This is a genomic window from Streptosporangium brasiliense (genome assembly GCF_030811595.1).
In the GTDB taxonomy this organism is placed as follows: Bacteria; Actinomycetota; Actinomycetes; order Streptosporangiales; family Streptosporangiaceae; genus Streptosporangium; species Streptosporangium brasiliense.
Genome location: NZ_JAUSRB010000002.1, coordinates 230092 through 345434, shown reverse-complemented (window position 1 = coordinate 345434; position 115343 = coordinate 230092). Strand labels below are relative to the sequence as shown.

93 protein-coding genes and 1 other RNA gene (2 of these 94 only partly in view) are annotated in these 115343 nt (G+C 72.5%); 60 read left to right on the top strand and 34 right to left on the bottom strand.

What is annotated here, in order from left to right; genetic code table 11:
* Together ahcY and J2S55_RS10010 are read left to right on the top strand one after the other, a co-directional pair.
* Window positions 1-1367, top strand: the 3' portion of a protein-coding gene (ahcY, locus tag J2S55_RS10015) for an adenosylhomocysteinase (protein WP_306859055.1). Its footprint begins 61 nt before the window's first position; only the last 1367 of its 1428 coding nucleotides appear in the window; its start codon lies off the left edge, out of view; it ends in the stop codon at window positions 1365-1367.
* A gap of 61 nt (window positions 1368-1428) precedes the next feature.
* Window positions 1429-2670 (top strand): adenosylhomocysteinase, encoded by a 1242-nt coding sequence (locus J2S55_RS10010; protein ID WP_306859053.1) that lies wholly within the window; start codon window positions 1429-1431, stop codon window positions 2668-2670.
* A 223-nt stretch (window positions 2671-2893) separates the two neighbouring features.
* Here the strand turns inward: J2S55_RS10010 and J2S55_RS10005 are convergent, their stop codons facing one another.
* On the bottom strand, window positions 2894-3526 hold the full coding sequence (locus tag J2S55_RS10005) for a DUF305 domain-containing protein (protein WP_306859051.1): 633 nt from the start codon (window positions 3524-3526) through the stop codon (window positions 2894-2896).
* 181 nt (window positions 3527-3707) lie between these two features.
* Between J2S55_RS10005 and J2S55_RS10000 the strand changes: the two genes are divergently transcribed.
* Both J2S55_RS10000 and J2S55_RS09995 read left to right on the top strand, forming a co-directional pair.
* Complete coding sequence (locus J2S55_RS10000) at window positions 3708-5141, top strand: LVIVD repeat-containing protein (RefSeq protein ID WP_306859049.1); 1434 nt, start codon at window positions 3708-3710, stop codon at window positions 5139-5141.
* 226 nt (window positions 5142-5367) lie between these two features.
* Entirely contained in the window at window positions 5368-6756 is a 1389-nt protein-coding gene (locus J2S55_RS09995) for an LVIVD repeat-containing protein (RefSeq protein ID WP_370879614.1), read from the top strand.
* Window positions 6757-6867: 111 nt separating this feature from the next.
* Here J2S55_RS09995 and J2S55_RS09990 read toward each other — a convergent pair whose 3' ends face one another.
* The gene (locus J2S55_RS09990; RefSeq protein ID WP_306859048.1) at window positions 6868-7857 is read right to left on the bottom strand and encodes an RDD family protein; all 990 of its coding nucleotides are present in this window, start codon (window positions 7855-7857) and stop codon (window positions 6868-6870) included.
* Between the two features lie 360 nt (window positions 7858-8217).
* Between J2S55_RS09990 and J2S55_RS09985 the strand changes: the two genes are divergently transcribed.
* The 8 genes from J2S55_RS09985 to J2S55_RS09950 all read left to right on the top strand — a co-directional run bounded on the left by J2S55_RS09985 (window position 8218) and on the right by J2S55_RS09950 (window position 16017).
* Entirely contained in the window at window positions 8218-8862 is a 645-nt protein-coding gene (locus tag J2S55_RS09985) for a hypothetical protein (RefSeq protein WP_306859046.1), read from the top strand.
* A gap of 174 nt (window positions 8863-9036) precedes the next feature.
* Window positions 9037-10041 carry a LacI family DNA-binding transcriptional regulator gene (locus J2S55_RS09980; RefSeq protein WP_306859044.1) on the top strand — a complete coding sequence of 335 codons (1005 nt, stop codon included), beginning with the start codon at window positions 9037-9039 and terminating at the stop codon, window positions 10039-10041.
* Window positions 10014-11540 carry a sugar ABC transporter ATP-binding protein gene (locus J2S55_RS09975; RefSeq protein ID WP_306859042.1) on the top strand — a complete coding sequence of 509 codons (1527 nt, stop codon included), beginning with the start codon at window positions 10014-10016 and terminating at the stop codon, window positions 11538-11540. Before J2S55_RS09980 ends, J2S55_RS09975 begins: the two co-directional genes overlap by 28 nt.
* Window positions 11524-12507, top strand: coding sequence for an ABC transporter permease (locus J2S55_RS09970; RefSeq protein ID WP_306859039.1), 984 nt, complete (start codon window positions 11524-11526; stop codon window positions 12505-12507). The genes J2S55_RS09975 and J2S55_RS09970 overlap by 17 nt, the downstream gene beginning before the upstream one ends.
* A gap of 18 nt (window positions 12508-12525) precedes the next feature.
* Complete coding sequence (locus J2S55_RS09965; protein WP_306859037.1) at window positions 12526-13488, top strand: D-ribose ABC transporter substrate-binding protein; 963 nt, start codon at window positions 12526-12528, stop codon at window positions 13486-13488.
* Entirely contained in the window at window positions 13488-14441 is a 954-nt protein-coding gene (locus J2S55_RS09960) for a ribokinase (protein WP_306875282.1), read from the top strand. The genes J2S55_RS09965 and J2S55_RS09960 overlap by 1 nt, the downstream gene beginning before the upstream one ends.
* Window positions 14438-14827, top strand: coding sequence for a D-ribose pyranase (gene rbsD, locus J2S55_RS09955; protein WP_306859035.1), 390 nt, complete (start codon window positions 14438-14440; stop codon window positions 14825-14827). Before J2S55_RS09960 ends, rbsD begins: the two co-directional genes overlap by 4 nt.
* A gap of 194 nt (window positions 14828-15021) precedes the next feature.
* Window positions 15022-16017 carry a stage II sporulation protein M gene (locus tag J2S55_RS09950; protein WP_306859033.1) on the top strand — a complete coding sequence of 332 codons (996 nt, stop codon included), beginning with the start codon at window positions 15022-15024 and terminating at the stop codon, window positions 16015-16017.
* Window positions 16018-16035: 18 nt separating this feature from the next.
* On the opposite strand, the gene J2S55_RS09945 is transcribed toward J2S55_RS09950, so the two are convergent.
* The 5 genes from J2S55_RS09945 to J2S55_RS09925 all read right to left on the bottom strand — a co-directional run bounded on the left by J2S55_RS09945 (window position 16036) and on the right by J2S55_RS09925 (window position 21635).
* On the bottom strand, window positions 16036-17403 hold the full coding sequence (locus tag J2S55_RS09945) for a DUF58 domain-containing protein (RefSeq protein ID WP_306859031.1): 1368 nt from the start codon (window positions 17401-17403) through the stop codon (window positions 16036-16038).
* A 4-nt stretch (window positions 17404-17407) separates the two neighbouring features.
* Window positions 17408-18397 (bottom strand): AAA family ATPase, encoded by a 990-nt coding sequence (locus J2S55_RS09940; protein ID WP_306859029.1) that lies wholly within the window; start codon window positions 18395-18397, stop codon window positions 17408-17410.
* A 67-nt stretch (window positions 18398-18464) separates the two neighbouring features.
* The gene (locus tag J2S55_RS09935) at window positions 18465-19625 is read right to left on the bottom strand and encodes a DUF4350 domain-containing protein (protein ID WP_306859027.1); all 1161 of its coding nucleotides are present in this window, start codon (window positions 19623-19625) and stop codon (window positions 18465-18467) included.
* Between the two features lie 100 nt (window positions 19626-19725).
* Entirely contained in the window at window positions 19726-20391 is a 666-nt protein-coding gene (locus tag J2S55_RS09930; protein WP_306859025.1) for a DUF4129 domain-containing protein, read from the bottom strand.
* Complete coding sequence (locus tag J2S55_RS09925; RefSeq protein ID WP_306859023.1) at window positions 20376-21635, bottom strand: DUF7847 domain-containing protein; 1260 nt, start codon at window positions 21633-21635, stop codon at window positions 20376-20378. The genes J2S55_RS09930 and J2S55_RS09925 overlap by 16 nt, the downstream gene beginning before the upstream one ends.
* Before the next feature lie 342 nt (window positions 21636-21977).
* Here J2S55_RS09925 and mtrA point away from each other — a divergent pair, with 342 nt between their 5' ends.
* The 6 genes from mtrA to J2S55_RS09895 all read left to right on the top strand — a co-directional run bounded on the left by mtrA (window position 21978) and on the right by J2S55_RS09895 (window position 29123).
* A complete protein-coding gene (mtrA, locus tag J2S55_RS09920) occupies window positions 21978-22655 on the top strand; it encodes an MtrAB system response regulator MtrA (RefSeq protein ID WP_012888151.1) in 678 nt (225 codons plus the stop codon).
* A gap of 28 nt (window positions 22656-22683) precedes the next feature.
* Entirely contained in the window at window positions 22684-24432 is a 1749-nt protein-coding gene (mtrB, locus tag J2S55_RS09915) for an MtrAB system histidine kinase MtrB (protein ID WP_306859017.1), read from the top strand.
* On the top strand, window positions 24422-26212 hold the full coding sequence (locus J2S55_RS09910) for an LpqB family beta-propeller domain-containing protein (protein ID WP_306859015.1): 1791 nt from the start codon (window positions 24422-24424) through the stop codon (window positions 26210-26212). Before mtrB ends, J2S55_RS09910 begins: the two co-directional genes overlap by 11 nt.
* Window positions 26213-26433: 221 nt before the next feature.
* Window positions 26434-27138 carry a ComF family protein gene (locus J2S55_RS09905; RefSeq protein WP_306859013.1) on the top strand — a complete coding sequence of 235 codons (705 nt, stop codon included), beginning with the start codon at window positions 26434-26436 and terminating at the stop codon, window positions 27136-27138.
* A 522-nt stretch (window positions 27139-27660) separates the two neighbouring features.
* Window positions 27661-28323 carry a ribosome hibernation-promoting factor, HPF/YfiA family gene (gene hpf, locus J2S55_RS09900; protein ID WP_306859011.1) on the top strand — a complete coding sequence of 221 codons (663 nt, stop codon included), beginning with the start codon at window positions 27661-27663 and terminating at the stop codon, window positions 28321-28323.
* A 95-nt stretch (window positions 28324-28418) separates the two neighbouring features.
* On the top strand, window positions 28419-29123 hold the full coding sequence (locus J2S55_RS09895) for a response regulator (protein ID WP_306859009.1): 705 nt from the start codon (window positions 28419-28421) through the stop codon (window positions 29121-29123).
* A gap of 169 nt (window positions 29124-29292) precedes the next feature.
* Here J2S55_RS09895 and J2S55_RS09890 read toward each other — a convergent pair whose 3' ends face one another.
* Complete coding sequence (locus tag J2S55_RS09890) at window positions 29293-30495, bottom strand: winged helix-turn-helix domain-containing protein (RefSeq protein ID WP_306859008.1); 1203 nt, start codon at window positions 30493-30495, stop codon at window positions 29293-29295.
* 550 nt (window positions 30496-31045) lie between these two features.
* Here J2S55_RS09890 and secA point away from each other — a divergent pair.
* Window positions 31046-33847 (top strand): preprotein translocase subunit SecA, encoded by a 2802-nt coding sequence (secA, locus tag J2S55_RS09885; RefSeq protein WP_306859006.1) that lies wholly within the window; start codon window positions 31046-31048, stop codon window positions 33845-33847.
* 303 nt (window positions 33848-34150) lie between these two features.
* Here the strand turns inward: secA and J2S55_RS09880 are convergent, their stop codons facing one another.
* The 4 genes from J2S55_RS09880 to J2S55_RS09865 all read right to left on the bottom strand — a co-directional run bounded on the left by J2S55_RS09880 (window position 34151) and on the right by J2S55_RS09865 (window position 38439).
* Window positions 34151-34660, bottom strand: a complete 510-nt coding sequence (locus J2S55_RS09880; protein WP_306859004.1) for an Rv3235 family protein — start codon at window positions 34658-34660, stop codon at window positions 34151-34153.
* A 206-nt stretch (window positions 34661-34866) separates the two neighbouring features.
* Complete coding sequence (locus J2S55_RS09875) at window positions 34867-36195, bottom strand: PTS transporter subunit EIIC (RefSeq protein ID WP_306859003.1); 1329 nt, start codon at window positions 36193-36195, stop codon at window positions 34867-34869.
* Between the two features lie 120 nt (window positions 36196-36315).
* Entirely contained in the window at window positions 36316-37653 is a 1338-nt protein-coding gene (locus tag J2S55_RS09870; RefSeq protein WP_306859001.1) for a PTS transporter subunit EIIC, read from the bottom strand.
* 45 nt (window positions 37654-37698) lie between these two features.
* Entirely contained in the window at window positions 37699-38439 is a 741-nt protein-coding gene (locus J2S55_RS09865) for a GntR family transcriptional regulator (protein ID WP_306858999.1), read from the bottom strand.
* Window positions 38440-38599: 160 nt separating this feature from the next.
* Between J2S55_RS09865 and J2S55_RS09860 the strand changes: the two genes are divergently transcribed.
* The 7 genes from J2S55_RS09860 to nagZ all read left to right on the top strand — a co-directional run bounded on the left by J2S55_RS09860 (window position 38600) and on the right by nagZ (window position 44523).
* Entirely contained in the window at window positions 38600-39634 is a 1035-nt protein-coding gene (locus J2S55_RS09860; protein WP_306858997.1) for an SIS domain-containing protein, read from the top strand.
* Between the two features lie 52 nt (window positions 39635-39686).
* On the top strand, window positions 39687-39923 hold the full coding sequence (locus tag J2S55_RS09855; protein ID WP_306858995.1) for a PTS sugar transporter subunit IIB: 237 nt from the start codon (window positions 39687-39689) through the stop codon (window positions 39921-39923).
* Window positions 39924-39974: 51 nt separating this feature from the next.
* Complete coding sequence (locus J2S55_RS09850) at window positions 39975-40421, top strand: PTS sugar transporter subunit IIA (protein ID WP_306858993.1); 447 nt, start codon at window positions 39975-39977, stop codon at window positions 40419-40421.
* Window positions 40422-40453: 32 nt separating this feature from the next.
* Window positions 40454-41152: an HAD family hydrolase gene (locus J2S55_RS09845; RefSeq protein ID WP_306858991.1), complete on the top strand. Its 699-nt coding sequence runs from the start codon at window positions 40454-40456 to the stop codon at window positions 41150-41152.
* Between the two features lie 45 nt (window positions 41153-41197).
* Window positions 41198-41455: an HPr family phosphocarrier protein gene (locus J2S55_RS09840; protein ID WP_306858989.1), complete on the top strand. Its 258-nt coding sequence runs from the start codon at window positions 41198-41200 to the stop codon at window positions 41453-41455.
* Window positions 41452-43134, top strand: coding sequence for a phosphoenolpyruvate--protein phosphotransferase (gene ptsP, locus J2S55_RS09835; protein ID WP_306858987.1), 1683 nt, complete (start codon window positions 41452-41454; stop codon window positions 43132-43134). The genes J2S55_RS09840 and ptsP overlap by 4 nt, the downstream gene beginning before the upstream one ends.
* Window positions 43135-43206: 72 nt before the next feature.
* Entirely contained in the window at window positions 43207-44523 is a 1317-nt protein-coding gene (gene nagZ, locus J2S55_RS09830) for a beta-N-acetylhexosaminidase (RefSeq protein ID WP_306858985.1), read from the top strand.
* Between the two features lie 44 nt (window positions 44524-44567).
* Here nagZ and J2S55_RS09825 read toward each other — a convergent pair whose 3' ends face one another.
* The 4 genes from J2S55_RS09825 to J2S55_RS09810 form a co-directional block, all read right to left on the bottom strand.
* Complete coding sequence (locus J2S55_RS09825; RefSeq protein WP_306858983.1) at window positions 44568-44693, bottom strand: hypothetical protein; 126 nt, start codon at window positions 44691-44693, stop codon at window positions 44568-44570.
* An 81-nt stretch (window positions 44694-44774) separates the two neighbouring features.
* Window positions 44775-49175 (bottom strand): HAD-IC family P-type ATPase, encoded by a 4401-nt coding sequence (locus J2S55_RS09820; RefSeq protein WP_306858981.1) that lies wholly within the window; start codon window positions 49173-49175, stop codon window positions 44775-44777.
* A 79-nt stretch (window positions 49176-49254) separates the two neighbouring features.
* A complete protein-coding gene (locus J2S55_RS09815) occupies window positions 49255-49959 on the bottom strand; it encodes a hypothetical protein (protein WP_306858980.1) in 705 nt (234 codons plus the stop codon).
* A gap of 196 nt (window positions 49960-50155) precedes the next feature.
* Window positions 50156-51358, bottom strand: coding sequence for an acyl-CoA dehydrogenase family protein (locus J2S55_RS09810; protein WP_306858978.1), 1203 nt, complete (start codon window positions 51356-51358; stop codon window positions 50156-50158).
* 82 nt (window positions 51359-51440) lie between these two features.
* Here J2S55_RS09810 and J2S55_RS09805 point away from each other — a divergent pair, with 82 nt between their 5' ends.
* The 5 genes from J2S55_RS09805 to J2S55_RS09785 all read left to right on the top strand — a co-directional run bounded on the left by J2S55_RS09805 (window position 51441) and on the right by J2S55_RS09785 (window position 55005).
* Window positions 51441-52085 carry an HAD family hydrolase gene (locus J2S55_RS09805; protein ID WP_306858976.1) on the top strand — a complete coding sequence of 215 codons (645 nt, stop codon included), beginning with the start codon at window positions 51441-51443 and terminating at the stop codon, window positions 52083-52085.
* A gap of 129 nt (window positions 52086-52214) precedes the next feature.
* Window positions 52215-52721, top strand: coding sequence for a DUF6912 family protein (locus J2S55_RS09800; RefSeq protein ID WP_306875280.1), 507 nt, complete (start codon window positions 52215-52217; stop codon window positions 52719-52721).
* A 139-nt stretch (window positions 52722-52860) separates the two neighbouring features.
* On the top strand, window positions 52861-53298 hold the full coding sequence (locus J2S55_RS09795) for a DUF2690 domain-containing protein (protein WP_306858974.1): 438 nt from the start codon (window positions 52861-52863) through the stop codon (window positions 53296-53298).
* A 138-nt stretch (window positions 53299-53436) separates the two neighbouring features.
* On the top strand, window positions 53437-54072 hold the full coding sequence (locus J2S55_RS09790; protein WP_306858971.1) for an HAD family hydrolase: 636 nt from the start codon (window positions 53437-53439) through the stop codon (window positions 54070-54072).
* A gap of 153 nt (window positions 54073-54225) precedes the next feature.
* The gene (locus J2S55_RS09785; protein ID WP_306858969.1) at window positions 54226-55005 is read left to right on the top strand and encodes an HAD family hydrolase; all 780 of its coding nucleotides are present in this window, start codon (window positions 54226-54228) and stop codon (window positions 55003-55005) included.
* 7 nt (window positions 55006-55012) lie between these two features.
* Here J2S55_RS09785 and J2S55_RS09780 read toward each other — a convergent pair whose 3' ends face one another.
* Both J2S55_RS09780 and J2S55_RS09775 read right to left on the bottom strand, forming a co-directional pair.
* A complete protein-coding gene (locus J2S55_RS09780) occupies window positions 55013-56428 on the bottom strand; it encodes a pyridoxal phosphate-dependent decarboxylase family protein (protein WP_306858967.1) in 1416 nt (471 codons plus the stop codon).
* Window positions 56429-56503: 75 nt separating this feature from the next.
* Window positions 56504-58021: a penicillin-binding transpeptidase domain-containing protein gene (locus J2S55_RS09775; RefSeq protein WP_306858965.1), complete on the bottom strand. Its 1518-nt coding sequence runs from the start codon at window positions 58019-58021 to the stop codon at window positions 56504-56506.
* Between the two features lie 108 nt (window positions 58022-58129).
* On the opposite strand from J2S55_RS09775, the gene J2S55_RS09770 reads away from it, so the two are divergent.
* The 3 genes from J2S55_RS09770 to J2S55_RS09760 all read left to right on the top strand — a co-directional run bounded on the left by J2S55_RS09770 (window position 58130) and on the right by J2S55_RS09760 (window position 61927).
* Complete coding sequence (locus J2S55_RS09770; RefSeq protein ID WP_306858963.1) at window positions 58130-59050, top strand: LysR family transcriptional regulator; 921 nt, start codon at window positions 58130-58132, stop codon at window positions 59048-59050.
* A complete protein-coding gene (locus tag J2S55_RS09765) occupies window positions 59047-59898 on the top strand; it encodes a serine hydrolase (protein WP_306858961.1) in 852 nt (283 codons plus the stop codon). Before J2S55_RS09770 ends, J2S55_RS09765 begins: the two co-directional genes overlap by 4 nt.
* Before the next feature lie 73 nt (window positions 59899-59971).
* Window positions 59972-61927: an acetoacetate--CoA ligase gene (locus J2S55_RS09760; protein WP_306858959.1), complete on the top strand. Its 1956-nt coding sequence runs from the start codon at window positions 59972-59974 to the stop codon at window positions 61925-61927.
* A gap of 19 nt (window positions 61928-61946) precedes the next feature.
* Here the strand turns inward: J2S55_RS09760 and J2S55_RS09755 are convergent, their stop codons facing one another.
* Window positions 61947-62594 carry a GNAT family N-acetyltransferase gene (locus J2S55_RS09755; protein WP_306858956.1) on the bottom strand — a complete coding sequence of 216 codons (648 nt, stop codon included), beginning with the start codon at window positions 62592-62594 and terminating at the stop codon, window positions 61947-61949.
* Between the two features lie 213 nt (window positions 62595-62807).
* On the opposite strand from J2S55_RS09755, the gene J2S55_RS09750 reads away from it, so the two are divergent.
* Complete coding sequence (locus J2S55_RS09750) at window positions 62808-63476, top strand: hypothetical protein (RefSeq protein ID WP_306858954.1); 669 nt, start codon at window positions 62808-62810, stop codon at window positions 63474-63476.
* Here J2S55_RS09750 and J2S55_RS09745 read toward each other — a convergent pair.
* The 3 genes from J2S55_RS09745 to J2S55_RS09735 all read right to left on the bottom strand — a co-directional run bounded on the left by J2S55_RS09745 (window position 63448) and on the right by J2S55_RS09735 (window position 66883).
* Window positions 63448-64068: a response regulator gene (locus J2S55_RS09745; protein ID WP_306875278.1), complete on the bottom strand. Its 621-nt coding sequence runs from the start codon at window positions 64066-64068 to the stop codon at window positions 63448-63450. The two genes, J2S55_RS09750 and J2S55_RS09745, sit on opposite strands and share 29 nt — an antisense overlap.
* Window positions 64055-66130 (bottom strand): sensor histidine kinase, encoded by a 2076-nt coding sequence (locus J2S55_RS09740; RefSeq protein WP_306858952.1) that lies wholly within the window; start codon window positions 66128-66130, stop codon window positions 64055-64057. The genes J2S55_RS09745 and J2S55_RS09740 overlap by 14 nt, the downstream gene beginning before the upstream one ends.
* Before the next feature lie 90 nt (window positions 66131-66220).
* On the bottom strand, window positions 66221-66883 hold the full coding sequence (locus J2S55_RS09735; protein WP_306858950.1) for an ATP-dependent Clp protease proteolytic subunit: 663 nt from the start codon (window positions 66881-66883) through the stop codon (window positions 66221-66223).
* A gap of 26 nt (window positions 66884-66909) precedes the next feature.
* Here J2S55_RS09735 and J2S55_RS09730 point away from each other — a divergent pair, with 26 nt between their 5' ends.
* A complete protein-coding gene (locus J2S55_RS09730) occupies window positions 66910-67197 on the top strand; it encodes a type II toxin-antitoxin system Phd/YefM family antitoxin (RefSeq protein ID WP_306858947.1) in 288 nt (95 codons plus the stop codon).
* 46 nt (window positions 67198-67243) lie between these two features.
* On the opposite strand, the gene J2S55_RS09725 is transcribed toward J2S55_RS09730, so the two are convergent.
* Entirely contained in the window at window positions 67244-68662 is a 1419-nt protein-coding gene (locus J2S55_RS09725) for an FAD-binding oxidoreductase (RefSeq protein WP_306858945.1), read from the bottom strand.
* Between the two features lie 846 nt (window positions 68663-69508).
* Between J2S55_RS09725 and J2S55_RS09720 the strand changes: the two genes are divergently transcribed.
* Window positions 69509-74386 carry an NAD-glutamate dehydrogenase gene (locus J2S55_RS09720; protein WP_306858943.1) on the top strand — a complete coding sequence of 1626 codons (4878 nt, stop codon included), beginning with the start codon at window positions 69509-69511 and terminating at the stop codon, window positions 74384-74386.
* Between the two features lie 280 nt (window positions 74387-74666).
* Here J2S55_RS09720 and J2S55_RS09715 read toward each other — a convergent pair whose 3' ends face one another.
* A complete protein-coding gene (locus tag J2S55_RS09715) occupies window positions 74667-75707 on the bottom strand; it encodes a DUF8094 domain-containing protein (protein WP_306858940.1) in 1041 nt (346 codons plus the stop codon).
* Between the two features lie 98 nt (window positions 75708-75805).
* Here J2S55_RS09715 and prfB point away from each other — a divergent pair, with 98 nt between their 5' ends.
* Window positions 75806-76924: a peptide chain release factor 2 gene (gene prfB, locus J2S55_RS09710; protein WP_306858938.1), complete on the top strand. Its 1119-nt coding sequence runs from the start codon at window positions 75806-75808 to the stop codon at window positions 76922-76924.
* A 73-nt stretch (window positions 76925-76997) separates the two neighbouring features.
* Here prfB and J2S55_RS09705 read toward each other — a convergent pair whose 3' ends face one another.
* A complete protein-coding gene (locus tag J2S55_RS09705; RefSeq protein ID WP_306858936.1) occupies window positions 76998-77189 on the bottom strand; it encodes a hypothetical protein in 192 nt (63 codons plus the stop codon).
* A gap of 235 nt (window positions 77190-77424) precedes the next feature.
* On the opposite strand from J2S55_RS09705, the gene ftsE reads away from it, so the two are divergent.
* From ftsE to J2S55_RS09675, 6 genes are all read left to right on the top strand, one after another.
* Complete coding sequence (gene ftsE, locus J2S55_RS09700) at window positions 77425-78114, top strand: cell division ATP-binding protein FtsE (RefSeq protein ID WP_012888192.1); 690 nt, start codon at window positions 77425-77427, stop codon at window positions 78112-78114.
* Window positions 78115-78147: 33 nt separating this feature from the next.
* On the top strand, window positions 78148-79056 hold the full coding sequence (gene ftsX, locus J2S55_RS09695) for a permease-like cell division protein FtsX (RefSeq protein ID WP_306858930.1): 909 nt from the start codon (window positions 78148-78150) through the stop codon (window positions 79054-79056).
* 86 nt (window positions 79057-79142) lie between these two features.
* On the top strand, window positions 79143-79610 hold the full coding sequence (gene smpB, locus J2S55_RS09690) for an SsrA-binding protein SmpB (RefSeq protein WP_306875276.1): 468 nt from the start codon (window positions 79143-79145) through the stop codon (window positions 79608-79610).
* Window positions 79611-79612: 2 nt separating this feature from the next.
* Window positions 79613-81505, top strand: a complete 1893-nt coding sequence (locus tag J2S55_RS09685; protein WP_306858928.1) for a penicillin-binding transpeptidase domain-containing protein — start codon at window positions 79613-79615, stop codon at window positions 81503-81505.
* A 504-nt stretch (window positions 81506-82009) separates the two neighbouring features.
* Window positions 82010-82394, top strand: a transfer-messenger RNA (tmRNA) gene (gene ssrA / locus J2S55_RS09680).
* 115 nt (window positions 82395-82509) lie between these two features.
* Complete coding sequence (locus tag J2S55_RS09675; protein ID WP_306858926.1) at window positions 82510-82701, top strand: hypothetical protein; 192 nt, start codon at window positions 82510-82512, stop codon at window positions 82699-82701.
* Window positions 82702-82764: 63 nt separating this feature from the next.
* Here the strand turns inward: J2S55_RS09675 and J2S55_RS09670 are convergent, their stop codons facing one another.
* Together J2S55_RS09670 and J2S55_RS09665 are read right to left on the bottom strand one after the other, a co-directional pair.
* Complete coding sequence (locus J2S55_RS09670; RefSeq protein WP_306858924.1) at window positions 82765-83952, bottom strand: MFS transporter; 1188 nt, start codon at window positions 83950-83952, stop codon at window positions 82765-82767.
* A 30-nt stretch (window positions 83953-83982) separates the two neighbouring features.
* On the bottom strand, window positions 83983-84858 hold the full coding sequence (locus J2S55_RS09665; RefSeq protein ID WP_306858922.1) for an alpha/beta fold hydrolase: 876 nt from the start codon (window positions 84856-84858) through the stop codon (window positions 83983-83985).
* Between the two features lie 85 nt (window positions 84859-84943).
* Between J2S55_RS09665 and J2S55_RS09660 the strand changes: the two genes are divergently transcribed.
* Both J2S55_RS09660 and J2S55_RS09655 read left to right on the top strand, forming a co-directional pair.
* On the top strand, window positions 84944-85285 hold the full coding sequence (locus J2S55_RS09660; RefSeq protein WP_306858920.1) for a CGNR zinc finger domain-containing protein: 342 nt from the start codon (window positions 84944-84946) through the stop codon (window positions 85283-85285).
* A gap of 120 nt (window positions 85286-85405) precedes the next feature.
* Window positions 85406-86386: a zinc-binding dehydrogenase gene (locus tag J2S55_RS09655; RefSeq protein WP_306858918.1), complete on the top strand. Its 981-nt coding sequence runs from the start codon at window positions 85406-85408 to the stop codon at window positions 86384-86386.
* 80 nt (window positions 86387-86466) lie between these two features.
* On the opposite strand, the gene J2S55_RS09650 is transcribed toward J2S55_RS09655, so the two are convergent.
* Entirely contained in the window at window positions 86467-86916 is a 450-nt protein-coding gene (locus J2S55_RS09650) for a MarR family winged helix-turn-helix transcriptional regulator (protein ID WP_306858916.1), read from the bottom strand.
* Window positions 86917-87012: 96 nt separating this feature from the next.
* On the opposite strand from J2S55_RS09650, the gene J2S55_RS09645 reads away from it, so the two are divergent.
* The 5 genes from J2S55_RS09645 to J2S55_RS09625 all read left to right on the top strand — a co-directional run bounded on the left by J2S55_RS09645 (window position 87013) and on the right by J2S55_RS09625 (window position 93613).
* Window positions 87013-87606, top strand: coding sequence for an aldo/keto reductase (locus J2S55_RS09645; RefSeq protein ID WP_306858914.1), 594 nt, complete (start codon window positions 87013-87015; stop codon window positions 87604-87606).
* A 72-nt stretch (window positions 87607-87678) separates the two neighbouring features.
* Window positions 87679-89448: a serine/threonine-protein kinase gene (locus tag J2S55_RS09640; RefSeq protein WP_306858912.1), complete on the top strand. Its 1770-nt coding sequence runs from the start codon at window positions 87679-87681 to the stop codon at window positions 89446-89448.
* 4 nt (window positions 89449-89452) lie between these two features.
* A complete protein-coding gene (locus J2S55_RS09635) occupies window positions 89453-92320 on the top strand; it encodes an AfsR/SARP family transcriptional regulator (RefSeq protein WP_306858910.1) in 2868 nt (955 codons plus the stop codon).
* Window positions 92321-92415: 95 nt separating this feature from the next.
* Window positions 92416-93048 (top strand): hypothetical protein, encoded by a 633-nt coding sequence (locus J2S55_RS09630; RefSeq protein ID WP_306858908.1) that lies wholly within the window; start codon window positions 92416-92418, stop codon window positions 93046-93048.
* The gene (locus J2S55_RS09625; protein ID WP_306858906.1) at window positions 93032-93613 is read left to right on the top strand and encodes an OmpA family protein; all 582 of its coding nucleotides are present in this window, start codon (window positions 93032-93034) and stop codon (window positions 93611-93613) included. The genes J2S55_RS09630 and J2S55_RS09625 overlap by 17 nt, the downstream gene beginning before the upstream one ends.
* A gap of 256 nt (window positions 93614-93869) precedes the next feature.
* Here J2S55_RS09625 and J2S55_RS09620 read toward each other — a convergent pair whose 3' ends face one another.
* Both J2S55_RS09620 and J2S55_RS09615 read right to left on the bottom strand, forming a co-directional pair.
* Window positions 93870-94976, bottom strand: a complete 1107-nt coding sequence (locus tag J2S55_RS09620; protein ID WP_306858904.1) for a S1C family serine protease — start codon at window positions 94974-94976, stop codon at window positions 93870-93872.
* 19 nt (window positions 94977-94995) lie between these two features.
* Entirely contained in the window at window positions 94996-96459 is a 1464-nt protein-coding gene (locus tag J2S55_RS09615; RefSeq protein WP_306858901.1) for an AMP-binding protein, read from the bottom strand.
* Between the two features lie 240 nt (window positions 96460-96699).
* Here J2S55_RS09615 and J2S55_RS09610 point away from each other — a divergent pair, with 240 nt between their 5' ends.
* From J2S55_RS09610 to J2S55_RS09575, 8 genes are all read left to right on the top strand, one after another.
* Complete coding sequence (locus J2S55_RS09610; protein ID WP_306858900.1) at window positions 96700-97602, top strand: hypothetical protein; 903 nt, start codon at window positions 96700-96702, stop codon at window positions 97600-97602.
* A 54-nt stretch (window positions 97603-97656) separates the two neighbouring features.
* On the top strand, window positions 97657-99900 hold the full coding sequence (locus tag J2S55_RS09605; protein WP_306858898.1) for an acyl-CoA dehydrogenase family protein: 2244 nt from the start codon (window positions 97657-97659) through the stop codon (window positions 99898-99900).
* Window positions 99901-99956: 56 nt separating this feature from the next.
* Window positions 99957-101615 carry an MmpA family trehalose lipid delivery protein gene (locus J2S55_RS09600; RefSeq protein ID WP_306858896.1) on the top strand — a complete coding sequence of 553 codons (1659 nt, stop codon included), beginning with the start codon at window positions 99957-99959 and terminating at the stop codon, window positions 101613-101615.
* A gap of 132 nt (window positions 101616-101747) precedes the next feature.
* Entirely contained in the window at window positions 101748-101879 is a 132-nt protein-coding gene (locus J2S55_RS09595) for a hypothetical protein (protein ID WP_306858894.1), read from the top strand.
* Between the two features lie 132 nt (window positions 101880-102011).
* On the top strand, window positions 102012-103322 hold the full coding sequence (locus J2S55_RS09590) for a glycosyltransferase family 4 protein (protein WP_306858892.1): 1311 nt from the start codon (window positions 102012-102014) through the stop codon (window positions 103320-103322).
* Between the two features lie 8 nt (window positions 103323-103330).
* Entirely contained in the window at window positions 103331-107476 is a 4146-nt protein-coding gene (locus tag J2S55_RS09585) for an alpha-(1->3)-arabinofuranosyltransferase domain-containing protein (protein WP_306858890.1), read from the top strand.
* Window positions 107473-108618: a cell envelope lipid trafficking protein PgfA gene (gene pgfA / locus J2S55_RS09580; protein ID WP_306858888.1), complete on the top strand. Its 1146-nt coding sequence runs from the start codon at window positions 107473-107475 to the stop codon at window positions 108616-108618. Before J2S55_RS09585 ends, pgfA begins: the two co-directional genes overlap by 4 nt.
* The gene (locus J2S55_RS09575) at window positions 108615-110609 is read left to right on the top strand and encodes a hypothetical protein (protein ID WP_306858887.1); all 1995 of its coding nucleotides are present in this window, start codon (window positions 108615-108617) and stop codon (window positions 110607-110609) included. The genes pgfA and J2S55_RS09575 overlap by 4 nt, the downstream gene beginning before the upstream one ends.
* Here the strand turns inward: J2S55_RS09575 and J2S55_RS09570 are convergent.
* On the bottom strand, window positions 110590-111327 hold the full coding sequence (locus J2S55_RS09570) for a class I SAM-dependent methyltransferase (protein WP_306875274.1): 738 nt from the start codon (window positions 111325-111327) through the stop codon (window positions 110590-110592). The genes J2S55_RS09575 and J2S55_RS09570 overlap by 20 nt on opposite strands.
* Before the next feature lie 185 nt (window positions 111328-111512).
* Between J2S55_RS09570 and J2S55_RS09565 the strand changes: the two genes are divergently transcribed.
* A complete protein-coding gene (locus tag J2S55_RS09565; protein WP_306858885.1) occupies window positions 111513-113390 on the top strand; it encodes a hypothetical protein in 1878 nt (625 codons plus the stop codon).
* 41 nt (window positions 113391-113431) lie between these two features.
* Here J2S55_RS09565 and J2S55_RS09560 read toward each other — a convergent pair whose 3' ends face one another.
* From J2S55_RS09560 to J2S55_RS09550, 3 genes are all read right to left on the bottom strand, one after another.
* The gene (locus J2S55_RS09560; RefSeq protein ID WP_306858883.1) at window positions 113432-114613 is read right to left on the bottom strand and encodes a globin domain-containing protein; all 1182 of its coding nucleotides are present in this window, start codon (window positions 114611-114613) and stop codon (window positions 113432-113434) included.
* Between the two features lie 70 nt (window positions 114614-114683).
* Complete coding sequence (locus J2S55_RS09555; protein ID WP_306858881.1) at window positions 114684-115118, bottom strand: RrF2 family transcriptional regulator; 435 nt, start codon at window positions 115116-115118, stop codon at window positions 114684-114686.
* 82 nt (window positions 115119-115200) lie between these two features.
* Window positions 115201-115343, bottom strand: partial view of an acyltransferase family protein gene (locus tag J2S55_RS09550; protein WP_306858878.1) — the end only. The gene runs 1192 nt beyond the window's last position; 143 of the gene's 1335 nt are visible here — the last part of the coding sequence; the start codon falls outside the window, past its right edge; its stop codon occupies window positions 115201-115203.

Here is a 115343-nt window from a genome sequence, read left to right as displayed (position 1 = left end):
CCGAGCACGAGATGCCGGGGCTGATGGCCATCCGCAAGGAGTACGCCGAGGCCCAGCCGCTGGCCGGTGCGAAGATCATGGGCTCGCTGCACATGACCATCCAGACCGCCGTGCTCATCGAGACGCTGGTCGCGCTCGGCGCCGAGGTCCGCTGGGTGAGCTGCAACATCTTCTCCACCCAGGACCACGCGGCCGCCGCCGTCGTCGTCGGCCCGGAGGGCACCGTCGACGACCCCAAGGGCGTCCCGGTCTTCGCCTGGAAGGGCGAGACCCTGGAGGAATACTGGTGGTGCACCGAGCAGGCGCTGGTATGGCCCGGCGGTGACGGCCCCAACATGATCCTCGACGACGGCGGCGACGCCACCCTGCTCGTGCACAAGGGCGCCGAGTACGAGAAGGCCGGTGCCGTCCCCAGCGCCGGCGAGGACGACCCGGAGGAGTGGAAGATCATCCTTGATCTGCTCCGCCGCACGGTCACCGCCGAGAACAAGTGGACCGAGATCGCCTCGCGCATCAAGGGCGTCACCGAGGAGACCACCACCGGCGTCCACCGCCTCTACGAGATGTTCAAGGCGGGCTCGCTGCTCTTCCCGGCGATCAACGTCAACGACTCGGTGACCAAGTCGAAGTTCGACAACAAGTACGGCTGCCGCCACTCGGTCATCGACGGCCTCAACCGCGCCACCGACGTGCTGATCGGCGGCAAGGTCGCGGTCGTGGCCGGCTACGGCGACGTCGGCAAGGGCTGTGCCGACGCCCTCCGGGGCCAGGGCGCCCGCGTCATCGTCACCGAGATCGACCCGATCTGCGCGCTCCAGGCCGCCATGGACGGCTTCCAGGTCACCACGCTGGACGACGTCGTCGGCATCGCCGACATCTTCGTCACCACGACCGGCAACTTCGACATCATCACCGCCGCTCACATGGCGAAGATGAAGCACAACGCCATCGTGTCCAACATCGGCCACTTCGACAACGAGATCGACATGGCCGGCCTGGCCAAGATCCCGGGCATCGTCAAGACCGAGATCAAGCCGCAGGTCCACACCTGGACCTTCCCCGACGGCCGCCAGATCCTGGTGCTCGCCGAGGGCCGCCTGATGAACCTGGGCTGCGCCACCGGCCACCCCTCGTTCGTCATGTCCAACTCCTTCACCAACCAGGTGATCGCCCAGATCGAGCTGTTCACCAAGACCGAGCAGTACCCGGTCGGCGTCTACGTGCTGCCCAAGCACCTGGACGAGAAGGTCGCCCGCCTCCACCTTGACGCCCTCGGCGTGAAGCTCACCAAGCTCACCAAGGCGCAGGCGGAATACATCGGCGTGGACATCGAGGGCCCCTACAAGGCCGACCACTACCGCTACTGATCGACCGTTCCACCCGGCCCCCGCAGCGCTGCGGGGGCCTTCGGGCAATCTGGGGAGAAACGTGGACAGCGCGCTGGTGGCCGCGGGCGAGCGGCGGATCGGATGGGCGGCGCGGTCGATGCCCGTGCTGACCGCCATCGGGGAGCGTTTCGCGGCCGAGCGGCCCCTCGACGGGCTACGGATCGCCGCCTGCCTGCACGTGACCGCCGAGACCGCGGTGCTCATGGGCGCGCTGAAGGCGGGCGGGGCCGAGATCGCGCTGGCCGCCTCGAACCCGCTGTCCACGCAGGACGACGTCGCCGCCGCGCTGGGCGACTACGGCGTCGGCGTGCACGCGCGGGCCGGGGTCACCCGGGAGGTCTACTACCGCCACATCCACCAGGCGCTGGACATCCGCCCGGACATCGTCCTCGACGACGGCTGCGACCTGGTCAACATCCTGCACACCGAGCGGACCGAGCTGTTGGAGACGGTCACTGGGGGCTGCGAGGAGACCACGACCGGGATCATCCGGCTCCGGCAGATGGCGGCCGAGCAGGCGCTGAGGTTCCCGGTCGTGGCGGTCAACGACACCCGGACCAAGCGGATGTTCGACAACCGGTACGGCACCGGCCAGTCCACCATCGACGGCATCACTCGCGCCACCAACACCCTGCTGGCGGGCAAGACCGTGGTGGTCGCCGGGTTCGGCTACTGCGGCCGGGGCGTCGCCGAGCGGGCGAGGGGCCTGGGCGCCCGGGTGGTGGTCACCGAGATCGACCCGGTCAAGGCCCTGGACGCCTCGCTGCAGGGCTACGACGTGCAGCCGATGGCCCGCGCCGCCCGGACCGGAGACGTGTTCGTCACGGTCACCGGCAACCGCGACGTGATCAGGGGCGAGCACCTGACGGTGATGAAGGACGGCGCGATCCTGGCCAACGCCGGCCATTTCGACGTCGAGATCGACGTCCGGGCCCTGGACGAGCTGGCCCAGGCCGTGCATCACGGGGTCCGTCCGAACACCGACGAATACGTCCTCGCCGACGGCCGCAGGCTCCTGCTGCTCGCCGAGGGCCGGCTGGTGAACCTGACGGCCGCCGAGGGCCACCCGGCCGCCGTCATGGACATGTCCTTCTCCGCGCAGGCGCTCGCGGTCGCCTGGCTGGCCCGTGAGCGGGTACGGCTGGCGCCCGGCGTCTACGACGTGCCGCAGGAGGTCGACGTCGAGGTGGCGCGGCTCAAGCTGGCCGCCGCCGGGATCGAGGTGGACGCCCTGACCTCCGAGCAGGAGAAGTATCTCCACTCCTGGCGGCTCGGTTCCTAGCGTCACCCGGAGCCCGGAACCGCTTGGAGCCCGGAGCCCGGAACCGCTTGGAGTCCGGAGCCGGCTGGCGGCTTGCCCGCACCCCTCACGGGACCGGAGTGTCACCCGGGGCCCGGGACTGTTCCAGGGATCAGCCGTATGCCCGGCTCAGACCCCCTTCACGGGGCCGGCCGGAGGCTTGCCCGCACCCCTCACGGGACCGGCCGTCCCCCGGGGCCCGGGTTCAGCGCCCGGCCTGCATCTCCAGCATCCTGCGGATCTCCGCGCTCTGGGTGGCGGCGACATCGTTGGCCAGCTCCTCGACCTTGATGTGCGAGCCGTCGGTCAGCACCTGCTCGGACATCGTGATCGCCCCCTGGTGATGGGCGATCATCAGCGTGAGGAAGAGCCGGTCGAAGTCCTTGCCCGAGGCGTTCTTGAGGGCCTCCATCTGCTCGGGCGTGGCCATGCCCGGCATGCCGGTGTGGTCGGCGTGGTGACCGGGCGCCTGCAGGCCCTGCTGCTGCAGCCAGGACGTCATGTATTGGATCTCCGGCCCCTGGGCGTCCTTGATGCGCGAGGCGAGGCCCTTGAGCTTGGCGGAGTCGGCCCGTGACGGGGCCAGGACCGCCATGTCGATCGCCTGCCGGTGGTGGGCGATCATGTCCTTCATGTATTTCACGTCCGCCGCGTTGGCGGTGGGCGAGGGCACGGCGGTGGCCGCCTCGCTCGGGCTGATCGTCCGGGCCGGCTCGCCGGGCCTGCCGGGCGCGATGACCGGCGCGGTCGACTGGGCGGAGGGCGGCGGCGGAGGGTCGGCGCTGCACGCGGTGAGGGACAGAGCGGCGGCGACCGCGACAACGAGCGCGACGCGCACCCGACCTCCCTTTCCAAGCTGCATGTGACGAGAGACCCTAATCTTCGCGGGCCGGGCGAGTAAAGACATCAGGTCGCAAAAACTTGCTGACACAGTGACACCTTGCCTGATTGACCGCTCAGGATGAACGATCTAGTCACTTATGTGCCCTTTATGGTGCATATGGCAAGGAGGTTTCCCAGTGTTCACCCCCCGCAGGAAGGGCCTGTCGGGCCGCTTCCTGGTAGTAGCCGGAGTCGCGGCGGCGATGGTGCTGTCCGCGGTGCCCGCCCAGGCGGCCGACATCCCGGCACCCGGTGAGATCGTCATGAGCCCGAACGTCGAGCATGTGACCAACATCCCCAAGCCGGCCACGCTCACTGACATCCACACCGACATGGCCTTCCAGGGCGACTACGCCTATGTCGGCAACTACAGCGGTTTCTCGATCTACGACGTCCGCAAGCCGAAGCGGACCTCCCTGGTCAGCTCGGTGGTCTGCCCCGGCGGGCAGATGGACATGGCCGTCTACGGGAACCTGCTCTTCGGCGCCGTCGACTCCTCCCGTAACAACGACTCCTGCAGCAGCACCTCGCAGAGCGCGTCGGTCAAGGAGTCGTGGGAGGGCATCCGGATCTTCGACATCAGTGACAAGAAGAATCCGAAGTACGTCAAGGCGGTGGAGACCAACTGTGGTTCCCACACCCTGACCCTCCTGCCGGGCAAGGGGCGTGACCGGGACAACGTCTACGTCTACATCTCCTCCTACAGCCCGTCGGCGAGTTTCCCCGACTGCCAGCCGCCGCACGACAAGATCTCGATCGTCAAGGTGCCGCTGCGCGACCCGGCGGCGGCGGCGGTCGTCGCCACCCCGAACCTGTTCCCCGACGGCGGCAACCCCGGTGAGCCGACCCAGCAGTACCCCTACCGCACGTCGGCGACCACCGGCTGCCACGACATCACGGTCTTCCCGGAGAAGAACATGGCCGCCGGCGCCTGCATGGGCGAGGGCATCCTGATGGACGTCTCCGACCCGGTGAACCCGAAGGTCACCGCGACCGCCCGGGACGACGAGAACTTCGCGTTCTGGCACTCGGCGACGTTCAACAACGCCGGCACCAAGGTCGTCTTCACCGACGAGCTCGGCGGCGGCAGCGCGGCCACCTGCAACGAGGCGATCGGCCCGAACCGCGGCGCCAACGCCTACTACGACATCGAGGACGGCCGGCTCGTCTTCAAGGGCTACTTCAAGATCTCGCGCCACCAGGCCGACACCGAGAACTGCGTCGCGCACAACGGCTCGCTGATCCCGGTCAAGGGCAAGGACATCATGGTCCAGGCCTGGTACCAGGGCGGCATCTCGGTGGTGGACTTCACCGACTCCACCAACCCGCAGGAGATCGCCTTCTTCGAGCGCGGCCCCGACAGCACCGCCCCCGCGCTGAGCGGTGGATTCTGGTCCGCGTACTACTACAACGGCTACATCTACGGCAGCGACTTCAACCTGGGGCTCGACGTCCTCAAGATCAATGACCCGCGCACGAACAAGGCGAACGGCGTCAAGGTCGACATCCTGAACGCGCAGACCCAGGCTTCCTACCGGGAGTACGGCCACAGCGACCACGGCGACGACTGATCACCTCTGGGCGGTGGGGGCCGCGGTCCCCACAGTCCGCACCGGGCTCGCCCGCACCGGGCGGGCCCGGTGGCTGTTCACGGGTCCCGGTGACCCGCTACACGTAGAGTGAGGCATCAAACCAGATCCTTATCCTTACAAGCTGACATCTGGTTTATTTGCCGGTTAAGAAGGACAATTTCGTCGGTTCTCTGCACTTTACGTCTCCCCACAATGGAGGTACCGGGTGCTCGCTCTCCGTGGAATCGGCCGGACGTCGGCCGTGGTGGCCACCGCCGCCGCGCTGCTGATGCCGGCGGTGTCCGCCCAGGCCGCCGACATCCCGCCGGTCGGCGAGGTCGTCACCAGCCCGAACGTGTCACATGTGGCCAACGTCCCCAAGCCCGCCGGGCTGGAGACCACCATCAACACCGACATCGCCTTCCAGGGCGACTACGCCTACGTCGGCAACTACGGTGGTTTCTCGATCTACGACATCAGCCGTCCGGAGCGGACCAAGGTCGTCAGCAGCGTCGTGTGTCCCGGCTCCCAGATGGACGTGTCAGTCTACGGCGACCTGCTCTTCACCGCCGTCGACAACTCCCGCAGCGACGACTCCTGCAACAGCGTCGCGCAGAGCGCGGCGGTCAAGGAGTCGTGGGAGGGCATCCGGATCTTCGACATCAGTGACAAGAAGAATCCGAAGTACGTCAAGGCGGTGGAGACCAACTGCGGTTCCCATACCCTGACCCTCGTCCCGGGCAAGGGCCGCGACCGGCGCAACGTCTATCTCTACGCCTCCTCCTACAACCCGTCGGCGAGTTTCCCCGACTGCCAGCCGCCGCACGACAAGATCTCGATCGTCAAGGTGCCGCTGCGCGACCCGGCGGCGGCGGCGGTCGTCGCCACCCCCGTGGTCTTCCCCGACGGAGGCAACGAGACCCAGCCGGGCCTGCTGTTGCCGACCAGCGGCTGCCACGACATCACCGTCTACCCGGAGAAGGACGTCGCCGCCGGGGCCTGCATGGGCGACGGCGTGCTGTTCGACATCTCCGACCGGGCGAACCCGGTGGTCACGGCCCGCGTCACCGACCCGAACTTCGCGTTCTGGCACTCGGCGACGTTCAACAACACCGGCACCAAGGTCGTCTTCACCGACGAGCTCGGCGGCGGCGGCGGGGCCACCTGCAACGAGGCCACCGGACCGAACCGGGGCGCCGACGCCATCTTCGACATCAGGAACGGCCGGCTCGACTTCAGGAGCTACTTCAAGATCTCGCGGTACCAGGCCGACACCGAGAACTGCGTCGCGCACAACGGCTCGCTGATCCCGGTCAAGGGCAAGGACATCATGGTCCAGGCGTGGTACCAGGGCGGCATCTCGGTGGTGGACTTCACCGACTCCACCAACCCGCAGGAGATCGGCTTCTTCGAGCGCGGTCCCGAGCCGAACGGCGGCGGGGGCGGCATCTGGTCGGCCTACTACTACAACGGCTACATCTACGGCAGCGACTTCCACCACGGACTCGACGTCCTCAAGATCAGCGACCGGCGCACGGACCCGGCCAGGAGCGTCCGCCTGGACCGGCTGAACGTGCAGACCCAGGCCTCCTACCGGCAGGGACACGGCCACTGATCACCGGTGGCACACGGCCACTGATCACCGGCGGCCGCTGATCGCCGGCGGAAGGGGCGGCGGGAGCCTCCCGCCGCCCCTTCCCACGTCCGTACGGCGTGCGCCCCGGGCTCAGGCGGGCGGGACGAAGCCGCCGGGGGTGGGGCCGGGAGACCGGTGCGCGGGCGGCGCCATGGGGCCGGGTGCCCGCTGGGGCTGCGGCTGATGGGGAGCCTGCTGGTAGGGCTGGGGCGCGGGCGTCTGCCAGTGGGGCCGGTGCGGCCCTGGCGCCTGCGGGCCGGGCTGCGGCTGGTAGGGGTGGGGCCCCTGCCCCTGGGCCTGGGACGGCTGCTGGGCGGGATGCCGCCGGGCGTCCGCCTGGCGGGCCAGCCGTATCTGGTCACGGCGGCGGCGCTCGGCCAGGACCGCGGTCAGGTAGGCGAACGGCGGCACGCCCGGTGGCGGGGGCGGCGAGACGAAGGCCGACATCTCGGCGGTGATGCGCGCGCCCATCTCGTGCTGGACCACCGGGGACAGGTCGTGCCAGCGCAGGAGGTACTGCCTGGCGGTGGCGGCGACCCCCTCGGGCAGCCGCGACAGCTCCAGCGTCGCCGCCCACGCGGCGAGCTGCGGCGGCATCTCCAGCAGCGGGCCGTACTGCCGGGGGCCGCGCTCGGAGATCACGATGGTGCCCGCGAAGATGTCGCCGAGCCGCTTGCCCTTCTCCGAGATCAGCGAGCTGATCAGCGCGGGCGCGCCACTGAGCGTCCAGAACTCCAGCACTCCGGCCAGGCCCCGGAACAGGGCCTGCCGGAACCGCTCGGGGCTGCCGTCGTCGCTGACCACCCGGAGCCCGAGGGCGAGCTTGCCGAGGCTGCGGCCGCGCGAGAGCGTCTCGAAGATCACCGGATAGCCGACGAGCACGAGCACGGTGAGCGCGATGTAGATCATCGTCACCAGCGCCTCGTCGGCGGTGAAGACCAGCGCGCCGACCACGAAGGACGCGCCGAACAGCGTTACGAGCTGGACCGCCATGTCGATGAGCAGCGCCGCGGCCCTGCTCGGAATCTGGGCGGTCCGGACCTCGACGACAACGGCCTCGCCGGTTACGACATCGGACACAGTCAGCACCTTACCCGTGACGGGACGGGCCGGCCGCGGCCGGCCCGCGAACATGAAACGGCGCTCCTTTTCGGCGAGAACCGCCTTTTCGGCGAGAGCCGCCGCCGGGCCCGCACCGGCACCCCGCCCCGCGCCACGGCGGCCTTCCGGAACCCGGCCGTCGGCGCCCTGTGAAAAGCAGGCCACGCCAATATCCCCCGCGCCCGGCGCGAATGCCTCCACAGCCATCACGGTCCCTGATCAGTAGGCGCAGATTACCTGGTCGTGGGGTTATGTGATTGTGTGCCCCGGGTATCACCAGCGAAGGTCAGGTCACCCCCGGAATTTCCCGTAAGCGGCAGACCGTCCAAAGGATTGACCATGGAAGAGCTGATGCAGCGCCGGACCGAAGCGCTGACACGGGTGCAGGAGATCCGGAAGTCCGAGGACAGGCCGCAGGAGGAGGCGACAGACCTTGAGCGGGAACTGGCCGGCCTCCACCCGACCCTCGCGAGCAAGTGGCTGACCTGGGAGACCTACTCCACCGGGGCGACTTTTGTCGGATATCTCTACAACATAGGCTTCAATCAGTACGTGTCGGTGGACAGCAGTGGCACGTGGCTCTACGCGGCGGCTCCCACGACCGCTGAAGCGCTGCGCTGGAACTTCTGGCAGTCCTCCACCGGCGGCCTTGTGATGACCGCGACGGTGGGGCCGTCCACCCGCTTTTTCAACTGGAGGCCCGTGACGGGCGCCTGCAAACTGTATGACATCTACGACACGATGAACGCGACTCAATGGAAGCGGAGTGGGGCCTTCGACGGCGACCAGTTTCAGATCCTGAATCCGAGCAACAAGGAGAACATCGGATGCTGGTCCACCCACAACAACGAGTTGTACAACAGAAGAAACGTCGTCCACCAGGATTTCGGATTCCTGTACTTCGATGTAAAACAATTCTCTGCGGACGACCATCTGATCTACAGCGCGTACATGAAGGAGGCCGACGGCCTCGGCCCGGCGTGATCTCTCCCGGTCGCGGTCGCGGCGGAGGGCGCCGGACGCCGGGGCCCGTCCGCCGGCCGGCCCGCGGGCCGTGCCGGACGCGACCGACGACGTGTGACGCAGGTCACAGATTCTCCGGTTTACATCCATGTAATCGATTACATACTCTGATGTAATCGATTACATGGAGGGCTGATGGCACGTATCAAGGATGTGGCCGCGCATGCGGGCGTCTCCGTCGCCACGGTCTCCCGGGTTCTGAACGACAACCCGTCGGTGACGGAGGAGACCCGGACCCGGGTCTACGCCGCCATGAGGGAGCTCAACTACGTCCCCAACGCGGTGGCGCGCTCGCTGCGCACCGAGGCGACCAAGACCCTCGGCCTGATCATCGGCGACATCGTCAACCCGTTCTTCGCCGAGCTGGCCAGGGCGGTCGAGGACGCGGCGCGGGCGGCCGGCTACACCGTGATCATCGGCAACGCCGACGAGCGCGCCGAGGAGCAGGACCACTACGTGCGCACGCTCCTGGAGCAGCGGGTCGACGGCCTGCTGATCTGCCCCACCGCCGAGGTCACGCCGCTGGTGCAGGAGATCGCGCGGTCCGGAGGGCCGCTGGTCTTCCTGGACCGCACGCTTCCCGGCGTGCACGTGCCGTCGGTCCGGGTCGACGGGACCGACGCGATCAGGGCGCTGGTCGCCCACCTGCGCGAGCTCGGGCACCGGCGGATCGGCTTCATCTCCGGCCCCGCCAGGCTGTCCACCGGCCGGGAACGGACGGACGCCTTCCTGGTGGCGATGGCCGAGCACGGCCTGGAGATCCGCCCGGAATACATCGAGGCGGGGGACTTCCGCTCGGGCAGCGGCCGCGCGCTCACCGCCAGGCTGCTCGACCTCCCCGAGCCGCCCGAGGTGATCTTCGCGGGCGACAACCTGATGACCCTGGGCGCGCTGGACGAGATACGGGCGCGCGGCCTGCGCATCCCCGAGGACGTGGCGCTGGCGTCGTTCGACGACGTCTCGTGGTTCCCGCACGTCACCCCTCCGGTGACCGCGATCAGCCAGCCCGCCGCCGAACTCGGGAAGCGGGGCGTGCGGGTGATCCTCGACCGTCTCGGCGGGCGGCCGGCCGAGTCGGTGGCCCTGCCCGCCGTCCTGGTGGTCCGCCAATCATGTGGGGAAGGAAGGAACGTCTCGTGAACGACGAGATCCTCCGGGTCGAAGGTCTGCGCAAGGGGTTCCCGGGTGTGGTCGCGCTGGACGGGGTCGACTTCAGCCTCCGCTCGGGCGAGGTCCACGTCCTGCTCGGGGAGAACGGCGCGGGCAAGAGCACGCTGATCAAGATGCTCTCCGGGGCCTACCACCCCGACGGAGGGCGGATCCTCGTCGACGGGGAGCCGGTCGAGATCCGCACCGCGGGCGACGCGCAGCGGCTCGGCATCGCCACCATCTACCAGGAGTTCAACCTGGTCCCCCAGCTCACCGTCGGGGAGAACCTCGCCCTCGGGCGCCCGCCCCGCCGCTTCGGCTTCGTCGACACCAAGCGGATGCACGAGCAGGCACGGGAGCTGCTGCAGCGGGTCGGCGTCGAGGTCGACCCGCGCACGCCGGTGGCGCGGCTGGGCATCGCGCGCATGCAGATGGTCGAGATCGCCAAGGCGCTGGGCCTGAACGCCCGCGTGCTCATCATGGACGAGCCGACCGCGGTACTCACGACCACCGAGGTCGAGCGGCTGTTCGGCATCGTCCGGCAGCTGCGCGAGCAGGGGGTGGCGATCGTGTTCATCACCCACCACCTTGAGGAGATCCCGCAGATCGGCGACCGGGTCACCGTGCTGCGTGACGGCCGCTCGGTGGCCGAGGTCCCGGCGACCACCCCGGAGGACGAGCTGGTCAGGCTCATGGTCGGCCGCCCGATCGACCAGCAGTACCCCCGGGAGCCGGCGCCGCCGGGCGGCCCCCTGCTGCAGGTGCGGGGGCTCCGCAGGGAAGGAGAGTTCGCCGACGTCTCCTTCGAGGTGCGCGCCGGGGAGGTCGTGGGCCTGGCGGGGCTGGTCGGCGCGGGCCGTACCGAGGTCGCGCGGTCGATCTTCGGCGCGGACGCCTACGACTCCGGCGAGGTCCTGGTGAACGGCCGCCCGCTGGCCCGCGGCGACGTGCACGCCGCCATGGAGGCCGGCCTCGGCCTGGTCCCGGAGGACCGCAAGGGCCAGGGACTGGTGCTCGGCGCCGACGTGGGGGAGAACCTCGGCCTGGTCACGCTGCGGCGGGCCAGCCGCGGCGGCTTCGTCGACAGGACGGGGCAGCGCAGGGCGGCCGCCGAGGTGGCCCAGCAGCTCGGCGTGCGGATGAGCGGCCTCGGCCAGGAGGTCCGCACGCTGTCGGGCGGCAACCAGCAGAAGATCGTCATCGGGAAGTGGCTGCTCGCCAAGGCGAGCGTGCTCATCCTCGACGAGCCCACGCGGGGTGTGGACGTGGGGGCCAAGGTCGAGATCTATCAACTGATCAATTCGCTCACCGCCTCCGGGCACGCGGTGCTCATGATCTCCAGCGATCTCCCCGAGATCCTGGGCATGAGCGACCGGGTGCTGGTGATGGCCCGCGGCCGGCTCGTCGGGGAGCTCGCCGCCGGTGAGGCTACCCAGGACTCGGTGATGGCCCTGGCCGTCGCCGAGGTGGAGGATGCTCGTGTCCACTAACGTGCTGCAGCGCAAGCCCCCGGGCCGCAAGCCGCCGGCCACCGCCTGGCTGGGCGAGAACGGCGCGCTGGTCGCACTGGTCGTGCTCGCGGTCGCGCTCTCGCTGCTGTCGGGCGACTTCCTGACCGTGACCAACCTGCTCAACGTCGGCGTGCAGGCGGCGGTCACCGCGATCCTCGCCTTCGGCGCCACCTTCGTCATCATCACCGGCGGCATCGACCTGTCGGTCGGCTCCGTCGCCGCCCTCTCGGCGATCGTCCTGGCCTGGACCGCGACCGACACGGGCCTGCCGTGGCCGCTGGCCACCGTGATCGCCCTCGCCGTCGGCCTCGGGTGCGGGCTGGTCAACGCCGCGCTGATCGCCTACGGCAAGCTGCCGCCGTTCATCGCCACGCTGGCGATGCTCGGCATCGCCCGCGGCCTGGCCCTGGTGATCTCCCAGGGCAGCCCGATCGCGATGCCGGAGGCGGTCTCCCACCTGGGCGACACCATCGGCGACTACCTGCCGGTCCCGGTCGTCGTCATGGTGGTCATGGGCGTCATCACGGCCGTGATCCTGAACCGGACCTACACCGGGCGCGCGATGTACGCCATCGGCGGCAACGAGGAGGCCGCCCGGCTGTCCGGCATCAACGTCAACCGGCGCAAGCTCATCACCTATGCCCTGTCCGGGCTCTTCGCCGCGGTCGCGGGCATCGTCCTGGCCAGCCGGCTGGCCTCGGCCCAGCCCCAGGCGGCCGCCGGCTACGAGCTGGACGCCATCGCCGCCGTCGTCATCGGCGGGGCGAGCCTGTCCGGCGGCAAGGGCCGGGCCTTCGGCACCTTCGTCGGCGCGCTCATCCTCGCGGTGCTGCGCAACGGCCTCAACCTGCTCTCCGTCTCCGCCTTCTGGCAGCAGGTCGTGATCGGAGTGGTGATCGCGCTCGCGGTCCTGCTCGACACCCTGCGCCGCCGTGGAACCAACTGAACCCATCGGGGGAACACCATGAAACGCACCATCACTCTCGTCGCGGCCGGCGCCGCGCTCGCCCTGGGGCTGACGGCCTGTGGCTCGGGCTCGTCCTCCTCCTCTTCCGGCTCCGGGGGATCCGGGGCGGCCGGGGGGGACGTCAAGCTCGGCATGTCGGTCTCCACCCTGAACAACCCCTACTTCGTCCAGCTCCGCAAGGGCGCCGAGGACGAGGCCAAGAAGCAGGGGGTCGCGCTGACCGTCACCGACGCCCAGAACGATGCCTCGCAGCAGGTCAACCAGATCCAGAACTTCGCCAGCCAGAACATGAAGGCGATCATCATCAACCCGGTCGACTCCGACGCCGCCGGGCCCGCGGTGAAGGCCGCCGAGCGCTCCAAGATCCCGGTGATCGCCGTCGACCGCGTGGTCAACGGCGCCACCGTGGCCCAGACCGTGGCCTCCGACAACGTCGCCGGCGGCAAGCTGGCGGCCCAGGAACTGGCCAAGCAGATGGGGGAGAAGGGCAAGGTCGCCGTCCTGCAGGGAGTGCCCGGCACCTCCGCCTCCCGTGACCGCGGCCAGGGCTTCACCGAGGGGATCAAGGCGTACCCGGGCATCCAGGTGGTCGCCCAGCAGCCCGCCGACTTCGACCGGACCAAGGGCCTGGACGTCATGACCAACCTGCTGCAGTCCAACCCCGGCATCACCGGGGTGTTCGCCGAGAACGACGAGATGGCCCTGGGCGCGATCAAGGCGCTGGGCGCCAAGGCGGGCGGCGAGATCAAGATCGTTGGCTTCGACGGCACCCCGGACGGCCTCAAGGCCATCGAGGCGGGCACGATGAGCGCCAGCATCGCCCAGCAGCCGCAGCTCCTCGGCCAGCAGGCCGTGCAGGGCGCGATCAAGGCGGCGAAGGGAGAGAAGGTCGAGGCCACGGTGGCCGTGCCGGTCAAGGCCGTGACCAAGGACAACGTCGCAGAGTTCGCGGGCTCGTGATGACCGCCCGCGGTGACGACGCCGGGCCGGCGCCCGAGGGCGCCGGCGGGCGGCGCGGGGAGGAGCCGGCGCCGCCGTTCGAAATGATCGTCGTGGGGTCGGTCAACGCCGACCTGGTGATCCGGGTCGATCGGCGTCCCATGCCGGGCGAGACCGTGATCGGCTCCGATCTCGCCACCTATCCCGGGGGGAAGGGCGCCAACCAGGCCGTCGCCGCGGCCCGGCTCGGCGCCCGTGTGGCCCTGCTCGGCAGGGTCGGCTCCGACGGCAACGGCGAGTTCCTGCGCAAGGCGCTCTCCGGCGACGGCGTGGACCTGGACCGTCTCACCGACACCCCGGGGCCGAGCGGCGTCGCGGTGATCACCGTCGGGGCGGACGGGGACAACAGCATCATCGTGTCGCCGGGGGTCAACGCGCGGCTGAGCGAGGACGACATCGCCGCGGCGGCCGACCTGCTGGCCTCGGCGCGGGTCGTCTCCCTGCAGCTGGAGAGTCCCCTCGCCACGGTGGTGGCCGCCGCCCGGACGGCGGCCCGGGTGGTCTTCAACCTGTCGCCGCCCGCCGCCGTCCCCGACGAACTGCTGGCGGTCTGCGACCCGCTCGTCGTCAACGAGCACGAGGCCGCGCTCCTGCTCGGCGGGCCCGGCGAGCCCGAACAGCAGGCGCGGGCCCTGCTCGCGCTCGGTCCCCGCTCGGCGGTCCTCACGCTGGGGGCCGACGGCGCGGTCGTCGCGGAGCCGGGCACGGTCACCGCGGTGCCGAGCCCCCGGGTGGAGGCCGTCGACACCACCGGTGCCGGTGACGCGTTCACCGGGGCGCTGGCCTGGCGCCTGGCCCGGGGCGACGGCCTGGCCGACGCCACCGCCTTCGCGGTCCGGGTGGGCGCCGCCTCGGTGCGCGCGCCCGGCGCGCAGAGTTCCTATCCGTATCCGGAGGATCTGGAGGGCCTGTGAAACGCACGGGGATCCTCAACTCCGCCCTGTCCGGCGCGCTCGCCCGCCTCGGTCACACCGACGAACTGCTCGTCTGCGACAGCGGGATGCCGCTGCCGCCCGGCGTCGAGGTGGTCGACCTCGCCTTCCTGCCGGGCATCCCGGCCTTCGCCGACGTGCTCGACGGGATCCTCGCCGAGCTCGTCGTGGAGGGGGCCACCGCAGCCCGGGAGGTCCGTACGGCCAACGCCGGATGCGACGCCCTGCTCAGCACCCGCCTGCCGGACCTGACCTATGTCCCGCACGAGGAGCTCAAGCGGCTGGCCCGCGCCAGCCGGCTGGTCGTGCGCACCGGCGAGGCGCGGCCGTACGCCAACGTGCTGCTGCGGTGCGGGGTCGCCTTCTAGATCCTCGGCCGCCGCGTCCCGTCCCCCGCCTCCCGCGGCGTGGGACGGGGCGGCGCCGATCCCGCGCGGAGCCGCCGGACGGCGGACCCGGCCGCCGTCCGAGGGGCGGGACCGCGGACGCGCCCGCGCGCGGAGCCGCCGGGAGGCGGGCCCGTCCGCCGTCTCGGAGGCGGGACTGTGGATACGCTTTCCGGGTGGACATCGACGCCTTTGTCAGCGCGCACCGCCCGGTCTGGGACCGCCTGGAGGATCTCATCCGGCGCCGCAGGTCGCTGAACGGCGCCGAGATCGACGAGCTGGTGGACCTCTACCAGCGGGTCGCCACGCATCTGTCCATCGTGCGCTCGGGGTCGGCCGACCCGATCCTGGTGGGCCGCCTGTCGGCGCTGGTCGCCCGGGCCCGCTCGGCGGTCACCGGAGCGCACACCCCCGCCTGGCGGGAGTTCGTCCGCTTCTTCACGGTCTCCTTCCCGGTGGTCGCCTACCGGGCCCGCTGGTGGTGGCTCGGCACGACCGCCGCGTTCGTCCTGGTCAGCGCGGTCGTCGCCGTCTGGGTGGCGGGCGATCCCAGCGTCCAGGCCGCGATCGCCACGCCCGAGGAGATCACCCGGCTCGTCGAACACGACTTCGCCGACTACTACTCCGAGCACCCCGCGGCCTCCTTCGCCGGGCAGGTCTGGGTCAACAACGCCTGGGTCTCGATACAGGTCATCATCATGGCCATCCTGCTCGGCCTGCCGATCCCCTACATCCTGTGGCAGAACGCGCTCAACGTGGCCGTCTCCGCCGGGCTGATGGCCTCGCGCGACAAGCTGGACATCTTCTTCGGCCTGATCACCCCGCACGGCCTGCTGGAGCTGACCGCGGTGTTCCTCGCCGCGGCCGTCGGCATGCGCCTGGGCTGGACCGTCGTCGACCCCGGCCCCCGCAGGCGCGGTGAGGCCCTCGCCGAGCAGGGCAGGGCCGTCATGAGCGTGGCCCTCGGCCTGGTCGTGGTGCTGCTCGTCTCCGGGCTCATCGAGGGGCTGGTCACCCCCTCCGGCCTGCCCACCTGGGCGCGCATCGGCATCGGAGTGGTCGCCGAGGCGGCCTTCCTCGCCTACGTGATCTATTTCGGCCGCCGGGCCCTGGCCGCCCAGGAGACCGGCGACCTGGAGCGGGCCCCCGACCTCGCGCCGAGCGCCGGCTGAGGCCGCGCCGCCCGGCGGTCACAGCCGGCCCGCCGCCTTCAACGCCAGGTAGGCGTCGGCCAGGGCGGGCGCGATCTGCTCCGGCGTGGCGTCCACGACCTCCACGCCCTGGCGGCGGAGCCGGGCGGTGATCCTGCGCCGGTCGACGTTCTGGTGCTCGGCCGCCGCCGCGTCGTAGACCAGCTCGGGCGTGCCGCGCCCGGTGGCCATGGCGGCCACCTGCGGGTCGGAGACGGCGGCCAGGAGCACCAGGTGCCGCGAGGAGAGCTGGGGGAGCATCGGCAGGAGCCCCTCCTCCAGCGACGCCGAGTTCAGGTCGGTCAGCACGACGACCAGGCAGCGCCGCTTGGCCCGGGCCAGGACGGCCGCGACCATGCCGGCCGAGTCGGCCTCGACGAGCTCGGCCTCAAGCGGTGCCATGGAGTTGACCAGCGACGACAGCAGGTCGGTACGGCCGGCGCCGGACACCCAGGCGCGCACCGCGCGGTCGTAGGCCAGGAAGTCGACCCGGTCGCCGGCGCGGGCGGCCAGCGCGGCCAGCAGCAGCGCCGCGTCCATCGACCAGTCCAGCCGGGGCCAGCCCGGCACGGTCGCCGCCGCGCCGTACCGGCCGCCGGACCCGTCCCGCGGGCCGGCCGGCGGGACGGGGGCCGTGCCCACCCGGCCGGCCGAGGTGCGCCCGGTGTCCAGGACGATCAGGACCCGCCGGTCGCGCTCGGGCCGCCAGGTGCGGACCACCACGTCGTTGCGGCGGGCGGTGGCCCGCCAGTCGATCGAGCGGACGTCGTCGCCGACCACGTACTCGCGGAGCGAGTCGAACTCGGTGCCCTGCCCCCTGACCATCGACGGGTGCTGGCCCTCCAGCTCCCTGAGCCTGGACAGCTTGGCGGGCAGGTGCTTGCGGCTGAGGAACGGCGGCAGCACCCGCACCGACCAGGGCACCCGGTGGGAGCCCTGGCGGCCCGCGATGCCCAGCGGCCCCAGCGTGCGCACCGTGACCGTGACCGCCTCGCGGTCGCCCCGGCGGGTGGGGGTGAGCGTCATGGTGAGGCGGCGGCGCTCACCGGGGGGGACGTCCAGCGGCAGGTGCCGCGGGCCGGCCCCGGCCGAGGGGGGCCAGGCGTCCCTGAGCACCCCCCGGGCCCGGCGGGGGCCGGGGTTCTCCACGACCAGCTCGACCGTGGCGGACTCGCCGAGCCGTACCAGCCGGTCGCCCGAGCGGGTGAACCGCAGCGGACGCACGCCCGCGGCCAGCAGCAGGTCGACCACGACCAGCGCCAGCAGGAGCAGCGCCACCCCGGCCACGGCCGCTCCCGGCCGGGGGGCGAACAGCACGACCAGCGTGCCCAGCAGAGCCAGCAGGGCGGCCCGTCCCGTCAGTGCCATCGGCTCAGCGGGGGACGGGGACGGAGGCGAGGATGGCGTCGATCAGGCCGTCGGCGGTCGCGCCCTCCAGCTCGGCCTCGGGCCGGAGCTGGATCCGGTGCCGCATCGACGGCCTGGCCAGCGCCTTGACGTCGTCCGGGGTCACGTAGGAGCGGCCGGACAGCCAGGCCCAGGCCCGGGCCCCGGCCAGCAGCGCGGTGGCGCCACGCGGCGAGACGCCGAGCTGCAGCGACGGCGACTGGCGGGTGGCCCTGGCGATGTCGACGATGTAGCCGAGCACCTCGGGGCCGGCGTGGACCCGGCTGACCGCCGCGCGACCGGCATCCAGGTCGGCGATGGTGGCCACGGCCTTGACGTGGGACAGGTCGCGCGGGTCGAAGCCCAGCGCGTGCCGCTCCAGCACCGCGATCTCCTGCTCGCGGGGCGGCAGCGGGACGGTCAGCTTGAGCAGGAACCGGTCGAGCTGCGCCTCGGGGAGCTGGTAGGTGCCCTCGTACTCGACGGGGTTCTGGGTGGCGGCCACGATGAACGGCTCGGGCAGCCTGCGCGGCTTGCCGTCCACGCTGACCTGCCGCTCCTCCATCGCCTCCAGCAGCGCCGCCTGCGTCTTGGGGGGCGTGCGGTTGATCTCGTCGGCGAGCAGCAGGTTGGTGAAGACCGGCCCCTGCCGGAACTCGAACTCCGACGTCTTCGCGTCGTAGATCAAGGAGCCGGTGACGTCGCCCGGCATCAGGTCGGGAGTGAACTGCACCCGCTTGAAGTCCAGCGAGAGCGCCGCCGCCAGGGTCCTGACCAGCAGGGTCTTGGCCACGCCCGGCACGCCTTCGAGCAGCACGTGCCCCCGGCACAGGAGCGCGATCACCAGCCCGGTGACCACGGCGTCCTGGCCGACGACGGCCTTGGAGACCTCGGCGCGCAGGCTCCCCAGCGCGTCTCGGGCGGCGTCCGCGCCGGGCGTCTCCGCCGGGCCGCCGTGCTCCGGTGGCGTGGTCACCGAGCCTCCTCTGCCGGCTCCGGCCGCACGGCGGCGCCGTGCCTGAGGGCCCGCTCGCTAAACTCGCTCACGACTCTTTGACCTGCCTCTCCAACATGTCCAGATATGCGGCCAGGGCTACCAGCCCGGCCTCGTCAGCCGGCGGCGGGCCGTACAGGGCGGCGCCCACGTGGAAGCCCGCCTGCCCGGTCCGTCCGGCGATCGCCTCGACCTTCGCCTCCGGCCCGGCCGCGGAGGGCAGGCCGAGCCGGGGGGTGACCCGGTCGACGAAACTCGTGCGCAGGGCGGTGGCTGCCCTGTCGCGGGCCCGCCTGGCCCGGTAGAGCCTGGCCCGGCCCTCCACCGTCTCGGCCGCCCTGACCACGACGGGCAGCCGCTCGGCCACCACCGGGCCGAGCCGGCGGCCCCGCCAGAGTGCCAGCAGGACGACCACGACGCCCACCTGCACCACGGCCCATCTGACCCCCTCGGGGATCATGCCGTAGAAGCCCTGCTCGCCCGTGGTGCCCGCGGCGGCCTCGGGGGCCACCAGCCAGATCAGGGCGGGCCTGGCCCCGGCGAGGTTCAGGGCCAGGGCGGCGTTGCCGTCCTCGGCCAGCCGCAGGTTGGTCATGAACGCCCCGTCGCCCACGACCGTGACCGTCCTGCCCGCGCCGGTGTGGCTGACCAGGGTGGACGCGCCGCGGGCCGGGTAACAGCCGGTCGCCCCCGCCGGGACGGTGAAGGCGGTGCCGCCCATGTGGGCGCTGCCCGCCCGGGTCGCGGCCGGCAGGTCGCACCGGGGCTCGCGGGAGCGCGTCCGCACGTTCTCGGTGGGGCTCATGCCCGGGGTGAGCAGTTCCTGGTGCGGCTGCGCGCCGACCACGAGCAGGTCGGCGCGGATCGCGCCGAGCCGCTCGGCCGCTTCCTCGGTGAGGAAGGAGGTGTCGCTGAGCAGCAGCGTGTGGTCGCCGGGGCCGGCGGCCTCCACCTCGGCGACCGAGGTGACCCGGGTGACCCGCACGCCGTGGGCCCGCAGCAGCTGGGCCAGCCCCTTGCCGCCGGACAGCGAGGTGTCGGCGGGGTCGAGCGGCCGGCCCGCGCCGGAGCCGCTGAGCAGCACGCCGATGACGGCGCCGGCGACCACGATCAGCGCGACCAGCAGGAAGCCCCGGCCACTGCGCCACAGGCCCGCGGCGGTCGGGGAGGTGGACGTCGACCCGGTCCCCGGGGCGGCGGCGAGGCTCATGAGGGCACCGCCTCCGCGGCGGCGGCCACGACGACGGTGACGGTGGCGACGGCTGCGGCGACGGGGACCGCGGCCGTGCCGGCTGCGGCGGTGGCGAGGCTCATGGGGTCACCGCCTCCGCGGCGGCGCCGAGCGTCGGCCGGGCCGTGCGCAGGCGCTCGTCGAGGTCGCGCAGGACCCCGTAGGACTCGGCCGTGCCCGGCACCTCGCCGTAGGTCACGTCGTCGAAGACCCGGGCCGCGGCGGCCAGGTCGGAGGCGAAGGCGGGCAGCGCGCGGCCCGCCTCGGCGGCCAGCTCGCCCGCGGTGCGGCCGGGTGTCGAGTCGACGATGACGCGGTCCTCCAGATCCCGGGCGACGGCCCTGAGCCGTTCGCGGACGGCCTCGGCCCACCGACCCTCGGCGGCCAGCCGTTCGGCGGCGTCGCGGTGCTCGGCGGCGGTGCGGCGGCGGTCCCCGAAGATCCCCTCCTGGCGCGCGGCGCCGCCTCCGGCGGTCCTGCGCGCGATCACGACGACCGCCACGACGGCGGCGATCACGAGCACGACCAGGACGATCCGCGCGGCCACGCTGCCGACGGCGCCCACGGACTCCTGGTCCAGCAGGTCGCCCAGGAACTGGTCCACGGCCCGCGTGACGCGGTCGACCGGCGACTCCCTGGCGTATTCGGGCTTGAGCAGCTCCTGGACCGCCTCGCGCCGGGCCTGGTCCCGGTCGATGTCGACCGGGGACGTCAGGAGCGTCAGGTGGCTCAGGAACTGTGCCACGGGGCTCCCCGGCCGGCTCCGGCGGGCGTGACGGACGGGTCCCACAGGTCGTCGGCGGAGGCGTGCACCCAGCCCTGGCGCTGCTGCTCGATCGCCGCGGTCTGCAGCACCAGGTCGAACGCCTCGGCGCGCATCCGCCGGTCGGCGTAGAGCAGGCCGTTGACGCCGGCCTGGAACGGGTAAGTGATCATCGCGCTGACGGTGCCGCCGACGGCGATCAGGACCGCCGCGCCGATCAGCGAACCGGTGGAGCCCGCGCCGAACATGCCGACGAAGGTCCCCGCGAGGGTGAAGGGGAAGGAGAGCGCCAGGGCGACCACGCCCGCGATGATCTGGGTCAGCAGCAGGATGCCGAGCGTCCGCCAGAAACCGCCGCTGACCAGCCGCCACGACCTGCGCAGGGACTCGGCGACGCCGCGCCGCTCCAGCACCGCCACCGACGCCGCGAGCGCCAGGCGGGTGGTGATGAACAGCGAGTAGGCGACGAAGCCCAGCACCACCAGCGCGCCCACCAGGAACAGCGTCGCGAGATCGGCGCCCGCCGCGCCGAGCCCGGTGATGATCGCGATGACCAGGGCCAGCGGGAGCAGCAGGAGCACCATGCCGACGATCACCAGCCCGAACAGCGTGGGCACCCGGCCGCGGGTCAGCTTCCAGGCCTCGCCCACCGTCATCTTGCCGCCGAAGACCGCCCGGCCCAGGATCCGGGTCAGCACGCCGGTGAGCAGGGTGACCGCGATGAACTGGACCGCGTAGGAGATCAGGGTCCCGCCGTACTGGGAGAGGAAGCCCACCTCCTGGTTCTCCAGCACGGAGGGGTCGTCGAAGGCCGCGCCCGCCTGGCCCAGCAGCAGCGCCTGGCCGATCGCCACCGGGATCGCCCCGAGCGCGGCGGCGATCGCCGACAGGCCCAGGACGGCGCCGGGGTTGGAGCGGATCAGCTTGATCGCGCCGTCGAGGATGTCGCCGAGGCCGAGCGGGCGCAGCGGGATGATCCCCGGCCGCATCGCGGGGGGCGTGTGGTGGCCGTGGGGCGGCGGGCCGTACGGGCCCTGCTGGTACGGGCCCGGCTGGTACGGCGGGCCCGGCGGGCCGTAGGGGGGCTGCGGCTGCTGCGGCGCCGTCGCGCCCGGTGCCGAGCCGGGCGCGGTCCACGGCGACCCCGGGGCGTTGCCGTACGGCGGAGGTTGGTTGGACGCCCAGCCGGGTGGCGTGTCGGGAGTGGAGCCGTGACCGTCTGACATATCCCAATCCTGACATGTGGACACACCGATTGTGGTGCTCGGGAGATCTCGACGATGTTTCTCGCCCCGGAGATCGGCGGAGATGCCGGAGGGATGGCCGAGACACGGTCGTTTACCGCAGACTGGGGACGTGACCACCTCCGCTTGGCGTCCGCAGTCGCCAGGGCCGGAGGTGGCCGCACGGGGGCACCACTACGCGCTTCACGTTGTGTGCGCCTAAAATTCGGCATTTGGAAGGCTGATCGTCGCCCGGTGTCATCCAGTGGCCGGGCAAGGGTAATCTTCGACGACCGTGCCGTTTACCCCGAAAACTCCCAAACTGCGTAAAACGAATGAGGGGCCATGAAAGGACGCGTGCTGGTCGTCGACGACGACGCCGCTCTCGCCGAGATGCTCGGCATCGTGCTGCGCGGGGAGGGCTTCGAACCTTCCTTCGTCTCCGACGGTGACAAGGCGCTCGACGCGTTCCGCGACACCCGGCCGGATCTGGTCCTGCTCGACCTGATGCTGCCCGGCGCCGACGGCATCGACGTCTGCCGTCGCATCCGCGCCGAGTCCGGTGTGCCGATCGTCATGCTGACGGCCAAGAGCGACACCATCGACGTGGTGCTCGGCCTGGAGTCGGGGGCCGACGACTACATCGTCAAGCCGTTCAAGCCCAAGGAGCTGGTGGCCCGGGTCCGCGCGCGGCTGCGCCGGACCGACGAGCCGACGCCGGAGATCCTCCAGATCGGCGACATCACCATCGACGTCGCCGGCCACTCGGTCAAGCGCGACGAGGAGACCATCAACCTCACCCCGCTGGAGTTCGACCTGCTGGTCGCGCTGGCCCGCAAGCCGCGCCAGGTCTTCACCCGCGAGGTCCTGCTGGAGCAGGTCTGGGGATACCGGCACGCCGCCGACACCCGCCTGGTCAACGTGCACGTCCAGCGGCTCCGTGCCAAGATCGAGAAGGACCCCGAGCACCCCGAGATCGTGGTGACGGTCCGCGGGGTCGGTTACAAGGCCGGCCCGGCCTGACCTGCGCGGATCCCCCGGGACCCCCGACATGCCTTCCTCCCCGAAGAAGCGCCGCCGCACCCTGCGCCAGGTGGTGCGGGGCGTCCGCCGGCGGGCCCGCCGCGCCGCGGGGGGCGTGCGCCGGGTCTGGCGCCGCTCCCTGCAGCTCCGCGTCGTCACCAGCACGATGGTCATCTCCATCGCGGTGGTCGCCGTGCTGGGGGTCTTCCTCATGCAGCAGATCATCGCGACGACGCTGGAGGCCCGGGAACGGGCGGCCAAGAGCGAGGCGCAGGCCGACCGGATCGCGGTGCTCAGCTATCTGAACCAGCCGCTCGGCGACGACTCCAAGCCGTCCGCCGACTCGGGCGACCTGCTCCATCGGGGCGGTGACAGCCCGCTCGGCCAGGCGGTGGAGGCCCTCGCCGGGCGCGCCGGGTCCGCCGGGTCCGCCACCCGCTACTCGGTGATCATCCGCAACGACAACCGGCCCGGGGAGTTCTACGGCACCACGAACATCGACGCGAGCAGCGTCCCGTCCGGGCTGCGCGACGAGGTGTTCAAGAAGGAGGCCGGCCAGAACAGCATCCACTACGGAAACCTGTACTACGAGGGCACGCGCGAGCCGACGCGGGGCCTGGTGATCGGCACCCGCCTCGACACCTCCGGCACCATGCTGGACAGCGGATACGAGATCTACCACCTGATCCCGCTGGACAAGGAGGAGGAGACCCTCAACTCGGTCCTGCGGATGCTCGTCGTCGTCGGGGTCGCCCTGGTGCTGCTGCTGGCCGCCGTCGCCTCGCTGGTCACCCGCCAGGTGGTCACTCCGGTACGGCTGACGCGGCAGGCCGCCGAGCGGCTGGCCGCCGGGCGCCTGGACGAGCGGCTGAAGGTCCGCGGCGAGGACGACCTGGCCCGCCTGGCCACCTCCTTCAACGAGATGGCCGCCAACCTGGCGTTGAAGATCCACCAGTTGGAGGAGCTCTCCCACGTCCAGCGGCAGTTCGTCTCCGACGTCTCGCACGAGCTGCGCACCCCGCTGACCACCGTGCGGATGGCCGCCGACCTGCTCTACGACGCCCGTGAGGATTTCGACCCGATGGCCGCCCGCTCGGCCGAGCTGATGCAGAACCAGCTCAACCGGTTCGAGTCGATGCTCGCCGACCTGCTGGAGATCAGCCGCTACGACGCGGGCGCGGCCGAGCTGGACGTCGACCCGGTCGACGTCAGGGACGTGGTGCTGCGCGCGGTCGCCGACTCCGAGGCGCTGGCCGAGCGCCACTCCACCCGGTTCGACCTGCGCCTGCCGAGCGAGCCCTGCATGGCCGAGATGGACAGCCGCCGGGTCGAGCGCATCCTGCGCAACCTGCTGTTCAACGCCATCGAGCACGGCGAGGGCCGCGACATCATCGTCTCGGTCGGCGCCGACCGGGACGCGGTGGCGGTGGCCGTACGGGACCACGGGGTGGGGCTCAAGCCCGGCGAGGAGAACATGGTCTTCGACCGGTTCTGGCGGGCCGACCCCTCGCGCGCGCGGACGATCGGGGGCACCGGCCTGGGCCTGGCGATCTCCCGCGAGGACGCGATGCTGCACGGCGGCTGGCTGCAGGCGTGGGGGGCGCAGGGTGAGGGGTCGCAGTTCCGGCTCTCGCTGCCCCGGGTGGCCGGGGCGCCGCTGCGGGGATCGCCGCTGTCGCTGGTCCCACCCGAGGTGGAGATGCGGCGGACGTGGCGGGGACACATGACCCCGGTGCTGTCACCGGCGGTCGCCGATGGGGGAGACGATGCAGGCTAGGACAGGACGGCGAGTGGGGGCGGCCGGCCTGGTCATGATGCTGACCTGCGTGAGTACGGCCTGCTCGGTCATCCCCACCGGGGGCAGGTCCGTCGCGGTCGACAACGTGCGCAACGGCAACCCGCTGGGTGACCCGTACGCGCGGGTGATCGCCATGCCGCCGAGCGCCGACTGGTCGCCCGAGGAGGTCGTCACCGGGTTCAGGTCCGCGATGGCGAGCGTCGACGACCCGGGACGTGACGTCGCGCGCAAATACCTCACCCAGGATTTCGCCAAGGAGTGGAACCCGCAGAGCGGGGTGACGGTCTACAAGCAGGACGACAAGCAGGACGAATACGAGAAGCCGCCGCCCGCGCAGGAGGGCGACAAGGAGACCCGGGTCACGCTCAAGGGCACCGTGACGGCGATGATCGACCAGGACGGCCGTTACTGGCCGAGGAGCAGGAGCCTGAACGAGCCCTTCACCCTGGTGAAGGGGCCGGAGGGGTGGCGGATCAGCGCGGCGCCCGACGGGCTGCTGCTGTCGGAGGCCGATGTCGACCGCGCCTACCTCAGGGTCGACCTCTACTTCCTGGACTCGTCGTGGAACGGCCTGGTCGTCGACCAGGTCCGGGTCCCCATCGACCCGACCTCCAACTTCGCCAAGTCGGCGGTCGAGCGGCTGCTCAAGGGGCCCAGCAGCCTGCTGCGCAAGGCGGTGAACTCCGCCTTCCGGCCGGGCACCGAGCTCATCGGCGTCACCACGGAGGACAACCGCGTCGTCATCAACCTGACCAAGCCGGTCGACTCCGACCGGATCGGCCCGATGTCGGCCCAGCTCGCCGGGACGCTCGCCGAGCTGACCAAGGGCGGGTGGGGCTTCGAGGTCAAGGTGGACGGCAGGCCGTACTACTCCTCCGACGCCCCGCTGACGATCGACGCCCAGGAGCACTCGGACTTCGACCCCTGGACGGTCCCCCGCGACGTCCACCCCTACTACCTGGCCGGTGGCGCCCTGCGGATCCTGGGCAAGGACAACGTCGGCCAGCCGGTGCAGGGCCGGGCGGGGGAGAAGAACGACACGCGCACCAGTCCGGCGATCAGCGGGCACAAGCAGGTGGCGGCCCTGTCGGCGGACGGCAAGAAGATCTCTGTCGCGCCGCTCGTCGCGGGCGGCGAGTGGCAGGACTGGGTCACCGGCGACTCCCTCACCCCGCCCTCCTGGGACCGCTACAGCACCCTGTGGACGGTCGACCGGCCCGACGACCACACCTCGGTGGTGATGCGGCACGACGGCAGGCAGCACTACCGGGTCGCGGCGCCCGATCTGGACACGGTCTACGTCAAGTCGCTCAAGGTCGCCCGGGACGGGGTGCACGTCGCGGTGGTGATCAAGAACGGCCTGGAGGAGCAGGTGTCGATCGGCACGGTCGTCGGCCGGGAGGGCAGCACCAGGATCACTGACCTGCAGCCCGTGGTGAACGGCGGCGACAGCCAGACGATCGACGACATCGCCTGGAAGGACGGCAAGACCCTCTACGTGCTGACCGGCAAGTCCGACCTGCTGGAGGCGTCGGCCACCGCGGAGCCCAAGACCCTGGCCTCCGACTCCCGGATCGAGAGCATCACCGCCCTGGACGGCTCCCTGCTGGCCGGGGCCGAGGACGACAACGGCAACCGGCAGGTCCTCTACTGGAACCGCAACTCGGCCAAGTGGGAACCCATGGTCAAGGACGAGACCGGATCCATCGCCTTCACCGAGAAGGACGGCCCCTCCTCCCCGGCCTACCCCCTGGGCTGAGCCGCCCGCCCGCGGGCCGCCGGGGCGAGCGGGTTGTCGGTGGTTCCCTGGGTGAGCGGTCTGTCGGGGGCGGCTGAGGTGAGCGGTCTGCCGGGCTCCTCAGCCTCCTCGGGACGAGTGGGTCGTCGGTCTTCCCGGGGTGAGCGGCCTGTCGGGGTCCTCGGAGTCCTCGGGGTCCTCGGGGCGAGCGGGTTGTCGGTGGCGGCTGGCACCGTGGGTCCGTGCCGACAGCCCTGCTGGACCTGCTCCTGCCGTCCCGCTGCGCCGGATGCGACGCGCCCGGCGCCCTCCTCTGCCCCCGCTGCGCGGCGCGGCTGCACGGGGAGCCCGCGTGCCGGATGCCCGCCCCGTCCCCGCCGGGCCTGCCCGAGTGCTGGTCGGCGACCGAATACACGGGTGCCGCGCGGCGGGCGATCCTCGCCTACAAGGAACGCGGCCGCACGGCTCTGGCCCACCCCCTCGCCGGCGCCCTGGCGCTGACGGCCGCCGCCGCGGCCGGCGAGGGGCCGCTCACCCTCGTCCCGGTGCCGAGCGCCCGCCCGGCCCTCCGGCGGCGCGGGCACGATCCGGTGGCCCGGCTGGCCTCGCTGGCCGCCGGATATCTCCGCGCCGCCGGATGGCCGGCATCCGTGGCGGGGGTCCTCGCCCAGCGCCGCCGGGTGGCCGACCAGGCGGGGCTGAGCTCGCTCCAGCGGGCCGAGAATCTCGCTCTGGCATTCGTGGTTACGGACGGCCGGAAAGGGCCCCAGTCGGGCTCCTGGGGCGGTGGAGGGCCGGTTGTGCTGGTGGACGACGTCGTCACCACCGGCGCGACGATCGCCGAAGCGGCCAGAGCGCTGCGTGAGGCGGGCGTGGCGGTCCCGCTCGCCGTCACGGTCGCCGCGACACGCCGGAAGAGGCAGAGCAGTCTCCGTGACGGAGGGTAAAGAGCGGGCGGGTGAAGGGTCTCACTGAAGCGCCACACCTCCCTGTCTCGACAAGGATTCGCGGCTGCTCAATCGGTGCGAGAAGCACTTGTATATAGGGATATCGAGCGTCCGGGGCGGCTGCCTCACCGGCCGGCCGCCCGATGGACGATCACGCAAAGTGATCACTTGGCCGATGTCCAAGCTGACATTCGGTCTGGATGCGGATAGCGTCTGAGCCATGGCACCCGCTCGGGTCCGTGGTTGCGCCGGACCGACCCCCGCAAAGGGGCCGGCTCGGTTAGCCGATGCCAGCCGCAGGCCAAACGGTCCACGTAAGACGACTCTTTGTCGATCGATCACGGTGCGGCTTAGAGGTAAGTCCTGCCTTCCCGAGGAGCCAGATGTTCCTCGCCAGAAGAGAAGGGCATGTAGTGGCAAAGAGCTGCGAAACCCTCAGCAGGCGGATGTGGGGACGAAGACCAGGTCGGCCGAGCGGGTGCCGCAGCAGTACCACCGTCGAGGTTCGAAGGGGGTCCGTGCATGGACATCATCGTCAAGGGTCGGCACACCGGAGTGAGTGACCGATTCCGCGACCACGTGACTACCAAGCTGGCCAGGATCGAGCGTCTGGACCACAAGCTCATAAGCGTCGATGTGGAGGTGACCAAGGAGAGCAATCCCCGGATCACCGGACAGCGCGAGCGGGTCGAGCTCACCATCCACTCCCGCGGTCCCGCCGTCCGGGCCGAGGCCACGGCCGACGACCGCTTCGCCGCACTCGACATAGCACTCGGGAAGCTTGAGGGAAGACTCCGGCGCCTCGCTGACCGACGCAAGATCCACCACGGCAACCACTGCCCCCCCTCACTGGCCGAACTGGCCGCCACCGCCCTCGCGGAGACCCTGGAGGCCATACCCTCGCGGCCGAGTGAGGAGCCCGAGCCGGAGGTCGAGGCCGGCCCCGCCGCCGACCTCTCCGACGACAGGGCCATCGTCCCGATCCACATGGAGGGTGACGGGCCGCTGGTGGTCCGGGAGAAGACCCACCGGGCCGACCCGATGACCATCGACCAGGCACTGCTTGAGATGGAGCTGGTGGGGCACGACTTCTACCTGTTCCGTGACAAGGAGAGCGGCCTGCCCAGCGTCGTATACCTGCGACAGGGCTACAACTACGGCGTGCTGCGGCTCGTCGAACCCTGACGGACGCGTTCGAAGATCCTCTCCGCCCAACCCGAGGACCCCGGAACCCGTGTAATCATGGCGGTCCAACGGCTCTGGCCCCCCGAGGAGGAGGCGTGACGGAACCCGACGAGACGGCCCGCTCTACCAGGAGCGGTGACCCGATCCGTGTGCTGATCGTCGATGATCACGCGCTGATCCGGCGCAGCCTGGAAATGGCTCTGGCCGCCGAGGCGGACATCGAGGTGGTGGGCGAGGCGAGCGACGGCCAGGAGGCGGTCGAGCTCGCCGACCGCCTCACCCCGGATGTCATGCTCATGGACGTCCGGATGCCCCGCCGGAGCGGCATCGAGGCCGCTCGCGAGATCAAGGCCTCGGTGCCGAGCACGCGGATCATAATGCTGACGGTGAGCGACGAGGAGGAGGACCTCTTCGAGGCGATCAAAGCGGGTGCCACCGGCTACCTGCTGAAGAACGTGCAGCTCGACGAGGTCCCCGAGGCCGTGCGCGGCGTCCACGAGGGGCAGTCGCTGATCAATCCGGCGATGGCCGCCAAGCTCATCACCGAGTTCGCGAACATGAGCCGCAAGGAGGCCGAGCGGCCGCCCCAGCTCCCCGTCCCCCGTCTGACCGAACGGGAGATGGAGGTGCTCCGCCTGGTGGCCAAGGGCATGAACAACCGCGAGATCGCCAAGCAGCTGTTCATCTCCGAGAACACCGTCAAGAACCACGTCCGCAACATCCTGGACAAGCTCCAGCTCCATTCCCGGATGGAGGCGGTGGTCTACGCGGTCCGCGAGCGGATGCTCGAGATCACCTGACGCGCCGGATGCGGCGCCCCGGCGAGGGGCGCCGCGCCCGCGGACCTGGTGCCCGCGGACCTGGTGCCCGCGGACCTGGTGCCCGCGGACCGGCCGGCTCGCGGACCCGCAGGGCCGTGGCTCCGCAGGTCCATGGAGCCCCAGGGCCGTAGCTCCGCGATCCCGCGGATCAGCGGATCAGCGCGTGCTGGAGAGGTGCCGACAGGTGCGCGTCGACGCGGTCGACACGGACGTCGTCGCAGCCGACCCAGCTCGCGGCCTCCCACAGCGCCCCGGCCAGCGCCTCGGCGCCCTTGCGCTGGTTGACCCCGGGTTCGAGGCTGACCTGGCGCCCGACCAGAGTCGAGCCCTCGCGGGCGGGGTCGACCCGGCCGATCAGCCGGCCTCCGGCCAGCACGGGCATCGTGAAATAGCCGTGGACGCGCTTCTCCTTGGGGACGTATGCCTCAAGGCGGTGGTTGAAGCCGAAAACGCGTGCAGTCCGGGCGCGGTCCCAGACGAGGGAGTCGAACGGGGAGAGCAGGGTCGTGCGGTGACGGCCCCGTGGTTCGGTCTCCAACGCGGCGGGGTCGGCCCACGCGTCCGCCGAGCGGTCGGGCCAGCCGGAGACCCGGACCGGGACGAGGCCCGCGCCGCCGTCGCGCAGCGCGCCGTCCAGGAGGGCGGCCGCGGCGGGCCTGAGGCGGAGGAAGTCGACCAGATCGGCCCGCGTGGCCACGCCGAGGGCGCGGCCGGCGATCCCGGTGAGGCGGGTGACGCACTCGGCGTCGGTGAGGTCCTCGGCCAGGAGGTGCTCGGGGACCGCGCGTTCGGCCAGGTCGTAGACGCGACGCCAGCCGACGCGCCGGGTGCAGACGACCGTGCCGGTGTCGAGCAGCCACTCGATGGCGATCTTCGAGTCGGACCAGTCCCACCACGGCCCGCCGTTCTTGGCCCCGCCGATGTCGGCGGTGGTGATGGGGCCGCTCTCGCGCACCTTCTCGAGCACCTTGTCGACGCTGTCGGGCAGCTCGTGCCAGCGGTATTTCCTGTCGCGGAAATACCGGCGCCGGAAGGCGTAGAGGGGCCAGTCGTCGATCGGCAGGACACAGGCGGCGTGGCACCAGTATTCGAAGGCCTGGGCCGGGTCGTCCCAGTAGGCACGCTCGACCTTCTGCCTGCCGACGGCGCCGAGGCGGGCGTAGGCGACGAGCTCGTGGGAGCGGGCCAGGACGGAGATCGTGTCGAGTTGGACGGCTCCCAGCCGTCGCAGGGTGGCGGGGGCGCCGCCACGTCGGGCGTCGGAGCCGAGGAGGCCCTGGGCGCGGAGGATGATCCGGCGTGCCTCGTCGGCGGAGAGCGTGACCGTCTCGGCTGAGGGCGTGACCGTCATGGTCGGCCCCCGGAGGAGCCGGGAAGGGGGCGGAACGTCAGCATGACGCCGAGGTTAGCGCTAAACACCGACAAAGTGGCTACGCCGGTGTTATTCGGAGGGGTCGCGGGCCCGCCGCTACGGAGTCGGGGGCCGGCGCGCGCGCCGCGCCCATCCAGCCTGCGGCCGCCCGCGGATCGGAGCGAGGGGCGAGGGGCGAGGAGTGAGAGGGGCAAGGGGGCGAAAGGGGTGGTTCCGTCGGCGGCGGAGCCCGGCGCGACCGCGGTCACGGCCGGCCGGGGCGGCGTCTTTCCAGGTCCCTCGGGTCCCCTCGGGGCGCGACGCGCCCGTAGGCTGCGTCTTCGCCCTACGTATGCGCAAACGGGCATACCCTTTAGGCTGGCTACTACTCCCAATGAAAAGGGCGCGGGGAACTCCCCGGACGCGAAGAGCGTCTTTCAGGGTGGCTGTGTCTGGTGGTAGAACCGCCTACGATGGCAGCGGAGAACCGTGTCTCGTCCTCATCCGGGCCGGTCCGGCCACGGAAGACCTGCGAGGAGCTTTACCTAAAGTGCCAGCCTTTCTCGATAAGATTCTTCGCGCAGGCGAAGGCAAGCTTCTGCGTAAGCTCAAGCGGATCGCCGAACAGGTCAACTCCATTGAGGACGACTTCAAGAGCCTGACCGACGCCGAACTCCGCGCGCTGACCGCTGACTACAAGCAGCGTCACGCCGACGGCGAGTCGCTCGACGACCTGCTTCCCGAAGCCTTCGCCACCGTCCGTGAGGCCTCCCGCCGCGTGCTGGGCAAGCGCCTCTTCGACGTGCAGATCATGGGCGGGGCCAACCTGCACATGGGCAACATCTCCGAGATGCGCACAGGTGAGGGCAAGACCCTCACCTGCGCGCTCCCCGCCTACCTCAACGCCATCTCCGGCAAGGGCGTCCACGTCATCACGACCAACGACTACCTCGCCAAGCGCGACGCCGAGGAGACGGGCCGCATCCACCGTTTCCTCGGGCTCGAGGTCGGCGTGATCCTGGCGAACATGCCGCCCGAGGAGCGTCGCAAGCAGTACAACGCCGACATCACCTACGGCACGAACAACGAGTTCGGCTTCGACTACCTGCGCGACAACATGGCCTGGTCGCTGGAGGAGTGCGTCCAGCGCGGCCACAACTTCGGGCTCGTCGACGAGGTCGACTCGATCCTCATCGACGAGGCCAGGACGCCGCTGATCATCTCCGGCCCCGGCGAGCAGTCCGGCAAGTGGTACGCCGAGTTCGCCAAGATCGTCCCCCGGCTCCGCAGGGGCACCGAGGGCAAGGACGGCGAGGAGAACACCGGAGACTACGCCGTCGACGAGAAGAAGCGCACCGTCGGCATCTTCGAGTCCGGCGTGGAGAAGGTCGAGGACTGGCTCGGCATCGACAACCTCTACAAGCCCGAGCACACCCACCTGGTCGGCTTCCTCAACAACGCGTTGAAGGCCAAGGAGCTCTACAAGAAGGACAAGGACTACATCGTCACCGACGGCGAGGTCCTGATCGTCGACGAGTTCACCGGTCGAGTCCTGCACGGCCGCCGCTACAACGAGGGCATGCACCAGGCCATCGAGGCGAAGGAGGGTGTGAAGATCAAGGACGAGAACCAGACTCTCGCCACGATCACCCTCCAGAACTACTTCCGCCTCTACACCACCCTCTCCGGCATGACCGGCACCGCGGCCACCGAGGCCAACGAGTTCCACCAGACCTACAAGCTCGGCGTCGTCCCGATCCCGACGAACCGGCCGATGATCCGCAAGGACCAGGCCGACGTGGTCTACAAGACCGAGGACGCCAAGTTCCTGGCCTGTGTCGAGGACATCAAGGAGCGCTACGACAGGGGCCAGCCGGTCCTGGTCGGCACCACGAGCGTGGCCAAGTCCGAGCGGCTGGCCAAGGAGCTCAAGCGCAAGGGCATCAAGCACGAGGTCCTCAACGCCAAGAACCACGCGCGTGAGGCGGCGATCATCGCCGAGGCCGGCCGCAAGCACGCCGTCACCGTCGCCACCAACATGGCCGGTCGAGGCACCGACATCATGCTCGGCGGAAACCCCGACTTCCGCGCCGACGTGGAGCTGCGCAACCGCGGCCTGGACCCGGTCGAGACTCCCGACGAGTACGACAAGGCGTGGGGCGAGGCGCTGGAGAAGGCCAAGGACGCAGTGAGGGCCGAGCACGACGAGGTCACCGAGCTCGGCGGCCTCTATGTCCTGGGCACCGAGCGGCACGAGTCGCGGCGCATCGACAACCAGCTCCGCGGCCGCTCCGGCCGTCAGGGCGACCCGGGTGAGTCGCGCTTCTACCTCTCGCTCGAAGACGACCTCATGCGCCTGTTCAACTCGGCCAGGGTCGAGATGATCATGACGCGGCTGAACATCCCGGACGACGTCCCGATCGAGTCGGGCATCGTCTCCAAGGCCATCGCCTCCGCCCAGCACCAGGTCGAGCAGCAGAACTTCGAGATCCGCAAGAACGTTCTGAAGTACGACGAGGTCATGAACCGGCAGCGCAAGGTGATCTACGCCGAGCGCCGCCGGGTGCTGGAGGGCGCGGACCTGCACGAGCAGATCCGCGGCTTCATCAACGACGTCATCGACGAATACGTCGCCGGTGCCACCGCCGAGGGCTTCGCCGAGGAGTGGGACCTCGACAAGCTCTGGAAGGCGCTCGGCCAGCTCTACCCGACCACCCTCACCATCGACGGCCTCGTCGAGGAGGGCGGCGGGCGCGAGGAGCTCACCGCGGAGTTCCTCAACGAGAAGATCAAGGCCGACGCCATGGCCGCCTACGACCGCCGCGAGCAGGAGCTCGGCCCGGAGACCATGCGGGAGCTGGAGCGCCGGGTCATCCTGTCGGTCCTCGACCGCAAGTGGCGCGAGCACCTCTACGAGATGGACTACCTCCAGGAGGGCATCGGCCTGCGCGCGATGGCGCAGCGCGACCCCCTGATCGAATACCAGCGCGAGGGCTTCGACATGTTCTCCCAGATGCTGGAGGGCATCAAGGAGGAGTCGGTCGGCTATCTGTTCAACCTCGAGGTCGAGGTGCAGACCAATCCGATCGTCGAGGAGCACGACCACGCGCACGAGGACGAGGCGATCACGGAGACCCGCTCCATCATCGCCCGCGGTCTGCGCGGCCCGCAGCGCCCCTCCGAGCTGGAATACACCGCGCCCGGTGAGGCCGGCGAGATCGAGCACACCCGGGTCAGCACCAAGGCCGAGCGCGACGCCTACGGCAATGTCGAGCGCAACGCCCCGTGCCCCTGCGGCTCCGGCAAGAAGTACAAGCGCTGCCACGGCGACCCCAGGAACGTCGAGGTCTGAGCGCTGACCGAGCGCTGACCGGAGGGCCCGCACGCCGGGTGCGGGCCCTCCGGCTTTCCCGCCGTCCGCCGACGCCCTGCCCGACGCGCCGTCACCGGCTGCCGGCGCCCTGCCGGACAAGCGGTCACCAGCCCGCGCCGTCACCGGCCGCGTGCGGGCCACCGCCGTACGGCGTGCGGTCACCGGCCGTGCCGGTCACCGGCCGCGTGCGGGCCACCGCCGTACGGCGTGCGGTCACCGGCCGTGCCGGTCACCGGCCGCGTGCGGGCCACCGCCGTACGGCGTGCGGTCAGCGGTCAGGGGTCAGGGGGTCGTCTCGACGTCGGTGCACAGCCACTGCACACCCCGGCGCTCCAGCCGCAGGGCCAGCACGCGCGGCCGGTCCCCGCAGTGCACCAGGACGCACATCTCCACGACCCCGTCCTTGGGCTGGGACACGTGCGCCGTGCCGACCAGCGGCGGCCGCGCGCAGTTGATGATCTTCCCGCTCCTGACCAGCTCGGCGTGGGCGCGGCCGGTCATGTGCGGGGAGACGCTCGCCGGCGGCCGCCTGCCGGACAGGACCTCGGCGACGGCCTGGCCGAGGGCGCGCAGCCGCCGCTCGTCGGGGACCGCGCCCGGCGGCCCCCAGATCAACGGGCTCCGGGCGGGAGGCTCGACCGGCTCGGGCCCGTAGGCGAGGGCGAGTGCCCCCTGGACGTACGGCGGGGCGGCCGGGAGGTCTCCTGACGGCCGCTCGTCGTCGTAGGGCGGCTCGGCGGAGGGGGACGGCGCGACCCGGGGGAGGGGGACCGGCCGTGAAGTACGGGACATGGCAACTCCGGTTTTCGTCGGCTGAACTGACACATCTAGGAGTTTCCGGTCCCCTGTCCAGATACATCGGCCGCCAACTTCCCCGTGATCCCCGCTGTTTCGTCCGGGTTAGGTGGAGAAGGTGACCCCAAGCTGGAGCGGTCCCCGACCGGGGAGGGCGGGTTCCGGAATGAGCCGTGATCTCCGAGGGGCGGCCGAAACGCCGCTCAGGGGACGGGAGGCCCGGCGGCGCCAGGCGGGGCGTCGGCGTCCTCCGGCTCGCGGCCGGGGGTGGCCAGGTTCAGCCTCCTGATCAGGACGGTGAACAGCAGGTAGTAGACGACGGCGTAGATCAGGCCGAAGACGATGATCAGGCCGACCCGGTGGGTGTTGGACTTGCCCGCGTTGAGGAGCATGTCGATGGCGCCCCCGGAGAAGGTGAACCCGAGCCGGGCGCCCAGCTCGGCCATCAGGGCCATCGACAGCCCGGTGAGGAGGGCGTGCACCACGAACAGCACGGGCGCCACGAAGATGAAGGCGAACTCCAGCGGCTCGGTGATGCCGGTCACGAACGAGGTGAGACCGGCCGACAGCATGATGCCGCCGACGGTCGCGCGCTTGCCGTGCGGAGCCGCCTGCCACATCGCGATGGCGGCGCCCAGCAGGCCGAACATCATCACCGGGAAGAAGCCGGTCATGAAGATCCCGGCGCCGTCCTGGCCGGCGAAGTAGCAGTTCAGGTCGCCGGAGGCGTTCCTGGTCGCGCCCTCGACCCCGGCCTGGCACTCGGGGAGGGTGAACCAGACGATCGTGTTCAGGAAGTGGTGCAGGCCGACCGGGATGAGCAGGCGGTTGGCCACGCCGTAGACGCCCGCGCCCGCGGTGCCGTGGGCGGCCAGCCAGTCGCCCACGAGGGCCAGCCAGTCGCCGACCGGCCGCCAGAGCAGGCCGAAGATCACACCGAGGAGCAGCGCGGCGACGGCGGTGACGATCGGGACGGACCGCCGCCCGCCGAAGAAGGCGAGCCAGGAGGGGAGCTTGACCCGGTAGTAGCGCTGCCAGAGCAGGGCGGCGGTGATGCCGATGACGATCCCGCCCAGGACGCCGGTGGGGTTCTGCACGCCGAGGTTGAGCATGGGCAGGGGGCGCCCGTCGGGGCCCACGACGTTCAGCGCGATCTTCTTGTAGACCTCGGAGGCCGGGGCGGCGGTGAAGAACAGGGTCCTGCTGACCCGGTCGAAGACCAGGTAGCCGACCACCGCGGCGAGCGCGGTGGAGCCGTCGGCCTTGCGGGCGAACCCGATCGCGACGCCGACCGCGAACAGCAGCGGCAGGTTGTCGAACAGGGCGCCGCCGGCGGCGGCGAAGACGCCGGCCACCTGGTCGAGGAAGGCGTTGTCGGTCCGGCCGAGCAGGTCCTCCTGGCCGAACCTGAGCAGCAGGCCGGCGGCGGGCAGCACCGCGATCGGCATCATCAGCGAGCGCCCGATGCGCTGAAGTATCGCGAAGACCGACGACCACATCGACGGGCCGCGTTCTACGGCTGCCGTGCCCATCCCGAACCCCCTGCGTGCCGCGTCGTGCAGGGGGATGGTTGGTATCTACCACCCGCCGTCGTGAATACACAACGGGAGCGCCGGGGCCGGTCGCCGCACCGGTCCGGAGGCCGGGCGGGGTCAGGCCCGGCCGGTGGCCGCCGCGGCGGACTCGCCGGAGTCGACGTCGGGCTCGGGCTCGCGGCCCGGGGTCATGATGTTCAGCTTCCTGATCAGGAAGCTGAACACGGCGTAGTAGATCGCCGCGTACACGAGGCCCATCACGATGAGGATCGGGACGCCTTCGGCGTTGGGGGCGGTGCCGTACAGGACGAGGTCGATCAGGCCGGAGGAGAAGCTGAAGGCGAGCTTGGCGCCCAGGGCGGAGGCGATCGCCAGGGAGATGCCGGTCAGGACGATGTGCACCACGAACAGGACCGGGGCGACGAAGATGAAGGCGAACTCGATCGGCTCGGTGATCCCGGTGAGGAACGCGGTGAGCGCGGCGGAGATCATGATCGAGCCGACCGCGGCGCGGCGGTGCTTCGGCGCGGCCCGCCAGATGGCGACGGCCGCGGCGGGCAGGCCGAACATGAGGATCGGGTAGAGGCCCGCCTCGAAGCCGCCGTAGCCCGGGGCGCCGTTGTTGAAGCAGACCAGGTCGCCGGCGAGCTGCTTGCCGTCGACCACGCACTCCGGCACCTGGGTCCAGACCACGTTGTTGACGATGTGGTGCAGGCCCAGCGGGAGCAGCGCGCGGTTGACCATGCCGTAGACCCCGGCGCCGACCGTGCTGTTCTCGGCCAGCCAGGTGCCGAAGGCGCGCAGCCAGGTGCCGATGATCGGCCAGACGGCGCCGAACAGGACGCCCAGGACCAGCCCGGCGAAGGCGGTGATGATCGGCACCAGGCGGCGTCCGCCGAAGAAGGCCAGCCAGGTGGGCAGCTTGGTGCGGTAGTAGCGCTGCCACAGCAGCGCGGAGACGAGGCCCATGACGATGCCGCCGAGCACCCGGGTGGGGTTCTGCGCGCCGAGGTTGAGCACCACCTCCGGGACGCCCGGGTTGGCGGGGTCGAACAGCCGGCTGGAGATGGAGGCTCTGAGCCTGTCGTCGAAGAGGTTGAAGAACATGGTCATGCTGACGGCGTGGAAGACCAGGTAGCCGACGAGCGCGGCCAGCGCGGTGGAGCCGTCGGCCTTGCGGGCGAACCCGATGGCGACGCCGATCGCGAACAGGATGGGCAGGTTGTCGAAGAGCGCGCCGCCCGCGGTTTCGAGGACGTGGGCGACGTCGTCGAGGAAGGGGTTGTCGGTACGGCCGACGAGGTCGTCCTTCCCGAGCCGGAGGAGCAGGCCTGCGGCCGGCAGGACCGCGATCGGCAGCATGAGGGAGCGTCCCAGCCGCTGGAGCACGCTCATCACGGCGGATCCGGCCGGGGACGGGGCGGGGAGACCCGCGTCCGCTGAGGTGGAACTCATCGGACTTTCCTCCAGGGGGTGGGGAGAGGGAGGAGAGGGAGGGAGTCAGGAGCGACGGGCCGGTATCTCCAGGACCGTGCGGAGCTGGTAGCGGTCGGCGCGGTAGGTGGAGACCCCGAGTTCGGCGCAGACGCCTCCGGCGAAGGAGCGCCGCTGGAGCAGCAGGACGGCCCCGCCGCGCGGCAGCTTCAGCAGATCGGCGTCTCCGGGGTCGGCTATGCCGCCGTCGATGGTGAGCTCGCCCGCGTCGAGCACCAGGCCGTAGCGGGTCTCGAGCAGAGCGTAGAGGGAACGGCCCGTCAGGTCGTGGGTGTCGAGGTCGGGCGCGAGGGAGACCGGGATGTGGGCCCGCTCGATGCACATGGGCTCGTCGGCGGCGGTGCGCAGCCGTTCGATGAAGTGCACCTCGTCCCCGGGCTGGATGCCGAGCTCCCGGGCGAGGTGCGCGCTGGCCCTGACCACCCTGCGGTCCAGGTCGCGGGAGCCGGGCTCCATGCCCCTGGCGCGCATCTCGTCGCTGAAGGAGGTCAGCCGGAGGGCCATCTCGATCTTGGGGCGGGCCACGAAGGTGCCCTTGCCCGCGACGCGCTGCAGCCTGCCCTCGGAGACCAGGTGGTCGACGGCCTGCCGTACGGTCATGCGCGACAGCCCGAAGCGCTGGCAGAGCTCGCGCTCGGACGGGATCGCCATGCCGATCGCCAGCTCGTTGTTCTCGATGAGGTCGAGCAGGATCTCCCGGAGCTGGAAATACTTCGGCACCGGGCTGTCGGGATCGATCTGAGCCATGAGATCCTCCCCTCTCGATCTGAGATGTAGTGATGAGTTATGGTACGTACTGGTCTAGTCCGGACTAGACCACAGGCCGGAAAAGGGTGTCAATGTACGGACCGGCGACGGATCGATAACGGCCCGATCTCGCCATTCCGAACCGAAGGATGAGCGCTAGATGACGACCAAGATGCGCAGCGAGATCGCCGAGCAGCCTGCTGCGTTGCGAGCCACGCTGGACGCCCTCCTCCCCAGGGTCGGGGAGGTGGAGCAGCTCGCCGGGCAGACCCGTCAGCTGTTGTTCATCGCCCGTGGCACCTCCGACAATGCCGCAGTCTACGGCCGTTATCTGGCTGAAGCGCACACGGGCCGGCTGTCCACGCTCGCCGCCCCCTCCATCGCCACCACCTACAAGCGCAAGCTGGACCTCGACGGCGTCCTGGCCGTCGCGCTCTCCCAGTCGGGCCGGACCGAGGAGATCGTCGAGACCCTCGCCTGGGCCAAGGACTGCGGCGCCAAGACCGTGGCCATCACCAACGGCGGCGAGCAGAGCCCCCTCGCCCAGGCCGCCGACCTCGCGCTGTGCACGCTCGCGGGCGAGGAGAAGGCCGTCCCGGCCACCAAGACCTACACCACCCAGCTCGCCGCGCTGGCCGTGCTCGGCCTCGGCCTGGGCGCCGACGTCGACCCCGCCGACCTGCAGCGGGTGCCGGACGCGGTGGAGAAGCTGATCGCCGAGCCGGGCGACCTGGAGGCGATCGTCGAGGGCCTGGCCGACAAGCCGGGCGTCGTGGTCTCCGGCCGTGGCCTGGCCTTCTCCACCGCCCTTGAGCTGGCGCTCAAACTCAAGGAGGCGTGCTACCTGCACGCCATGGGCCTGTCCTACGCCGACCTGCTGCACGGCCCGATCGCCGTGGTCGACGAGGACACCCCGGCCATCCTGGTCGCGGCCGGCGAGGGTCCGACCCTGGCCGGGACCGTGGCGCTCGCCGAGCGGGTCACCGGCGCCGGGGCCTCGGCCTTCACCGTCGGTGGCGGCACGGCCCTCTCCTCGGTGGCCACCGCCGCGCTGAACGGTCCCGACCTCCCCGAGTGGGTCGCCCCGCTCGGCCTCATCGTCCCCGGCCAGCTCCTGACCGAGGCCCTCGCGCGCCGGCTGGGCATCGACCCCGACGCCCCCCGGGGTCTCAACAAGGTGACCCAGACCGACTGATCCTTCGGCGTCGTTTAGCCTGGTCAAAGACCGATGAGGACTGGAGGGCGACATGGCGGCCAACGCCGACGCGATCATCGCGGGGCTCGGTGGTGCGGACAACATCATCGAGATCGAACCGTGCATCACCCGGCTCCGCACCGAGGTGCGTGACGCCTCCAGAGTCGATCAGGCGGCCCTCAAGGCGGCCGGAGCGCACGGCGTGATGGCCGCGGGCAACATCGTCCAGGTGGTGGTGGGCCCGGAGGCGGACACGATCGCCAGCGACATCGAGGACATCATCGGCTGATGAGGGCCGGGCCGTCCCCGCCCTCGCGGCGGGGACGGCCGAGGGGGTGTGATGACCACAGTTCTGGCCCCGGTCGCGGGGGCGGCCGTGGGTCTTGGGGCGGTGCCCGACCCGGTGTTCTCGGAGGGCCTGGTGGGGCCCGGCATGGCGATCGAGCCGGCCAGGGAGCCGGGCGAGGCGGTCTCGCCCATCACAGGCAAGATCGTGAAACTGCACCCGCACGCGTTCGTCGTCGTCGGCGACGACGGCCGGGGAGTCCTGGTCCACCTGGGCATCGACACCGTGCAGCTCAAGGGGGAGGGTTTCGAGCTGCTGGTGTCCGAGGGGGACCGGGTGGGGGCCGGACAGCCCGTGGTGGCGTGGAACCCCGTGGAGGTCGAGGCGGGCGGCCGCTCCCCCGTCTGCCCCGTCGTGGCGCTGGACGCCACCGAGGGATCCGTCACCACACTCGCCGAGGGCGCGGTCCGCACGGGAGACGAACTCTTCCTGTGGAGGTGAGCCGTCCGGGATGAGGTTCCGGGCGGCGGGCGTTGGTCGCTCACAGGAGCACCTTCCGCGGGGACGACGGAGACCTGGAGGCGAGGACGGCCATGGACGCCGCGCTGTTCGACCTGGACGGCACACTGATCAACAGCGAGCACCGGAGCATGGCGATGTGGGCGATGCTGCTCGACAACCACGGGGTGGTCCACGACGAGGTCGTGCTGCGCGGGTTCATGGGCCGGCGCGGGCGCGACGTCCTGGCCGAGCGGGCCCACCTCTTCCCCGGCAGGCGGATCGACGACCTGATCAGCGAGGTCATGTCCTTCAACGACCATCCCGGCCTGCCCGCCGTCGTGCCGGTGCCCGGCGCCGCCGACCTGGTCCGCAGGGTCTCGGCGTACGGCTCGCCGATCGCGGTCGTCACCTCCGCCTCCCGGGAGTGGGCGGAGGAGCGGCTGGCGGAGGTCGGGGTACGCGACCTGGTGCGGGTCCTCGTGTCGGCCCGCGACGTGGTCGAGGGCAAGCCCGCCCCGGAGGGGTTCCTGCTGGCCGCCCACCGCCTCTCCGTCGATCCGGCGCACTGCGTCGCGTTCGAGGACTCGATCGCCGGGATTGCGGCGGCCAAGGCGGCGGGTATGAGGTGTGTGGGCATAGCGACGACCCACGCGGGCACCGAACTCACCGAGGCGGATATCGTCGTCGCCGATCTGACGGGGGTCGAATGGCCCCCGCCGACCCATGGATGAGCCGGGCGGTCTAGACCGCCCGGCCTGATTTCGCAGGAGGAACACGTGGCCCAGCGCCAAGTCACCGTTGAGTCCGAGGTCGGTCTGCACGCCCGCCCCGCGGCGACGTTCGTGCAGACCGCGGCGGCGGCGCCGGTGGACATCACCGTCGCCAAGGGCGGCGGCCAGCCGGTGAACGCCAAGAGCATTCTCGCGGTGCTGTCGCTCGACGTCCGCCAGGGCGACACCGTGGTGATCGCGGCCGAGGGCGAGGGCGCCGAGGAGATCGTGGACAAACTCGCCCTCATAGCCTCGGCACCATGACCGCGCTCTCGGGGGTGGGCGTGAGTCCGGGGGTCGGCCTCGGACCGGGTTACGTCATGGCGCACGAGGCTCCGGTGCCCGAGCCCGGCGCCCGCCACGGGGGGGACGCCGGGGCGGAGCGGGCCAGGGCCGCGCAGGCACTGGAGCGGGTCGCCGCCGACCTGGAGGAGCGGGGGGTCCGGGCGGGCGGCGAGGCCCAGGAGATCCTGGGCGCCCAGGCGCTGATGGCCCGTGACCCCGGCCTCGCCGTCGGGGTGGCCGAGCTGATCGACGCGGGCACGGGGGCGGCCCGCGCGGTCTACGAGGCGTTCGGCGCCTATCGCGAGCTGCTCGTCGCGGCGGGGGGATACCTGGGCGCGCGCGCCGCCGACCTGGACGACGTCAGGGACCGCGCCATCGCGGTGATCGAGGGTCTGCCGGTGCCCGGCCTGCCGGTCCGGGCGGCGCAGCCGTACGTCCTCATCGCCCGCGACCTGGCCCCCGCCGACACCGCGCTGCTGTCGCGGGACGTGGTGGCCGCCTTCGTCACCGAGCAGGGCGGGCCGACCAGCCACACCGCGATCCTCGCCCGCGCGATGGGGGTGCCCGCCGTCGTCGCCTGCCCGGGGGCGACCGCGATCGCGCCGGGCACGCCGGTGCTGGTGGACGGGGCCTCCGGGCTCGTACGGCCAGCGCCGACGGAGGAGGAGGTGGTCACGGCGAGGAACGCCGCCGCCGCCAGGGACGCCGTGCTCGCGGCCGCCACCGGGCCGGGGATGACCTCCGACGGGCACGCCGTCCCGCTGCTGGCCAACATCGGCGGGCCGCGCGACGTGGCGGCCGCCCTGGAGCACGGCGCGGAGGGCGTCGGCCTCTACCGGACCGAGTTCCTCTTCCTGGACCGGACGGCGGCGCCGTCGGAGCAGGAGCAGGAGGCCGCCTACCTGGAGGTGCTGAACGCCTTCCCGGGAGGCCGGGTGGTCGTGCGGACGCTCGACGCGGGGGCCGACAAGCCGCTGGCCTTCCTGCCGCCGCCGGGGGCGGAGCCGAACCCGGCGCTGGGGCAGCGCGGGCTACGGCTGCTCAGGGCATACCCGGAGATACTGAACACCCAGCTCGCCGCCCTGGCCAGGGCGGCCGCCCGCTCCTCGGCCAAGCTCCAGGTGATGGCCCCGATGGTCGCCACCGCCGAGGAGACCGCCTGGTACGTGGCGACCTGCAGGGAGGCGGGGCTGCCGGAGGCGGGAGTGATGATCGAGATCCCGTCGGCCGCCCTGCGCGCCGCCGACCTGGCCCAGGAAGCGGACTTCTTCTCGCTGGGCACCAACGACCTGGCCCAATACACCTTCGCCGCCGACCGGCAGGTGGGTGCGCTGACCGCGCTGCAGGACGCCTGGCAGCCCGCGCTGCTCGACCTGGTCGCGCTGGCCGTGACCGGGGCCGTCGAGCGCGGCCGGCCGTGCGGGGTGTGCGGGGAGGCGGCGGGCGACCCGGTCCTCGCCTGCGTGCTGGTCGGGCTCGGCGTCACCTCGCTGTCGATGGCCGCCCCCGCGCTGCCCGCCGTACGGGCGGCGCTGTCGCGGCACACCCGGGAGCAGTGCCTCCTGGCCGCGCAGTCCGCGATGACCACCGTCTCCGCGCAGGAGGCGCGCGCCGCCGCCCGCTCCCAGCTGCCCGGACTGGCCGGACTGGCCCTGTGACGGAAGGGGCGGGACCCACGTAAGTGGTCGGGCCGGGTGTCTCCGGTCGCCGACGCGGATAGCGTGGGTCCCATGGTTCGGTGCATTCGTACGACTGGTCTGGCAGTGATCGCCACTATGGTGGCCGGGTGCGCGGGGGCGGGGGCGACCCCGCCCGCCAGGCCCGCGGCCGGGCAGGTCGCCGACGCCGCCACGGGCGCCACCCCCGCACCGCCGGCCACGCCCAAGCCCTCGGGGGGCTCGCAGGTCGAGGCCGTGCTCGGCCGGATGAGCGTGGAGGACAAGGTCGGGCAGCTCTTCATGCCCGTGCTGTACGGCGCGGCGGCGGACACGACGTCGGGGGAGAACCAGGCGCGGTTCGGGGTGGGCACCCCGGCCAAGGCGGTCGCCAAATACCGGCCGGGCGGGGTGATCCTGTTCCCCTGGGCCGGCAACGTCAAGAACGCCCGGCAGATCGTGGCGCTGACCAACGGGCTGCAGAAGGCGTCGCCGGAGATCCCGCTGCTGATCGGCGCGGACCAGGAGAACGGCCGGGTCTCCCGGCTCGCCCCGCTGGTCACCGACATGCCCGGGGCCTCGGTCATCGGCTCGACCGGAGATCCCTCGCTGGCCCGGAAGGCGGCTGAGGTCACCGGCACCGAGCTGCGTGCCCTCGGCATCAACCTCGACTTCGCCCCGGTCGCCGACGTCAACATCAACCCGCGCAACCCGGTGATCGGCCCCCGGGCCTACGGCTCGGACCCGAAGAAGGTCGCGCCGATGGTCGCCGCCGCGGTCCAGGGCTTCCACGACGCCGGGGTCGCCAGCACGGCCAAGCACTTCCCGGGCCACGGCGACACCAATGTCGACAGCCACACCGGGCTGCCGGTGATCCAGCACTCCCTGTCGCAGTGGAGCAAGCTGGACGCGCCCCCGTTCGCCGCCGCCATCGGCAAGAACATCGACGCGATCATGAGTGCCCACGTGGTCATGCCCAAGCTCGACCCGTCCGGCGATCCGGCCACGCTCTCCAAGCCGATCCTGACCGGACTGCTCCGCCAGAAGCTCGGCTTCGACGGGGTCGTCTCGACCGACGCGCTGGACATGGCGGGGGTGCGCAAGAAGTACGGCGACGGGCAGGTGGCCGTGCGGGCCATCCAGGCCGGAGCCGACCTGCTGCTGATGCCGCCGGACTTCCCCACGGCGTACCAGGCGGTGCTGGCCGCGGTGAAGTCCGGGAAGATCTCCGCCGCCCGGCTCGACCAGTCCGTCCGGCGGCTGCTGAAGCTGAAGGCGGCCCGGGGCCTGCTGGACAGGGCGCCGGTCGCCGACCCGGCCCGGGCCGAGCGGGTGCTGCGCTCGGCCGAGCACCGCAAGGTCGCCCAGCTCATCAAGGACCGGGCCCGCTGACGCGGCCGGGCCGGCCGCGGCCGTGTCCGCCCGGCGGGGCTCCGCTACGCGGGCTGGAGCCCGCCGCGCCGGGCCATCGTCAGCACGAGGGACTGCACGATGCGCATGACGAGCGCTTCGAGCAGGAGGAAAGCCGCCTTGGCGAGAACCGAGGCCAGGAATTCAGACATAACAACCTCACAGCCACTAAAAAGCTCTTAAGGGGATATTTCAGGACGAAGTTATACGAAAATCCGCCCTGAGGTGACTGTTCAGTGAACGGCCGATGACGTCTCGCGGGCCGGCACCCGCAACGCCATCCCGGCGACGGTGACGGCGGCGGCGCTCCCCAGGGCGATGGCCCACCCCACGGGCCCGAGCGGGCGGCAGCCGAAGAACCCGGACAGGCCCGGGAGCGAGACGGCCAGGCCCAGAACGGCGAGCGACGCCAGCGCGGCCAGCGCGACCACGCGGTCCCGGCCGCCCAGGGCCAGGGTCTGGAACAGCTGGGCCGACACCAGGGCGACCAGCCCGATCGTGCCCGCCCGCCGCCGCGTGCCGGTCATGCGTCCGATCGACCAGGCGACCCCGGCCGCGCCCGCCGTGATGGCGGCGCGCAGGTAGATGTCCCGGGTCAGGGAGGTCGCCAGCGAGGCCTCCGGGCCCTCGGCGAGCAGCCGCTCCGGGCTGGCCGCCGCCGGGGGCCGGACGGCCACCGCCATCGCCGGCAGCATGTCGGTGAGCAGGTTGACCAGCAGGAGCTGGCGGGCGTTCAGCACGTTGCGGCCGGTGGCCAGGCTGGAGCCGACCGCGAAGACGATCTCCCCGATGTTGCCGCCGAGCAGGATGCTCAGGGCGTCGCGGACCGAACTCCACATGGCCCGGCCCTCGATGATCGCGTCGACGATCGTCTCGATGCGGTCGTCGGTCACCACGACGTCGGCGGCGGTCCGCGCCGCCGGGGTGGCCCGGGACCCGAGGGCGATCCCCACGTCCGCGGCGCGGATCGCGGGGGCGTCGTTGGCGCCGTCGCCGGTCACCGCCACGACCATGCCGGAGCGGCGCAGGCACTCGACGATCCGGGCCTTGTGCGCCGGAGTGGTCCGGGCGAAGACCGTCACCTCCGGCAGCGCCTCCGTCAGGGCGTCGTCGTCAAGGTCGTCCAGCTCCGGCCCCGTCATGATCCGCGCGCCGTTCAGCACGCCGAGCTCGGCGGCGATCGCCTCGGCGGTGGTCGGGTGGTCGCCTGTGATCATGACGATCCGGACCCCCGCCCGCGTCAGGCGGTCGACGCTCTCGGCCGCCGTGGGCCGGACCGGGTCGGCCAGGCAGAGGAAGCCCAGGAAGACCAGCTCTCCGATGCGGGACTCGTCGAGGTCGCGCCGGTCCGAGGCGGGACGCTCGGCCACCGCGAGCATCCGGTACCCCTGCCGGGCGAGCCTGTCCATCTCCCTTTCCAGCCCGGCCCTGGCGGCTCCGTCGAGCGGGACGGGGCCGCCGTCGCGGAGCACGCTCACGCACCGGGTGAGGACGACCTCCGGAGCGCCCTTGACGCTCAGCAGGTGCCCCGAGCCGCCCAGCCCGAGCACGGCGTGGTAGCCGCGCCCCGGCTCGAAGGGGAGCTCGTCGACCCTCCGCCAGGTGCCCGGCCCGTCCTCGGGGGTGACGTGCAGCCGCCGGGCCCCCTCCAGCACGGCCCGGTCGGTCGGATGGGGGATGGGCCGCCCGTCCTCATGGCGCGGGCTCGCGCGCAGCGCGGCGGCGACGATCCGCCTCAGGCCGGGCGGCAGCTCCTCCATCGGGCGCTCGGCGCGCCCGTCCGAGACGCACCGCAGGCTGATGTGCCCCTCGGTCAGCGTCCCCGTCTTGTCGAAGCAGAGAACGTTCACCCGGCCGAGCGCCTCGATCGTGGAGGGGGCGGGCACCAGGGTGTTACGGGTCGACAGCCGCCGGGCGGCGGCCAGCTCCGCGGCCGAGGCGACGAAGGGCAGCCCCTCGGGCACGGCGGCGACGGCGAGGCTCACCGCGGGGGCGAGCGCCTCCGGCAGCGATCTGCCGCGGAGCAGGTCGGTGACGAGCAGAGCGACGCCGGAGCCGAGCGCGACCGGGAGGACCTTCCGGCTCAGCGCCCGCAGCCGGAGCTGCACGCCGGTCGGCGGGCGGCTGTCCACGGTGAGCCTCGCGGTCCGGGCCGATTCGGTCGCCTCGCCGGCCGCGACGACCACTGCCAGGCCATGGCCGGCCGCCACGGTCGTGCCCTGGTAGACCATCGAGCTGCGGTCGGCGACGGCGGGGGCGCTGACGGGGGCCGGCGACTTGGCGACGAGCTGGGATTCACCGGTCAGGGCCGCCTCGTCGACCTCCAGGCCGACCGCCCTGAGCACGCGGCAGTCGGCGGGTACGGCGTCGCCGGCGCGCAGCTCGACGACATCGCCCGCCACGAGGTCGTCGACGGCCGCCCCCACGCTCGCGTGGGGCCGGCGGAGCCGTACGCGGGCGGCGACGGACTCGGTCAGCCGGTGCAGCGCCCGGTCGGCGGCGAACCGCTGGCCCCCGCCGATGAGCGCGTTGACGACCAGGACCGTGCCGATCAGCACCGAGTCGGAGACCGAGCCGACCACGGCCGACACGCCCGCGCCCGCCGCCAGCACCGGGGTCAGCGGATTGGCCAGCTCCTCGACCGACACCCGCAGCAGCGAATCGGGGGTCTCGGGGCCGCCCGGCCCCGGTGCGGTCCTGCGCCGCCGGGCCTCCGCCTCGGTGATCCCGCCGGGCGAGGAGCCCAGCCGGGACAGCACGTCCTTGACCGGCATGGCGTGCCACGGAGTGCGGTCGGCGCGGACCGGGGCCGCCCCGCGCCCGGCGCTGCGGCCCGCCCACTCACCCACGGCGATCGCGGCCAGCGCCGTGCAGTCGTTCGCGAGCTGGGCCCTGCGCACCGCCGCCTCCCGCGCTCCGGCGGCCGTCAGCGTGGCCCCGACGGCCGCCCCCGCCAGGCTGAGCCACACGCACTGCTCGCTCGCCCTCCTGGCCGGTGCCAGGCAGCTCAGGAGCAGGTGGACCCCGTCGAGCTCGCCGATCACGTCCGCGTCCCACGGCACGCGGCCTGACCGGCTCAGCACGCCGATGCCCAGGTCGGCCTGGGCCAGCGCCGCCGCGGAGCGCCTCGACACCACGGCGACCCCGTGACCGGCCGCCTGGAGGGCGCGGACCGACGCGGCCAGCCGGGGACCGCCCGGCACGACCTCCTCGACGGCGAGCCGGCTGCCGAGCCCCTGGCCGCCTCCCGCCAGCAGCACGGTGCACCCGCTCCTGGCCGCGGCGACGACGGCGTCCGCCAGCGGGTCGACCTCCGGCGCCAGCCCGGCCACGGCGACCAGGGCGCCCTCCCGCCGCACGCCGACGGCCCGGAGCGCGCGGGCCTGCCAGTGCGGGACGTCCGCCGCCGGGACGAGCCCGGCCAGGTCCGCCAGCGGCTCGGCCGTCCACGTGTCGCGTTCCCGCCGCGCGCCCGGGTCGGTGAAGTCGATGAGGGTGTAGAGCCGTGCGTGCAGTTCGTCGGGGTCCACGCCGTCGACGAGGGGCACGACGCGGTCGATCGTCCAGGCGCCCGTGTCGAGCAGGGCGGCGTCGAGGACGACGGTGTCTATGCCGTCCATGCGGCGCAGGGCCTCGCTGTCGAGGACGACCATGCCGCGCCCGGCCAGCGCGCGCCCGACCGCGCAGGCGAAGGACTCCCGGCCCGCTCTGGCCGCCTTTGGCGTCGTCGAGACCATCATGGCGAGTCCCCGCCGGCGACTGTCGCTGATGAGGCGCGTCAGCCCCGAGGCGCCCAGCGCCACCGGCGCCACGGCGCGCTCGAACCGTGCCACGGGGCTGTGCGCCATGGGAGCCGGGCGTGGCCGCCGCGCCGCGCGGGTGTGCCGGTAGGTCCCTTCCCGGGAGGCCAGCTTCTGCCCGTGCAGCTCCCACGCCTGCTGCGTGCCACGCGCCTCCAGGTAGCGGCCGGCGGAGGAGACCGAGTGGATCAGCAGCCCCAGCGGGCGCAGCGCGAGCGTGTTGGTGACGATGTTCGCCGCCGTGAACAGGGCGCCGGTGGCCGGCCGGCCGAGGCGGCGCTCCAGCCCGGCGCGGACGGCGGGGGTGGATTCGGCCAGGTGCAGCAGGGTGGGCACGGCGGGCAGCAGCGGCGGCAGGCGGGCCGCGCGCCCGGCGAACGCCAGCCCGGTGCCGATCAGGCTCGCGCCGAGCCTGATGCCGGCGCGGGTGTGCTGCTCCACCACGCTGGACAGCGACGAAACCCGGTCCTGCTCCTCGTCCCGGCCGCTGTCCTCCTCGGTGCCGAGGGCGCCGAGAGCGCCGAGGGTGTCGAGCTCCTCGACGATCGACGTCAGCTCCTCCAGGTCGACCAGGCCCTCGCCGCATCCCACGAAGACGGTGCCGAGCGCGCCGTTGACCTCAGCCCGCTCCACCCCCTCCAGCGCGAGCAGCAGCCCTTCGAGCCGCCGGGCCACCTGCCCGGTGCCCGGACCGCCGATCACGCGCAGGTCGAGGTGGAACCCGCCGGGACAGCTCCGCCTGCCGCGTGGGCGCGGCAGGGTCTCCTGTATCGCGCCGGGCAGGACGCTCCACAGTGCCTCGGTGGGAAGCGTCAGCACACGCGACAGGAACATCCGGCTCTCCAGCAGGGAAACTCAGGTCGTCAGGCCGCGACGGGGCGACGGCCCGGCCGGCCTTCTCACCGGGCCGTCATCACTTGGACGCGCTCGCGTGGCCTGAGGCGGCCGCGGTCCGGGCAGCGGACGTCCGGGGCGTGGACGTCCGGGGCGTGGATGTCTGGGCGGTGGACGTCCGAGCGGTGGATGTCCGGGCAGCGGGCGTCCGGGCGGTGGACGTCCGGGCGGTGGACGTCCGGGGCGTGGACGTCCGAGCAGTGGATGACCGGGCAGTGGATGTCCGGGAAGCGGACCCGCCCTCCTTGCGGGCGCGCTGGGCGATCAGCGTTCCGACGCCGATCGCGGCCGCCACCGGCCATTCGACCACTCCCACCACCGCCAGCGCGCCGAGCCCGCCGTAGTAGGCCATCCGCTCCGGAGGCGGGAGGAACGACCTGGCGACGTCGATGGCCTGGCCGGCCTCCTGCCGGCTGACGTGCGGCAGGCGGAGCTGGGGCAGATGGAGTTGGGGCAGGTGGAGCTGGGGAGGCCGGAACTGCACGGTCATCATCGGCAGGTTCAGCGTGAACTCTTGCCCGTCGTGCCCGCGCTCCGCCTGCCTGCGCCCGGCGGTCCGCTGCCCGGTGGATTTCTCCTCCGCGGACGTGCGCCCTGCCGTCCTGCGCCCGGCGGCCGTGGCGGTCCTGCGCCCGGCGGCCGCGGTGCTCCTGCGCCCGGTGGCCGTGGCGGACGACGCCGACGTGCGGGCACGCGTTCCGCGAGCCGTCTGGCTTACGGTCATCGCCCCTCCTCAGAAGGAGTCGAGGGATCGGTTCGGGTGGCGCCCACGGGCGGCCGATGGCGCCTCTCACCTGCGGCCATCTGGCCCCGGGGGCCACTCTCCTAGCCTTCCTCGAACCGCGGGCCTGAAACGCCGTCCAGCCATTGAATCGGACATTCGGCGGGAAACCTCCGGCTCGGGCCGTCCGTCCGGGGCCTCACAGGAGGTAGGGCTTGAGCTCCCTGCGGGCGACGGCGCGGATGTGGACCTCGTCGGGGCCGTCGAAGATGCGCATGGCGCGGGCTTGGGCGTACATCATGGCGAGCGGCACGTCGTCGCAGACGCCCAGGCCGCCGTGGACCTGGATGGCGCGGTCGATGACCTCGCAGGCCATCCTGGGGGCGACGACCTTGATGGCGGAGATCTCGGCGGCGGCGGCCCTGGCGCCGACGGTGTCGATCAGCCAGGCGGCCCTCAGGGTGAGCAGCCGGGCCTGGTCGACGGCCAGCCGGGACTCGGCGATCTGCTGCTGGACGACGCCCTGCTGGGCGAGGGTCTGGCCGAAGGCCACGCGGTTGGCGGCGCGGGAGCACATCAGCTCCAGGGCGCGCTCGGCCATGCCGATCGCCCGCATGCAGTGGTGGATGCGGCCCGGTCCCAGGCGCGCCTGGGCGATGCGGAAACCGTCGCCCTCCTCCGCGATGAGGTTCGAGGCGGGCACCCGGACGTCGGTGAAGGTGATCTCGGAATGGCCGTGCTGCTCCTGGTAGCCGAAGAGCGGCAGATGGCGCACGATCTCCACCCCGGGGGTGTCCATCGGGACCAGGATCATCGACTGCTGGCGGTGCGTGGGGGCGTCCGGGTCGGTCTTGCCCATCACGATCATGATCTCGCAGCGCGGGTCGGCCGCGCCGGTGATGAACCACTTGCGGCCGTTGATCACGTATTCGGAGCCGTCACGGGTGATGGAGGTGGAGATGTTGGTGGCGTCGCTGGAGGCCACCGCGGGCTCGGTCATCGCGAACGCCGAGCGGATCTCCCCGGCGAGGAGGGGCTTGAGCCAGCGGTCCCGCTGTCCGGGCGAGCCGAACATGTGCAGGACCTCCATGTTCCCGGTGTCGGGGGCGGCGCAGTTCAGCGCCTCGGGGGCGAGGTCGATGGAGCGGCCGGTGACCTCGGCCAGGCTGGCGTAGTCGAGCACCGACATGCCGGACTCGTCGGGCAGGAACAGGTTCCACAGGCCGCGCGAGCGGGCCTCGGCCTTGAGGTCCTCGACGACCGGGGGCAGGTCGTGGTTGCCGTGGCCCTTCGCGAGCCGCCACTCGTGGTAGACCGGCTCCGCCGGATACACATGAGACACCATGAAATCGGTCAGGTTGGCGAGGTATTCCTCCGCCTTCGTGCTGAGCGCGAAGTCCATGGCGGTCAGTTTTGCACCACCCCTTTCCGGCTCACTCACCGGCCATGCCTAATCTGGAGCCGGTTCTAGACGAGGAGGCGGGATGCTCAAGGGTGTGCTGATCGACTGGGGAGGCGTGCTCACCGTGGGAATGTCCGAGGCGATCGCCCACTGGATCGCCGCCGACCGGATCGACGCCGCCCACTACCGCGAGGTGATGCGGGAGCTGATCCTGCACGCCTACGAGGGCTCCGAGAGCGGAGAGAACACGATCCACGCCCTGGAGCGGGGCGAGATCTCCGGACTGGACTTCGAGCGGGACCTGGCCGCCAGACTGATGACGACGGACGGCGTGCCGCCGGTCGCGGAGGGGCTGCTGGCCAGGATGTTCGCCGGGTTCCAGCGGGTCGAGGCGATGTACGTGATGCTCCGAGAGGCGCGCGCCGCCGGGCTGCGGACCTGCCTGCTGTCCAACTCCTGGGCCAACGAGTATCCCCGCGACGGCTGGGACGAGGTCTTCGACGCGGTCGTCATCTCGGGGGAGATCGGCATGCGCAAGCCGGAGCCGAGGATCTTCGAGCACGCGCTCGGCCGGGTCGGCCTGGCGGGGCACGAATGCGTGTTCGTCGACGACATCGAGGCCAACATCACGGCCGCCCGCGCCCTCGGCATCGTGGGCGTGCACCACCGGGACCCCGAGCTGACCATCGCCGAGCTGGAGCGGCTCTTCGGCGTGCCGCTGCGCTGAGGTCCGCCGTCCGGCTCGCCGTCCCCTTCCGGACCCCGGATCTCGCGGCCGGGTCGCCGGGGCTGGCACACTCGATGGGTGATCGGCGCCGGACCGGCGCCGGTGTCGGAGCAGAAGATCGAGGCATGGATGCGCGTCTACCTGCCGGCCACACTCCCCGCGCTGGCCCGTGTGGTCACCCTGGGGGAGTTCGGCCCGGCCCCGCTGACCGGCTACGCGGTCACCCCCGCGTTGGTCGAGTGGTACGTCTCGGGTGACACCGAGGAGCTGGAGTACGTCGCCCTGACCGAGGCGGCCAGGGCGTCCCTGCGGATGCTGGCCGCCGACCGCGCCGACGGGGTGGAGGTGGCCGCGCGCCGGGTGGTGATCGCCGCCGAGGTGCCGGACGACGTCGTGAGCGTGGGCGCCGGGCTGGAGGAGCGCGCCCGGGTGCGGCTGTCGGCGCCGGTCCCGCTGTCGAAGATCGCCGCGGTCCACGTGGACGACCCGACCGCGGCCGAGGACGTGGAGGCCGCCGTCGCCGCGCTGCCCGCGGCCGACCGCGGCGACGACGACGCCAGGTTCACCGTGGACGGCGCCGAGGCCCACGAGCTGATGTGGTACGCCACACAGGAGATCCCCGACCTGCTCGACTGAGCGCGCGTGACGACGCGGGAGCCGGGCCCGAGGTTTACCGCTATTGCCGAAAAATAAATGATTCCCGACCTTTTCGTGGCTGTCGTGACTAAGATCACTCCGGTCCAGCCAGCCTCATGACGAGAAGGAGCGGATGTCAGTGAAGATCCGAGTAGTCACGGCCACGGTCGCCGCGGCCGGGTTGGCCCTGTTCGTGGCGTCCCCGGCCGACGCGCACACCTACGACCACAAGGACCCCTACCGCGAGGGCTGCGCCCGCTCGGCGAAGGTGGTGCGGACGGCCGCCGTCAAGACCCCGGCCAGGGAGACGGTCGGGACGGTCAAGCTCATGTGGTCGAGGTCCTGCAAGACCAACTGGACCGAGGTCTCGACCTCCAGCACCGCGTCGGGCACGATCAGCGTCTACACCGACCGCGGCTCGGACACCTTCAGGTTCAAGGCGGGCAACGGCGGCCGTCACTGGGGCGACATGATGTACGCCCCCCGCATCTGCGCCTGGGGCTCGGTCCACGTGCGGTGGAACGGGGGCCGTGGCGGTCAGAACGGGCAGGGCACCACCGGCAAGGCCTGCGGCTGAGCGCCCCCGTGGCGCGGTGAGCGTGGACCCCGCGGCGGGTCGGACACCCCGGCCGGCCGCGGGTCCCCGCCTCGCGGGCCCCGCCCGTGCCGAGCGGGGCGGCGGAATGTCCGGCCGACTGGCTAGGCTTGAGCCGATATGACGAAGCATATTGTCTGGGACTGGAACGGCACTCTCTTCCACGACGTCGACGCCGTCGTCGGGGCGACGAACGCGGTGTTCGAGCCCTACGGGCTGGGCCCCTACGACGTCGACCGATTCCGCGCGGTCTACACCCGACCGATCTGGGCGGCCTACGAGCGCATGCTCGGCCGCGCGCTCCTCGACGGCGAGTGGGAGCGGCTCGATCTCGGCTTCCACGACAACTACCACCGGCTGATGCTGGAGTGCGGTCTCGCGGCGGACGCGGCCTCCACCCTGGCGAGCTGGGAGCGGGAGGGCGGCAGGCAGTCGCTGCTGTCGATGTGGGCGCACGAGCGGCTGGGGCCCAAGGTCGCCGAGTTCGGCATCGACCGGCACTTCACCCGGATCGACGGGCTGCGCAGCGCGTCCGGCGGGCACAAGGCCGACTCGATGGTGGCCCATCTCGCGGCGCTCGGGGTCGACCCCGCCGATGTGCTCGTGATCGGCGACAGCGTGGACGACGCGCACGCCGCCCGGCATGTCGGGGCGCGGGCCGTCCTCTACACCGGCGGCATGACCAGCCGGGCGGACCTGAAGGCGCTGGGCGTCCCGGTCGTGGACACCCTCGCCGACGCCATCGGCTACGCCTGAACCCGCCCGGACCCACCGCCGCTCCGGGGCCGCCCGCCCGTGACCGCCGTCCGCCCGTGACCCCCGTACGGGCCGTCACCTGTCCGGGACCGTCCGCCCGGGACCCCGCCTGCCCGGGACGGGACCGTCCGGGACCGGACGGTCTGGGCATCGATGGCGGACGGGGACGGCGATGGCCGTACTCTGGGCATCCGCACCCATTCCGGGAGGCCCACGATTAGCCGCCTCGTCCTGTGGAACATCGACCTCACGCTGGTCGACGTGTCCATCGTCACCCGCGACGCCTACGCGGAGGCCTTCCGGCAGGTCACCGGACGGCCCCTGGTCAAGCTGACCCAGCACAACGGACGTCCTGACTCCGAGATCGTCTTCGAGATGCTCGCCCTCAACGGGGTCGTGGCCGACGACGGCCACCTCCCGAAGTTCCTCGACGCGCTGGCCGAGACCTTCGGCGCCAGGCGCAAGCGTCTGGCCAAGGACGGCCGGATGATGCCCGGGGCGGCCGACGCGCTGAAGGCGGTGGCCAGGCTCGACGGTGTGGTCCAGTCGGTGCTCACCGGCACGATCAAGAGCAACGCCGTGCACAAGCTGACCGCCTTCGGCCTGGACCGGCACGTGGACTTCGAGGTCGGCGGCTACGGCGAGGAGGTCTACCCCAAGGCCACCCTGCTCCAGGTCGCGCAGGGCCGGGCCAGGCAGAAGCACGGCGGGACCTTCGACGGCGGCAACACCGTGATGATCGGTGATTCGGCCAGGGACGTCCAGGCAGCCAAGATCGCCGGAGCGTCCATGATCGCGGTCGCCACCGGCCGCTCCCTCCCGGCCGAACTCCACGAGGCGGGGGCCGACGTGGTCCTGCCCGACCTGTCCAACCCCTCCGAGGTCGTCGCCGCGGTGGCCGGGCTCACCTCGCCGGCCCGCAGGGCCGGCTAGCGGCGGCTCATCCCGTACGGCGGGCGGCGATCTCGCGGACGACCGAGGCCAGCAGGTCGATGTCGGCCTCGGTGGTGCGCCAGTTGAGGATGGCCGGCCGCAGGGCCGTCATCCCCTGGTAGGTGGTGGTCCCGGCGTAGACCCGGCCGTCGGCGAGCAGCTCCTGGCCGATCCACGCGTTCAGCGCGTTCAGCTCCTCCTCGGGGACGCCCGGCGGGCGGTAGCGGAAGCAGACCACGCACAGCCGTACCGGGGCGAGCAGCTCCAGGTCGGCGGCCTCCTCGACGATCCCGCCCAGCCGCAGGGCGAGCCCGTGGTGGCGCTCGACCATCTCCCGGTGACCCTGCCTGCCGTAGGCCCGCAGGGTCGCCCAGATGGGCAGCGCCCGCGCGCGGCGGGAGGACTCCGGGCCCAGGAAGTTGTAGTTGACGTGCTGGTCGTCGCCGCCGGGGAGGTACGCCGCGCCCCACGGGCCGAAGGTCCGGCCCATGAGCTCCGGGTCGCGGACGAACGCGAACCCGCTCTCGTAGGGGACGTTGAGCCACTTGTGCCCGTCGGCGGTCACCGAGTGCGCCCGCTCCACCCCCTTGACCAGGTGCGACAGGCGGGGCGAGGCCGCGGCGAACAGTCCGAAGGCGCCGTCCACGTGCAGCCAGGCGCCGTACCGCTCGGCCAGGTCCGCCAGGTCGTCGATGGGGTCGAAGTCACCGGTGTTCACCTCGCCCGCGTTCCCGACGATCACCGCCGGGCCGTCGATCCGCTTGAGCTCCCGCTCCATGGCCGCCAGGTCGACCCGGCCCGCCCGGTCCCGGGCGAGGATCCGGGCGCCGTCCCGGCCGCAGCCGAGCGTCAGCAGCGCCTTGCGGCTGCTGGGGTGGAGGTAGCCGCCGGCCAGCACGGGCATCCGCGGCAGCCCGGCCAGCCCGTCGGCCGCCACGTCGGCGCCGTGCCGCTCGCCCCACCACTGCCGGGCGCACGCCAGCCCGGTGAGGTTGGCGAAGGTCGCGCTCGGGGTCAGCACGCCGCCGTAGGACCGCGGCAGCCCGAACAGGTCCTTCAGCCACCCCAGCACGACGGTCTCCGCCCGGGCGGCGAACGGCGAGGTCAGCCAGAGGCCCCCGGCCTGGTCCAGCAGCGAGGTCACCCAGTCGCCCGCCTGGGCCGCCGGGGTCGACCCCCCGACGATGAAGTGGAAGAAACGCGGTCCGGAGGAGTGCGTCGCCGCCGCGGTGCCGACCCGCAGCAGCCGCCCGACGCTGTCGAGGGTGCCCTCGCCGCGCTCGGAGAGCGGGCCGTCGAGCAGGTCGAGCAGCCCGTCGGCCCCGTGGTCGTGGACGGGGCGGTCGCCGAGCGTGTCAAGGTAGGGCCGGGCGGCGCCGGCCACCAGCTCCAGGGCCGCCGCGGCCTGGTCGCGCTCGTTCAAAGGATCACTCATCCTTCAGGGAAACACGCCCGGACGCGGTCCGCCAAGCCCCTTTTCGATCTTCGACGGCCGGGACTAGGCGAGCCCGGCGAGGAAACGGGCCGCGACGGGGGCGGCCACCGTGGAGCCCGCGCCGCCGCCCTCCACGATCACCGAGAACGCCAGGTCGCCCCGGTAGCCGATGAACCAGGCGTGCGAGGGAGGCTCCTTGCCGGAGCCGAACTCGGCGGTCCCGGTCTTGCCCGCCGTGCCCCGGGGGAAGGAGACCGCGCTGGCCGTACCCTCCACCACCACCGCGGGCATCAGCGTGCGCAGCGCCCGCACCACGGCCGGCTCCAGTTTCCTCGGCTGGGCCGCCGGCAGCAGGCCGGCGTCGACCAGCCGGGGCGGGCGCCAGGCGCCGTCGGCGATCGCCGCGGCGACGGTGGCCATGTTCAGCGGGCTCGTCAGGACGCGGCCCTGCCCGATCGAGGCCGACGCGAGGTCGGTGTCGTCCTTGGGGTCGGGGAACTGCGCCCGTACGGCGGGCACGCCGGGCTCCACCGGACCCCCGAACCCGAAGCTCGCGGCCACCGAGGCCAGCCGGTCCCCGCCCAGCCGGTCCACGCTGAGCCGCCCGAACGTGGTGTTGCACGAGTGGGCGAACGCCTCGCGCAGCGCGATCGTGCCGTAGTCCTTGAACCCGGCGTTGTGGAACGGGAAGCCGCCGATGTTCTGCTCGGCGGGGCAGGGCACCCGCTCGCCCGCGGTCATGCCGTCGGCGACCAGGGCCGAGGCCGTGACCACCTTGAAGGTCGAGCCGGGAGGGTAGTGGCCGAGCAGCGCCCGGTTGAACCCGCCGGGCTTGTTGACCACGGCCAGGATCTCGCCGGTCGAGGGCCGCAGCGCGACCAGGGAGGCGGGCTTGGTCACCTTCTCCAGGGCCGCGGCGGCGGCCCGGTGGACACGCAGGTCGATCGTGGTCCGCAGCTCCTTGCCCGCCACGGCCTTGGCGGTGGCCAGTGTGGCGACCCGATCCGTCCCCCGGACCAGGTCCACCCGCGCCGAGGCGGCGCCGGTGAGGCGGGCGGCGTACTTCTCCCTGAGCCCCTCGACGAGCTGCTGCACCGAGCCCGGCGTGCCCGCGGTGTCGATACGGGTCCCGTCGGCGGCCCGGATCGGCGCCTGCTCGGCCTTGACCAGCACGGTCCTCATCCGCAGGCCGGGCTTGAGCCGAGGGTGCAGCGCCGCCGGGCTCCACTTCACCCGCCAGGCCCGCTCGTGCTCGACCAGGGTCAGCGAGCCGTCGTAGGACCAGTCGACCGGCCCGTCCAGCGTCGCGTGGAAGGTGACCTTGGAGTCGGCGCCGCCGGTGACCGTGAAAGCGGCCTTGGACAGCTTCAGGTCGGTGCGGAAACGCCGGTACCACCGGTCGAAGTCACCCGGCGGATCGACCGTGAGCGCCCGCATGGCCGGGTAGTCCTGCCTGGCCCAGGCGGTCAGGAACTCCTGGGCCGTCTCCTCGGCCGACCCCTGGGTACGCAGCGCCCAGGCGCCCGCGCCGATCACGGTGACCGGCACCAGCACGGCCACCGCCAGGTGTTTCAGGTTCATGGATCGTCCCCCTTGTCTTCGCGGACCGAGGAGACCAGAGGGATGTCATATATGTCCAATATTGGTATGTGAGTGATATCGATATGGAAATAGATATAATCGCTGTTCATGGACCTCGTGCGGCATCTGCGTTACTTCACGGTCGTCGCCGAAGAACTGCACTTCGGCAACGCGGCCGTCCGGCTGGGCATGGCCCAGCCGCCGCTGAGCCAGCGCATCCGGCGGCTGGAGGAGGAGCTCGGCGTGCGGCTGTTCGACCGCTCCAGCCGCCAGGTCCGGCTGACCGAGCCGGGACGGCTGCTGCTGGCCGAGGCCCGCGAGATCGTCGCGCGGGTGGACCGGCTGCGGGACCTGGCCGGGCGGGGGGAGGGCGCGGCGCTGCGCGTGGGCGTCCCGCCCGACCTGGGATCCTCGGTGATCGCGGCGCTGATCGCCGGGTTCCGCGAGCGCGTGCCCGAGGTACGGCTCGCCCCTGCCGAGATGTGGAGCGCCGACCAGGTCATCGCGCTCACCGACGGCACCCTGGACGTCGGCCTGCTCCGCCATCCGGTGACCGCCCCCGGGCTGAGCTTCGGCCCGGTGCTCGTCCAGCGTCCCGGCGTGGTGCTGGCCGAGGCCGACCCGCTCGCGGAGCTGTCGTCGGTGCACCTGGCCGACCTGGCCGGCCGGCAGCTCGTGCTCTTCCCCCGGGAGCCCGGCCTGCACGAGGAGACGCTCGCCGAGTGCCGCCACCACGGATACGTCCCGGAGGAGGTGCACGAGGCGCAGACCCTCGGGCTGGTCCTGGCCGGCACTGCCGTCGCCTTCGGGCCCCGCGTGGAGCTGCCCGGACTGCGGTGGAGGCCGCTGCTGGGCAGCCCGCTGGCCTGGCGGGTGTCCACGGCCTGGCGGGGGCAGGCCGCCGACGCTGCCGTAACCTTCGGGGCGGTGGCCGTACGAGTGCTGAAGGAGAAAGCCGGGATGACGGACGACGGTGCGGCGCCGGCGCGGCGGGTCCGTGCCAGGCCCTCCTCTGGATTCCTGGCATGAGCGACCTCGGCGCGCTGTTCCGCGCGGCCGGGGTGACCGGATACCTGCACGCGGTGGACGTCGACACCGGGGCCGAGGTCACCCACGGCGCCGACGAGCCGGTGGTGCTGGCCTCGGTGTTCAAGGTGGCGCTGCTGGTGGAGTTCTTCCGGCAGGCCGACGCCGGACGGCTGGAGCCGTCCGAACGGGTCACGGTCATGGCGGACGGCCACACTCCCGGGCCCACCGGAGTGTCGGTCATGGCCGACGACGTGACGATCTCCCTGCGGGACCTGGCCTACCTGATGATGGCGGTGAGCGACAACACCGCCGCCGACACCCTGATCCGCAGGGTCGGCCTGCCGGCGGTCAACGCCATGCTCGCCGCCGCGGGCCTGGACGGGACATGGGTCGAGCACGACTGCCGCGGCCTGTTCGCCAGCATCGTCGAGGACACCGGGCAGGAGGAGATGCCCACCGACCCCGCGGTGATCGCCCGGCTCCGGGCGCTCGACCCCGCGCGCACCAGCCGGAGCACCCCGCGCGACATGACCCGGCTGCTCAGCATGATCTGGCGCGACGAGGCGGCCTCGGCCGAGTCGTGCGCCTCGATGCGCGGACTGCTCGGCCTGCAGGTCTGGCCGCACCGGCTGGCCGCCGGCTTCCCCTACGACGACGTCGCGGTCAGCGGCAAGACCGGCACGCTGCCCACGATCCGCAACGAGGTCGGCGTGGTGGAGTATCCCGACGGCGGGTGCTACGCGGTCGCGGTCTTCACCCGCTCCTACGGCACGGCGCAGAACCAGCCCCGCGCCGACGCGGTGATCGGCACCGCGGCACGGGCCGCCGTGGAGCGGTTACGTGACTGACCCACACCACACGCCCCGAGGGTGTGTGGTCCCGGGGGATGACATTCCGGCGAGCCGCCGAGAGGATGGGGCCATGGTTGAGGAAGGTGCGCTGCTCTGGGAACCCACCCCGGAGGTCGTGAGAGACGCCAGGATCACCCGCTACATGGAGTGGCTCGGCCGCCCCGGTGACTACGAGTCCCTGTGGCAGTGGTCGGTGGACGCCCCGGGTGAGTTCTGGACGTCGGTCTGGGACTACTTCGACGTCGTGGGTGAGCGTGGTGACGGGCCCGTCATATCCGGGACGATGCCCGGCGCCGAATGGTTCACCGGATCGACGCTGAACTACGCGGCCAACGCGCTGCGCCGGGCCGCCTCCGAGCCCGACCGGCCCGCGGTGGTCTTCCGCGACGAGCGGGGCGGCCGGCGGACGCTCACCCTGGGCGAGCTGGCCGAGGAGGTCGCCCGGGTCCGCACGGGCCTGGCCGGGCTGGGCGTCGGCCGGGGGGACCGGGTCGCCGCGTACGCGCCGAACGTGCCCGAGACGCTGGTCGCGTTCCTCGCCACCGCCTCGCTGGGCGCGATCTGGTCGTCCTGCTCCCCGGACTTCGGCGCGCCCAGCGTGATCGACCGCTTCACCCAGATCGAGCCGAAGGTGCTCATCGCGGTCGACGGCTACGACTACAACGGCAGGCGGTTCGACCGGGCCGGAGTCGTCCAGGACATCGCGGCCAAGCTGCCGACCCTCGTCGCGCGGGTGCGGATGGCGACGCCGGACGGAGCCGGCGCGCCGGCCGGGGGACAGCTCCCGGACGAGACCGGCACCCCCGTCCTGAGCTGGGCGGAGCTGCGGCAGACGGCCGGCCCGCAGGAGTTCGAGCCGGTGCCCTTCGGCCACCCGCTCTGGATCGTCTACTCCTCCGGCACCACCGGGCTGCCCAAGCCGATCGTGCACGGGCACGGCGGCGTGGTGCTGGAGCACCTCAAGGCGCTCGCCTTCCACCAGGACCTGGGCGAGGACGACGTCTTCTTCTGGTACACCACGACCGGCTGGATGATGTGGAACTACCTCATCGGCGGCCTGCTGGTCGGCTCGGCGGTGGTCCTCTACGACGGGTCGGCCACCCATCCGGGGACCGACGCGCTGTGGCGGCTGGCCGCCGAGGAGGGGGTCACCTACTTCGGCACCGGCGCGCCCTACCTGATCGCGTCCATGAAGGCGGGCCTGCGGCCCTCCGGGCTCACGGCGCTGCGCGGCCTCGGCTCCACCGGCTCGCCGCTGCCGCCCGAGGGATTCGCCTGGGTGCACGAGGCGCTGCCGGAGATCCAGCTCGGCTCCTTCTCCGGCGGCACCGACGTCTGCACCGGTTTCGTCGGCGCGGCCCCGCTGCTGCCGGTCCGCGCGGGCGTCATCCCCTGCCGCTGCCTGGGGGCCAAGGTCGAGTCCTTCGACCCGTCGGGCACACCGGTGGTCGGCGAGGTCGGCGAGCTGGTGCTGACCGCGCCGATGCCGTCGATGCCGGTCATGTTCTGGAACGACCCCGACGGGACGAGATACCGGGAGAGCTACTTCGCCGACTACCCCGGCGTCTGGCGGCACGGCGACTGGATCAAGATCCTCCCCGACGGCGGCTGTGTGATCTACGGCCGCTCCGACTCCACCCTCAACCGGGGCGGCGTCCGGATGGGCACCAGCGAGTTCTACCGCGTGGTGGAGCGCTTCGACGAGATCGCCGACAGCCTGGTGATCGACACCGGGCAGCTCGGCCAGGAGGGCCGCCTGCTGCTCTACGTCACCATGGCCGAGGGGGCGGCCCTGTCCGACGAGCTGGTCGCGCGGCTGCGCGGGGCCCTGCGGGAGGCACTGTCCCCCCGGCACGTGCCGAACGAGATCATCGAGGTCCCCGGGATCCCGCGCACCCTCAGCGGCAAGAAGCTGGAGGTGCCCGTCCGCAAGATCCTCCTCGGTGTCCCCCCGGAGAAGGCCGCCAACCTCGACGCCATGGCCAACCCCGAGGTGCTGTCTCACTTCGCCCCCCTGGAGGAGTGAGACGGGCCGCCGGCGCGGTTCAGCCGGCCGGGTCCTCGCCCGCGCCGAACAGCGGCAGGCAGGGTTCGAGACCGTGGATCTCGAACCCCGCCGGGGTGCTCCAGCCGTCGCGGGACAGGCGTAGACGGCGGGTCTCGACGGCCTTGCCCAGGCGGTTGTGGAGCTGGATGCCGTCGTCGCGGTAGCCGAGCTTGCGCGAGACCGCGTAGGAGGCGTGGTTGTCGGCGAAGGCCCCCGAGGTCGCCTGCGAGGCGCCCAGGCCGTCGAAGGCGAGGTGGAGCACCGCGGCGCGCATCTCGGTGCCGATGCCCCGTCCCTGGAAGCGCCGCCCGAGCCAGGAGCCGGTGGCGACCTCGCGGGTCACCGCGTAGTCGGTGCCCGACAGCTCCTGCATGCCGACCACCTGGCCTCCGTCGACGACGACGAACAGGCAGCTCCACTTCTCCGGGGACCAGCCGGCCCACTGGCCGAAATGGAACTGGACGGTGCCGCGCGCCCGTTCGGCCGGCGCGGCGTCGCTCCAGGGGAAGGTGAACGGCATGAAGCCCGGCTCGTGAACGCCCTCGGCGGCACGGTCGGCGAGCTCGTCCAGGTCGTCGAGGGACGGGATCCGGAGTTCCAGCCGGGGAGTGGTCACCCGGAGCTGGAACAGGGGCCAGTTGCGCATGCCTCGATCTTGCCGACCCGGCCGCCGGAGAATCCACTCGATTACGGCCGTCACGCCCCCGGCCGCAAGGCTCCCTCGGAGGGGCGCCTCCCAGCGGCGGGGTGTCCGCGGCAGCGGGGCGGCTCCCGGATCGCCCCGGGGGACAAACCTCCCGGGTGGATGGGACACGGGCTCAGGCGGTCCGGGACGGGGCTCCGGTCTGGTGGACAGGTGATGAAAAATCCTGATTCGTTCCGGCGGATCGTCGCCGGGGTCGCGCTGCTCGCCTGGCCGGTGCTGGAGTTCCTGGCCTTCCTGACCTCGCCCCCGGGCGCCGAGCACGATCCCGCCGTCTTCCGCGAGCACCCGGCCCTCGTCCAGGTCAGCGGCCTGCTCTACCTCTGGGCGGCGCTCACCCTCATCCCGGTGGTGCTCGGCCTGGCCCACCTGCTGCGCGGGCGGGCCCCGGGGACCGGCAACGTCGGCGCCGTGCTCGGCCTGCTCGGCGCCGGTCACGCGCTGACGCTCTTCACCACCGACTTCTACGACCTGGCCCTCGCCCAGACCCTGCCCGACGCGCAGGCGGAGGCGGTCACCGCGCGGGCCGGCGAGCTGCCGGGGTTCCTGTTCGGCATGCTGCTGCCGGGATTCCTGGTCCATGTGGGGCTGCTGACCCTGCTCATCGGGCTCGTGATCGCCCGGATCGCCCCCTGGTGGGTGCCGCTGACCGCCCTCGCCGGGACGGTGGTGCCGTTCGTGACGATGGACCGCCCGCCCGCCGTGCAGTCCGCGGGCGCGCTGCTCCACCTGGCCGCCTACGGCTGGGTCGCGCTGCGCGTGCTGCGGATGCCGGACGCCGACTGGCGTGCGGGCCTCACAGTCCCGCCTCCCTCGCCCGCATGATCGCATGGGCCCGGTCGGCCACCTGGAGCTTGGCGAAGACCGCCGACACGTGGTTGCGCACGGTCTTCTGGCTCAGCCCGAGCCTGGCCGCGATCTGCGGATTGGTCAGGTGCTCGGCGACCAGGCCGAGGATCTCCCGTTCCCGCCGGGTCAGCTCGGGCAGCGCCGGCTCGCTCCGCTCCCGTTCGGTGAAGTAGCCCGTCAGCCGGGCGGCGATCGCCGGGCCGAAGATGGCCTCCCCCTCGGCCACCGCCTGCACCGACCGGACCAGCTCCGCCTTGCGCGCCCCCTTGAGGACGTAGCCGCGGGCCCCGGCCCGCATGGCGGCGAACACCGAGTCGTCGTCGTCCGACATGCTGAGCACGATCACCCGGATGTGCGGGTGGTCGCGGACGATCCGCTCGGTCGCCGTGATCCCGCCCATGCCGGGCATCGTCAGGTCCATCAGGACCACGTCCGGCTGCGCCCGCCCGACCAGCGCCAGCGCCTGCTCCCCGCTGGCGGCCTCGTCGGCGACCTCGATCCCCTCGGCCGCCGCCAGCAGGGCGCGCAGCCCGGCGCGGAACCCGGGGTGGTCGTCAACCAGCAAGATCCGGATCACCGGCGTCCTCTTCCTCGTACGCCGGCAGCACGACCCTGACCAGGGTCCCGCCCTCCGGACGCGCCTCGACCGTGCACGATCCACCCAACTCCAGGGCCCGCTCGCGCATCGACGCCAGCCCCATCCCGGCGCGGCCCGCGGCCTCCGGGACCGGCCGCCTCCCGCCGTCCCCGGCCGGTCCCGGGCCGCCGCCGTCGTCGGACACCTCAAGCCTGAGCGTGCCCCCGGCCAGCTCGACCCGGAGCTCCGCGCGGGTCGCGGCCGCGTGCCTGCGCACGTTGGCCAGCGCCTCGGCCGCGATGCGGTAGGCCGCCACCTCCGTCGCGGCCGGCAGCGGCGGCAGGCCGTCCGGCGCGTGTACGGCGACGCGCAGGCCGGGCGGCTGCCGGGTGGCGTGGGCGCGGAGCGCGCCGAGCAGCCCGAGGGAGTCGAGCGCGGGCGGCCGCAGCCCGTCCACCAGGGTCCGCACGTCGGCCACCGCCGCCTCGGCGTCGACGACGATGTCGGCCAGCAGCCGCCGCGCGGGCCCGTCCTCGACCAGGTCGTGCACGGCCTCGGCCCGCATGGTCAGCGCGGCCAGCGTGGGACCGAGCCCGTCGTGCAGGTCGCGCCGGAGGCGGCGGCGCTCCTCCTCGCGCGCCATCACCAGCCGTTCCCGCGAGTGCCGCAGGTCGGCGGAGAGCCGTACGGCGTGCACGGCCACCGCGACCTGCCCGGCCAGGACGGTGAGCACGCGCAGGTCGCGGGGGCCGAACCCGGTCTCTCCCGGCCGGGGCGACAGGATGAGGTCCCCGACCCGCTCACCGTTGTGCGTCAGCGGCAGCCGTACCGGGTCGCCGGCGGCCGTGCCGGAGGCGTGCCGCGCGCCCGCGGCCGTCTCCACCGCCGCGTACGGCAGGCGCAGGGCCTCGGCCACCGCCCGTGCGACCCCCGCCAGCACGGTGCCGGGCTCCCCGGTGTTCTCCAGCCGGCGGCCCAGCCGGGTGAGCGCGGCGTAGGGGTCGTCCCGCTCGCCGTACATCAGCAGGTTGACCCCGCTCTGCAGCCGTTCCCGCAGCGGCGCGAAGACGAGTGCCACGAGTCCGGCGGCGAGTATGGAGACCGGCAGGTCCCCGGTGGGGAAGATCGCGCCGAGATAGCCCACCACGGCCACGTATCCGCCGGTCACGCAGCCCGACAGCAGCGCGTAGACCAGCGTCCGGTTGATCACCAGGTCGATGTCGAAGAGCCGGTGGCGCAGGATCGCGATGCAGATGGCGACGGGCATGAGCGCCGTGCCCAGCGCGCCGGGCAGCTCCCACGGGGAGTTGGCGGCCGGCCAGATCGCCTCCGGGGCCCCGTCGGTCAGCCCGGCCGCCAGCCGGGCCGCGACGACCAGCACCAGGAGCCCGACCGCGTAGGTCAGCCACTTGATCTGGCGGCGTTCGGGCTCGCCGCTCCGGAACGCCCTGACGAGCAGGTCGATCCCGCCCGCCACGAAGACCACCGCCATGAGGGCCGTCATCGCCGTCTCCGCCGCCGGGGCCACCCGGGCCAGCCCGGCCACCCCGAGCGGGTTGACCACGCCGGCGCCGGTGCCCACCTGGTGGTTCTCCCCGGGCCGCAGCGCGCTCACCGCCATGGTGAGCGCCGCGGCGACGGCCACCGCGCGGACCGGGAGCCGCAGGCGGGCCGAGGAGAGCGTCCCACCGGGGAAGCCCAGCGGGACGAGGACGAGCGACAGGTTCGCCGGCACCCAGAGCCAGGTCTGCGGCCACGCCATGGCCTCGGCGAGCGGCAGTCCCGGCCGGGTGAGCAGGCCGAGGATGGCGTACTGGCCGCAGACCTCCATGAGCGCGAAGCAGAACGCGCTCAGCGCCAGCAGCCGGCCCACCACGTGCTCCGGCCGGCGCGAGCCGATCAGCCCGCCCGCCAGCGCGCAGGCCCCCACGAACAGCAGGTGGCTCAGCGCCCACACCTCGGTCTCGTTGAGTGCGGCGAGGACGACGGACAGGGCCACCAGGGCCAGGGTCAGGACGGAACAGGGCCAGGCGGTGCGTGCCGCTGCGATCACTGTCCCTCCCGAGCCGTCCGGCACACCGTACAAGCGCCCGCGCCCAGGCGGGACGGGACGGTGTCCCGGGACCGGGACCGGGGACGGGACCTACTCAGGGGAGGAGGCCGTCGCCTTGCGGAAGGGGACCGTCACGTCGACGAGGCCGTAGGCGATGGCCCCGTCCGCGTCCAGGACCTTGTCCCGCTCGATGTCGCGCCGGATGCGCTCCTCGCTCTGCCCGGTGTGCCTGGCCAGGAGTATCTCCATGAGTTCCTGCGCGCGCAGGAGCTCATGGGCGTGCAGCTCCAGGTCGCTGAAGGATCCCTGCGCCTCGCCGGAGGGCTGGTGGATCAGGACGCGCGAGCGCGGCAGGGCCATCCGCTTGCCCGGCGTCCCGGCCGCCAGCAGGACGGCGGCGGCGGAGGCGGCCTGGCCCATGCAGACGGTCTCCACGTCCGCCGTGACGTACTGCATGGTGTCGTAGATCGCCATCATCGCGGTGAACGAGCCGCCGGGGGAGTTGATGTAGAGCGAGATGTCCTGCCCGGGGTCGTCGTAGTCGAGATAGAGCAGTTGCGCCATCACGTCGTTGGCGCTGGTGTCGTCGATCGGGGTGCCGAGGAAGATGATCCGTCCGGCGAGGAGCTTGGAGTAGGGATCCGTCACGCTGGTGCCGTAGCTGGTCCGCTCGACGAGGTCCGGCAGGACGTAGCGGTCGGTGAAACCGTTCATGCGCGCCTCCACTCTGTACAGAACATTTAAAATGTACATTATGCACAGACTGCTATGCTGGAGGCATGGCCGAAGAGATCCCGGTGACGCAGGCCCGTGCGGACTTCGCCGAGCTGGTGAACCGCGCCGCGTACGGCGGGGAGCGCATCGTCATGACCCGGCACGGCAAGCCGCTCGTGGCGCTGGTCCCGGCGGCCGACCTCGAACGCCTGGAGAGCATGGAGCGGCAGGCCTCGGAGACGGTCCTCCGGCTGGGGGCCGCCACCTACGACGCGGAGTCCCGGTCGGCCGGGTCCCGCCGCATCGGCATCGCCGCCGAGCACCGGCCGCCGCGCGAGCCCGGCAGGCCCTGAGGCCCAGCTCCGGGGCCTGGACCTCCCGGGTCCCGGGTGAGCGGGCCTAGATCCCCTGGGGGAGGCGGAAGAGGCGGCCCGGGTCGTGGACGGCCTTGACGCGGGCGAGCCGGCCGGCGTTCGCCCCGTAGTAGGCCGCGCGCCAGCCGCCCAGCTCGGCGTCGGCGTAGTTCACGTAGGCGTGGTCGCCGAAGTGGGGGCGCATCCGGGCGTGCGCCGCCCTGGCCCAGCCCGCAGCCCCGGCGCGGTGGGCGTAGTACTGCACGCTGTAGAGGGCCGCCCGGTGCGGGAAGGCGGTGGCCTCCGGGCGGACCCGGCCGACGGCGCCGCCGAGGGCGTCCAGGAGCACGGTGTGGCTGCCCGGCCGGGCGACCTCCGCGACCAGTGCCCCGGCGCCGGCCTCCGACAGCGGGCGGTAGGCCATGTGGGACTTGGCCCTGAAGTCGTCGCGCGAGAGCCTGCCGTCGCGGGTCTGGCCGGGCAGGGAGCCGCCGCGGTGGCACTGGGAGACCGACAGCGTGGAGCAGCCCGCCATGATCATCATGGCCTGGCGGTAGGACGTCTGCCGGATGTAGCTGGAGGAGGCCGGGCCGATCCGGTCGGCCAGCCGGTCCAGCAGCCGCTCGCAGTCCGCCCTGCCGCCCAGATAGAGGCCGCCGATCTGCACGTCCGTCCCGCCGTCGCGGCTCAGGTGCATCGTGGACCACAGCTCGTCCGGCACCGCGGGCGCCCACGCCTGCCACGCCCGCAGCGCCCGGACGGCCTTCGCCCACGGCCAGTGCAGGAAGAAGACCGTGACCTCGCGGGTGGGGTGGGTCCGGAAGCCGAAGGAGACCGCCACGCCGAGGTTGCCCCCGCCCCCGCCGCGCGAGGCCCAGTAGAGGTCGGGGTTGTGGTCGGCGTCGCAGGTCAGCAGCCGACCGTCGGCCGTGACCAGTTGGACGGACTCCATCACATCGCAGGTCAGGCCGTACTTCCTGGACACCACGCCGATGCCGCCGCCCAGCGCCAGCCCGCTCACCCCGACCGTGGGGCAGCTGCCCGCCGGGATGCTGACCCCGCGCGCCGCCAGCTTGTCGTAGACGTCGACGAGCTTGGCGCCCGCCCCGACCGTCGCCCGGCCGGAGGCGTAGCCCACCTTGTTCATCGGGGAGACGTCGACGACCAGGCCGGTCCCGGTGGACCAGCCCGCGTAGGAGTGGCCGCCCGACCGCACGGTCAGGGGCACGTTCGTCCGCCGGGCGAAGCCGACGCACTCGATCACGTCGGAGGGGGTGGCGCAGTAGGCCACGCCCGCCGGCCGTACCGCGTCGAAGGCGGGGTTGAACAGGCGGCGGGCCGTGTCGTAGGAGGCGTCGCCCGGCCTGACGAGGGTGCCCTCCAGCCCCCTCCCCAGAGCGTTCCAGTCCGAGCGGGAGGGGACCGTCCGGGCGGGCAGCCCGGCCCCCACGCTCAGGGCGGCCATGCCGCCGATCCGAAGGAATGTCCGTCTGTCCGGAGCGGGCCGCATGTTCGTCTCCCCGAGAGTTCCGTCTGCCTGCCCGTTGAGACGGCCGCCCGGCCCGGCTGGTTGGTCACATTCCCATCACTTCGTGGGCCGGGTGCGAGCCGCGTCGGCTCCACCGGAGTCCCGGGAAGCCATCGAACGCACCCGCCGCGGGCTCTACGATTGACGGGCAGGAAGGGATCCCGCTCCCGGGACCGGGCAGGAGCCGCCGGGAGGGGCCGTCCTGGGCCGCTCCGGAGCCGGCGGGCCGCCACGTTGACGTTTTACGGCTTTTCGGGTGATATCAGGAGCGGCGGCATGCTCCGGTCAACGGGGATCGGGGCAGATGGCCGCTGGAGGTGTTGTGCCGCGGGCCATGTCCGGTGAGCGGAGAGACGTGAGCTGTCTGGACTGCCTGACGGGCGCCGGTGCGTCCGGACGCGCCAGGTGGCGCTGCCGCCCTTCCGGAGCGGCCGTGTGGGATGCTTGTCCCACCGTCCTCTCCCGGCGCCGACCCGCCGTCTCCGACCAGGAGACCTCCGGTTCTCCGCCGATGGCGGCGAGGGGCCGCGGGTCACATGACGACCCGCGACGACTGGCCGAGGACCGGCTCACCCACGACGAGATCATCCTCCCGCCGCGGACGCCTCGCGCGCCGGCGGCGGGGCGGCGGACCGCGGCGGGGCCGGGTGCCCCACTGTGGACCTCCCGTCCCGGAGAGCACCGCCCGCGCCCGCATTACTTCCCTTTTCTATGGGAACTACGGACTTGGTCCTAGATCCCCATCAAATATGCAAAACCCCCTCACAAAGGAGTGAGAGCGACATGCCGCTCGACGAGGCGAAGGACGAGCTGCTGAGGAGTGCCGCCGAAACGTGCGCGCACACACCAGGCAGCGATCATGTGGGTGTTGAGGAGGCGCTCGCCTACCTCAAGCTCTACTACCGGCATGTCGCGCCAGAAGACCTGCTGAGCCGTAACCAGGTCGACGTGTACGGCCCGGCGATGGCCCAGCGGCAGCTCGCCGAGAAGCGCCCCCAGGGCCGCGCCATGGTGCGGGCGTACACGCCGAGCCTGGAGGAGCACGGCTGGGACCCCGGATGCTCCGTCGTCGAGGTGGTCACCGACGACATGCCCTTCCTGGTCGACTCCGTGACGATGGAGCTCGACCGCCACCAGATCGGCATCCAGCTCGTCGTCCACCCGCAGATGCGGGTGCGCAGGGACATGACCGGCAAGCTGCTCGGCCCCGAGGAGCTTGACGTCACCGGGCAGATGCTCGTGGAGTCCTGGATGCACTTCGAGATCGACAGGCAGGCCGACCAGGCCACGCTCAAGGAGCTCGAAGCCGACCTGCAGCGGGTCCTGGAGGACGTCCGCTACGCCGTCGAGGACTTCGTCAAGATGCGGGCCCTGGCCGTGCAGACCGCCGAGGACGTGTCGGTCAACCCGCCGCCGCTGGACCTGGCGGGGGTCGAGGACAGCCTGGAGCTGATGCGCTGGCTGGCCGACGGCCACTTCACCTTCCTCGGCTACCGCGAATACCGCCTGGAGGAGGGCGAGGAGGGCGACAGGCTGCGCCCGGTGCCGGGGACCGGCCTGGGGATCCTCCGCCACGACAAGGCGGGCTCCGACAGCTTCGCCGCGCTCTCCCCGGAGCTGCGCGCCAAGGCCCGTGAGAAGCAGCAGATGCTGATCATCACCAAGGCCAACACGCGCGCCACCGTGCACCGCCCGGCCTACCTGGACTACGTGGGCGTGAAGATCTTCGACGCCTCCGGCGAGGTCGTCGGCGAGCGGCGCTTCCTCGGCCTGCTCACCCACGTGGCCTACAGCGAGTCGATCTCCCGCATCCCGGTGCTCCGGCGCAAGCTGGCCGAGGTCCTCGTCCTGGCCGGGCTCGCCTCCGACAGCCACGACGGCAAGGACCTCATCGAGATCCTGGAGACCTTCCCCCGCGACGAGCTCTTCCAGACCTCGGTGGAGCAGCTCCTGCCGATCGCGCTCGGCGTGCTCAGGCTCCGCGAGCGCAAGCAGGTCAAGGTCTTCCTCCGCCCGGACGACTACGGCCGCTACATCTCCTGCCTGATCTACCTCCCGCGTGACCGCTACACCACGAAGATCCGCGTCAAGATGCAGGAGATCCTGCTCAAGACGGTCGGCGGCACCGCCTTCGACTACAGCGCGATGATCGGCGAGTCCGCCCTGGCCCGGCTGCACGTGGTCGTGCGCGGCGAGCGGGGCAGGCCGCTGGACGCCGACGCCGTCGACGTGGAGGAGCTGGAGGCCAGGCTGGCCGCCGCCACCCGCTCCTGGGACGACGACCTCGCCACCGCCATCGCCGAGCTGAGCTCGGAGGAGGAGGCGCCCGGCCTCATCCGCCGCTACGCCTCGGCCTTCCCCGAGGGCTACAAGGCCGACTTCCCGGCCCGGATGGCGGTCGCCGACCTGCGCCGCCTGGAGGCGCTCGCCGTCTCCTCCGACGAGATCGGGATGAACCTCTACGAGCCCTACGACGCCGCCGAGGGCGAGCGCCGGTTCAAGCTCTACCGGATCGGCGCGCCCATCTCCCTGTCGCACGTGCTGCCGCTGCTCCAGCGGATGGGCGTCGAGGTGGTCGACGAGCGGCCCTACGAGATCGACCGCGACAACGACCCGGCGACCAACGACGCCTGGATCTACGACTTCGGCCTGCGCTACACCCCCTCCTCGGAGGTGGACAGGGACGAGTTCAAGCGGCTGTTCCAGGACGCCTTCGGCGCGCTGTGGCGGGGCCGGGTGGAGAGCGACGGCTTCAACGGGCTCGTCCTGGCCGCCGGCCTGACCTGGGAGCAGGCCGAGATCCTGCGCATCTACGCCAAGTATCTGCGCCAGGCCGGCACCACGTTCAGCCAGGACTACATCGAGCGGGTGCTGCTGGGCAACGTACGGCTCGCCCGGCTGCTGGTGCGGCTGTTCGAGGCCAGGCTCGACCCCCGCCGCTCGGAGGAGGTCCGCTCGGACCTGAGCGAGGCGCTGAACGAGGAGATCCTCGGGGCCCTGGACGACGTGGCCTCCCTGGACGAGGACCGCATCCTGCGGGCCTACCTGGAGATGATCAACGCCACGCTGCGGACGAACGCCTTCCAGACGGTGGACGGCGAGCGCAAGCCGTACATCAGCCTGAAGCTCGACTCGCCGTCGATCAGCGTGCTGCCGCTGCCCCGGCCGAAGTTCGAGGTCTTCGTCTACTCGCCCCGGGTCGAGGGCGTGCACCTGCGCTTCGGCAAGGTCGCGCGCGGCGGCCTGCGCTGGTCGGACCGGATGGAGGACTTCCGCACCGAGGTCCTCGGCCTGGTGAAGGCGCAGATGGTGAAGAACACCGTCATCGTCCCCACCGGCTCCAAGGGCGGCTTCGTGGTGAAGAACCCGCCGAAGTCGGGTGCGCGGGAGGACGTGCTGGCCGAGGGCGTCGCCTGCTACCGGATGTTCATCTCCGGCCTGCTGGACATCACCGACAACCTCGTCGACGGCCAGGTGGTCCCGCCCGCCGACGTGGTCCGGCACGACGAGGACGACACCTACCTGGTGGTCGCCGCCGACAAGGGGACCGCGACGTTCTCCGACATCGCCAACGCGGTGGCCAAGGAGTACGGCTTCTGGCTGGGGGACGCCTTCGCCTCCGGCGGCTCGATCGGCTACGACCACAAGGCCATGGGCATCACCGCCCGCGGCGCCTGGGAGTCGGTGAAGTATCACTTCCGCACGACCGGGGTGGACATCCAGACCACCGACTTCACCGTGGTCGGCGTCGGCGACATGTCCGGCGACGTGTTCGGCAACGGCATGCTGCTCTCCCAGCACATCCGGCTGATCGCGGCCTTCGACCACCGGCACGTCTTCGTCGACCCCGACCCGGACGCCGCGCGCAGCTACGCCGAGCGGGCCCGGCTGTTCGCGCTGCCGCGCAGCTCGTGGGCCGACTACGACACCTCGCTCATCGCGCAGGGCGGTGGCGTCTGGCCGCGCACGGCCAAGTCGATCCCGCTCTCCCCGCAGATGCGCGCCGCGCTCGGTATCGCCGACGAGGTGACCTCGCTGGCCCCCAACGACCTGATCAGCGCCATCCTGCGGGCCCCGGTGGACCTGCTGTGGAACGGCGGCATCGGCACCTACGCCAAGGCGTCGAGCGAGTCGAACGCCGACGTCGGCGACAAGGCCAACGACGGCCTGCGGGTCGACGCCTCCGAGCTGCGCTGCAAGGTGATCGGCGAGGGCGGCAACCTGGGCTTCACCCAGCTCGCCCGGATCGAGTTCGCCCTCAACGGCGGGCTCGTCAACACCGACTTCATCGACAACTCGGCGGGCGTGGACACCTCCGACCACGAGGTGAACATCAAGGTCCTGCTGGACCGGGCGGTCCGCGACGGCGAGCTCACCGACAAGCAGCGCAACCAGCTCTTCCTCGACATGACCGACGAGGTCGCCGACCTGGTCCTGCGGGACAACTACGACCAGAACGTGGTGCTGGCCGCCGCCCGCGCGCAGGCGACCGAGATGCTGCACATCCACTCGCGTCAGCTCCGCAAGCTGGAGCGGGCCGGCCTGGTCAACCGGGAGCTGGAGTTCCTGCCGTCGGACAAGACGCTCGCCGAGCGGCGCCAGGCCGGGCTCGGGCTGACCGCGCCGGAGTTCTCGGTGCTGCTGGCCTACACCAAGCTGGTGGTCGACGCCGAGATCCTCGGCTCCGACCTGCCCGACGACCCCTACCTGGCGTCCTGGCTGGTGTCCTACTTCCCGACGGCGCTGCGCGAGCGCTTCCGCGACTACATGGACGCCCACCCGCTCCGCCGCGAGATCATCACCACCGGCGTGGTGAACGACCTGGTCAACTCCAGCGGGACCACCTTCATGTTCCGCCTCGGCGAGGAGAGCGGCGCGTCCACGTCGGACATCGCCCGCGCCTACCTCGTCACCCGCGAGGTCTTCGACCTGCCCAGCTTCTGGCGGCAGATCGAGGAGCTGGACAACAAGGTGGACACCTCAACCCAGATCGCCATGGAGCTGGAGGCCCGCAAGCTGGCCGAGCGCGGCACCCGCTGGCTGCTCGGCAACCGCCGCGCGCCGCTGGACCTGGCCTCCACGGTGAGCTTCTTCGCCAAGGGCATGAACGGGCTGCTGGCCCACCTGCCCAAGCTGCTGACCGGTTCCGACCTGACGGCGTTCGAGGAGCGGCGCGACAGCTTCGTCGCCCGGGGCGTGCCGGCCGAGCTCGCCGAGCGGGTCGCCGCGATGGTCCCGGCCTACTCCACCTTCGACCTGGTGGAGGCGGCCGCGCACCTCGGCCGGCCGGTCAACGAGGTGGCCGAGGTCTACTTCGACCTGGCCGACCGGCTCCAGCTCGCCGGGCTGCGCGAGCGCATCATCGCGCTGCCCAGGGACAGCCGGTGGAACTCCATGGCGCGGGCCGCGCTCCGTGACGACCTCTACGCCGCGCACGCCACGCTCACCCGCGACGTCCTGGCGCACAGCGCGCCCGGCCTGTCGCCGGAGGAGCGCCTGGCGAGCTGGATCGAGGTCAACTCGGCGGCGATGGCCCGGGCCCGGCAGACCCTGTCGGAGATCTGGGAGAGCGACAACTTCGATCTCGCCACGCTGTCGGTGGCGCTGCGCGCGATCCGCACGCTGGTGACCGCCACCAGCCTGCCGCACAGCGAGGCCTGAGCACCCGGCGCGGGCCCGTACGGCCCGCGCCGGGTGAACACCGGCGCGGGCGGGGCCCGACAGGGCCGCTACGGCGATGCGCGGCCTGACACGGCCCGGGCCCCGAGCGGGGGTCCGGGCTGCGCCGCGTGCCGCCGGACCGCCGCAAGCGGAACGGGCGCCCGGCCGCGCGCTGTCGGACCGCGGCAAGCGGAACGGTCGCCCGGTGGTCCGGGCGGCGTCCGCCGGCCACGCGGGTCACCGGGGCACACGGGTCACCGGGTTCTCCCGGCCGCCTCCGTCAGGAGACGAACGCCTTGGTGATGCCGCCCAGGTAACCGATGATCTTGGCGGGCCGGCCGCTGTTCTTGGCCGGGACGGTGCTCACGTACTGCTGGGTCTCGACGGTGCGCAGCTCCTTGGAGGCGCGGCGCTCGGAGATCAGCCCCCGGGCGCTCGGCGGCACCACGATCTCCGCGCAGGGCTCGACCTTGGAGGTCAGGGTGGTGGTCCGGATGAGCGAGTATGTGACCATGGCGCCGCCGTCGGCCGTGCGCAGCGCGTGCACGGGGTAGTTGCTCGCGGCGAAGATCGAGTCGTAGCCGAGACAGTCGTCCTTCTTGTAGTCCAGCCGCTTGGTCGAGATCTCGTCGGCGTAGCCGGTGGTGTGCGGGCCCTGCTCGATCAGCCCGGCGGTGAATCCCGCGGTGCCCTCCTCGGCGGAGGTCGCGTGCAGCGGCGCCATGAGCCGCGGGCTGATCTCGACGCTCGTGTCCTCGTAACCCAGCGCGGTGGCGTAGCCCTCCGCGTCCTTGGCGATCTCCGGCGCCCGCACGCCGGGCTCCAGCAGGGAGGCGGAGCTGAGGTACCACCGCTCGCCGCCGTATTTGATCAGGGTCAGCACGGCGGGACGCGTGCTGCCCGCCGCGTCCACACGGCTGACGATCGCGGCGAACCAGAAGGGGCTCCGCTGCACCCGCGGGACCAGCAGCTGCGGCCTGCCCCAGGTGTAGTGGGGCGGCGCGCCCCGCGAGCTGTTGAGGGCGGCCAGGGCGAGGGCCTCCTGGCCGTCGCGGGTCTGCTCGGCCATGTTCCTGGCGTCGGCCTCCTGGCGCGGTGTGGCGCGGCTCAGCACCCCCTCGGCGCCCAGGATGCCGGCCAGCGCCTTCTCCGCCTCGGCGAGCGTGACCCGGGGCGCGGGCAGGGCGGCGGGGGCCGAGGTGACGCCGGTGCCGCGGGGGCTCTGGCCCGGTGCGGCGCCGCCGGAGCCCGAGCACGCCGCGGTCGCGGTCACCAGGCTCAGGGCGAGCACGAGCAGATCCCGTCGCCCACGTTCCCGCACGTCCGCCTCCCGATGGTCCCCTCGCGGGCCCATGCTAGCCATGGCGGGGGCAGGAGCCGTACACAATGGGGTTCGGCGGTCGCGTACCCTTTACAGACGTGGCACTCATCGATCCGGCAGAAGAGATCAACGAGCTTACCGGCACGCTCAACAGCATCCAGGACGTGCTCGACCTCGGCGTGATGCGCAAGCAGATCGAGGAGCTCGGGGAGCAGGCTGCCGCGCCCGACCTGTGGAACGACCAGGAGCGGGCCCAGCAGGTCACCAGCAAGCTCTCCTACCTGCAGGGCGAGGTCAACAGGATCGAGTCCCTCGGGCAGCGGCTGGAGGACCTGGGGGTCCTCTACGAGCTCGCCGCCGCCGAGGACGACGCCGACACCCGCGAGGAGGCCGACCGCGAGCTGGAGTCCCTCAGGAGCGACATCGGCGCCCTTGAGGTCCGCACCCTGCTGTCGGGCGAATACGACGCGCGTGAGGCGGTCGTCACGATCAACTCCCAGGCCGGCGGCGTCGACGCGGCCGACTGGGCGCAGATGCTCCTGCGGATGTACATCCGGTGGGCCGAGCGCAAGGGCTACCCGACGGAGGTCTACGAGACCTCCTACGCCGAGGAGGCCGGGATCAAGTCGGCGACCTTCACTGTGAAGGCGCCCTACGCCTACGGCACGCTCCGCGGCGAGCACGGCACCCACCGGCTGGTCCGCATCAGCCCGTTCGACAACCAGGGCCGCCGCCAGACCTCCTTCGCCGGCGTCGACGTGGTCCCGGTCGTCGAGACGACCGACCACATCGACATCAACGAGGACGACCTGCGGGTCGACGTCTACCGCTCCTCCGGCCCCGGCGGTCAGGGCGTCAACACCACCGACTCGGCGGTCCGCCTGACCCACCTGCCCACCGGCATCGTGGTCTCCTGCCAGAACGAGCGCTCCCAGCTGCAGAACAAGGCGACCGCGATGGCGGTCCTGCAGTCCAAGCTGCTGGAGCGCAAGCGTCAGGAGGAGGCCGCGGCGCTGAACGAGATCCGGGGCGAGTCCACCACCTCGTGGGGCACCCAGATCCGCAACTACGTGCTGCACCCCTACCAGATCGTCAAGGACCTGCGGACCGGCACCGAGGCCGGCAACCCGAGCGCGGTGCTCGACGGCGACCTCGACGAGTTCATCGAGGCCGAGATCCGGTGGACCCGCCGCCAGGAGTCGGGCGCCGAGCAGTAGACGGCGGGCACCCCGGGCGCGTCGGGGTGCCCTGAGAGCGCCTCAGCGGCTCCCTGGGGTCCTCGCGGAGCCCTCAGGCGCCCGTCAGGTGCCTGAGGGCGAGGGTGAGGAAGAAGAGCGCGAGCAGCGCCAGGGAGACGAGCGCCGGGGTCATCCCGCCCATCCCGTGCTGGTGCATCCGTTCGCGGTTGGCGCGGCACATGGGGCAGCGGCCCTCCGCGACAGGGTGGGCGCACCCCGCGCAGACCAGGTCCTCACAGCTCATGATGTCCTCCCTCTCCGAGGTCAGAACCACTTTATGTGGTCGTTACGGGGCGCCGAATCGTTTTGTTTCCGTTATGGACTTTCCATGCCAGTCTTCCCCCTAGACTGGGCTCCGGCCAACCGGAACGTCGATCAAGAGTAAAGACCGGCGCCCCCCGGCCGGCGAGAGGCGGAAGTGGACCTCTGCCACTCCTGCGACCGTCCTAACCCCTAGACTGGCATGCCGTGATGCGCCCGTGATCCATTTTGATAATGTCACCAAGGTCTACGCGAACCAGAACCGGCCCGCGTTGGACCACGTCAGCGTCGATGTCGACAAGGGCGAGTTCGTGTTCCTCGTCGGCCCTTCGGGGTCCGGGAAGTCGACCTTTCTCCGCCTGGTCCTGAAGGAGGAGCGCCCCAACTCGGGAGCGATCCACGTGGCCGGCAAGGACCTCGCCCGACTGTCCAACTTCAAGATCCCGCACCTGCGCCGCCGTATCGGCTGCGTCTTCCAGGACTTCCGGCTCCTGCCGAACAAGAACGTCTACGAGAACGTCGCGTTCGCGCTGGAGGTCATCGGCAAGCCGCGCCGGTTCATCCGCAAGGTCGTGCCCGAGGTCGTCGAGCTCGTCGGCCTGGAGGGCAAGGCCCACCGGATGCCCGACGAGCTGTCCGGCGGCGAGCAGCAGCGGGTCGCGATGGCCCGCGCCTTCGTCAACCGGCCTATGATCCTGCTTGCTGACGAGCCGACCGGAAACATCGACCCGGCGACGAGCATCGGCATCATGAAGGTGCTCGACCGGATCAACCGGACCGGCACCACCGTCGTCATGGCCACGCACGACGCGGCCATCGTCGACTCCATGCGCAAGCGCGTAGTGGAACTGGAGGACGGAAAGATCGTCCGAGACCAGTCGCGTGGCGTGTACGGCCAGGCGTACTGAGACACCAGGACCAGAGACAGCGACAGGAAGAGCATGCGGGCAAACTTCATCTTCTCCGAGGTCTGGATCGGCCTCCGCCGTAACCTCACGATGACCATCGCCGTCATCGTGACGGTGGCCATCGGCATGGCGTTGCTGGGCGTCGGTCTGATGATCAACTCCCAGATCTCCAGCATGAGGGACTACTGGACGGACAAGGTCGAGGTCTCGGTCTTCCTGTGCAAGAAGAATGACCCCTTCCCGCAGTGCAAGGGCAGCGGTGGCGTCAACGAGCAGGAGCAGGCCGCGCTCAAGACGCAGATCGAGAGCATGCAGCAGGTCCAGTCCGTGGAGTTCGAGGACGCCGCGAAGGCCTACGAGAACTTCAAGGCCCAGTACAAGAACGACACCGTGATGCTCTCGGCGATCCAGGTCGGGGACATGCCGGAGTCGTTCCGGGTCAAGCTGAAGGACCCCGACACCTACGAGGCGGTGATCCAGCAGCTCAACGGGGCCAAGGGCGTCTCGGTCGTGGTGAACCAGCAGACGTTCCTGGAGAAGTTCTTCGGACTGCTGGAGAAGCTCCGCTGGGCGGCCCTGGTGATCGCGATCGTCCTGGTCTTCGCGGCCACGCTGCTGATCGGCAACACGGTCCGCCTGTCGGCCTACAACCGCAGGCGCGAGACCGGGATCATGCGCCTGGTCGGCGCCTCCAACCTCTACATCCAGCTCCCGTTCGTGATGGAGGGGGTCATCGCCGGTCTGATCGGCGGCGTGGTGGCGGCGGTGCTGCTGATCGTCAGCAAGGTCTTCATCTTCGACGGGGTGCAGCTCTACCTGTTCAACAACAGCGAGCTGTCCTGGGAGACCCTGGCCGGGGTGATCACCCTTACAATGATCATCGGTGTGCTCATCTGTGTGCTGGCCTCGTTCGTCACGCTCCGCCGCTATCTGCGGGTGTGACGCGGCCGTGCCTCCGGCTCGCTCGCTGAGCGCCCTCCCGCTCTCCGGCGCGGTTCACCGCCCCGGTCCCCGGTAGGCTCGTGGGCATGCCACGTGAGACCGGGCGGAAGGTCATCGCCCAGAACAAGCGTGCCTGGCACGACTACCACATCGAGGACACCTACGAAGCTGGTCTCGTGCTGCAGGGCACCGAGGTCAAGTCGCTGCGCCTTGGCCGCGCCTCCCTCATCGACGGTTATGCGGTCATCAAGGACGGCGAGGCCTGGTTGATCAACGTCCACATCCCCGAATACACCATGGGGACGTGGACGAACCACGCGGCGCGTCGCACCCGAAAGCTGCTGCTGCACCGTAAGGAGATCGACAAGCTGGTCTCGAAGACCAAGGAGGGCGGCCTCACCCTGGTGCCGCTCGCGATCTACTTCAAGGACGGCAAGGCCAAGATCGAGATTGGCCTTGCGAAGGGCAAGAAAGACTGGGACAAGCGGCAGACGCTGGCCGAGAAGCAGGCCAAGCGTGAGATGGCCCGCTCGCTGAGGTACAGGAACAGGTAATCGTGACGGGGAAGGCTCGGCGGACCGTTGCCGCGGCGCTCGTGCTGGCGGCGACGGCCCCCATGCTGTCCGCGTGTTTCGAGGAGCCGTCGGCCCATGAGGCGGTGCGCGACTTCCTGGTCGGCTGGCAGACAGGCGACTACGCCATGGCCGCCCGGCGCACCGACGGGGACCAGAAGGCGGTCCGCCAGGCCCTGCAGGACGCCAAGATCCATCTCGACGCGGCCTCGTTCCGCTTCAAGCTCAAGGGGATCCGGGGCGCGGGGGAGCAGACCGAGGCCGACTTCGAGGCCGAGGTCGACCTGGGGGAGAACAACCCCCTCTGGGAATACACCGGCAAGCTCCCGCTCCGCCTGGTGGATGGCCACTGGAAGGTGCACTGGTCGCCCAGCGTGCTCCACCCCCAGCTCCAGGAGGGCCAGCGGTTCGCCGTGGATGTCACACCCCAGGGGCGCCAGCCGATCCTCGACCGCAACAACGACCCGCTCCAGGACGAGCAGACGCTTTACGTGGCCAACGTCATCCCGTCCCTGCTGAAGGACGAGGTCGCCGTCTGCCGGGAGCTCTCCAAGATCACGGGATTCCCGCAGGACCGCCTGCTGAGCAGGATCCGGTCGGCGATCCCCAACGTCCAGGTGCCGCTGGTCACCTTCGGCCGTACCAAATACGCCCAGCTCCGCCAGCAGCTCGACGCTATCCCCGGCATCAAGATGACCGCCGAGCCGCTGCCGCTCGCCCCCGCCTCGCCCGCCCAGATCGTCGGCACCGTCACCGCCGTCACCCCGGAGACCGAGCAGCAGCTCGGCGGGCCGCAGCGGGCCGGAGACACGGTCGGCCGGAGCGGGCTGCAGAAGGCCTACCAGGAATACCTCACCGGCTCGACCGAGACCCGTGTGATCACCCTGGACCTCAAGACGCTGAAGCCGGTCGCCGAGCTGCGCAAGTGGCGGCCCAACCGGTCCACCGCCTCGGTGCGCACCACCCTCGACCGGCCCATCCAGAAGGTCGCCGACACCGCGCTGCTCGGCGGCGGCCTGCCCGCCATGCTGGTCGCGGTCCAGGCCTCGACCGGCAACGTGCTGGCCGTCAGCACCACGAAGGAATACCACCAGGAGCGGCACGCGCTCGCCGGGAAGTTCCGCGCGGGCGGCCTTTTCTCGATCATGTCCGTCGAGGGACTGCTCAAGGCCCAGGTGAACCTCAAGCAGAAGCTCGCCTGCCCGGTCGACCGGACCGTCGGCGGCGCCGAGTTCCACCAGGCCTCGCCGCCAGCCGGGAGCACGCTGAGCCTCAAGGGCAACTTCGCCACCGGCTGCGTGACCGCGCTGGCCTCGCTGGCCCGCCGGATCGACGGCGCGGAGCTGGAGGCCAGCGCCGCCCGGTTCGGCATCGGCTCGCAGTGGGACCTGCCGCTGAAGACCTTCAGCGGCAAGATGCGGCCGCTGATCAACGACGCGGCCACCGCCAAGGCCATCGCCGGGCAGAACGTCCTGGTCAGCCCGCTGTCCATGGCCCTGGTCGCCGGGGCGATCGCCTCTCCCACCGGCACCTGGCACCCGCCCGTCCTGGTCACCGAGCCGAAGACGCCCGATCCCTCGGCCGAGGCCGAGACGGTGAAGGCCCCCGACCCGATCAAGATCGACGACAGGACGATCGACACCCTCAAGACGCTCATGCGCGCCGGCGTGACCTCGGGATCGGCCCGCGCGGCGGCGGCCCCGGGCGACCCGGTCTCCGGCATCACCGCCTCGGTGATGCAGGGCCGCAAGCCGATGGCCTGGTTCACCGGCTGGCAGGAGGACGTGGCGGTGGCGGTGCTGGCCGAGAGCTCCGACCCCACGGCGGGGGCGGCCATCGCCGGACGGTTCTTCCAGGGGCTGCACGCGGGCCTGTGACGGGGACCGCGCAGGGCCTGCGCGTGCCGTGACGAGGGGCCGCGCATGGTCTGTGCGCGCCGCCTGTGACGGGGCCGCGGGGCCTGTGCGCGCCGCCTGTGACGGGGCCGTGGATGATCTGTGCGCGCCGCTTGTGACGGTCCGCGCAGGGCCTGCGCGTGCCGCCTGTGACCCAGCGGAATATTCTCCTCACGTCGAGCAACCATCGCGTGCCCTGTGTGCGTCCTTCTAAGTGACTGGGCACCGCTTGGGGGGTTGCGGGCTCAGTCGCCGCGATGAGATCAGGGCCCCGTCTCGGGGGAGGCCCTGCCGTCCGGACCGGCTCGACCCTGCCGGTCGGCCCCGGGGGCGCGTGCGACAGTCCCGCGCTCCCGGGGTTTCGGCATCTCCGGCCCCGCCGGACCTGCCGGGCCCGCCGGACGGGAATTGAGTTGGCGTTACCCGCGTTGTAACAGGTATCTTCGGATGGCTCGGTTCTTCGGAGCCGGGTTGACAATTCAACAGGGGGGTGACTGGTTTCGACTTTGGCTTTGCAAGTCAGGAGAAGCGGGTCGAGGACTGCGGACATAACCTCGTTAACACTGTGACCGCGACCAACAAGTGCCAATAAGACGCACTCTGAGGTCAGCCAGGCTCGCCTGGCCCTCGCCGCCTAAGCAGCGAGTGACCTCTGCCGGCCCGGGAGCGCCTCCGGCCCGGATCCGGCATCGCTAGGAGGCTCAACCGATCGACCCGGCCACGGGGAAGATCGGGAAATCAAACAGTGGCTGAGCCCGTCGGCGTCTTGCCTGTGTGAACGCCGGGGCTGAGAAAAGCACAGCAGGCTGCACCCGGAGAAGCCCTGTCTTGGAGTTGAAGGACGCGGGTTCGATTCCCGCCACCTCCACCCCCGTCCCGCGCCCGAGCGTGCGGGACAGATCGTCCAAGGGCGGTCGGGTCGGCGTCATCGCCGACCCGGCCGCCCTTCGGTCTGTCGGGCCTGCGGGCTGCCCAGCAGCGGATCCATGGAGAGTGTGTCATTCATGTTCTGTGCCCTGTCGGAGGTGGGGCTGGACAAGACCGGCACCGACTCCTGGCGGCCCGTCCGGGCCGCGCCCGGGCCGGACACGCCGTCGGCTGAGCTGGTCTTCGAGACCGGTGGACATCGGCATGCCGGCGCCGTGCTGCGCGGTGATCGCCGGCCGCGTACGCGCTGATCGCCCACTGCGGGGTCTGGGTTCTGGCTGTTGGCAGGTGGGCCGGAGTCCTGGTCGTCGGGTTCAGGCAGGCTGTTCCACGGGCTCGGCCGGTCCGGGCGGGAGCCGTCGCGTGGACCGCCGTGCCGCGGTCGCGCAGGCGGCTGCGGCGAGCACGGCCGTGACCGCCGGCAGTGACCACGGGCCGGAGACGGTGAGCAGCTGCCCTCCGATGATCGAGCCGGCGGCGATGCTGACGTTGAAGGTGATGATGAACAGTGCCGAGGCGCCGGTCTGCGCGTGCCGGGCGACCTTGAGCACCGCTGTCTGCAGCAGGATGGGCAGCGCGGCGTAGGCCGCCCCCCAGAACGCGGTGGCCGCGACGGCCAGGCCCCCTCGGGCCAGGGCGAGTGCCGCCACCGACACCGTCATCAGGCCGAGCGCGGCCGGCAGTACCGTTCGGGACGGGCGGTCGGCGGCGGCGCCCGCCGCCACTGTTCCGGCGATCCCGGCCAGGCCGAAAGCGAACAGCGCCGGACCGACGCCGCGTTCGGGGACCCCGGCCCGCACCAGGACCGGCACGACGTAGGTGTGCAGGACGAAGTGTCCCGTCATCACCAGCGCGGTGATGACCAGCACGCCTCTCACGCCGGGGATGCGCGCGGCGCGTCCGACTCCGGGTGAGGTCGCGGAGTCGCCGGGGATGTCGGGCAGGGTGACGGGCGCCGCGGCGACGAGGAGCAGGGCGATCGCGGCCAGTATGGCGAACGGGATCCGCCAGCCGGCGGCGTCGCCGATGACCGTGCCGAGCGGGACGCCCAGGGTCAGCGCGGCGGAGTTGGCGGCGAACACCACGGCCACCGCGCGGCCCGCCCTGTCGGCCGTGACCAGCCGGGTGGCGTAGGAGGCCATCGCCGACCACAGCACGCCGTGCCCGAGGCCGGCGATGAGCCGGGCTGCCACGGCCACCGGGTAGTTCGGGGCGACGGCCATGAGCAGGTTGCCGACCGCGAAGGCCGCCATGATGACGACCAGCAGCCTGCGGCGGGGCCACCGTGAGGTGAGCGCGACCAGGGGCAGCGTCACGATCATGATGAGCAGGGCGTAGGCCCCGACCAGCAGGCCGATCCACGACTGGGTCACCTCCAGGTCCCGGCTCATCGCCGGCAGCAGGCCCATCGGCAGGGTCTCGGTGGTGATGGTCGTGAACGCGGCGGTGAACAGGGCGGCCAGCCCCAGAAACGGCCGCCGGACTGCTGGTGAGGCGTACATGGTCGCGCCTTTTCTCGTGCGGGGTCCGGCTCAGGCCCAGACGCGGTCGAGGAAACCGGCGATGAGCGGGGCGATGTCGGGCAGATTCTCCTCCAGAGCGAAATGTCCGGTGTCGAACAGGTGCAGCTCGGCGTCCGGAAGGTCGCGCAGGTAGGCGCGGGCGCCGGGCTCGGGGAAGAAGGGGTCGTTGCTGCCCCAGGTGATGAGCGCGGGCGGGGTGTGCTTGCGCAGCCATGCCTGCCACTGGTCGTAGCGCTCGAGGTTGGTGTGGTAGTCGAAGGCCAGTGTGACCTGGGCCTGCTTGCGCCCGGGCTGGTCGAGGAAGTGCTGGTCGAGTGTCCAGCCCTCCGGTGCGATGAGCTCGGGGTTGCCGGCGCCGCTTTCGTACTGGCCGCGTGTGCCGGGCAGGGTCAGCAGGTCGCGGACGGTGTTCTCGGCGCCCTCGGTCTCGGGTCGCAGCGCGATGAAGTCGCGGGCGCCGGCCGACAGGCCCTCGGTGTAGGCGTTGCCGTTCTGCACGACCAGGCCGGCGATCCATTCGGGGTGCCGCTGCGCGATCCGGAAGCCCACCGGTGCACCGAAGTCGAAGACGTACATCACGAAGCGGGACAGGCCGAGCAGCTGGATGAAGCCCTCGGTGACGTCGGCGAGTCGGTCGAAGCTGTAGGTGAAGTCGTCCGGCGCCTGGGTGTGCCCGAATCCGGGGTAGTCCGGGGCGATGAGCCGGTAGCGGGTGCCGAGGACGTCGATGAGCCGGCGGAACTGGTGCGAGGCCGAAGGGAAGCCGTGCAGCAGCAGGAGCACCGGCGCGTCGGACCGGTCCGGGATCGACTCGCGGTAGAAGACCTTCACTCCGTCGACGTCGATGTGGCGGTGGATGGTGCGGGCGATAGCCGGGACAGTCACTTAACATGCCACCTGAGCGGGATTATGCATTAGTTATAGCGAGCTGGAATCTAATGCGTCAATGGGGTAATGTGCCATTAGAATTATGGGTGATCTCATTCCCCTGACCGGTGAGCCCCTGGCCCTGGATCTGGTCAACACCAGGCCCGCCGTCGGCGACTTGCTCGCCACCCCCGCCGATCTGCTTGCCTGGCTGGGGCTGCAGGCCGATCGGCTCCCCGACGCGGCATGCGGGACGGCGGAGCTCGCCGAGGCCGCCGCCGACCTGCCGGCCGACCCGGCGGTCATGCATGTCCGCCAGTGCGAGGCCGAGGACTGCGTGATGCTGTTCCTGTCCGCCCATCCGTGCCGCCGCTGGTGCTCGGCCGATCGCTGCGGCAACCGTGTCCGTGTCGCGCGCTACTACCGGCGGCACAGGACCGCATAAGTGGGCGGGGCCGGGCGATGCCGGGGCACGGCGCACGGCGCCCGGCGCGAGATTTGACCTCAAGTTAAGTTGAGGTCACAGAGTGGGGGTTCTTCAGTAGATCTACCGGAAGGAACGGTCATGCGCGCCGTCGTGCTGCACGTGTTCGGGCCCGCTGAGAACCTCCGCTACGAGACCGTGCCCGATCCCGTACCGGGGCCGGGCGAGGTCCGCGTCTCGGTGCGGGCCGCGGGAGTCCACCAGATCGAGACAGCGATGCGGGAAGGGCTGGAGATCGGTCCGCCGCTTCCCGAACTCCCGGCGATCTTCGGGGGAGAGGTGGCCGGTGTCGTCGAGTCGGTCGGGCCGGACGTGGACGAGACCTGGATCGGCGCCGAGGTGGTGACCGCACGGGGTGGGCCGGGAGGCTACGCCGAGCTCGCCGTCGCCGACGTCTCGTCCCTGCACCGGATTCCGGCCGGACTGGGGTACGAGGCCGCCGTCACCATGGTCGTCACCGGCACCACCACCGTCGGCCTGCTCGACATCGCCGATCTCACCTCCGACGACGTGGTCCTGATCACCTCCGCGGCCGGCGGTATCGGCCGTCTGGCCGTCCAGTCCGCTCGCCGCGTCGGCGCCACGGTCATCGGCGCGGCGGGCGGAGCGGCGAAGACGGCGGACGTGCGAGAGCTCGGAGCCGACATCGCCGTCGACTACAACCTGCCGGACTGGGCGGACACCGTCCGCGACGCCTTGGGCGGGCGTGGCGTCACGGTCGTGCTGGACGGTGTCCAGGGCGACAAGGGGCGCGCCGCCTTCGGACTGCTGGCCGAGGGAGGGCGCTACGTCACCATCGGCGCGGCCTCGCGGGAGGGGTTCCGGCCCGATGAGGCGGAGCTGAAGGAGCGCGGCGTGCGTTTCGTCGACGCGCTGATGCTGCTGCTGGAGGGTCAGGACAGGCCCGCCGACGAGGCTCGCGCGCTCGCGGCGGCTGCCGACGGGAGCATGCTGCCCGCCTTCCAGACCTTCCCCCTGTCACAGGCGGCCGCGGCGCACGCCGCCCTGGAGTCACGGGCGACGACAGGCAAGGTCGTCCTCGTCCCCGACGCCCACCGGTGAGGTGCGGCCGGCGTGGTCCAGCCGGAGCGGTGGTCCCGTGGAGGTGGCGGGCGACCTCACCCGCCGGTCGGCCCGTGAGGTCAGGCTTCGGCCGTGTGGTCGAGCGGGGGAGCGCCGAGTGACCTGGCGTTCTCGCGGACCTTGCCGAGGGCGGAGGTCAGGGCGCGCAGTTCGTCGTCGGTCAGGCCCCGGGTGATGTGGCGTTCGAGCGACTCCCGGTCGCTGGTGACCGGCCCCTGAAGGGCCCGTCCCCGGTCGGTGAGATAGAGCCGGACCAGGCGGTTGTCGGCGTCGTCGCGGCGCCGGACCAGCAGGTCCGAGGCGCTCATGCGGGTGGCCATCTTCACCACGGTGGGGGTGGTGACGTTCAGCAGGGCGGCGAGCTCGCCCGGGGTGCGGCCGTCCTGCTCCCACAGGGCGGCCAGCACCAGGTTCTGGCCCAGGTGGAGGCCGTGGCGGCGCATCGACTCCTCGGCGACGGAGCGCAGGGCCTTGTGGGTCGTGGTCATCAGATCAAGGATCTCGGTCACCTTCCGATGATAGCTGGTCGGCTAATGAATTGACGGCTAATGATTAGCCGGTTAGTGTATGCCTGTCGATAGACGGCAAACGGAACGGAGCCAGTCATGAGGAAGCTTGGGACCCTGGAGGTCGGCGCGGTCGGTCTCGGCACGATGGGCATGGGCGGCTCGTACGGCCCGGCCGACGAGAGCGAGTCCGTCCACGCGATCCACCGGGCGCTCGACCTGGGCGTCACCCTGCTCGACACCGCCGACTTCTACGGCGGCGGGTCGAGCGAGGAGATCGTCGGCAGGGCCCTCCAGGGGAGACGGGCGCAGGCCGTGCTGGCCACCAGGACCGGGAGCGTGCGCGGCCCCGGCGGGATGGGGATCGACGGCGGCCCCGCCCACATCCGACGGGCCGACCTGCGCTTCCAGGGGGAGAACCTCACCCGGAACCAGGCTCTGGCCGCCGCCGTGGCCGAGCTCGCCGCCGCCAAGGGCGTCACCCCGGCCCAGCTCGCCCTGGCCTGGGTGCTGTCGCGGGGCGAGGACGTCGTGACGATCCCGGGGACCAGGCGGGCCTCCCGCGTTGCGGAGAACGCCTCGGCGGCGGGTCTCGCGCTCACCCCCGGGGAGGCGGAGGCGCTGGAGGCGCCGGGGACCGCCTCGGGCGAGCGCTATCCGGAGTTCCTGATGAGCACCATCGACCGGGACTGACGGCGGCCCTCCCGGCGGCGCGGCGGGGATACCGGAAAGTGTGCAGAAGGCCGTAAAGCTACGCTGACTCCGATGAATCCTTCGGAATGGGCCGCACCGGGCGAGTCGCAGGTGATCGGCGGCTACCTGCTCCGGCGCGTGCTCGGGCGCGGCGGCATGGGCACCGTGCATCTCGCCACCACCCCGACCGGCGGCCTGGCCGCGGTGAAGGTGATCAATCCGGAGCTGGCTCGCGACCCCGTCTTCCGGCGGCGGTTCGAACGAGAGGTCGCCGCCGCCCGCCTGGTGGCCCGATTCTGCACGGCCCCCGTGCTGGACGCCGGGCTCGACGGGGACGTGGCCTACCTCGTCACCGAATACGTCAAGGGCCCCGACCTGGCGCAGGCCGTACGGGACCAGGGGCCGATGGCCGGGTCCGACCTGGAGGCCCTCGCGGTCGGCATCGCGGTCGCGCTGAACGCCATCCACGGGGCGGGAGTGATCCACCGGGACCTCAAGCCGTCGAACGTGCTGCTCTCGCCGCTGGGCCCCCGAGTGATCGACTTCGGGATAGCGAAACTGGTCGACGGGGACAGCCTGGTCAGCCAGGCGGTCGTGGGGACGCCGGCGTTCATGGCCCCCGAGCAGGTGCGCGGGGAGGCGCTCACCCCGGCGGCCGACATCTACGCCTGGGGCGGTGTGATCGCGTTCGCGGGGACCGGGCGGCTGCCGTTCGGCGGCGGGGCGCCCGCGGAGGTGCTCTACCGGATCGTCAACGAGGGGCCGCATCTCGACGGCCTGGACGGGCGGCTGCGCGGCTTCGTCGAGTGGGCCATGGCCAAGGATCCGGCCGGCCGGCCGAGCGCCCGCGACCTGCTCGGCGAGCTGGTCGGCGGCCGGGACATGACACCGGCGACGGCCACCCAGGTGGTCGAGCGGACCTGGACGGGCCACCCGCCGGCCCCGGCCGGGCAGACCTGGTCGGCCCGCCCGCACGGCACGTCCGGGCCGTCGAGGCCGGGCGCGGCCGGGGGCCGCGATCTCGGCCCGCTGCCCGGGACGGCCGGGGTGCCCGGGATGTCCGGGACGGCTGGGGTGCCCGGGACGGCTGGGGTGTCCGAGATGCCCGGGACGGCCGGGGGGTCCGGGACGGCCAGGGCACCCGGGGCGGCTGAGCAGGGCCCGGGGCACCCCGCCCGGAGCGGGCGGCGCAGGCGGCTGCTCGCCGCTCTGGCCGTCGCGGCGGTGGCGGTGGCGGCCGGGGCGGTGGCGTGGTGGGCCGTGGGACGCCCCGGCGGGACGTGGCCCTTCCACGCCGACTTCGGCGGCGCGGACCACTCCTGGTCGGTGGGCGCCACCGACGCCGGGCGCGCGGAGGTCACCGGCGGGTCCTACCTGCTGACCGTGAACCCGGGCTGGCGGCTGTGGAAGTCGGCGCCCGCGCCGGACGAGCCCGAGGGCGGAGTGGTCATCAGCAGCTCGGCGCGGCTGGCCGGGGGGACGGGAGAGTTCGGCGTCTGGTGCCGGGGCGACTCCGGCGGCGACCGCTACGAGTTCACGGTCAGCGGCTCCGGCACGGTCTCGATCATCAAGCGGCGGGCGGGGCAGAAGGTCACCGCCCTGTACGGCCCCGCCAGGAACGCGGACATCAAGAAGTCGGCCGACAACCGGATCATCGCCGAATGCCGGCCTGACGGATCGGCGCTCGCCCTGCGCGTGTGGGTCAACGAGGTCATGGCCGGGCAGGCCGTCGACGGCAGTCCCTACGGCCCGGGGAAGATCGGCGTGCACGCCGCACCGGACGGCGACGCGGCGGTGCGGGTCAGGTTCGGTACGTTCGACGCGCGCCCGGCGGAGGGGTAGCCGCGTGCGGTTCGGTCTGCTGGGGCCGCTCCAGATCCTCGACGGCGGCCAGGTCCTGACCCCCGGCCCGGCCAAGCACCGCGCGCTCCTGGCCGCCCTGCTGCTGCGCGCGGGGCACGTCGTGACGCTCGACCGCCTGACCGCTGTGGTGTGGGGCGACGATCCGCCGGCCTCGGCCGAGTCGGTGCTGCGGGTCTACGTGAGCGCGCTGCGCCGCCTGGTCGGGGCCGGGACCATCCGCACGGCTCCCGGCGGTTACCTGATCGCGGTCCCCGCCGAGGAGGTGGACGCGCACCGCTTCGAGCGCATGGTCGAGCAGGCGCGCCGGGCCCGTGACGCCGGGCGCGCGGCGGAGGCCGCCGACGGGCTGCGCGGTGCTCTGGGGCTGTGGCGCGGACCGGCGCTGGCCGATGTCGACTCCGGCGAGCTGCGGCGGACGCAGGCCGTACGGCTTGAGGAGCTGCGGCTCAGCGCGGCCGAGGAGCGGATCGACCTGGACCTGACGCTCGGACGCCACGGCGAGGTCGTCGGAGAGCTCCGCGCGCTCGTCGCGGCCTACCCGCTCAGGGAGCGCGCCTGGGGGCAGTTGATCCTCGCGCTGCACCAGGCGGGGAGGCGGTCGGAGGCGCTCGCGGCCTACCAGGACGCCCGCCGCGTGCTGGTGGAGGAGCTGGGGCTGGAGCCCGGCCCGGAGCTGCGGGCGGCCCACGACAGGGTGCTGGCCGGGCGGGGACCGACCGGGCAGGTGGGGGAGCGCGGCGCCGTCCCGCACGAGACGCCGCCCGACATCGCCGACTTCACCGGCCGCGCGGAGGTCCTGAGCTGGATCGCGGGGCAGGCGACCGCCGCCGGCGGCGCCCCGGTCCATCTGGTGCTGCACGGGCCGGCCGGGTCGGGCAAGAGTGCCGTGGCGGTCCACGCCGCCACGCTGCTGGGCGCGGGGTTCCCCGACGGCCGCCTCTACGCCGCGCTGCGCGCGGGCAGCCGTCCGGCCGGCGCGGGCGCGGTGCTGGAGGACCTGCTGCGCTCCCTCGGCTGTCCCGAAGGGGCCGTCCCCGCCGGTCTTGAGGACAGGGTGCGGCTCTACCGCAGCATGACGGCCACCCGGCGGCTGCTGGTGGTGCTGGACGACGCCGTCGGCGAGTCCCAGGTCAGGCCGCTGCTGCCGACGGGGCCGGGCTGCCTGACGCTGGTGACCAGCAGGTCACCGCTGTACGGGCTGGAGGCGTCCCGGGCCTTCGAGCTGGGCGTGCTCGGTACCGCCGACTCGGTGACGATGCTGGCCAGGGTGGCGGGGGAGACGCGGGTGCGGGCCGAGCCGCAGGCCGCGCGGCGGATCGCCGAGCTGTGCGGCGGGCTCCCGCTGGCGCTGCGGATCGCGGGGTCCCGGCTGGCCCGGCGGCCCGGCTGGACCCTGGAGCACCTGGCCGGCCGGCTGGGCGACGAGCGCGGGCGGCTGGACGAGCTGACGGCGGGGGACCTGGCCGTGCGGGGCAGTCTCGGCCTCGGCTACCGGGGCCTGGCGGAGGAGGAGCAGCGGCTGCTGCGACGCCTCGGGTCGCTGTCGGCGCCGGACGTCGCGCCGTGGGCCGCCGCCGCGGCGTTCGGCGGCCTGCGGGTGGAGCGGCAGCTGGAGGAGCTGGCCGGGGCCGGGCTGCTCCAGGCGCGCGGGCTGGACGACGCGGGCCAGGAGCGGTACGGCTGGCACGACCTCACCCGGCTCTACGCCGCCGAGCGCCTGGTCGAGGAGGAGGGCACGGCCGAGCGGGTGCTCGCCGTGGTGGCGCGTGAGGTTCTGGAGCGGGTCCGGCGGGCCCGCACCCTGCTGCTGCCGGCCGAGCCGGGCACCGGCCAGACCGTGGCGCGCACGGCGGAGTGGAGCCCGGCCCTGGAGACGGCGCACCTGCGCGAGTCGGCCCGGTGGCTCGGGGCCGAGCGAGGGTTCCTGGTCGCCGCCGTCGCGGACTTCCACCGCGCGGGGCTGGCCGACGCGGCCTGGCGGCTGGCGTTCTACCTGACGCCGTTCTTCGAACTGCGCGCCCACCACGAGGACTGGCACGCGACGAACCGGACCGGGCTGGAGGCCGCGCGGCTGGCGGGGCACCGGCACGGCGAGGCGCTGCTGCTGAGGGCGCTGGCCGACCTGCACCGGATCGAGGGCCGTCTGGAGGAGGCGGCGCGGGCCCTCCAGGCGGCGCTGTCCCGCTTCCGGGAGCTGGGCGACGGGCCGGAGGAGGCACGCGCGCGCCACCGGCTCGGCCTGGTCCTCGCCGCCCAGGACCGTCCCGCCGAGGCGGAGCGGTGCCTGGCCGAGTGCCTGGCCGCGTTCGAGGCGGCCGGTGACGCGCGTGGCCGGGCGGACGCGCTGCGCGCGCTGGGGACGCTGCGGCGGGCCGAGGACCTGTTGACGGCCGGCCTTCGCGCCTACCGTGAGCTGGGAGATCCCCGGGGTGAGGCGGCGGCGCTGCGCGAGCTGGCCCTGCTCCACCTGGACCTGCGGCGGGTGTCGGCCGCCCGGGACTGCGCCGAGCGCGGCCTGCGCATCGACCGGCGGCTGGGCGACCGGCTGCCCGAGGCCGCCGGCCTGCTGCTGCTGGCCCGGGTGGCGCGTGCCGAGGGGGTGCCGGAGGCGGCGCGGGCGGCGGCGCGGGAGGCGTCGACGATCTTCAAGGAGTACGGCGACCGCCGGGGGGCCGCCCGCGCGTCCCTGGTCCTGGCGGGGGCGGATCTCGACCTTGATGAGATCGATGGGGCGTTTGCCGCGATTGCCGGTTCCATGGCAGAGTTCGACGCTCTCGGCGATCGGCGAGGGATGGCCGAGGCGGAGGAGGTCGCCCAGGAGGCGCGTCGCCGCCGCGGCCTGCCTCGATAGCGCACCATCTGCGGATATGGCGGGCTATACGGATCCTGAAGGTCGCCCCCTTACATTCGTGACCCTGACCCCCGAAAAAGCAGAGGTGACACAGGATGCGAAGGAAGATCGCCCTCGCCGTGGCCGCCCCCGGACTGGTGATGGCCCTGACGGCGTGCGGCGCGCTCGGCGACCTACGGGGCAGTGGTGGGGAGGAGCGCCAGGCCCAGCAGGCGGCCCGGACGGCCGCCTCCGGCGCTCCGTCGCAGGGAGAGCAGGCCCCGCCCGGGACGCAGGAGCAGGCCCGGCCCGAGTCGCAGGCGAGCGCGCCGCCCCAGCAGGGGGAGGTGATCGCCACCCGTCAGGTCAAGGCGGGAGGGGCGGAGCTGACCGTGGACGTCACCGGTCTCCGGCGGCAGGGGCGGCTGACCACGCTGAGCTGGACCATCACCAACACCGGTGACACCAAGTGGAACATGAGCAGCCTGATGGGAGACACGCCCGCCTACCTCGGCCTGACGGTGGCCGGGGTGAACCTCGTCGACCCCGTGAACGCCAAGCGCTACCGGCCCGCCCGCACCGTCACCGGTGGTGCCACCAAGTGCCTGTGCTCGGAGTACGACATCACGACCGAGCCCGGGGAGGTCCTGCCGCTGTACGCGTCGTACGCCGCGCCGCCGCCGGACGTACAGAAGATCAACATTGAGTTCCCGATCCTCGGGGTGTTCACCGATGTCCCGATCTCCTGACCGCGCCCGGCGGGCCCTGGCCGCCGCGGTGCTGGCCGGCGGGCTCGTCGCCGGGGCCGGGCCGGCGGCGTGGGCGGAGCCGGACCCGCCGGCCGACGCCACGGCCCCGGTGGAGGACCTCGTCCTGCCGGTCGACGACATCCTGGCCGGGTCCGAGTCTCTGGACGGCAGCGAGAGCGAGTCGAAGCAGGGCCGGACGGTCACCCTGGCGCTCACCAGCGACGTGCTGTTCGCCCTCGACAGGGCCGCGCTGACCGCCAGGGCGACGGCGCGGCTGCGGGGGGTCGCCGGCCGGATCAAGGCGGAGTCGGCCGGCGGCCTGATCAAGATCCTGGGGCACACCGACGACCAGGGGACCGACGCCTACAACGACCGGCTGTCCCTGCGGCGGGCGCAGGCCGTGCAGGGGGCGCTGCGAAGCCTGCTGGCCGGGCAGGACGTGACCTTCGAGGCCACCGGCCTCGGCGAGCGCCGGCCGAAGGCGCCCAACGTCGTCGACGGCAGGCCGGTCGAGGAGAACCGGGCCAGGAACCGCCGCGTCGAGATCGTCTTCACCGCCAAGTGACCGCGGGAGGACGCGCCCTCCCGCGCTCCCGTACGGCCCGCCCCGCGCCGCCGGTGCCCATGTCTCCCGGCTGTGGCGGGACAGTGCCCTCCCGCCCTCCCGCCCTCCCGCGCTCCCGCCGGCCGTACGGCCCGCCCCGCCCCCAGCGCCGGCCGTACGGCCCGCCCCGCGCCCGAGCGGTCTCGCCCCCGGCGCGCGGCCCGGAACGGCCGGGGCTCCGGCGCGCTCGCAAAGAGCTCGACGGTGAGCGGGCCGGTCAGCCGCCGGGCAGCTCGCCCAGGGTCACGGTGACGGTGGAGGACGACCCGTCGGGACGCAGGAGCTCGACCTTGGCCCGGTCACCGGGGCGGAGGTCGGCGATGATCTCCGACAGGGCCTGGGACGTCGGGGTGGGCGTGCCGTTGATCGAGACGATCACGTCACCGGGCCTGATGCCCGCCTGGTCGGCGCTGCCGCCTCGGGACACGCGCACGACACCGGCGCCCACGGGGCCGCCCCCGGAGCCGATCACGGTCTGTATGGTGACGCCGAGGGCGGCCCGGTGGGTGTTGGTGACCTTGCCGGTCTCGACGATCTGCCGGGTGATGTCGGTGGCGGTGTTGGACGGGATCGCGAAGCCGATGCCCGGGGCCTGCCCACCGCCGAGCTCGGGATTGACCGCGGTCAGGGTCGGGACGCCGATGACCTCGCCGGAGAGGTTGACCAGGGCACCGCCGCTGTTGCCGGGGTTGATCGCGGCCGAGGTCTGGATGGCGCCGGCGATCGTCGCGCCGGGGGACCCGCCGTCCGTGGGCTCGCTGACCGTACGGCCCAGCGCCGAGACGATGCCGTCGGTCACGCTGCCGGACAGGCCCAGCGGGTTGCCCATGGCCAGCACGATCTGACCGACCCGCAGCTTGCCGGAGTCACCGAACACGGCCGGCCTCAGCCCGGCGGGGTCGTTCACCTTGATCACGGCCAGGTCGCCGAGGGCGAAGGACTCCACGAGCTCGGCCCGGCGGGGGGTGCCGCCGGTGGCGAGCGTCACCTCGAACCGCTTGGCCCGGCCGACCACGTGGGCGTTGGTGATGATGTGCCCGGAGCTGTCGTAGACGATGCCCGAGCCGAGACCGTTCTCCGTGGTGATCTGCACGATGGAGGGCAGCACCTTGGTGATGACCCGTTCGTAGGCGCTCTCCAGGGCCGCCGGGCCGCCCGGGGGCTGGGCCTGGGGCTGGGTCTGGGCCGGGGACGAGGCGGGGGGCGGGACTCCGGGCGGCTCGGTGGCCGTGTCGGATGGTTGCGATCGTGCGCTCTGGCCGCACCCGGCGAGCACCACGGCGATGGCGGCGGTCAGCGCGACACGTGAAGTCGATCCCCCCATGAAGAGATATCTTCCCAGCTCAGGGCGGAAGATACGTGTCCCGGAGGCTGCTGCGGCTCAGCTTGCCGGTGGGGGTGCGCGGCAGCCGGTCGCGATACTCGATCACGCGGGGATGCTTGAGCCGTGCCAGCCTGGGCGCGCAGTGGGCCAGCAGGTCGGCGGTGAGGCCGGGGCCGGGCTCGGCGCCGGGGGCCGGCTGGACCAGGGCTACGGCCCGCTGCCCCCACTCCGGGTCCGGCACGCCGATCACGGCCACGTCCGCCACCGCGGGGTGCTCCAGCAGGGCGGCCTCGATCTCGGCGGGGTAGATGTTCACCCCGCCGGAGATGATCAGATCGGTGCGCCGGTCGCACAGGAACAGGTAGCCCTCCTCGTCCAGGTAGCCGATGTCGCCCGGGGTGTAGAGGCGGCCGCGCATCGCGGCGGCGGTCTTGGACGGGTCCTGGTGGTATTCGAACCGGTTGATGCCGCCGATGTAGACCAGTCCCGGCTCGCCGGGCGGGAGCTCCGTGCCGTCGTCGGCGAGGATCGTGAACTCCATGCCGTCGACCGCCCGGCCGACCGTGCCCGGCCGCGCCAGCCACTCGGCCGAGGAGACCATGGTGGCCACGGCGGCCTCGGTCGAGCCGTAGTACTCCCACAGCACCGGGCCGAGCCAGTCGATCATCGCCTGCTTGGTGGCGGGCGGGCACGGGGCGGCGCCGTGATAGAGGTGGGTCAATGACGATAAATCATGCTTTTCCCTGACCTCCGCAGGCAGGGCCAGCAGCCGGTGGAACATGGTCGGCACCATGAACGTGTTGGTCACCCGGTGCCGCTCGATCAGCCCGAGCGTCTCCTCGGCGTCGAACCGCTCGGTGGCCACGAGCGTGTGACCGAGCTGCAGGGCCATCATCGCCTGGCCGTACGGGGCGGAGTGGTAGAGCTGGGACAGCAGCAGGTGCACGCCGTCGGGCGGGAGCGCGAAGTGCCGCCAGCTCTTGCGCTCCAGGATCGGGTAGAGGTCCTCGGGGGTGAGATCGATCAGCCGCCTCCGGACGCCCTTGGGCCTGCCGGTGGTGCCGGAGGTGTAGAGCATCATCGATCCGGCCCGGCGCTCCCGGGGCGGGGTGGCGGGCCGTCCCGCGGCGAGGTCGCCGGGCTCCATGGAGCCGGCCGGCAGGACGTGCGCGTGGCGCCCGGACCCCACCACCACGCGCGCCGCGCAGTCGGTGACGATGTAGCCGACCTCCTCGGTGGTGCAGTGCCAGTTCACCGGGACGTGGTAGGCGCCGATCTGGTAGGTCGCGAGCATCATCGTGACCGCGTCGGCCCCGTTGGGCAGGACCGTGACCACGGCGTCGCCGGGCCGGGTGCCGCGGGCGAGGAGGCCGTGGGAGACCTGGTTGGCCCGGGAGTGGAGCTCGCCGTACGTCGTGGCGGTGCCCGCGACGACGGCGACGCGTCCGGGGTCGGCCACGGCGATCTCGTAGAAGCCCCTCATGGCGCGACCATACAGAGCGACATTCTGTTTATGGAAGGGGGCTGACATCACCAGGGAAAATGGTGACCTCGTGGCTTAAGTGTAATTGTGAGCCGGTGTATCGATCACGGGAGGTGACGTAATGTGACGCCTATGGCGGACGTTGGTGGAAACTCCTCCGGGCGCTCTCGTGAGAGATATGTCCCGTCCTATGAGGCGCTCACGGCACCTATACCCGCTGTCCGTGACGATGACGGTGCGATGATCGGCACCCGGGTGCCCCGGCGTTTCCCCATCGGAGACGGGGAGGAGGCCGTGCTCGTCTCGCGGCGCGGCTCCGATGGAGCGTTCCCCGACCCCGATCCGCCCCACTCCTCCGGCACGCTCGGTAACCGCGGCGTGCCCGGCGGCGCCGGCCCGGCCCCGCACCCCGCCCTGTCGGCGCGGACGGGCGTCGCCCGGTTCCGGGCGGCCGTCAGCGTCGTCGCCGCCGTCGTCAGCGCCGCCGCGATCGTCGGGGCCTTCGTGCTGTTCGCCGGTGACGAGCCCGACGATCCGGTGCCGCTCCCGCAGGCCGACGCCGCCACCGAGCCGATGCTCCCCCGGGCCGTGCCCACGATCACGCTGCCCGGCGTGCCCCGGGTGAAGGCCCTGCAGGCGCTGCCGGGCACGCCGAGTCCGGTGCTGGGCTCGGTGACCGACGCCAAGGCCGCGATCACCTACGCCAGGCTGGGCGGCCCGTGGGCGCTCGGCGCCGTCCCGTCGTTCTCGGCCGGCCAGTCGGTGGGCGCGGCGCGGCTGCCGCGCACGATGGCCGCCTCCGGCCCGCTCCCCGGGGCGGCGCCGGCCGCCGAGCTGAAGACCGGCGCCGACTTCCGCAAGGCGGCGCTGAGCGCGGTCAGGTGGACGGTCCGCAAGCACTACCCGGCGGGTAGCAGGGTCGCCTGGACCGCCTCGCAGGAGCCGGTCGCCGGCAGGGGCTGGACCTTCGGCTACCGGGTGACCTACCGGGTCAAGGGGGTTGTGCGCAGCTCCCAGGCGGCGCTCGCGCTGCTGGACGTGGGCCGCAGGAAGCCCGCCATCTTCTTCGTGACCGTGTCCGACGCGCGCAAGCAGCTCTGGGCTGATATCGCACCTTTGGTGGCCAGCGTCCGAGCGTTGTGATGGAATCACCTTCTAGAATATGGTTCTGCCACTGAACCGTGTCTGGAGGCTGTCATGGCGATCGGGTTGAGCGAGGAGCACGAGGCGCTCCACGAGTCGGTGAGCGGCTGGGCGGAGCGGAACATCCGCTCCGAGACCGTGCGCGCGGCCGTCGCGGCGGAGACCGAGGAGCGCCCAGCCTTCTGGCCCGGCCTCGCCGACCAGGGGCTGCTCGGCCTGCACCTGCCGGAGGAGTACGGCGGCAGCGGCTACGGCCTGCTGGAGGCCGCCGTCGCCGTCGAGGCGCTCGGTGAGCGGGTCGCCCCCGGCCCCTACGTCCCGACCGTGCTCGCCGGCGCCGTGATCCTGGCCTCCGACGGCAAGGCCCGAGGCGAGCTCCTGCCCGGCCTGGCCGACGGCACGCTGACCGGCGCGGTCGCGCTGACCGGTTCGATCACCGGGACCCGCGGGGAGGACGGCACGCTGACCGTCCGGGGCGCCGCCGAGCCGGTCCTGGGCGGCACGCTCGCCGACGTCCTGGTGCTCCCGGTGAGCACCGACCGCGGCGAGGAGTGGGTCGTGCTGGACGCCTCCGAGGCGACCGTCACCCCGCTCGGCTCGCTCGACCTGACCCGCGGCGTCGCGAAGGTCGAACTGGAGGCGGTGGCCGTGCCGGTGGGGCGGGTGCTGGACGGGCTGGACGGACCGGACGTCCTCGACCTGGCCGCGATCCTGCTCGGCGCCGAGGCCGCGGGCGTCGCGTCGTGGTGCGTGCGCGCCGCGTCGGAGTACGCCAAGGTGCGCGTGCAGTTCGGCCGTCCGATCGGCCAGTTCCAGGGCATCAAGCACAAGGCCGCCCGGATGCTCGTCGCGCTGGAGCAGGCCCGGGCCACCGTATGGGACGCCACCCGCGCCGCGGAGCGGGCCGGCCGCGGGGCCGGCGAGGAGGCAGGCGCGGGAGCCGCCGGCGAGGCCGCCTACGCCGCTGCGATCGCGGGCGTGGTCGCCCCCGACGCCGCCGTGCAGTGCGCCAAGGACGCCGTCCAGATCTTCGGCGGCATCGGCTACACCTACGAGCACGACGCCCACCTCTACTACCGCCGCGCGCTGACCCTGCGCGCGCTGCTCGGCCCCTCCGCCGACTGGGCCGAGACGGTCGCCTCGCTGGCGCTGAGCGGGGTGAGCCGGGAGATGGAGATCGATCTGCCCGACGACGCCGCCGCGCTGCGCGAGGAGATCCGGGCCGAGATCGCCGAGATCGCCAAGCTGGAGGGCCGGGAGCAGAAGCGGGCGCTGGCCGGGGCCGGCTACGTCATGCCGCACCTGGCCAGGCCGTGGGGCCGCGACGCCAGGCCGCTGGAGCAGGTGCTCATCTTCCAGGAGCTCAAGGCCGCCCGCGTCAAGCTGCCCCAGATGATCATCGGTGCCTGGGTGGTCCCGTCGATCGCCGCCTACGGCACGCCCGAGCAGCAGGAGCGCTTCCTGCCCGCCACGCTGAGCGGCGAGATGATCTGGTGCCAGCTCTTCTCCGAGCCGGGCGCCGGCTCCGACCTGGCCTCGCTGCAGATGAAGGCCGAGAAGGTCGAGGGGGGCTGGCGGCTCAACGGCCAGAAGATCTGGACCTCGGTCGCCCACGTCGCCGAGTGGGGCATCTGCATCGCCCGCAACTCCTCGGCGGGCTCCAAGCACGACGGCATCACCTACTTCCTGGTCGACATGAAGGGCCAGGGCGTCACGGTCCGGCCGCTGACCGAGATGACCGGCGAGAACCTGTTCAACGAGGTCTTCCTCGACGACGTGTTCGTCCCGGACGAGCTGGTCGTCGGGGAGGTCGGCCAGGGCTGGAAGGTCGCCCGCAACACCCTGTCCAACGAGCGGGTCTCGCTCTCCTCGGGCTCCGGCGGCACCGGTTCGTCGGTCCCCGACCTGGTCGGGCTGGCCGGGAGGCTCGGCCGCGAGCTCACCTCCGTCGAGCGCCAGGAGCTGGCCCGGGTGGTCTGCGAGGGCCACTCGATCAACGCCCTCGGCCTGCGGGTGACGCTGAAGCAGCTCACCGGCGCCGAGCCGGGCGCCGACGCCTCGGTCCGCAAGCTCCTGTCGACCTCGCACGCCCAGCACGTCTCGGAGTGCGCGGTCGGGCTGCTCGGCGCCTCCGCCGTGGTCGCCGCCGACATGAAGCTCGGCGACGCGGGCTACTGGAACCGCGCCGTCCTCGCCACCCGCGCCATGACGATCTACGGCGGCACCACCGAGGTGCAGCTGAACATCATCGGTGAGCGCATGCTCGGCCTGCCCCGCGACCCCGAGCCGGGCAAGTAGCCGGCTGAGGCGGTGCCTGCGGACATATCCCTAGGCACCGCCTAAAGTCGGTCACTATGCGCAGCGGGTGGGTCGAGACGGTGAACCGGTCCGCGCCCGCCCTGCTCGGGCTGCTGCTCGGGCTGCTCGCCCTCGGACCCGCGCTGGGGCCCGGATACGTGCTCAGGTACGACATGGTGTTCGTGCCCGATCCGCCGCTGGTCCCGCCGGGGGCGGCCTTCCCCCGGGCCGTGCCCAGCGACCTGGTGGTCGCCCTGCTCTCGCACGTCGTGCCCGCGCAGGCGGTCCAGAAGGCGATCCTGATCGGGATCTTCGTGCTGGCCGCCTCGGGCGCGGCGGCCCTGGTGCCCTCGCGGCGCCTCGGCCCCCGCCTGGCGGCCGCGGCCTTCTACGCCTGGAACGCCTACCTCGCCCAGCGGCTCCTGCTCGGCCAGTGGGCGCTGCTGCTGGGGGTGGCCGGGCTGCCCTGGGCGGTGCGCGCGGTCACGCTCGGCGGGCGGCTCCGCCTGGCCGCCGCGCTCCTCCCGGCCGCGGTGGGCGGGTTCCAGGCGATGCTGGTCTCCGCGCTGGCCGTGCTCGCGACGGCGGCGGCCGCGCCGGCCCCCGCTCTCCCGGCGAGGGCGCGGCGGGTGGCGGAGGCCGCGCTGATGCTGGGATGCCTGAGCCTGCCCTGGCTGGTGCCCGCCCTGCTCAGCCGGGCCGTCACCGACCCCGCCGGGGTCCAGGCGTTCGCGGCCCGGGCCGACGGACCGCTCGGGACGGCCGGGAGCCTGCTGACGCTCGGCGGGATCTGGAACGCCAACGCCGCCGTGCCGGGGCAGGGGTCCTGGTGGTCGGCGCTCGTACGGCTGGCGCTGGCCGCGGTCGCGCTCTGGGGGTTCGCCCGGCTGCGCGTCCCGCAGCCGTCGCTGTACCGGGCCGGGGTGGCAGAGGGGCGGCCGGGCCGGGGCGGGGCGGCGGCGCCGCCGGACGGGGCCGGAGCTGAGGGGCCGCCGTACCGGGGCGGGCGCGGGCAGGCGCCGCCGTACCGGGCCGGGCTGGCGGTGGCGGCGGCGGCCGGGCTGGCGGTGGCGCTGGCGGGGGCCTGCGCGCCGGGTCCGCTGAAGGGCCTGATCGCCTGGTGGCCCGGGTTCGGGCCGTTGCGCGACGGGCAGCTCTACCTGGCCCCGTTCGTCCTGCTCCAGGCGGTAGGCCTGGCCGGCGCCGTCGCGCGGTGGGGCTCCCGCGCCGTCGCGGCGGTCGCGGTGGCCGTCCCGGTGCTGGTCCTGCCGACGTTCGCGCTGGGCGCGTTCGGCAGGCTGGCGGCGGTCGACTACCCGGACGAGTGGCGCCGGGTCCAGGCGATCGTGAACGCCGATCCGGCGCCGGGGGCACTGCTGTCGCTGCCGTGGGGGGCGCACCGGGCGTTCGCGTGGAACGGCCACCGGGTGGTCCTCGACCCCGCCACCAAGATGTTCCGGCGCCGGGTGCTCTGGAACGACGCGCTGCTGGTGGGGCTGCCCGGCGGCGGCCGGCTGCGGGTCGCGGCGGAGGACCCGGCCGTCACCGCCGCGGAGACGGCGCTGCGCACCGGACCGGGCGAGCGGGCGGCGGCGCTGGCGGCCCTCGGGGTCCGCTACGTGCTGGCGGAGCCCAGCGATAACACGTTCCAAGGCGCCGTGACCGTCTTCCAGGGCCGCGAACTCCGCCTGCTGCGCCTTGACCCGCCCTCTTGAGCTCGTGTATCCGCAGCTCCTGGAAGTACCCGGCGGTAACTTTCTTTGTCACGGTTTCACTAAGGCTATGGCCTATGAGATGAATCACGTTCTACTCTCGGCACACTGTCAGGACTTTGGAGGGAGAGCTCAGTGATACGAGTGATCGCAGCCCTGGCCGTTGGGGCCGTCCTTGCGGTCGGTGCCTCCGTGGCAGTGGTCAACGTGGCCTCGCCCACGCCGGAGCCGCCCAACCGGCCGCTGTACAACTACGGCGACAGGTGATCCGCCGGCCCTGAGGGCCCCGGACGCCGTTTCTCCAGCCCGCCGGGCTGAGCACCAGTCATCAGGAACGGGGTGTGGCTCAGCCATGCCCTGAGTCGGGCGCGCCGTCGCCGTAGAGGACGAGGAGACACCGTGGCCGACACCGTGGCCTTTTCCGGCGGGACCCCGAGCGCCGGACCGCGCCCGCCGGCCCCGCGGTGGTCCCGCCCGAGCGTGCGGGCCGTACCGGCCCCCGAGGCTCCGTTACGCGGGGTCCGGGTGGCGGTGCTGAACTTCCGCGAACCCCAGCAGTCGGTGGCGGGCGGCGCCGAGGAGTACGCCTGGCAGGTCAGCCGCCACCTGATCGCCCAGGGGGCCTCGGTCCACTTCGCGACCGCCCGCGAGCCGGGCCAGGCCAGGTCCGAGCGGCGCGACGGCGTCGAGCTGCGCAGGATGGGCAACCGCTACCTCGTCTACCTCCTCGTGCCGCTCTGGCTCCTGCTGCGCCGCCGCCGCTTCGACGTGGTCATCGACTCGATGAACGGCGTCCCCTTCTTCTCCCCGCTGGTGGTGCGCCGCCGTACCGTGGTGATCTGCCTGGTCCACCACGTGCACGACCGGCAGTTCCACGCCTTCCTCCCACCGTGGCTGGCCAGGATCGGCTGCTTCGTCGAGGGGCCGGTGGCGCGGCTGCTCTACCGCCGCCGCACGACGATCACGGTCTCGGAGTCGTCCCGGGAGGACCTCCGCACGCGGCTGCGCTGGCTCGCCCCGATCCAGGTCGTGCCCAACGGCGCCCCCGCGGCCCGCCCGGCCGCGCGGCACGCCCTGCCCGGCGACCCCGCCCTGATCTACCTGGGCAGGCTGGTCGGGCACAAACGGGTCGAGCGCGTCGTCTCTCTGGCGGCCGAGCTGGGCGGGCGCCGTCCCGGCCTGCACGTGCACGTCGTGGGACGCGGCCCGGAGTCCGGGGCCCTCGCCGCGCGGGCGGCCGAGCTGGAGGTCTCCGGCCGGGTGCACCTGCACGGTTTCCTCAGCGAGCCGGACAAGAACGCCGTGCTCGGCTCGGCCCTGCTGAACGTGACCGCCTCGGAGTTCGAGGGCTGGGGCCTGACCGTGATCGAGGCCGCCGCCTCCGGGGTGCCCACGGTCGCCTACGACGTCGCCGGGCTGCGTGACTCCGTCAAAGACGGGGTGACCGGCTGGCTGGTCCGCGACGGCGAGGGGCTCGCCGACGTGGTCGACCGGGCGATCGGGGAGCTGGCCGACCCGGTGCGGCGCGCGGAGATCCAGCGGGCGTGCAGGGCCTGGGCGGGGGAGTTCACCTGGGGGAGAACCGGCGCTACGATAACCAGGCTCATCGCCACAGAACTCCCCACGGCCGGTCACCGGGACCGGTCCGCGGGCTCGCCGGCCCGGACCGCCGATCTCCGTCTCGCCGTAGGTGAGACCGACCCCACTTGAGTGCCGCATTGACCCCTGACAGCGTGGACGCCGGGCCTGCCCGGCTGCGGCACCGGCTGCACATGCTGGCGGGCTGCCTCCTGCTCGGAGCCATCGCCTTCAACACCTCGCCCGGTCAGGTGATCTCCGAGACCAAGCTCGACATGGCGCTCAACCCCCTCGGCTTCCTCGCCCGGGCGGTCCACCTGTGGGACGGCGCGTTCTTCGGTCACCTGCAGAACCAGGCCCACGGATACCTCTTCCCGATGGGGCCGTTCTACGCGCTCTTCCAGGCGCTGGACATGCCCCCGTGGAACATCCAGCGCCTGTGGATGACGCTGGTGCTGTGCACGGCGTTCGCCGGCGTCGAGCGGGTCGCCCGCGCGATGGGCGCCGGCACCCCCGCCACCCGCGTCCTGGCCGGCCTCGCCTACGCCCTGGCCCCGCACGCCATCGCGCTGATCGGGGTCAACTCCTCGGAGTTCCAGCCGAGCGCCGTGCTGCCCTGGATCCTGCTGCCGCTCGTGCACGGCACCCGGCCACAGGCGAGCCCGCGCCGGGCGGCGGCCCTGTCGGCCCTGGCGTTCCTGTTCGCCGGCGGGGTCAACGCGGTGGCCGAGCTGGCGGTGCTCGTCGTGCCGCTGCTGTACCTGCTGACCCGGCGCGGCGGGCGCCGCCGGCGGCGCCTGCTGCTGTGGTGGCTGGGCTGCGTGGGCGCGGTGTCGATGTGGTGGCTGGCGCCGCTGCTGGTGATGGGCCGCTACATCTTCTCCTTCCTGCCGTTCATCGAGACCGCCGGCGCCACCACCAGCGTCACCTCGCTGATCAACGTCCTGCGGGGCACGTCGAGCTGGATCGCGTTCCTGCCGGTGGACGGGGAGGCGTGGCTGCCGGCGGCCTTCGCGCAGGCGACCGGGCCCGTGCTGATCGCGCTGACCGCGCTCGCCGCCGGGTGCGGCCTCGCCGGGATCGCCGCCCGCGCGACCCCGGAGCGGGCCTTCCTCGCGATCAGCCTGCTGGTCGGGGTCGTCATCGTCTCCGCCGGACACGCCGACGCGCTCGCCCACCCGTGGACCGGCCAGGTGCGGGCGCTGCTGGACGGCCCCCTCGCGCCCTTCCGAAACCTGCACAAATTCGACGCCCTCATCCGGCTCCCGCTCGCCCTCGGCCTGGCGGCGCTGCCCCTGACCGCTCCCGCGCGGCTGCGCAGAGCCGTCCTCGCCGCCACCGCCGGGCTCGTCGCCCTCACCACGCTGCCCGTCGCCGCCGGGATCACCCCCACGGGGGCGTTCGCCGAGATCCCCTCCTACTGGAGGGACGCCGCGACCTGGCTGAACCACAACACCGGCGACGGCATGGTCCTGGCCGTCCCCGGCTCGCGCCGGGGCGAGTATCTGTGGGGCCGTCCGATGGACGAGCCCATGCAGTCGCTGCTGACCGTGCGCTGGGCCACCCACACCAACGTCCCCTGGGGCTCGCCGGGGCTGGCCCGGCTCGTCCAGGCGGTGGACGAGCGCTTCGCCACGGGCCGGGGCTCACCGGGGCTCACCTCGGCGCTGCGCCGGATCGGCGTCACCCACCTGCTGGTCCGCAACGACCTCGCCCGTCAGAGCCTCGGCACGGCCTGGCCCGCGCGGGTCCACCAGATCCTCACGGACTCCGCCGGCCTGCGCCGGGTCGCCGCCTTCGGGCCGGAGGTCGGGGCCAGGTCCAGCCCGACGGCCGCGGGCTGGGTCGAGCAGCCCTATCCCGCGCTGGAGGTCTACGCGGTCCCCGACCCCGCGCCGCCGGTCGCCACCGTCCCGCGCGACGGGACGCTCCGGGTCGCCGGGGCCCCCGAGGCGGCGCTCGCCCTGGCCGAGGAGGGGCTGCTCGACGACGACCGGCCCATGATGATCGGCGACGAGCCCGGGACGGCCACGACGCCTCCGGGCCGGAGGGTGGTGACCGACACGCTGCGCCGGCGCGAGATCGTCTTCGGCGATCTGCGCCGCATCGCCACCGCCACGCTCACCGAGGAGCAGCCGCTGGAGCGCGGCCGGCAGAGCGACCTCACCGACCCCGCCTGGACCGCCGCCACCGCCACCGCCCGCTACTCCGGCATCGAGGACGTGCGCGCCTCCTCCGCCGAATCGGGGATCGGGGCCGCCGGCGGGCGCGATCCGGGACGCCAGCCGTACGCGGCGCTCGACGGCGACCCGCGCACCGGGTGGCGCTCCGACGGCTGGAACGGCGCGGTCGGGGAGTGGCTGGAGGCGCGCTTCGTCGAGCGCGTCGACGTGCCCCGGATCACCGTCGCGTTCGAGAAGGGCACGCTGGGGCCGCCCGTGGCGGAGGTCGCCCTGGAGACCGAGGGCGGTACGCGCCTGCTGCCGGTCCAGGAGACCGCCGACCCGCAGCTCCTGCACCCGCCGGCCGGCCGGACCTCCTGGCTGCGGATCCGGGTGACCAAGCTCGCCTCCGAGCCCAGGATCCGGGTCGGCACCCGCGTCGGCATCACCGAGGTCGCGATCCCCGGCGTGCGGGCCACGCGCAGCATCGCCGTCCCCGCCGACGGCGCGGAGGACCCCGGCACGGTGCTGCTGACCCGCCAGGGCGCGGCGACCGCCTGCATGCGCGGATCGGCGAGCTGGACCTGCTCGCCCTCCCTGGAGATCACCGGCGAGGACGGCCACGGCTTCGACCGGACCTTCGCCGTCCGTGACGACGGGGAGCGGGCCGTCACCGGCAGGGCCGTGCTGACCGACCCCCTCTCCGCCCGGCTGCTGACCACTGTCCCCGGTGTCTTCCCCCAGGTGATCGCCTCCTCCACGGTGACCGACCACCCGGCGGTGCTCGGCCGCGCGGCCATGGACGGGGACCTGACCACGCTCTGGTACGCCCAGCCCCTCGACCGCCACCCGACCCTGACCGTCAAGCTCCGGAAGAAGATCACGATCTCGCAGATCATGGTCCTGTTCCCCGACTCGTTCCTGGGGCAGCCACCGGTCAAGGTGAGCGTGAGCGGCGGCGGCCGTACGGTGCAGGGCTGGATCGGCGCCGACGGGCGGGTCGCCTTCTCGCCGATCCGCACCGACCGCCTGGAGATCGGCTTCACCGCCCCCGCGTCCCGGGCGATCGAGGTGGCGGAGGTCACCATCCCCGGGGTGAAGCCGGTCGGCTCGCTCGCGCCGTTCCCGCTGCGACTGCCCTGCGGCTACGGCCCGACGCTCGCCGTGAACGGCAACGCCGTGCCCACCGAGATCGTGGCGGGCACGCTGGACGACGCGGTCAACGGCCGCCCGCTCGGCTACCGCGCCTGCGAGCCGGTCGAGCTGGGCACGGGCACGGCGCGCGTCACCGCCGCCGCCACCGACGCCTTCAGGATCGAGTCGGTCGTCGTCCGGTCCGCCGCCGCCCAGGCGGCCCCCCGCGCCGTCTCGGCGGCGCCCGTCGTCGCGGAGTCGTGGGGGCAGGGGGAGCGCCGGGTGCGGGTCTCCACCTCGGTCCCCTCCTACCTGGTGGTCAACGAGAACCACAACGCCGGCTGGCAGGCCTACCTCGACGGCAGGCGGCTGCCGCCGGCCAGGCTGGACGGCTGGCGGCAGGCGTGGGAGCTGCCCGCCGGGCAGGGCGTGGTGACCATGCGCTACGAGCCCGACTCCACCTACCGCACGGCACTGTTCGGCGGCTGGGTCCTGGTGCTCCTGGTGGCGGCGCTGGCGCTCGTCCGCCCCTCCGGGGCGGCCCCGCCGCCGGCGACGGCGCCCGCCGCGGTCCGCGCGGCCTGGATCTGGCCGCTCGCCCCGCTCGTCGGCCTGTGGACCGGCGGCGCCGCGGGCGCCGCGATCGTCACCGGGGCGCTGGCGCTGTGGGCCTGGCTGGGGGCCGTGGCCCGGGCCAGGCACGCCCGCCTCACCTCGCTGCCCGGCCTCGCGGGCGCGGCCACCACGCCCTGGGTGCTCGCCGTCCCGCCCGGTCTGGCCGGTCTCGCGCTCGCCGCGGGCACCGTGTACGGCGGGGCCGGGGCGTCCGCGGCGCTCGCCGGCCCGCTGACCGGCGCCGTGCCGCAGGTGCTCTGCCTGCTGACGCTCGCATGGCTGATGGCCTCGATCCCCGAGCGGGTCCCGGCCGCGCCTCCTCCGGCCAGGCCCGCCCCGGCCGGCCGGTCCGGGCCGGTGGCGGTGGGCCGGTGACCCGCTCCGCGGCCTCCCGGCCGGTCATCCGCTCCGCGGCCTCCCGGGCGGTGCTCGTGGGCACCGGCGCCTTCCTCGTCACCCTCGCGGCGCTGCTGCGCTTCTACGTCTACGACAGCGTCCTGGTGCTGCCGCTGGAGCAGAGCACGACCTACCACCTGGTCGCCCAGGACGCCGACTACTTCGACACCGCCACCCTCACCTCCCATGCCCGCGTCCCGCTGGTGTCCACCAGGACGGTGAGCGGGGACACCCGCGCAGGGGACGCCGGCACGGCGGTGTGGGTGGAGTTCGCCTCGCTCACCACCGCCTCCGGCGACCGGATCGACTATCACGAGCGCAGGACCGCCTTCGACCGCAGGACGGGCATGGCGGTCGCCTGCTGCGGGGAGTACGTCGACGAGGACCCCAGGGCCCGGCAGACGGGCCTGGCCTTCCGGCTGCCCTTCCGCGCCGAGCCGCGCTCCTACCCGATGTACGACACGGTGCTGCGCACGGCGGTCCCGCTCCGCTACGAGCAGCAGGAGCAGGTCGAGGGCCTGCGGACCTACCGCTACACCTACACGGCGGGCCCGATCAAGATCGAGGACATCCCCGGGCAGTTCCCCGGCAAGGTCCTGGGCCTGCCCGAGTGGCGGGCCATCGGCGTCTCCCGCTACGCCCAGGTGACCCGCACGATCTGGGTCGAACCGGAGAGCGGCATGACGGTCAAGGTGCGGGAGAGCCACCGCCAGGGCCTGCGCACCCCCGACGGCATCGAGCGCAGGGTGAGCCTCCGGGCGGACCTGTCGATGCCCCCCGAGGAGGTCAGGGGGAGGGCCGCCGACGCGCGGGCCTTCACCCGGTGGGTCCTCGCCGTCCGCGACCTGCTGCCCGGCCTCTTCCTCGTGGCCGGGCTCGTACTGGCGCTCCTGGGCCGCCGTCCCCGCAGACCGCCCCGGTCCCCCGGGCCGGAGGACGCCGGGCCGAGCGGGCCGGAGGACGCCGGGCCGGGGATGCCGGAGCCCGAGACCGGGCGGGGCGGGCCGGAGGCGCGGGCAGGAGGGTCCCCGGCGGCGCGCCCGGGATCTCCGGCGCCCCGCGCGGGGCCGACGGAGGCTCGTGCGGCCGGTGCGGAGCGGCCGGGACGGGAGCACGCATGAGCGGCGGCGCGGTCGAGGTCGAGCTGCGGCTGCCGGGCTGGGCGCGGAGCGCCTCCGTGCGGCGGCACGGGCTCGCGGTAACCGCGGCGCTTCTGCTGCTCGCCGGGCTCACCTTCAAGGGATGGCTGCTCAGCCGGTCCTACTTCGCCGAGGACGACATCGTCTTCATCGGGCGGGCCGTGGCCGAGCCCTTCGGCTGGGACCACCTGCTCCGGGTGCACATCGGCCACCTGATGCCGGGCTCCCTCGCGCTGGTCCGCGTCATGACGGCGATCTCCCCCTACGGCTGGACGCTGGTCTCGGCCGTGATCCTCGCGCTGTGCGCGGCGGCGGCCCTGGCGCTGTACCGGCTGCTGCGCCTGCTGTGCGGTGCCCGGCCGCTCATCCTCGTCCCGCTGGCCTTCTTCCTGTTCGCGCCGGCCAACTTCCAGGCCGGCACCTGGTTCGCGGCGGCGCTCAACATCCTGCCCCTCCAGGTGGCCATGCTCATGGCCATGTGCTCCCAGGTGCTGCTGATCCGCACCGGCGGGCTCCGGCACGCGCTCGCGGGGGTCGCCTGGACCTGCGCCGGCCTGCTCTTCTTCGAGAAGGCGCTCCTCATCCCGCCGGTGCTGTTGTTCCTGACGGTGCTGCTGTCGGCCCGGGAGCACGGCGTGATCGGGGCCGCGCGCAGGCACCTGGGCCTCTGGGCGGCGCACCTGGCGGTGGGCGGCGTCTACCTTCTCGGCTACGTCCTGGCCGCCGGGCGGGCCGGCGGCCAGGGGTTCGCGCTCCCGGACTTCTACACGGCGGCGGACTACGCCGGAACCTTCTTCGGCGGCACGGTCCCGACCCTGCTCGTGGGGGGCCCGCTGAGCTGGGGCGGGGAGACCACGGCCGGGCCGCTGGTCGCCCACCGGCCGGTCGAGGTCGCCGTGGCCTGGCTGGTCCTGGCCGCCGTCGTGGCGGGCACCTGCCGCGGGCGCCCCGCGGCGGTCCCCGCCTGGTCGCTGGCGGCCGGCTATCTCCTGGTCGCCGACGGCCTGCTGATCATGATTGTCCGGACGGGACCCTGGTCGGCCTCCGAGAGCCGCTACATCGCCGACGCGATGCCCGTGCTGGCCGTCTGCCTGGCCCTGGTCCTGATGCCGTGGCGGGACCTCCCGCCCGGGACGGGCCCCTCGCCGCGGGGCCCGTCCCCGAGGGCCGGGCCTCCGCCGGGGGAGGCGCTCCCGGGCGCCGGGGCGCCGCCCCGGGACCCGCCTCCGGCGGGCGGGTCCGCGCGGGCCGTCTCCCTGTCCGTCCTGCCGGCCGTGTGCGCCTATGTGGCGCTCGCCCTGGTGTCGGCCTCGGGCTTCGCCCGGGGCCTGCCGGGCGAGGCCAACCGCGCCTACTTCGCGGCTGCCCGCGCGGACCTGGCCGCGCTCGGCCCGGAGACGGGCGTGTACCCCGCCCTGCTGCCCGACAGGTTGATGTTCCCCTGGCAGGCGATGGAGGACCGGCTGACCTCCCGGGCGCTCAGCCCGCTGGCCCGGGGCGCGCTGCGCGAGCGGATCAGCCGTCCGGGGGCGGCCCACCGCGCGGTGACCTTCGACGACCGGGGCCACCTGGTGCCCGCCACCGTCTTCGGCGGGTACGTGGCGGCGCCGGCCGGCTCCTGCCTCCCGCTGCGCGGCGGCACGGCCGTCGCCGACCTGCCCGAGGCCCGCGCGGGGAACATCGTCCGCGTCGACTACCGGGTGTCGCGGGACACCCCGGTGACCGTGCTCAGGGACGGCCGGCGGAGCGAGGTCCTGCTCCGGGCCGGCCGGGACCGGGTCTACTTCCCGGCCGAGATCGCCCGGGGTCCGGTGCGGATCTCGGTCCCGGGGGGCTCCGCCTGCCTGCGGGCGGTGGTGCTCGGCGCCGCCGTACCGGAGAGGCCGGCCGGCGGCGCGGCGCGGGCGCCGGCGGTCCCCCCGAGGGCGGCCGGCGGCGGTCCGGCGGGGGCGGTCAGTGCCGGCGCAGGATGAGCAGCAGGTTCCAGCTCACGATCTCGCGCAGCCCCGGGACGCGGACCACCGGGGTCGCCCAGCGCGGGTGGTAGCGGGGCAGGGCGTCCAGGACCGTGGCGTCGGGCTGCCGGCCGGCCCAGCGCAGCGCCGCGCCCACCGAGACGGGGTAGAGGCTCGCGCCGTAGACGTTCTTGGGGGACCTGCCGTGCTTGCGGGTGTAGCGGGCGGCGGCGCGGTGGCCGCCGAGGTAGTGCCAGGGAGAGGTCTCGTGGCCGCCCCAGGGCGACAGCCAGTTGGTGAACGACAGGTAGATCACGCCGCCTGGCCGGGTCACCCGGACCATCTCGTCGGCCATCCGCCACGGGTCCGGCACGTGCTCCAGCACGTTGGAGGAGAAACAGACGTCCACCGAACCGGTGGCCAGCGGCAGGTCGAGCGCGCTGCCCAGCACCGCCCCCTCGGGGGCGGCGCCCTGGCGGGCCAGCATCTCGCCGGCGTCGCAGTCCACGCACACCGGGCGGGCGCCCACGGCCCGCAGCACGTCGGTGAAGTAGCCCGGACCGCCCCCGACGTCGGCGACGAGCGCGCCGTCCAGTTCGGTGTAGGCGGCGAGCTGGGCGACCGTGTCGCGGGCCAGCATGCCGTAGAAGAAGTCGGGGTCGCTCTGCTCCTTGCGGAAGGCGCCGAGCAGCCTGACCGACCGGCCCAGCGTGGCCCGGAACGGTGCCTGAGGGATCTCCAACGCTGCTCCTCCACGGAGTCGGACAGATGTGGAACGGATCAGGTCCCGACAGAGTCGAACAGATCAGCTCTTCACCGAGTCGAACAGATCGGGTGCGCCGGAGCATAACACCGCATTGATAGCAATCTTGTCCTGCTCGTAGGGTGTCCCGCCGGAGCGCGGGATCAGAGGGAGAGCCGGTGGAGGCCATGGAGACCGGGCGGTCGGAGCCGCCCGCGCTGCGGATCACGCTGCCCGGCTGGCTGGCGGCCCTGCGCGGCCCGGTGCTGCCGGCCGCGGTCGCCCTCATCGTGGCCTCGCTCGTCCTGCGGGCGCTGATCCTGCGCGACTCCTACTTCGTCGAGGACGACTTGCTGTTCGTGGGCAACGCCTACGAGAACGACCTCACCCTCGACTACGTGACCCGGGTGCACAAGGGCCACTTCATGCCCGGCGCGATCGCGCTGACCTGGGTGCTGTCGCGGATCGCCCCCTACGACTGGCTGCTGGTGGCCGCCGTCACCCTCGCCGCGCAGGCGCTGCTCGGCGTGCTCGCGCTCCGGCTGCTGCGGACCCTGTTCGGCACCCGCCCGGCGATCCTGCCGCCGCTGGCGCTGCTGCTGTTCTCCCCGCTGACGGTCCCGGCGTTCGGCTGGTGGGCGGCCGCCGTCAACGCGGTCCCGCTCCAGCTCGTCCTGGTGCTCGCGCTGACCGCCCAGGTCCGTTTCACCCGCGGGGAGGGCGCCCGGTACGGCCGGCACGCGCTGGCCTGGTGCGTGGCCGGCATGGCCTTCAGCACCAAGGGCGTCTTCGTCGCCTTCCTGCTCTACGCGCTGACCACGGCCTTCCTCCGAAACCGGGAGACCGGCTGGGTCCGGTCGATGTGTCGCGAGGCGCGGCGGCACTGGCGGCTGTGGTCGGTGCACGTGATGGTGGTGGCCGCCTACACGATCGTCTATCTCGCCAGGATGGGGACCGCCCCGGGCGAGGGCGCGTCGGTGCCCGATCCCGACGTGGCCGTGGACCTGGTCTCGCGCCTGCTGGGCCGGACGTTCCCCAGCGGGGCGGTCGGCGGCCCGGTGACGTGGGCGCCGGTCACCCCGACCGGTGGCCTGGCCGGCCCCTCCGACGCCGTCGTCGCCCTCTCCTGGACGGTGCTGGCGGCACTGCTGGCGGTCACGGTCGTCCACCGGCGCCGGGCGCTGCGGGCGTGGATCGTCCTGGCCGGTTACCTGCTGTTCGCCGACGCCGTCCCGACGGTGATCGCCCGGGGCGGCCACGTGGCGCTGGTGGGCGCGGAGACCCGCTACGTCGCCGACGCCGCCGTGGTCCTGGCGGTCTGTCTGGGCCTGGCGCTGCTGCCGGTCAAGGGGGAGGACGGCGCCTACCGCCGCGCGCTGCCCGCCCGGGCCCCGCTCGTCCTGGTCGCCGGGCTGACCACCGGGGCCTACCTGGTGCTGTCGGTGATCTCGACCGTGACCTACCGGGAGACCCTCAGCGGCGAGCGCGTCCGGGCCTACCTGGACACCGCCGCCGCGCAGCTCGCCGCCGCGCCGGACAACGTCGTGATCTACCCGACCCCGCTCCCCGGGGACATCGTGCTGTCGTGGAACGGCGACCGGCGGCTCAGCAGCCGGCTGCTCGCCCCGCTGGCCCGTCCCGCCGTACGGGTGAGGATGGCCCATCCCGAGCCGACCGAGGACGCCCGGGTCTTCAACCGGGACGGCAAGCTGGTCCGGATGAAGGTCTTCGGCTTCTTCGCCGCCCGGACCGAGGACCAGCTCTGCCTGCCGGTGGCGAACGGGGCCGCCGCCTTCCCGGACGCGCTCTCCTTCGGCGGGCCGGCCACCGCGGGCGCCCTGGCCTACTCGGCCGACCGGCCGGTCTCGGTGACCGTGGAGGTCGGGCAGGAGCGCATCGTGCTCAACCTGCGGAAGACGCCCGGCGGGTTGATCCACTTTCCGGTGACGGCCGTGAGCCGGGGGATGCGGATCGTGATGGACGACCCGACGGCCCCGGTCTGCCTGGCCGCCGTGGCCCTGGGCGCGCCGGCCGCCGAGGGCGAGCCGTCCTCCTAGCCCCGCCGTACGGCGGCCGCGCGGTCCGGGCCGCAGCCCGGTCAGTCCCGGCCGAGCCAGAGGTCGGGGCCGAACACCTCGTAGTGGATGTCCGAGGCGGGCACCCCGCGCCGGAGCAGCTGGGAGCGGACGGCGCGCATGAACGGCAGCGGCCCGCAGAGGCAGGCGACCAACCCGTCGGGCAGGTCGATCCCGGCCAGGTCGACGTGGCCGACGTTCGGCGCCGGCCGGCAGGAGCAGTCGCCCGCCTCCTCGTACCACCGGTGCAGGGTGGCGCCGGGCAGGGTGGCGACCAGCCGCGCGAGCTCGTCCCGGTGGGCGTGGTCGGCCGGGGTGCGGTCGGCGTGGACGACGGTGACCCGGCGGGTGGAGCCGGTGGCCGCCAGATGATCGACCATCGACAGGACGGGGGTGGCGCCGATCCCGGCCGAGGCGAGGAGCAGCGGGGCGTCGCCCTCGGGCAGGGTCAGGTCGCCGAACGGCGCGGAGACCGTCAGCACGTCCCCGGCCCGGACGTTCGCGTGCAGCCAGCCGGACACCTCCCCGTCCGGGGTGTCGTCGCCGCGCACCCACTTGACGGTGATCCGCCAGTCGTCCCGCTCCGGGGCGCACGACAGGCTGTACTGCCGGATCTGCCGCGCGCCGTCGGGCAGGGTGACCGCGACGCTGACGTACTGGCCGGGCTTGAAGGACAGCGGGGTGTGGGGCCGCAGGGTGAAGGAGACCGCGTCCGCGGTCTGCGGCCGCCGCTCGGTCACCGTCGCCTGCAGCCAGCCCTCGCCCGGGTCGCGCCGGAGTCCGGCCTCCAGCGCGATCAGCGCGTCCGCCATCAGCCAGTAGACCTCCTCCCAGGCTTCGGCCACCTCGGGGGTGACGGCGTCGCCGAGCACCTCGGCGATGGCGGCGAAGAGGTATTTGTGCACCACCTCGTACTGCTCGGGGGTGACGCCGAGCGAGGCGTGCTTGTTGGCGATCCTGGCGAGCATCGCCTCCGGCCGGTCGCCGGGGCGCTCCACCAGTGCGGAGGCGAAGGCGGCGATCGATCCGGCGAGGGCGCCGCGCTGCTCGCCGTTGGCCTGGTTGCCCCGGTTGAACAGGTTCCGCAGCAGCTCGGGGTGGTCGGTGAACATCGACTCGTAGAAGCGCGCGGTGATGTTCTCGATGGCGCCGCCGATCACCGGCAGGGTGGCGCGGACGGTCGCGGCCGATTCCGGGGAGAGCACAAATCCTCCAAATTGGTAGATGATCTTCATATTAAAGGCCGTGTGTCAGGGGTCGCCGGTGTGCCGGCGATCACCTGAGGCTGAGGCCGAGCAGCACCGGTCCGGTCGGCGGGGTGACCAGGTCCTTCACGGTGAGCGGGTCCAGTGCGGCGTAGAAGGCCTGCTGGGCGCCGCGCAGCGCGCCGCGCAGGCGGCAGGCCGCCCGCAGCGGGCAGGGGGTGTCCCCCTCGCAGGTGACGACCTCCTCCTCGCCCTCCAGTTCGCGGACCAGCCAGCCCAGGGAGGCCGACCGGCCGAAGGCGGTCAGCCCCAGTCCGCCGCCGCGCCCCCGGCGGGCCTCCACCACCCCGAGGTGCTGGAGCCGGGCGATGGCCTTGGCGGTGTGGGTGTAGGGGATCTCCATCGCCTCCGCCACCTGCCTGGTGGTGAGCGTCGCCCCCGGCTTGGTGACCGCCAGACGCATGGTGACGCGTAAGGCCAGGTCTGTGAACTTTGTCAGCCGCACGGTAAAACGATATCAAATTGGATTATTAGATACTAATTAAGGATCCGTGGTGCTATGGCCGGGTCGATGGCAGCCGGCCGGGTCAGGAGACGACGCGGTTCAGGCGGCGGGCGGGCCGCTCCACCAGCCGGTGGGTCAGGGTGGCCAGCACGAGCGTCACGACGGTGACGGCCACCAGGTTGCCCAGGAAGCCGCCGGAGAACGGCTGCTGCTCGGTGAACCCGT

Coding starts and splice junctions, on each gene's coding strand:
- J2S55_RS09670 (WP_306858924.1), bottom strand. CDS start 83,952: ATGTACGCCTCACCAGCAGTCCGGCGGCCGTTTCTGGGGCTGGCCGCC.
- J2S55_RS09645 (WP_306858914.1), top strand. CDS start 87,013: ATGAGGAAGCTTGGGACCCTGGAGGTCGGCGCGGTCGGTCTCGGCACG.
- J2S55_RS09870 (WP_306859001.1), bottom strand. CDS start 37,653: ATGAGTTCCACCTCAGCGGACGCGGGTCTCCCCGCCCCGTCCCCGGCC.
- J2S55_RS09765 (WP_306858961.1), top strand. CDS start 59,047: ATGAGCGACCTCGGCGCGCTGTTCCGCGCGGCCGGGGTGACCGGATAC.
- J2S55_RS09985 (WP_306859046.1), top strand. CDS start 8,218: ATGGAAGAGCTGATGCAGCGCCGGACCGAAGCGCTGACACGGGTGCAG.
- J2S55_RS09850 (WP_306858993.1), top strand. CDS start 39,975: ATGACCACAGTTCTGGCCCCGGTCGCGGGGGCGGCCGTGGGTCTTGGG.
- J2S55_RS09720 (WP_306858943.1), top strand. CDS start 69,509: ATGCCGCTCGACGAGGCGAAGGACGAGCTGCTGAGGAGTGCCGCCGAA.
- J2S55_RS09750 (WP_306858954.1), top strand. CDS start 62,808: ATGAAAAATCCTGATTCGTTCCGGCGGATCGTCGCCGGGGTCGCGCTG.
- J2S55_RS09790 (WP_306858971.1), top strand. CDS start 53,437: ATGACGAAGCATATTGTCTGGGACTGGAACGGCACTCTCTTCCACGAC.
- J2S55_RS09800 (WP_306875280.1), top strand. CDS start 52,215: ATGCGCGTCTACCTGCCGGCCACACTCCCCGCGCTGGCCCGTGTGGTC.
- J2S55_RS09675 (WP_306858926.1), top strand. CDS start 82,510: ATGGAGAGTGTGTCATTCATGTTCTGTGCCCTGTCGGAGGTGGGGCTG.
- hpf (WP_306859011.1), top strand. CDS start 27,661: ATGGACATCATCGTCAAGGGTCGGCACACCGGAGTGAGTGACCGATTC.
- J2S55_RS09935 (WP_306859027.1), bottom strand. CDS start 19,625: ATGAGCCTCGCCGCCGCCCCGGGGACCGGGTCGACGTCCACCTCCCCG.
- J2S55_RS09865 (WP_306858999.1), bottom strand. CDS start 38,439: ATGGCTCAGATCGATCCCGACAGCCCGGTGCCGAAGTATTTCCAGCTC.
- J2S55_RS09820 (WP_306858981.1), bottom strand. CDS start 49,175: ATGTTCCTGTCGCGTGTGCTGACGCTTCCCACCGAGGCACTGTGGAGC.
- J2S55_RS09725 (WP_306858945.1), bottom strand. CDS start 68,662: ATGGCCGCCCTGAGCGTGGGGGCCGGGCTGCCCGCCCGGACGGTCCCC.
- J2S55_RS09945 (WP_306859031.1), bottom strand. CDS start 17,403: ATGGCACTGACGGGACGGGCCGCCCTGCTGGCTCTGCTGGGCACGCTG.
- J2S55_RS09975 (WP_306859042.1), top strand. CDS start 10,014: ATGTGGGGAAGGAAGGAACGTCTCGTGAACGACGAGATCCTCCGGGTC.
- J2S55_RS09785 (WP_306858969.1), top strand. CDS start 54,226: ATGGCGGACGGGGACGGCGATGGCCGTACTCTGGGCATCCGCACCCAT.
- J2S55_RS09825 (WP_306858983.1), bottom strand. CDS start 44,693: ATGTCTGAATTCCTGGCCTCGGTTCTCGCCAAGGCGGCTTTCCTCCTG.
- J2S55_RS09970 (WP_306859039.1), top strand. CDS start 11,524: ATGCTCGTGTCCACTAACGTGCTGCAGCGCAAGCCCCCGGGCCGCAAG.
- J2S55_RS09855 (WP_306858995.1), top strand. CDS start 39,687: ATGGCGGCCAACGCCGACGCGATCATCGCGGGGCTCGGTGGTGCGGAC.
- J2S55_RS09655 (WP_306858918.1), top strand. CDS start 85,406: ATGCGCGCCGTCGTGCTGCACGTGTTCGGGCCCGCTGAGAACCTCCGC.
- J2S55_RS09705 (WP_306858936.1), bottom strand. CDS start 77,189: ATGAGCTGTGAGGACCTGGTCTGCGCGGGGTGCGCCCACCCTGTCGCG.
- J2S55_RS09925 (WP_306859023.1), bottom strand. CDS start 21,635: ATGTCAGACGGTCACGGCTCCACTCCCGACACGCCACCCGGCTGGGCG.
- J2S55_RS09610 (WP_306858900.1), top strand. CDS start 96,700: ATGATCGGCACCCGGGTGCCCCGGCGTTTCCCCATCGGAGACGGGGAG.
- mtrB (WP_306859017.1), top strand. CDS start 22,684: ATGCCTTCCTCCCCGAAGAAGCGCCGCCGCACCCTGCGCCAGGTGGTG.
- J2S55_RS09600 (WP_306858896.1), top strand. CDS start 99,957: ATGCGCAGCGGGTGGGTCGAGACGGTGAACCGGTCCGCGCCCGCCCTG.
- J2S55_RS09980 (WP_306859044.1), top strand. CDS start 9,037: ATGGCACGTATCAAGGATGTGGCCGCGCATGCGGGCGTCTCCGTCGCC.
- J2S55_RS09760 (WP_306858959.1), top strand. CDS start 59,972: ATGGTTGAGGAAGGTGCGCTGCTCTGGGAACCCACCCCGGAGGTCGTG.
- J2S55_RS09815 (WP_306858980.1), bottom strand. CDS start 49,959: ATGACCGTAAGCCAGACGGCTCGCGGAACGCGTGCCCGCACGTCGGCG.
- J2S55_RS09810 (WP_306858978.1), bottom strand. CDS start 51,358: ATGGACTTCGCGCTCAGCACGAAGGCGGAGGAATACCTCGCCAACCTG.
- mtrA (WP_012888151.1), top strand. CDS start 21,978: ATGAAAGGACGCGTGCTGGTCGTCGACGACGACGCCGCTCTCGCCGAG.
- J2S55_RS09965 (WP_306859037.1), top strand. CDS start 12,526: ATGAAACGCACCATCACTCTCGTCGCGGCCGGCGCCGCGCTCGCCCTG.
- J2S55_RS09730 (WP_306858947.1), top strand. CDS start 66,910: ATGGCCGAAGAGATCCCGGTGACGCAGGCCCGTGCGGACTTCGCCGAG.
- J2S55_RS09630 (WP_306858908.1), top strand. CDS start 92,416: ATGCGAAGGAAGATCGCCCTCGCCGTGGCCGCCCCCGGACTGGTGATG.
- J2S55_RS09880 (WP_306859004.1), bottom strand. CDS start 34,660: ATGTCCCGTACTTCACGGCCGGTCCCCCTCCCCCGGGTCGCGCCGTCC.
- ftsX (WP_306858930.1), top strand. CDS start 78,148: ATGCGGGCAAACTTCATCTTCTCCGAGGTCTGGATCGGCCTCCGCCGT.
- J2S55_RS09640 (WP_306858912.1), top strand. CDS start 87,679: ATGAATCCTTCGGAATGGGCCGCACCGGGCGAGTCGCAGGTGATCGGC.
- J2S55_RS09615 (WP_306858901.1), bottom strand. CDS start 96,459: ATGAGGGGCTTCTACGAGATCGCCGTGGCCGACCCCGGACGCGTCGCC.
- J2S55_RS09620 (WP_306858904.1), bottom strand. CDS start 94,976: ATGGGGGGATCGACTTCACGTGTCGCGCTGACCGCCGCCATCGCCGTG.
- J2S55_RS09735 (WP_306858950.1), bottom strand. CDS start 66,883: ATGTACATTTTAAATGTTCTGTACAGAGTGGAGGCGCGCATGAACGGT.
- J2S55_RS09770 (WP_306858963.1), top strand. CDS start 58,130: ATGGACCTCGTGCGGCATCTGCGTTACTTCACGGTCGTCGCCGAAGAA.
- J2S55_RS09605 (WP_306858898.1), top strand. CDS start 97,657: ATGGCGATCGGGTTGAGCGAGGAGCACGAGGCGCTCCACGAGTCGGTG.
- J2S55_RS09960 (WP_306875282.1), top strand. CDS start 13,488: ATGACCGCCCGCGGTGACGACGCCGGGCCGGCGCCCGAGGGCGCCGGC.
- nagZ (WP_306858985.1), top strand. CDS start 43,207: ATGGTTCGGTGCATTCGTACGACTGGTCTGGCAGTGATCGCCACTATG.
- smpB (WP_306875276.1), top strand. CDS start 79,143: ATGCCACGTGAGACCGGGCGGAAGGTCATCGCCCAGAACAAGCGTGCC.
- J2S55_RS09755 (WP_306858956.1), bottom strand. CDS start 62,594: ATGCGCAACTGGCCCCTGTTCCAGCTCCGGGTGACCACTCCCCGGCTG.
- J2S55_RS09660 (WP_306858920.1), top strand. CDS start 84,944: ATGGGTGATCTCATTCCCCTGACCGGTGAGCCCCTGGCCCTGGATCTG.
- J2S55_RS09775 (WP_306858965.1), bottom strand. CDS start 58,021: ATGAACCTGAAACACCTGGCGGTGGCCGTGCTGGTGCCGGTCACCGTG.
- J2S55_RS09860 (WP_306858997.1), top strand. CDS start 38,600: ATGACGACCAAGATGCGCAGCGAGATCGCCGAGCAGCCTGCTGCGTTG.
- J2S55_RS09805 (WP_306858976.1), top strand. CDS start 51,441: ATGCTCAAGGGTGTGCTGATCGACTGGGGAGGCGTGCTCACCGTGGGA.
- J2S55_RS09575 (WP_306858887.1), top strand. CDS start 108,615: ATGAGCGGCGGCGCGGTCGAGGTCGAGCTGCGGCTGCCGGGCTGGGCG.
- J2S55_RS09910 (WP_306859015.1), top strand. CDS start 24,422: ATGCAGGCTAGGACAGGACGGCGAGTGGGGGCGGCCGGCCTGGTCATG.
- J2S55_RS09890 (WP_306859008.1), bottom strand. CDS start 30,495: ATGACGGTCACGCCCTCAGCCGAGACGGTCACGCTCTCCGCCGACGAG.
- J2S55_RS09625 (WP_306858906.1), top strand. CDS start 93,032: ATGTCCCGATCTCCTGACCGCGCCCGGCGGGCCCTGGCCGCCGCGGTG.
- J2S55_RS09875 (WP_306859003.1), bottom strand. CDS start 36,195: ATGGGCACGGCAGCCGTAGAACGCGGCCCGTCGATGTGGTCGTCGGTC.
- ptsP (WP_306858987.1), top strand. CDS start 41,452: ATGACCGCGCTCTCGGGGGTGGGCGTGAGTCCGGGGGTCGGCCTCGGA.